The organism is Amycolatopsis sp. NPDC003865 (assembly GCF_053605345.1).
This window is the reverse complement of sequence record NZ_JBSGJA010000003.1, coordinates 164,810-274,489: the sequence shown is the minus strand read 5'-3', so window position 1 is coordinate 274,489 and position 109,680 is coordinate 164,810. Positions and strand designations below refer to the sequence as shown.

The 109,680-nt window shown below is 71.3% G+C and carries 124 protein-coding genes and 1 pseudogene (1 of these 125 running past the window's edge); 45 read left to right on the top strand and 80 right to left on the bottom strand.

Annotated elements, in window-relative coordinates; genetic code table 11:
* The 3 genes in view from ACWEVP_RS09950 to ACWEVP_RS09940 are tightly spaced (at most 11 nt apart) and all read right to left on the bottom strand, a layout consistent with a single transcriptional unit that may run on beyond the window.
* Positions 1-862, bottom strand: the 5' portion of a protein-coding gene (locus tag ACWEVP_RS09950; protein WP_452062217.1) for a PLP-dependent cysteine synthase family protein. Its footprint begins 224 nt before the window's first position; 862 of the gene's 1,086 nt are visible here — the first part of the coding sequence; the start codon lies at positions 860-862; the stop codon falls past the left edge of the window.
* Positions 859-1,146, bottom strand: a complete 288-nt coding sequence (locus ACWEVP_RS09945; RefSeq protein WP_452062216.1) for a DUF4229 domain-containing protein — start codon at positions 1,144-1,146, stop codon at positions 859-861. Before ACWEVP_RS09945 ends, ACWEVP_RS09950 begins: the two co-directional genes overlap by 4 nt.
* Positions 1,147-1,157: 11 nt before the next feature.
* Complete coding sequence (locus ACWEVP_RS09940; protein WP_364558213.1) at positions 1,158-1,631, bottom strand: Lrp/AsnC family transcriptional regulator; 474 nt, start codon at positions 1,629-1,631, stop codon at positions 1,158-1,160.
* Between the two features lie 281 nt (positions 1,632-1,912).
* Between ACWEVP_RS09940 and ACWEVP_RS09935 the strand changes: the two genes are divergently transcribed.
* Positions 1,913-2,125 carry a BldC family transcriptional regulator gene (locus ACWEVP_RS09935; protein ID WP_033291096.1) on the top strand — a complete coding sequence of 71 codons (213 nt, stop codon included), beginning with the start codon at positions 1,913-1,915 and terminating at the stop codon, positions 2,123-2,125.
* 258 nt (positions 2,126-2,383) lie between these two features.
* Complete coding sequence (locus ACWEVP_RS09930) at positions 2,384-2,566, top strand: hypothetical protein (protein WP_436392989.1); 183 nt, start codon at positions 2,384-2,386, stop codon at positions 2,564-2,566.
* Here ACWEVP_RS09930 and ACWEVP_RS09925 read toward each other — a convergent pair.
* From ACWEVP_RS09925 to hemB, 16 genes are all read right to left on the bottom strand, one after another.
* Positions 2,563-3,891: a MinD/ParA family ATP-binding protein gene (locus tag ACWEVP_RS09925; protein ID WP_452062215.1), complete on the bottom strand. Its 1,329-nt coding sequence runs from the start codon at positions 3,889-3,891 to the stop codon at positions 2,563-2,565. The genes ACWEVP_RS09930 and ACWEVP_RS09925 overlap by 4 nt on opposite strands.
* A 75-nt stretch (positions 3,892-3,966) precedes the next feature.
* On the bottom strand, positions 3,967-4,935 hold the full coding sequence (ccsB, locus tag ACWEVP_RS09920; protein WP_452062214.1) for a c-type cytochrome biogenesis protein CcsB: 969 nt from the start codon (positions 4,933-4,935) through the stop codon (positions 3,967-3,969).
* 3 nt (positions 4,936-4,938) lie between these two features.
* Complete coding sequence (gene resB, locus ACWEVP_RS09915; RefSeq protein WP_452062213.1) at positions 4,939-6,534, bottom strand: cytochrome c biogenesis protein ResB; 1,596 nt, start codon at positions 6,532-6,534, stop codon at positions 4,939-4,941.
* Positions 6,531-7,304, bottom strand: coding sequence for a cytochrome c biogenesis CcdA family protein (locus ACWEVP_RS09910; protein WP_452062212.1), 774 nt, complete (start codon positions 7,302-7,304; stop codon positions 6,531-6,533). Before ACWEVP_RS09910 ends, resB begins: the two co-directional genes overlap by 4 nt.
* 308 nt (positions 7,305-7,612) lie before the next feature.
* Positions 7,613-7,966 carry a hypothetical protein gene (locus ACWEVP_RS09905; protein ID WP_452062211.1) on the bottom strand — a complete coding sequence of 118 codons (354 nt, stop codon included), beginning with the start codon at positions 7,964-7,966 and terminating at the stop codon, positions 7,613-7,615.
* A 92-nt stretch (positions 7,967-8,058) separates the two neighbouring features.
* Positions 8,059-8,622: a TlpA family protein disulfide reductase gene (locus ACWEVP_RS09900; protein WP_452062210.1), complete on the bottom strand. Its 564-nt coding sequence runs from the start codon at positions 8,620-8,622 to the stop codon at positions 8,059-8,061.
* The gene (locus ACWEVP_RS09895; RefSeq protein WP_452062209.1) at positions 8,619-9,245 is read right to left on the bottom strand and encodes a histidine phosphatase family protein; all 627 of its coding nucleotides are present in this window, start codon (positions 9,243-9,245) and stop codon (positions 8,619-8,621) included. The genes ACWEVP_RS09900 and ACWEVP_RS09895 overlap by 4 nt, the downstream gene beginning before the upstream one ends.
* Positions 9,242-10,543 (bottom strand): glutamate-1-semialdehyde 2,1-aminomutase, encoded by a 1,302-nt coding sequence (hemL, locus tag ACWEVP_RS09890; protein ID WP_452062208.1) that lies wholly within the window; start codon positions 10,541-10,543, stop codon positions 9,242-9,244. The genes ACWEVP_RS09895 and hemL overlap by 4 nt, the downstream gene beginning before the upstream one ends.
* Before the next feature lie 62 nt (positions 10,544-10,605).
* Positions 10,606-11,121 (bottom strand): hypothetical protein, encoded by a 516-nt coding sequence (locus ACWEVP_RS09885; RefSeq protein WP_452062207.1) that lies wholly within the window; start codon positions 11,119-11,121, stop codon positions 10,606-10,608.
* Between the two features lie 11 nt (positions 11,122-11,132).
* Positions 11,133-12,335 carry an ABC transporter permease gene (locus ACWEVP_RS09880; RefSeq protein WP_452062206.1) on the bottom strand — a complete coding sequence of 401 codons (1,203 nt, stop codon included), beginning with the start codon at positions 12,333-12,335 and terminating at the stop codon, positions 11,133-11,135.
* Positions 12,332-13,051 carry an ABC transporter ATP-binding protein gene (locus tag ACWEVP_RS09875; protein WP_452062205.1) on the bottom strand — a complete coding sequence of 240 codons (720 nt, stop codon included), beginning with the start codon at positions 13,049-13,051 and terminating at the stop codon, positions 12,332-12,334. Before ACWEVP_RS09875 ends, ACWEVP_RS09880 begins: the two co-directional genes overlap by 4 nt.
* On the bottom strand, positions 13,048-14,343 hold the full coding sequence (locus tag ACWEVP_RS09870; protein WP_452062204.1) for an efflux RND transporter periplasmic adaptor subunit: 1,296 nt from the start codon (positions 14,341-14,343) through the stop codon (positions 13,048-13,050). Before ACWEVP_RS09870 ends, ACWEVP_RS09875 begins: the two co-directional genes overlap by 4 nt.
* Before the next feature lie 62 nt (positions 14,344-14,405).
* A complete protein-coding gene (locus tag ACWEVP_RS09865; protein WP_452062203.1) occupies positions 14,406-14,744 on the bottom strand; it encodes a hypothetical protein in 339 nt (112 codons plus the stop codon).
* 13 nt (positions 14,745-14,757) lie between these two features.
* The gene (locus ACWEVP_RS09860) at positions 14,758-15,204 is read right to left on the bottom strand and encodes a hypothetical protein (RefSeq protein ID WP_452062202.1); all 447 of its coding nucleotides are present in this window, start codon (positions 15,202-15,204) and stop codon (positions 14,758-14,760) included.
* Positions 15,201-15,737, bottom strand: coding sequence for a hypothetical protein (locus tag ACWEVP_RS09855; RefSeq protein WP_452062201.1), 537 nt, complete (start codon positions 15,735-15,737; stop codon positions 15,201-15,203). Before ACWEVP_RS09855 ends, ACWEVP_RS09860 begins: the two co-directional genes overlap by 4 nt.
* A 17-nt stretch (positions 15,738-15,754) precedes the next feature.
* Complete coding sequence (hemB, locus tag ACWEVP_RS09850; RefSeq protein ID WP_452062200.1) at positions 15,755-16,726, bottom strand: porphobilinogen synthase; 972 nt, start codon at positions 16,724-16,726, stop codon at positions 15,755-15,757.
* An 83-nt stretch (positions 16,727-16,809) separates the two neighbouring features.
* On the opposite strand from hemB, the gene ACWEVP_RS09845 reads away from it, so the two are divergent.
* Positions 16,810-17,598: a DUF6597 domain-containing transcriptional factor gene (locus tag ACWEVP_RS09845; protein WP_452062199.1), complete on the top strand. Its 789-nt coding sequence runs from the start codon at positions 16,810-16,812 to the stop codon at positions 17,596-17,598.
* Positions 17,595-18,467: an NAD-dependent epimerase/dehydratase family protein gene (locus tag ACWEVP_RS09840; RefSeq protein WP_452062198.1), complete on the top strand. Its 873-nt coding sequence runs from the start codon at positions 17,595-17,597 to the stop codon at positions 18,465-18,467. Before ACWEVP_RS09845 ends, ACWEVP_RS09840 begins: the two co-directional genes overlap by 4 nt.
* Before the next feature lie 48 nt (positions 18,468-18,515).
* Here the strand turns inward: ACWEVP_RS09840 and ACWEVP_RS09835 are convergent, their stop codons facing one another.
* From ACWEVP_RS09835 to ACWEVP_RS09805, 7 genes are all read right to left on the bottom strand, one after another.
* A complete protein-coding gene (locus tag ACWEVP_RS09835; protein ID WP_400901008.1) occupies positions 18,516-20,048 on the bottom strand; it encodes a bifunctional uroporphyrinogen-III C-methyltransferase/uroporphyrinogen-III synthase in 1,533 nt (510 codons plus the stop codon).
* An 87-nt stretch (positions 20,049-20,135) separates the two neighbouring features.
* On the bottom strand, positions 20,136-21,065 hold the full coding sequence (hemC, locus tag ACWEVP_RS09830; protein ID WP_452062197.1) for a hydroxymethylbilane synthase: 930 nt from the start codon (positions 21,063-21,065) through the stop codon (positions 20,136-20,138).
* A 20-nt stretch (positions 21,066-21,085) separates the two neighbouring features.
* Entirely contained in the window at positions 21,086-22,393 is a 1,308-nt protein-coding gene (locus ACWEVP_RS09825) for a glutamyl-tRNA reductase (protein WP_452062196.1), read from the bottom strand.
* The gene (locus ACWEVP_RS09820; RefSeq protein WP_452062195.1) at positions 22,390-23,313 is read right to left on the bottom strand and encodes a redox-sensing transcriptional repressor Rex; all 924 of its coding nucleotides are present in this window, start codon (positions 23,311-23,313) and stop codon (positions 22,390-22,392) included. Before ACWEVP_RS09820 ends, ACWEVP_RS09825 begins: the two co-directional genes overlap by 4 nt.
* A gap of 252 nt (positions 23,314-23,565) precedes the next feature.
* A complete protein-coding gene (locus ACWEVP_RS09815; protein ID WP_452062194.1) occupies positions 23,566-25,122 on the bottom strand; it encodes a molybdopterin-dependent oxidoreductase in 1,557 nt (518 codons plus the stop codon).
* A 57-nt stretch (positions 25,123-25,179) separates the two neighbouring features.
* Positions 25,180-25,419, bottom strand: a complete 240-nt coding sequence (locus ACWEVP_RS09810; protein WP_452062193.1) for a glutaredoxin family protein — start codon at positions 25,417-25,419, stop codon at positions 25,180-25,182.
* Between the two features lie 10 nt (positions 25,420-25,429).
* Entirely contained in the window at positions 25,430-26,941 is a 1,512-nt protein-coding gene (locus ACWEVP_RS09805; protein WP_452062192.1) for a long-chain-fatty-acid--CoA ligase, read from the bottom strand.
* 314 nt (positions 26,942-27,255) lie between these two features.
* Here ACWEVP_RS09805 and ACWEVP_RS09800 point away from each other — a divergent pair, with 314 nt between their 5' ends.
* The 3 genes from ACWEVP_RS09800 (at position 27,256) to ACWEVP_RS09790 (ending at position 30,084) form a co-directional block, all read left to right on the top strand.
* The gene (locus ACWEVP_RS09800) at positions 27,256-27,948 is read left to right on the top strand and encodes a sigma-70 family RNA polymerase sigma factor (RefSeq protein ID WP_452062191.1); all 693 of its coding nucleotides are present in this window, start codon (positions 27,256-27,258) and stop codon (positions 27,946-27,948) included.
* Between the two features lie 115 nt (positions 27,949-28,063).
* Complete coding sequence (locus tag ACWEVP_RS09795) at positions 28,064-29,119, top strand: DUF5667 domain-containing protein (protein WP_452062190.1); 1,056 nt, start codon at positions 28,064-28,066, stop codon at positions 29,117-29,119.
* Positions 29,120-29,181: 62 nt separating this feature from the next.
* Positions 29,182-30,084, top strand: coding sequence for an HAD family hydrolase (locus ACWEVP_RS09790; RefSeq protein WP_452062189.1), 903 nt, complete (start codon positions 29,182-29,184; stop codon positions 30,082-30,084).
* Positions 30,085-30,092: 8 nt separating this feature from the next.
* On the opposite strand, the gene ACWEVP_RS09785 is transcribed toward ACWEVP_RS09790, so the two are convergent.
* The 5 genes from ACWEVP_RS09785 to ACWEVP_RS09765 all read right to left on the bottom strand — a co-directional run bounded on the left by ACWEVP_RS09785 (position 30,093) and on the right by ACWEVP_RS09765 (position 33,633).
* Complete coding sequence (locus tag ACWEVP_RS09785; protein ID WP_452062188.1) at positions 30,093-31,127, bottom strand: lysophospholipid acyltransferase family protein; 1,035 nt, start codon at positions 31,125-31,127, stop codon at positions 30,093-30,095.
* Entirely contained in the window at positions 31,124-32,167 is a 1,044-nt protein-coding gene (locus ACWEVP_RS09780) for an NAD-dependent epimerase/dehydratase family protein (protein ID WP_452062187.1), read from the bottom strand. Before ACWEVP_RS09780 ends, ACWEVP_RS09785 begins: the two co-directional genes overlap by 4 nt.
* A gap of 256 nt (positions 32,168-32,423) precedes the next feature.
* Positions 32,424-32,525: a 30S ribosomal protein bS22 gene (locus ACWEVP_RS09775; RefSeq protein WP_007030867.1), complete on the bottom strand. Its 102-nt coding sequence runs from the start codon at positions 32,523-32,525 to the stop codon at positions 32,424-32,426.
* 155 nt (positions 32,526-32,680) lie between these two features.
* Complete coding sequence (locus ACWEVP_RS09770) at positions 32,681-32,896, bottom strand: helix-turn-helix domain-containing protein (RefSeq protein ID WP_013222402.1); 216 nt, start codon at positions 32,894-32,896, stop codon at positions 32,681-32,683.
* Positions 32,897-33,078: 182 nt separating this feature from the next.
* Positions 33,079-33,633 carry a carboxymuconolactone decarboxylase family protein gene (locus ACWEVP_RS09765; RefSeq protein ID WP_452062186.1) on the bottom strand — a complete coding sequence of 185 codons (555 nt, stop codon included), beginning with the start codon at positions 33,631-33,633 and terminating at the stop codon, positions 33,079-33,081.
* Positions 33,634-33,674: 41 nt separating this feature from the next.
* Between ACWEVP_RS09765 and ACWEVP_RS09760 the strand changes: the two genes are divergently transcribed.
* On the top strand, positions 33,675-34,007 hold the full coding sequence (locus ACWEVP_RS09760) for a winged helix-turn-helix transcriptional regulator (protein WP_452062185.1): 333 nt from the start codon (positions 33,675-33,677) through the stop codon (positions 34,005-34,007).
* Here ACWEVP_RS09760 and proC read toward each other — a convergent pair.
* From proC to ACWEVP_RS09720, 8 genes are all read right to left on the bottom strand, one after another.
* Positions 33,995-34,804 (bottom strand): pyrroline-5-carboxylate reductase, encoded by an 810-nt coding sequence (proC, locus tag ACWEVP_RS09755; protein WP_452062184.1) that lies wholly within the window; start codon positions 34,802-34,804, stop codon positions 33,995-33,997. The genes ACWEVP_RS09760 and proC overlap by 13 nt on opposite strands.
* Before the next feature lie 211 nt (positions 34,805-35,015).
* The gene (locus tag ACWEVP_RS09750) at positions 35,016-35,843 is read right to left on the bottom strand and encodes a thioesterase family protein (RefSeq protein WP_452062183.1); all 828 of its coding nucleotides are present in this window, start codon (positions 35,841-35,843) and stop codon (positions 35,016-35,018) included.
* Positions 35,844-35,977: 134 nt separating this feature from the next.
* Entirely contained in the window at positions 35,978-36,790 is an 813-nt protein-coding gene (locus ACWEVP_RS09745; protein WP_452062182.1) for a sugar phosphate isomerase/epimerase family protein, read from the bottom strand.
* A gap of 64 nt (positions 36,791-36,854) precedes the next feature.
* Positions 36,855-38,486 (bottom strand): hypothetical protein, encoded by a 1,632-nt coding sequence (locus tag ACWEVP_RS09740; RefSeq protein WP_452062181.1) that lies wholly within the window; start codon positions 38,484-38,486, stop codon positions 36,855-36,857.
* Positions 38,487-38,643: 157 nt separating this feature from the next.
* Positions 38,644-39,627 carry a Ppx/GppA phosphatase family protein gene (locus ACWEVP_RS09735; RefSeq protein ID WP_452062180.1) on the bottom strand — a complete coding sequence of 328 codons (984 nt, stop codon included), beginning with the start codon at positions 39,625-39,627 and terminating at the stop codon, positions 38,644-38,646.
* Between the two features lie 112 nt (positions 39,628-39,739).
* Positions 39,740-40,429 carry a response regulator transcription factor gene (locus ACWEVP_RS09730; RefSeq protein WP_086680214.1) on the bottom strand — a complete coding sequence of 230 codons (690 nt, stop codon included), beginning with the start codon at positions 40,427-40,429 and terminating at the stop codon, positions 39,740-39,742.
* Positions 40,426-41,667 (bottom strand): sensor histidine kinase, encoded by a 1,242-nt coding sequence (locus ACWEVP_RS09725; protein ID WP_452062179.1) that lies wholly within the window; start codon positions 41,665-41,667, stop codon positions 40,426-40,428. The genes ACWEVP_RS09730 and ACWEVP_RS09725 overlap by 4 nt, the downstream gene beginning before the upstream one ends.
* Before the next feature lie 145 nt (positions 41,668-41,812).
* Entirely contained in the window at positions 41,813-42,685 is an 873-nt protein-coding gene (locus ACWEVP_RS09720) for an oxidoreductase (RefSeq protein WP_452062178.1), read from the bottom strand.
* A gap of 67 nt (positions 42,686-42,752) precedes the next feature.
* Here ACWEVP_RS09720 and ACWEVP_RS09715 point away from each other — a divergent pair, with 67 nt between their 5' ends.
* Together ACWEVP_RS09715 and ACWEVP_RS09710 are read left to right on the top strand one after the other, a co-directional pair.
* The gene (locus tag ACWEVP_RS09715; RefSeq protein WP_452062177.1) at positions 42,753-43,391 is read left to right on the top strand and encodes a DNA-binding response regulator; all 639 of its coding nucleotides are present in this window, start codon (positions 42,753-42,755) and stop codon (positions 43,389-43,391) included.
* A complete protein-coding gene (locus ACWEVP_RS09710; RefSeq protein ID WP_452062176.1) occupies positions 43,388-44,263 on the top strand; it encodes a hypothetical protein in 876 nt (291 codons plus the stop codon). The genes ACWEVP_RS09715 and ACWEVP_RS09710 overlap by 4 nt, the downstream gene beginning before the upstream one ends.
* A 3-nt stretch (positions 44,264-44,266) precedes the next feature.
* On the opposite strand, the gene ACWEVP_RS09705 is transcribed toward ACWEVP_RS09710, so the two are convergent.
* The 7 genes from ACWEVP_RS09705 to ACWEVP_RS09675 form a co-directional block, all read right to left on the bottom strand.
* Positions 44,267-45,016, bottom strand: coding sequence for a phosphoglyceromutase (locus ACWEVP_RS09705; protein WP_452062175.1), 750 nt, complete (start codon positions 45,014-45,016; stop codon positions 44,267-44,269).
* Positions 45,017-45,653: 637 nt separating this feature from the next.
* Positions 45,654-46,520, bottom strand: coding sequence for a DUF4349 domain-containing protein (locus ACWEVP_RS09700; protein WP_452062174.1), 867 nt, complete (start codon positions 46,518-46,520; stop codon positions 45,654-45,656).
* A 70-nt stretch (positions 46,521-46,590) separates the two neighbouring features.
* Positions 46,591-47,094, bottom strand: coding sequence for a YbjN domain-containing protein (locus tag ACWEVP_RS09695; protein WP_452062173.1), 504 nt, complete (start codon positions 47,092-47,094; stop codon positions 46,591-46,593).
* Positions 47,091-48,395: a D-inositol-3-phosphate glycosyltransferase gene (gene mshA, locus ACWEVP_RS09690; protein ID WP_452062172.1), complete on the bottom strand. Its 1,305-nt coding sequence runs from the start codon at positions 48,393-48,395 to the stop codon at positions 47,091-47,093. Before mshA ends, ACWEVP_RS09695 begins: the two co-directional genes overlap by 4 nt.
* Positions 48,396-48,411: 16 nt before the next feature.
* Complete coding sequence (locus ACWEVP_RS09685; protein ID WP_452062171.1) at positions 48,412-49,227, bottom strand: alpha/beta fold hydrolase; 816 nt, start codon at positions 49,225-49,227, stop codon at positions 48,412-48,414.
* A 3-nt stretch (positions 49,228-49,230) separates the two neighbouring features.
* Entirely contained in the window at positions 49,231-50,406 is a 1,176-nt protein-coding gene (locus ACWEVP_RS09680) for a L,D-transpeptidase (protein ID WP_452062170.1), read from the bottom strand.
* Positions 50,407-50,565: 159 nt separating this feature from the next.
* A complete protein-coding gene (locus ACWEVP_RS09675; protein WP_452062169.1) occupies positions 50,566-51,621 on the bottom strand; it encodes a UDP-N-acetylmuramate dehydrogenase in 1,056 nt (351 codons plus the stop codon).
* A gap of 24 nt (positions 51,622-51,645) precedes the next feature.
* Here ACWEVP_RS09675 and ACWEVP_RS09670 point away from each other — a divergent pair, with 24 nt between their 5' ends.
* The 5 genes from ACWEVP_RS09670 (at position 51,646) to purU (ending at position 55,088) form a co-directional block, all read left to right on the top strand.
* Entirely contained in the window at positions 51,646-52,152 is a 507-nt protein-coding gene (locus ACWEVP_RS09670; protein ID WP_452062168.1) for a DUF2505 domain-containing protein, read from the top strand.
* On the top strand, positions 52,131-52,925 hold the full coding sequence (locus tag ACWEVP_RS09665) for a class I SAM-dependent methyltransferase (protein ID WP_452062167.1): 795 nt from the start codon (positions 52,131-52,133) through the stop codon (positions 52,923-52,925). The genes ACWEVP_RS09670 and ACWEVP_RS09665 overlap by 22 nt, the downstream gene beginning before the upstream one ends.
* A gap of 63 nt (positions 52,926-52,988) precedes the next feature.
* Positions 52,989-53,690 carry a DedA family protein gene (locus ACWEVP_RS09660; protein ID WP_452062166.1) on the top strand — a complete coding sequence of 234 codons (702 nt, stop codon included), beginning with the start codon at positions 52,989-52,991 and terminating at the stop codon, positions 53,688-53,690.
* Positions 53,587-54,198 carry a maleylpyruvate isomerase family mycothiol-dependent enzyme gene (locus ACWEVP_RS09655; protein WP_452062165.1) on the top strand — a complete coding sequence of 204 codons (612 nt, stop codon included), beginning with the start codon at positions 53,587-53,589 and terminating at the stop codon, positions 54,196-54,198. Before ACWEVP_RS09660 ends, ACWEVP_RS09655 begins: the two co-directional genes overlap by 104 nt.
* Positions 54,199-54,221: 23 nt before the next feature.
* Positions 54,222-55,088, top strand: coding sequence for a formyltetrahydrofolate deformylase (gene purU / locus ACWEVP_RS09650; protein WP_452062164.1), 867 nt, complete (start codon positions 54,222-54,224; stop codon positions 55,086-55,088).
* A gap of 20 nt (positions 55,089-55,108) precedes the next feature.
* On the opposite strand, the gene ACWEVP_RS09645 is transcribed toward purU, so the two are convergent.
* The gene (locus tag ACWEVP_RS09645) at positions 55,109-56,158 is read right to left on the bottom strand and encodes an NAD(P)-dependent alcohol dehydrogenase (RefSeq protein ID WP_452062163.1); all 1,050 of its coding nucleotides are present in this window, start codon (positions 56,156-56,158) and stop codon (positions 55,109-55,111) included.
* Between the two features lie 90 nt (positions 56,159-56,248).
* Here ACWEVP_RS09645 and ACWEVP_RS09640 point away from each other — a divergent pair, with 90 nt between their 5' ends.
* The 3 genes from ACWEVP_RS09640 to ACWEVP_RS09630 are packed head-to-tail and all read left to right on the top strand — an operon-like array spanning position 56,249 to position 58,037.
* Positions 56,249-56,860: a TetR/AcrR family transcriptional regulator gene (locus ACWEVP_RS09640; protein ID WP_452062162.1), complete on the top strand. Its 612-nt coding sequence runs from the start codon at positions 56,249-56,251 to the stop codon at positions 56,858-56,860.
* Positions 56,861-56,869: 9 nt separating this feature from the next.
* The gene (locus ACWEVP_RS09635) at positions 56,870-57,409 is read left to right on the top strand and encodes an MSMEG_1061 family FMN-dependent PPOX-type flavoprotein (RefSeq protein ID WP_452062161.1); all 540 of its coding nucleotides are present in this window, start codon (positions 56,870-56,872) and stop codon (positions 57,407-57,409) included.
* 4 nt (positions 57,410-57,413) lie between these two features.
* Positions 57,414-58,037 carry a haloacid dehalogenase type II gene (locus ACWEVP_RS09630; protein WP_452062160.1) on the top strand — a complete coding sequence of 208 codons (624 nt, stop codon included), beginning with the start codon at positions 57,414-57,416 and terminating at the stop codon, positions 58,035-58,037.
* Here ACWEVP_RS09630 and ACWEVP_RS09625 read toward each other — a convergent pair.
* Positions 58,034-59,050: an NADP-dependent oxidoreductase gene (locus tag ACWEVP_RS09625; protein WP_452062159.1), complete on the bottom strand. Its 1,017-nt coding sequence runs from the start codon at positions 59,048-59,050 to the stop codon at positions 58,034-58,036. The two genes, ACWEVP_RS09630 and ACWEVP_RS09625, sit on opposite strands and share 4 nt — an antisense overlap.
* 95 nt (positions 59,051-59,145) lie before the next feature.
* Positions 59,146-59,580 carry an SRPBCC family protein gene (locus ACWEVP_RS09620; RefSeq protein WP_452062158.1) on the bottom strand — a complete coding sequence of 145 codons (435 nt, stop codon included), beginning with the start codon at positions 59,578-59,580 and terminating at the stop codon, positions 59,146-59,148.
* A 50-nt stretch (positions 59,581-59,630) separates the two neighbouring features.
* On the opposite strand from ACWEVP_RS09620, the gene ACWEVP_RS09615 reads away from it, so the two are divergent.
* The gene (locus ACWEVP_RS09615; protein ID WP_452062157.1) at positions 59,631-60,113 is read left to right on the top strand and encodes a MarR family transcriptional regulator; all 483 of its coding nucleotides are present in this window, start codon (positions 59,631-59,633) and stop codon (positions 60,111-60,113) included.
* 30 nt (positions 60,114-60,143) lie between these two features.
* Entirely contained in the window at positions 60,144-60,920 is a 777-nt protein-coding gene (locus ACWEVP_RS09610) for a class I SAM-dependent methyltransferase (protein WP_452062156.1), read from the top strand.
* On the opposite strand, the gene ACWEVP_RS09605 is transcribed toward ACWEVP_RS09610, so the two are convergent.
* A complete protein-coding gene (locus ACWEVP_RS09605; protein ID WP_452062155.1) occupies positions 60,917-61,840 on the bottom strand; it encodes an ABC transporter substrate-binding protein in 924 nt (307 codons plus the stop codon). The genes ACWEVP_RS09610 and ACWEVP_RS09605 overlap by 4 nt on opposite strands.
* 139 nt (positions 61,841-61,979) lie before the next feature.
* Here ACWEVP_RS09605 and ACWEVP_RS09600 point away from each other — a divergent pair, with 139 nt between their 5' ends.
* Genes ACWEVP_RS09600 through ACWEVP_RS09585 form a run of 4 tightly spaced genes read left to right on the top strand, consistent with a single transcriptional unit; the run spans position 61,980 to position 64,450 of the window.
* Positions 61,980-62,669 carry an ABC transporter permease gene (locus ACWEVP_RS09600; RefSeq protein ID WP_452062154.1) on the top strand — a complete coding sequence of 230 codons (690 nt, stop codon included), beginning with the start codon at positions 61,980-61,982 and terminating at the stop codon, positions 62,667-62,669.
* Complete coding sequence (locus tag ACWEVP_RS09595) at positions 62,666-63,379, top strand: ABC transporter permease (RefSeq protein WP_452062153.1); 714 nt, start codon at positions 62,666-62,668, stop codon at positions 63,377-63,379. Before ACWEVP_RS09600 ends, ACWEVP_RS09595 begins: the two co-directional genes overlap by 4 nt.
* Positions 63,380-63,417: 38 nt before the next feature.
* Entirely contained in the window at positions 63,418-64,254 is an 837-nt protein-coding gene (locus ACWEVP_RS09590; protein WP_452062152.1) for a helix-turn-helix domain-containing protein, read from the top strand.
* 16 nt (positions 64,255-64,270) lie between these two features.
* The gene (locus ACWEVP_RS09585; RefSeq protein WP_452062151.1) at positions 64,271-64,450 is read left to right on the top strand and encodes a DUF397 domain-containing protein; all 180 of its coding nucleotides are present in this window, start codon (positions 64,271-64,273) and stop codon (positions 64,448-64,450) included.
* Between the two features lie 24 nt (positions 64,451-64,474).
* Here ACWEVP_RS09585 and ACWEVP_RS09580 read toward each other — a convergent pair whose 3' ends face one another.
* The 8 genes from ACWEVP_RS09580 to ACWEVP_RS09545 form a co-directional block, all read right to left on the bottom strand.
* Entirely contained in the window at positions 64,475-65,341 is an 867-nt protein-coding gene (locus ACWEVP_RS09580; protein ID WP_452062150.1) for a hypothetical protein, read from the bottom strand.
* A 55-nt stretch (positions 65,342-65,396) separates the two neighbouring features.
* A complete protein-coding gene (locus ACWEVP_RS09575; RefSeq protein ID WP_452062149.1) occupies positions 65,397-66,530 on the bottom strand; it encodes a helix-turn-helix domain-containing protein in 1,134 nt (377 codons plus the stop codon).
* A gap of 165 nt (positions 66,531-66,695) precedes the next feature.
* Complete coding sequence (locus tag ACWEVP_RS09570; protein ID WP_452062148.1) at positions 66,696-68,144, bottom strand: aromatic amino acid lyase; 1,449 nt, start codon at positions 68,142-68,144, stop codon at positions 66,696-66,698.
* Positions 68,141-69,148, bottom strand: coding sequence for an ornithine cyclodeaminase family protein (locus tag ACWEVP_RS09565; protein ID WP_452062147.1), 1,008 nt, complete (start codon positions 69,146-69,148; stop codon positions 68,141-68,143). The genes ACWEVP_RS09570 and ACWEVP_RS09565 overlap by 4 nt, the downstream gene beginning before the upstream one ends.
* Positions 69,145-69,687 carry a YbaK/EbsC family protein gene (locus ACWEVP_RS09560; protein WP_452062146.1) on the bottom strand — a complete coding sequence of 181 codons (543 nt, stop codon included), beginning with the start codon at positions 69,685-69,687 and terminating at the stop codon, positions 69,145-69,147. The genes ACWEVP_RS09565 and ACWEVP_RS09560 overlap by 4 nt, the downstream gene beginning before the upstream one ends.
* Positions 69,688-69,700: 13 nt before the next feature.
* Positions 69,701-69,994 (bottom strand): DUF2516 family protein, encoded by a 294-nt coding sequence (locus ACWEVP_RS09555; RefSeq protein WP_364461015.1) that lies wholly within the window; start codon positions 69,992-69,994, stop codon positions 69,701-69,703.
* An 84-nt stretch (positions 69,995-70,078) separates the two neighbouring features.
* Positions 70,079-70,759: a hypothetical protein gene (locus ACWEVP_RS09550; RefSeq protein ID WP_452062145.1), complete on the bottom strand. Its 681-nt coding sequence runs from the start codon at positions 70,757-70,759 to the stop codon at positions 70,079-70,081.
* Positions 70,756-71,181, bottom strand: coding sequence for a helix-turn-helix domain-containing protein (locus tag ACWEVP_RS09545; protein ID WP_452062473.1), 426 nt, complete (start codon positions 71,179-71,181; stop codon positions 70,756-70,758). Before ACWEVP_RS09545 ends, ACWEVP_RS09550 begins: the two co-directional genes overlap by 4 nt.
* A 147-nt stretch (positions 71,182-71,328) precedes the next feature.
* On the opposite strand from ACWEVP_RS09545, the gene ACWEVP_RS09540 reads away from it, so the two are divergent.
* Positions 71,329-72,465 carry a methyltransferase domain-containing protein gene (locus ACWEVP_RS09540; protein WP_452062144.1) on the top strand — a complete coding sequence of 379 codons (1,137 nt, stop codon included), beginning with the start codon at positions 71,329-71,331 and terminating at the stop codon, positions 72,463-72,465.
* On the opposite strand, the gene ACWEVP_RS09535 is transcribed toward ACWEVP_RS09540, so the two are convergent.
* From ACWEVP_RS09535 to ACWEVP_RS09525, 3 genes are read right to left on the bottom strand one after another with little or no spacing between them, the layout of a single operon-like run.
* Complete coding sequence (locus ACWEVP_RS09535) at positions 72,462-73,073, bottom strand: nucleoside kinase (protein ID WP_452062143.1); 612 nt, start codon at positions 73,071-73,073, stop codon at positions 72,462-72,464. The two genes, ACWEVP_RS09540 and ACWEVP_RS09535, sit on opposite strands and share 4 nt — an antisense overlap.
* Before the next feature lies 1 nt (position 73,074).
* Positions 73,075-73,419 (bottom strand): TFIIB-type zinc ribbon-containing protein, encoded by a 345-nt coding sequence (locus ACWEVP_RS09530; RefSeq protein ID WP_452062142.1) that lies wholly within the window; start codon positions 73,417-73,419, stop codon positions 73,075-73,077.
* Between the two features lie 7 nt (positions 73,420-73,426).
* Positions 73,427-73,795: a VOC family protein gene (locus ACWEVP_RS09525; RefSeq protein ID WP_452062141.1), complete on the bottom strand. Its 369-nt coding sequence runs from the start codon at positions 73,793-73,795 to the stop codon at positions 73,427-73,429.
* A gap of 90 nt (positions 73,796-73,885) precedes the next feature.
* Here ACWEVP_RS09525 and ACWEVP_RS09520 point away from each other — a divergent pair, with 90 nt between their 5' ends.
* Positions 73,886-74,356: a CGNR zinc finger domain-containing protein gene (locus ACWEVP_RS09520; RefSeq protein WP_452062140.1), complete on the top strand. Its 471-nt coding sequence runs from the start codon at positions 73,886-73,888 to the stop codon at positions 74,354-74,356.
* 441 nt (positions 74,357-74,797) lie between these two features.
* On the opposite strand, the gene ACWEVP_RS09515 is transcribed toward ACWEVP_RS09520, so the two are convergent.
* On the bottom strand, positions 74,798-76,096 hold the full coding sequence (locus tag ACWEVP_RS09515; RefSeq protein WP_372671453.1) for a DUF445 domain-containing protein: 1,299 nt from the start codon (positions 76,094-76,096) through the stop codon (positions 74,798-74,800).
* 29 nt (positions 76,097-76,125) lie between these two features.
* Here ACWEVP_RS09515 and ACWEVP_RS09510 point away from each other — a divergent pair, with 29 nt between their 5' ends.
* Both ACWEVP_RS09510 and ACWEVP_RS09505 read left to right on the top strand, forming a co-directional pair.
* Positions 76,126-77,292 (top strand): pyridoxal phosphate-dependent aminotransferase, encoded by a 1,167-nt coding sequence (locus tag ACWEVP_RS09510; RefSeq protein WP_452062139.1) that lies wholly within the window; start codon positions 76,126-76,128, stop codon positions 77,290-77,292.
* Positions 77,293-77,994: 702 nt separating this feature from the next.
* Entirely contained in the window at positions 77,995-79,275 is a 1,281-nt protein-coding gene (locus ACWEVP_RS09505) for a hypothetical protein (protein WP_452062138.1), read from the top strand.
* Between the two features lie 499 nt (positions 79,276-79,774).
* On the opposite strand, the gene yczR is transcribed toward ACWEVP_RS09505, so the two are convergent.
* A complete protein-coding gene (gene yczR, locus ACWEVP_RS09500) occupies positions 79,775-81,220 on the bottom strand; it encodes a MocR-like transcription factor YczR (RefSeq protein ID WP_452062137.1) in 1,446 nt (481 codons plus the stop codon).
* A 61-nt stretch (positions 81,221-81,281) separates the two neighbouring features.
* Between yczR and yczE the strand changes: the two genes are divergently transcribed.
* Positions 81,282-81,902 (top strand): membrane protein YczE, encoded by a 621-nt coding sequence (gene yczE, locus ACWEVP_RS09495; RefSeq protein ID WP_452062136.1) that lies wholly within the window; start codon positions 81,282-81,284, stop codon positions 81,900-81,902.
* On the opposite strand, the gene ACWEVP_RS09490 is transcribed toward yczE, so the two are convergent.
* Together ACWEVP_RS09490 and ACWEVP_RS09485 are read right to left on the bottom strand one after the other, a co-directional pair.
* A complete protein-coding gene (locus ACWEVP_RS09490) occupies positions 81,899-82,426 on the bottom strand; it encodes a Clp protease N-terminal domain-containing protein (protein WP_452062135.1) in 528 nt (175 codons plus the stop codon). The genes yczE and ACWEVP_RS09490 overlap by 4 nt on opposite strands.
* Positions 82,426-82,635, bottom strand: a complete 210-nt coding sequence (locus ACWEVP_RS09485; RefSeq protein ID WP_329052797.1) for a sigma factor-like helix-turn-helix DNA-binding protein — start codon at positions 82,633-82,635, stop codon at positions 82,426-82,428. The genes ACWEVP_RS09490 and ACWEVP_RS09485 overlap by 1 nt, the downstream gene beginning before the upstream one ends.
* Before the next feature lie 94 nt (positions 82,636-82,729).
* Between ACWEVP_RS09485 and ACWEVP_RS09480 the strand changes: the two genes are divergently transcribed.
* On the top strand, positions 82,730-83,515 hold the full coding sequence (locus ACWEVP_RS09480; RefSeq protein WP_452062134.1) for a protein phosphatase 2C domain-containing protein: 786 nt from the start codon (positions 82,730-82,732) through the stop codon (positions 83,513-83,515).
* A gap of 36 nt (positions 83,516-83,551) precedes the next feature.
* Positions 83,552-84,115, top strand: a pseudogene (locus tag ACWEVP_RS09475) (DUF998 domain-containing protein); the annotation flags it as partial.
* Positions 84,116-84,196: 81 nt separating this feature from the next.
* Here the strand turns inward: ACWEVP_RS09475 and ACWEVP_RS09470 are convergent.
* Positions 84,197-85,225 (bottom strand): D-cysteine desulfhydrase family protein, encoded by a 1,029-nt coding sequence (locus ACWEVP_RS09470; protein WP_452062133.1) that lies wholly within the window; start codon positions 85,223-85,225, stop codon positions 84,197-84,199.
* 85 nt (positions 85,226-85,310) lie between these two features.
* Between ACWEVP_RS09470 and ACWEVP_RS09465 the strand changes: the two genes are divergently transcribed.
* From ACWEVP_RS09465 to ACWEVP_RS09455, 3 genes are read left to right on the top strand one after another with little or no spacing between them, the layout of a single operon-like run.
* Positions 85,311-86,687 (top strand): amidase, encoded by a 1,377-nt coding sequence (locus tag ACWEVP_RS09465; RefSeq protein WP_452062132.1) that lies wholly within the window; start codon positions 85,311-85,313, stop codon positions 86,685-86,687.
* The gene (locus ACWEVP_RS09460; RefSeq protein WP_452062131.1) at positions 86,654-87,229 is read left to right on the top strand and encodes a TetR/AcrR family transcriptional regulator; all 576 of its coding nucleotides are present in this window, start codon (positions 86,654-86,656) and stop codon (positions 87,227-87,229) included. The genes ACWEVP_RS09465 and ACWEVP_RS09460 overlap by 34 nt, the downstream gene beginning before the upstream one ends.
* On the top strand, positions 87,229-88,104 hold the full coding sequence (locus ACWEVP_RS09455; RefSeq protein WP_452062130.1) for an oxygenase MpaB family protein: 876 nt from the start codon (positions 87,229-87,231) through the stop codon (positions 88,102-88,104). The genes ACWEVP_RS09460 and ACWEVP_RS09455 overlap by 1 nt, the downstream gene beginning before the upstream one ends.
* Here the strand turns inward: ACWEVP_RS09455 and ACWEVP_RS09450 are convergent.
* Positions 88,085-88,639, bottom strand: a complete 555-nt coding sequence (locus tag ACWEVP_RS09450) for a CGNR zinc finger domain-containing protein (protein ID WP_452062129.1) — start codon at positions 88,637-88,639, stop codon at positions 88,085-88,087. The genes ACWEVP_RS09455 and ACWEVP_RS09450 overlap by 20 nt on opposite strands.
* Positions 88,640-88,692: 53 nt before the next feature.
* On the opposite strand from ACWEVP_RS09450, the gene ACWEVP_RS09445 reads away from it, so the two are divergent.
* The 5 genes from ACWEVP_RS09445 to ACWEVP_RS09425 all read left to right on the top strand — a co-directional run bounded on the left by ACWEVP_RS09445 (position 88,693) and on the right by ACWEVP_RS09425 (position 93,125).
* Positions 88,693-89,547, top strand: coding sequence for an alpha/beta fold hydrolase (locus ACWEVP_RS09445; protein ID WP_452062128.1), 855 nt, complete (start codon positions 88,693-88,695; stop codon positions 89,545-89,547).
* Between the two features lie 96 nt (positions 89,548-89,643).
* Positions 89,644-91,041: a hypothetical protein gene (locus tag ACWEVP_RS09440; RefSeq protein ID WP_452062127.1), complete on the top strand. Its 1,398-nt coding sequence runs from the start codon at positions 89,644-89,646 to the stop codon at positions 91,039-91,041.
* Entirely contained in the window at positions 91,038-91,430 is a 393-nt protein-coding gene (locus tag ACWEVP_RS09435; protein WP_452062126.1) for a FixH family protein, read from the top strand. Before ACWEVP_RS09440 ends, ACWEVP_RS09435 begins: the two co-directional genes overlap by 4 nt.
* Positions 91,431-91,444: 14 nt before the next feature.
* Entirely contained in the window at positions 91,445-92,587 is a 1,143-nt protein-coding gene (locus tag ACWEVP_RS09430) for a hypothetical protein (protein WP_452062125.1), read from the top strand.
* Positions 92,580-93,125, top strand: coding sequence for a hypothetical protein (locus ACWEVP_RS09425; RefSeq protein WP_452062124.1), 546 nt, complete (start codon positions 92,580-92,582; stop codon positions 93,123-93,125). Before ACWEVP_RS09430 ends, ACWEVP_RS09425 begins: the two co-directional genes overlap by 8 nt.
* Before the next feature lie 134 nt (positions 93,126-93,259).
* On the opposite strand, the gene ACWEVP_RS09420 is transcribed toward ACWEVP_RS09425, so the two are convergent.
* Positions 93,260-93,514, bottom strand: a complete 255-nt coding sequence (locus ACWEVP_RS09420) for a DUF397 domain-containing protein (RefSeq protein WP_364461084.1) — start codon at positions 93,512-93,514, stop codon at positions 93,260-93,262.
* A gap of 430 nt (positions 93,515-93,944) precedes the next feature.
* On the opposite strand from ACWEVP_RS09420, the gene ACWEVP_RS09415 reads away from it, so the two are divergent.
* Complete coding sequence (locus tag ACWEVP_RS09415; protein ID WP_086675662.1) at positions 93,945-94,196, top strand: hypothetical protein; 252 nt, start codon at positions 93,945-93,947, stop codon at positions 94,194-94,196.
* A 73-nt stretch (positions 94,197-94,269) separates the two neighbouring features.
* Here the strand turns inward: ACWEVP_RS09415 and ACWEVP_RS09410 are convergent, their stop codons facing one another.
* The 4 genes from ACWEVP_RS09410 to ACWEVP_RS09395 form a co-directional block, all read right to left on the bottom strand.
* Positions 94,270-94,869, bottom strand: a complete 600-nt coding sequence (locus tag ACWEVP_RS09410; RefSeq protein WP_452062123.1) for a class I SAM-dependent methyltransferase — start codon at positions 94,867-94,869, stop codon at positions 94,270-94,272.
* Positions 94,866-95,714, bottom strand: a complete 849-nt coding sequence (locus tag ACWEVP_RS09405) for an SAM-dependent methyltransferase (RefSeq protein ID WP_452062122.1) — start codon at positions 95,712-95,714, stop codon at positions 94,866-94,868. The genes ACWEVP_RS09410 and ACWEVP_RS09405 overlap by 4 nt, the downstream gene beginning before the upstream one ends.
* Positions 95,711-96,538, bottom strand: a complete 828-nt coding sequence (locus ACWEVP_RS09400) for an SAM-dependent methyltransferase (protein ID WP_452062121.1) — start codon at positions 96,536-96,538, stop codon at positions 95,711-95,713. The genes ACWEVP_RS09405 and ACWEVP_RS09400 overlap by 4 nt, the downstream gene beginning before the upstream one ends.
* Positions 96,539-96,638: 100 nt before the next feature.
* Positions 96,639-97,502 carry a helix-turn-helix domain-containing protein gene (locus ACWEVP_RS09395; protein ID WP_013222333.1) on the bottom strand — a complete coding sequence of 288 codons (864 nt, stop codon included), beginning with the start codon at positions 97,500-97,502 and terminating at the stop codon, positions 96,639-96,641.
* A gap of 236 nt (positions 97,503-97,738) precedes the next feature.
* On the opposite strand from ACWEVP_RS09395, the gene ACWEVP_RS09390 reads away from it, so the two are divergent.
* Both ACWEVP_RS09390 and gndA read left to right on the top strand, forming a co-directional pair.
* Entirely contained in the window at positions 97,739-98,659 is a 921-nt protein-coding gene (locus tag ACWEVP_RS09390; protein ID WP_452062120.1) for an MBL fold metallo-hydrolase, read from the top strand.
* An 85-nt stretch (positions 98,660-98,744) separates the two neighbouring features.
* Positions 98,745-100,184, top strand: a complete 1,440-nt coding sequence (gene gndA / locus ACWEVP_RS09385) for an NADP-dependent phosphogluconate dehydrogenase (RefSeq protein ID WP_452062119.1) — start codon at positions 98,745-98,747, stop codon at positions 100,182-100,184.
* Positions 100,185-100,280: 96 nt separating this feature from the next.
* Here the strand turns inward: gndA and ACWEVP_RS09380 are convergent, their stop codons facing one another.
* From ACWEVP_RS09380 to ACWEVP_RS09355, 6 genes are read right to left on the bottom strand one after another with little or no spacing between them, the layout of a single operon-like run.
* Positions 100,281-101,018, bottom strand: coding sequence for a Clp protease N-terminal domain-containing protein (locus ACWEVP_RS09380; RefSeq protein ID WP_452062118.1), 738 nt, complete (start codon positions 101,016-101,018; stop codon positions 100,281-100,283).
* 52 nt (positions 101,019-101,070) lie between these two features.
* The gene (locus tag ACWEVP_RS09375; RefSeq protein ID WP_452062117.1) at positions 101,071-102,240 is read right to left on the bottom strand and encodes a 4-hydroxybenzoate 3-monooxygenase; all 1,170 of its coding nucleotides are present in this window, start codon (positions 102,238-102,240) and stop codon (positions 101,071-101,073) included.
* The gene (locus tag ACWEVP_RS09370; protein ID WP_452062116.1) at positions 102,240-103,463 is read right to left on the bottom strand and encodes an NAD(P)/FAD-dependent oxidoreductase; all 1,224 of its coding nucleotides are present in this window, start codon (positions 103,461-103,463) and stop codon (positions 102,240-102,242) included. The genes ACWEVP_RS09375 and ACWEVP_RS09370 overlap by 1 nt, the downstream gene beginning before the upstream one ends.
* 24 nt (positions 103,464-103,487) lie before the next feature.
* A complete protein-coding gene (locus tag ACWEVP_RS09365; RefSeq protein ID WP_452062115.1) occupies positions 103,488-104,279 on the bottom strand; it encodes an IclR family transcriptional regulator in 792 nt (263 codons plus the stop codon).
* Position 104,280: 1 nt separating this feature from the next.
* Positions 104,281-104,598, bottom strand: a complete 318-nt coding sequence (locus ACWEVP_RS09360) for an NIPSNAP family protein (RefSeq protein ID WP_452062114.1) — start codon at positions 104,596-104,598, stop codon at positions 104,281-104,283.
* Entirely contained in the window at positions 104,595-105,734 is a 1,140-nt protein-coding gene (locus tag ACWEVP_RS09355; RefSeq protein ID WP_452062113.1) for a 5-methyltetrahydropteroyltriglutamate--homocysteine S-methyltransferase, read from the bottom strand. The genes ACWEVP_RS09360 and ACWEVP_RS09355 overlap by 4 nt, the downstream gene beginning before the upstream one ends.
* Positions 105,735-105,853: 119 nt before the next feature.
* On the opposite strand from ACWEVP_RS09355, the gene ACWEVP_RS09350 reads away from it, so the two are divergent.
* Positions 105,854-107,176, top strand: a complete 1,323-nt coding sequence (locus ACWEVP_RS09350; RefSeq protein ID WP_452062112.1) for a nucleobase:cation symporter-2 family protein — start codon at positions 105,854-105,856, stop codon at positions 107,174-107,176.
* Here ACWEVP_RS09350 and ACWEVP_RS09345 read toward each other — a convergent pair.
* Entirely contained in the window at positions 107,127-107,702 is a 576-nt protein-coding gene (locus tag ACWEVP_RS09345) for a TetR/AcrR family transcriptional regulator (RefSeq protein WP_452062111.1), read from the bottom strand. The genes ACWEVP_RS09350 and ACWEVP_RS09345 overlap by 50 nt on opposite strands.
* An 87-nt stretch (positions 107,703-107,789) precedes the next feature.
* Between ACWEVP_RS09345 and ACWEVP_RS09340 the strand changes: the two genes are divergently transcribed.
* Positions 107,790-108,236 (top strand): pyridoxamine 5'-phosphate oxidase family protein, encoded by a 447-nt coding sequence (locus tag ACWEVP_RS09340; RefSeq protein WP_452062110.1) that lies wholly within the window; start codon positions 107,790-107,792, stop codon positions 108,234-108,236.
* Here ACWEVP_RS09340 and ACWEVP_RS09335 read toward each other — a convergent pair whose 3' ends face one another.
* Positions 108,237-108,749 carry a hypothetical protein gene (locus ACWEVP_RS09335; RefSeq protein ID WP_452062109.1) on the bottom strand — a complete coding sequence of 171 codons (513 nt, stop codon included), beginning with the start codon at positions 108,747-108,749 and terminating at the stop codon, positions 108,237-108,239.
* A 170-nt stretch (positions 108,750-108,919) separates the two neighbouring features.
* Between ACWEVP_RS09335 and ACWEVP_RS09330 the strand changes: the two genes are divergently transcribed.
* Entirely contained in the window at positions 108,920-109,654 is a 735-nt protein-coding gene (locus ACWEVP_RS09330; protein ID WP_452062108.1) for a rhomboid-like protein, read from the top strand.
* The last annotated feature ends 26 nt before the right edge of the window (positions 109,655-109,680 follow it).

Here is a 109,680-nt window from a genome sequence, read left to right as displayed (position 1 = left end):
AGCCGCCCGCCCAGTGCCCGGTGCGCTCGCGCAGCAGCCGGATGGCCGCCAGGGAGCCGGCGTCGGGGATCCGGAACATCTCGTCGATGACGCCCGGGACGAACGACGGCTCGCAACGCGGGCGCCCGATCCCCTCGATGCGCGACGGCATCCCGGTCGCGTAGTCGAGCGCGCCGGTCTCCCAGGCGCCGTAGAACGACGAGTTCTCCGGGTCGGCGACGCAGATCTTCGTCGTGTGGCGCTTGTAGCGGACGTACCGGCCGAACGTCGCGCTCGTGCCGCCCGTGCCCGCGCCCACCACGATCCACGTCGGGATCGGGTGGCGTTCCGAGCGCATCTGCGCGAACACCGACTCGGCGATGTTGTTGTTGCCGCGCCAGTCCGTCGCGCGCTCGGCATACGTGAACTGGTCGAGATAGTGCCCGCCGGACTCGGCCGCGAGCCGCTCGGCCTCGGGGTACATCGCCGGCGCCTCGTCGACGTAGTGGCACTCACCGCCGTAGAACTCGATGAGCGCGATCTTCTCCTTCGACGTCTTCCGCGGCACGACCGTGATGAAGCGCAGGCCGAGCATCCGGGCGAAGTAGGCCTCGGACACCGCCGTCGACCCGCTGGAGGCCTCGACGAGCACGGTGTCCGGGCCGATCTGGCCGTTGACGAGCCCGTAGAGGAACAGCGAGCGGGCCAGCCGGTGCTTCAGCGAGCCGGTCGGGTGGACGGACTCGTCCTTGAGGTAGAGGTCGATGCCCCACTCCGGCGGCAGTGGGAAGACGTGCAGGTGGGTGTCGGCGCTGCGGTTCGCGTCCGCCTCGATGATCCGGACGGCCTCGCGGACCCAGCTGCGGGAGTGCGGGCGGCTCATTCGGCTTGCCCGGGAGCGTCCCCGCGCAGCTGGGCGCGCAGCTCGGCACGGGCCCGGGCGCGCTTCTCGTTGCGCTTCGCGAGGCCGGCCGTGACGCGGGCGTTCAGCGGGCGGAACAGCAGCAGGCCCAGCGGCAGCCCGACGACCAGCCCGACGACCAGCGCGACCAGCAGGGGCACGCCGACCAGGGTCAGCACCCAGGCGATCACCCCGACCAGCACGAACCGCGCCAGGAGGTACAGCGTCAGGTCACGCGGCAGGGTGCCGGCCTTCTCGTCGCTCACACCAACGCAGGCTACGCCCCGCCTGACCGGTCCTTCTGCAGGCCCGCGTTGTTCGGGCGGCCCTCGAAGCGCGTCGAGAGCACGACGGTCGTGTTCGTCCGCCCGACGCCGGGGATGCGCCGGAGCCGGCCGAGGGTCCGCTCCAGCTCGTCGACGGTCGGCACGCGCACTTTGACCACGAAGGCTTCGTCGCCGGCCACCGCGTAGCAGCTCTCGACCTCGTCGAGCTCGGCGAGCGCGTCGGCGACGTCGTCTTCGGTCGCGGTGTCGGTCGGGTGGATGCTGACGAGGGCGGTGACGCCGAGGCCGACCGAGCTCGGGTCGACGACCGCGTGGTAGCCGGTGATCACGCCGGCGGCTTCCAGCTTGCCCACCCGCTCGTGCACCGACGACGCGGAGAGCCCGACGGCCCGCCCGAGGTCCGCGTAAGTGGCTCGTCCGTTGATACGCAACGCCGCGATGATCTTCCGGTCCAACTGATCCACGGGATCACTCTATGCGGTTGGACAATCCCCCATTGAGACCACGCCTCGCGGCCGATGACCCAGGCGAACGACATCTCCGCACGTCATGTCACCACGACAATAGTTGCAGAACGTAAGCAAGCTGTCCGTTTTGACCTTTAAGGGCTCTTTACTCTTGGACAACCGTTCGAGTACCCGACGGGTGAAGTGCAACGATTGCCGTGTTGGCTACCCCGGCGCGACGGGCCAGAAGGGCCCGGATTGCCTCCGGTATAGCAGTGAGGTCGTTAAGGAGGCGGAAAATGACCGCGACGATGGGCGGACGCCTGCTCACCCCTGGCGAGGTGGCAGCACTGTTCCGGGTGGACCCCAAGACGGTCACCCGATGGGCGACGGCGGGCCGGATCGGCTCGATCCGGACCCCGGGCGGGCACCGGCGGTTCCGGGAGTCCGAGGTGAACGAGCTCCTCGCGGAGCTGACCACGGACGCCAGCGAACCGGCCCGCAAGGTCTGAAGGAGTTCCGGCGAGGGGCCGCGCCGGGCATGGGGACTTCCCTCGGCCCGCGCGGCCCTTCGTCGTCTCCGCATACGTCGAGCGCGGCCGCGTTCCCCGCGAACCATCTCCGCGCCGGATCCGTATCCACGTAAAGGGGAACCATCCCCGCCCCCGCCCGCGGCCGTTCGTGTTCCGGTCGTCACCCGCTCGCCGGGGTTCGGGCCGAAACCCGGTCCGACGGGTTAACCTCGGGGGACCCACACGGAAGGATCCGGCATGCTCGCTCTGCTCGCGGCGGTCGGCGCGCTGGTCGTCGCCCTGCTCCTGTGGCGGTCGTTCGCCGGTCAGCGGATGGTCACTTCGCCGCCGCGCCGCGCCCCGATCGCTCCGGACGACGATCCCGACTTCCTGCGTCAGCTGGCCGAACAGCAGCGCAAGCGCCGGGACGAGGACGGCTAGCGGTAACCCTGCGAGAGCGGGGTCGCGAAGCCGTCGGCCACCGTCGCCGCCAGGTCCAGCAGCGCCAGCCGGGTGTCGCCGGTCAGCCGGTCCAACTCGATTTCCGCGCCCTCTTCCAGGTGCGGGTCGAACGGGATCTTGCAGACCGCGCGGACCTTCGCCCCGAAGTGGGCCGACAGCTTGTCCAGGTCGACCGAGCCACCCTTCGGGCGGACCGAGTTGATCACCGCCACCGAGCGCTTGACCAGCTCGCCGTACCCGTGCGCCTCGAGCCAGTCGAGAGTCGCCGAAGCGCTGCGAGCGCCGTCGACCGAGCCGGACGACACCACCACCAGCGCGTCCGCGACGTCCAGGACGCCCTTCATCGCCGAGTGCATCAGGCCGGTGCCGCAGTCGGTGAGCACGATGTTGTAGAAGTGCTCGAGCAGGTTGACCGTGCGCCGGTAGTCCTCCTCGGAGAAGGCCTCGGAAACGGCCGGGTCCTGCTCGCTCGCGAGGATCTCCAGCCGGCTGGCGCCCTGGGACGTGTACGACCGGACGTCGCTGTAGCGCGTGATGCGGGCCGCGTCGCGCAGGAGGTGGCGGACCGTCGCCGTCGTCTCCAGCGGGAGCTTCTGCGACAGCGTGCCGCGGTCGGGGTTCGCGTCCACGGCCACCACGCGGTCGCCGCGCAGGGACGCGAACGTCGCCCCGAGCGTCGTCGTCACCGTCGTCTTGCCGACGCCGCCCTTCAGGGACAGCATCGCGATCTTGTAGCACCCGCGCAGGGGCTGGTTGACGCGCGCGATGAGGTCGCGGCGCTGGATGTCCGCCGGGCTCTCGCCGGGGTTGATCAGCTTGCCGGAGCCGACGTAGACGGCCTTGCGCCAGCCGGACTGCGGGGGCCGCTTGACCTGCTTGACCAGGTGCGCGGTCGCGAGGTCGTGGCCGTGGCCCGGCTGCTGCGGTGCCGCGTGGCGCCCGCTCTGGGGCTGCGGCAGCCCGGAAGCCTGCTGCTGCGGCTGCTGGGGGTACTGGGCCTGCGCGTACTGCGGCTGCAGCGGCGGGAGGTTCTGGTCGTAGCCCGGGGGCACTTGGTGCGGGCCCGACACGGCCGGGTTGGGCACTTGGTGCGGCCCCGAGACCGCGGGATTCACCTGGTGCGGCCCGGACACCGCCGGGTTCGGCGGCGGCGCGACCGCCTGGGTCGGCTGCACGTCGAACGCCCCCGACGTCTCCGGGTGCGGGTGCGAGTCCGTCCGGTCGTCGGCGAACAGGCTCACCTCAGGCTGCTTTTCGGCCTGTTCCGGGTGGCCAGGAGCCGATTCTTCAGTGGGTCCGGTCACCGGTGTAAACCTCCGCGCACTCCGCCGACATCATGCCCCCTGGTGACGACGGTAGTCGGCGCTTCACGGGTCTGCTCAGCCCACCCCGGCGTACGAGTGCAAGCCCGCGGTGACGAGGTTCACGAAGAACAGGTTGAAGATCATCGCGGCGAACCCGACGATGTTGATCGCCGCCGCGCGGGCCCCGCGCCAGCCCGCGGTCGCCCGCGAGTGCAGGTAGGCCGCGTAGATGACCCAGGCGATGAACGCGACGGTCTCCTTGGGGTCCCAGCCCCAGAACCGGCCCCAGGCCGACTCGGCCCAGACGGCGCCGCACAGCACGCCGAAGGTGAAGACGGGGAAGGCGAAGATCGTCGTCCGGTAGGCGATCCGGTCGAGGACGTCGGCCGCGGGCAGCTTCGAGGCGAACCGGGCGAACTTCGTCTCGTCCTTCTCGTAGGCCGCGCGGAACAGGTAAAGAACGCTCGCGACACCCGGCACCAGGAACACGCCCGAGCCGATGATCGCCGCCGAGACGTGGATGACCAGCCAGTACGACTGCAGTGCGGGCTGCACCGGCGCCGCGGTCGTGTACAGCAGCGTCCCGTTGATGAACATCAGGATCACGACGGGCAGCAGGAGGAAGCCGGTGAGGTGGCGGACCGGGAACTTCCACATGACGACGATCCAGGTGACCACCGTGATGAAGGTGACCGCCATGCCGTACTCGTACATGTTGCCCCACGGCGCGCGGTGCACGGCGAGCCCGCGCAGCACGATCGCCGAGAGCTGCAGCAGCGCGCCGAGCACGAGCAGCGACGCGCCCATCTTGCCGATCCGCTCGGGCCGGCCGGCCGTGCGCTGCGCGGCCTGGACCTCTTCGATCGGCGGCCCGCCGGCGCCGACGAGCTCGCGCGCCCGGAGCTTGGCGCGCTCGGTGGCGAGCCGGCCCTTGGCGCCGAAGCCCTGCTCGATCAGCGTCATCATCAGCGCGACGACGTAGATCGCCGCGGCGGTGGTGTAGAGCCAGTCGCTGTAGGTCGACAGCGTCTCGTTGATCGGCATGCCTCAGCCCTTCTGACCACTGATCAGGCGTTCACTGATCCGGTGGAACTCTTCGCCGTACCCCGCCTGGTCGGTGCGGGCGAGTCCGGCGACCTCGATCACGGTACCCGGGTCGTCCTCGGTCCCCGGCTTCACCCGCACCCACAGCCGGCGGCGCTTGACCAGCAGTGACGCGCCGAGGCCGAGGAACATCGCGATGGCGAAGCCGAGCACGAACCCCTGCGTCGGGTCGTGGGAGACCTGCAGGGAGACCCAGTGGTTGACGCCGTCGAAGCGGATCTTCGTGCCGTCGTCGAGCTTGATCTCCTGGCCGACCTTGAGGTTCTCGCGGGCGATCTTCTTCAGCCTGCCGTCGTCCACGAGGGACTGGTCGATCTCGAAGACCGACTGGCCGCGCCCGGCGTCCAGGCCCAGGTCGCCCCGCATGATGTCGACGGCCACCGCGGGGTCCTTCAGCTCCGGCGCCGACGACGTCAGGACGTTGCCGTGCAGGAACGACGTCGGGGCGAACAGGCCGGTGATGGCCAGCTGGCGGGTGCGCCGCTGGACCTCGTCGGTGACGCCGGGCTGGTCGAACTTCGTCGCGCCCTCGGCGAGCATCGTGGTCGGGTCGACCGTGCGCCACTGGGTGTTCTGGGTGCGCTGGGAGCCGTCCGGGAAGGTCACCGTGAACTGCGGCGAGTAGCCCTGGCCCAGCAGGTAGACGCGGTCGCCCGCGGTCCGCAGCGGCGAGTTGACCTCGAGGCCGTACGGGCGCCAAGTGCCCGTGTCGAGGTCTGCGCCGGACTGGTACTGGATGTTCGCGTGGTAGTACTCCGGCTCGCCGGCCGGGGTGTACCGCACGGTGAAGTCGTTCACCTTCACGCAGAACGGGTCGAGGTCGGTGCCGTCGACGCGCAGGCCCGCGTTGAAGGAGTCGTAGTTGTAGATGCCGGAGTTGCAGAACGAGCTGCCGTCGGCCTGGACGATGACCTGGCCCTCGTAGCCGTAGAGCTTGCCGAGCGCGAAGAACACGATCAGGCCCAGCATGCTGAAGTGGAAGAGCAGGTTGCCGGTCTCGCGCAGGAACCCGCGTTCGGCGGAGATCGTGCGGACGCCGTCGGCCTCTTCGCGCTCGATCCGGCGCCAGCCCGACAGTTGCTTATGGACGGCCGCGAGCTCGGCCGAGACGTCCTGCTTGCCACGGCCGAGCCGGTAGTGCGGCATCCGGGCCAGGTTGCGCGGCGTCAGCACGGGCTTGGCGCGCATCGCCTTGACGTAGTCGAAGCTGCGCGGGGTCAGGCAGCCGACCAGCGAGATCATCAGCAGCAGGTAGATGGCCGAGAACCAGATGCTGGAGTAGACGTCGTAGAACTCGAGCTTGTCGAGCAGGGTGCCCCACCAGCCGTGGGCGGCGATGTACTCGTCGACCTTGGGGGCGTTGAGCTTCCGCTGCGGCAGCAGCGCGCCGGGCAGGGCGGCCAGGGCGAGCAGGAACAGCAGGACGAGCGCGGTGCGCATCGACGTCAGGCCGCGCCAGGTGTTGCGCAGGAAGGCGAAGGTGCGCTTCGCGGGCGTGGGGCCCTGGGGGGTCTTGGGCGGGGCTTCCGTGGTGGTCACAGCGGCAGCTCCAGGTTGCCCGCGAGTTCGTTGCGGAGCCAGCCCATCAGGTCTCCCCAGACGCCGGTGACCAGCAGGATGCCGACGGCCATCAGCAGCACCCCGCCGAAGATCTGCACCTGGCGGCCGTGCCGGCGCACCCAGTCGGTGGCGCGCACGGCCCAGCGGGCGCCGAGCGCGATGAGCAGGAACGGCAGCCCGAGGCCGAGGCAGTAGACGGCGATCAGCAGGTAGCCGCGGGCCTCGGCGCCGCCGGTGGCGCTGGCCAGCGTGGTGACGGCGGAGAGCGTGGGGCCGATGCAGGGCGTCCAGCCGAGCCCGAAGATCGCGCCGAGCAGCGGGGCGCCCCAGACGCCGCCGCGCGGGACGTGGTGCGAGCGGACCTCGCGCTGCAGGCCGGGGATCCAGCCGAGGAAGACGAGGGCCATGGCGATGGTGAGGACGCCGCCGATGCGCTGGAGCAGGTCCTGGTTGAGCGTGAGGGTGTCGGCCAGCCAGACGAGGGTGCCGAGGGTGGCGACGAAGACGACGGTGAACCCGAGCACGAAGAGCAGGGCGGCACCGAGGACGGCCCAGCGGCCTTTTTTGCGCTCTTCGTCGGCGCTGACGGCGGGGGCGTCCGCACCGACGAGCGCGGCGAGGTACGCGAGGTACCCCGGCACGAGCGGCACGACGCACGGCGAGGCGAAGGAGATCGTTCCGGCCAGCAGCGCGACGCCCGCGGCGAGCAGCAGCGGTCCGGAGATCGCCAGCTCGGTCACGGAGTTCACCCCGTTGAGGGTAGGCAGTGAGGTCCTGGTGAGAACTCCGGGGCCGGTTCACAGGACCTCGGTCACAGCAGTTCAGGACCTTGGTCCCGGTGGTTCGGGCGGACGACCGTGCGGTGGTCAACCACCCCGAAGCCCGATTGTGACTACGGACGGCAGCACCGCGTCAAGGCGGGAAAGATGCCTTGACCCGGCACTGCCGTCCGTGTTCTGGCTTCGGATCGGGGTGGTGGGCGGGGTCTGGGTGGGGTGCCGGTCAGGCCTTCAGCTGCCCGGAAAGACCGGCTGGCACTCCGCCCGTCGCCGGCCGGTCAGAAGTGGAGTTCTCCGCCGTCGGCGAAGACGCCGTTCACGTTGGGGCCGTAGTTGCCGTACTCCCCCGTGTTGAGCTCGGACTGGCCGTTGCTCGTCACCGTCTCGTACGTCGTGTACGGGTAGCAGCAGCTGCCGATCGACAGCTTGTCGCCGTACCGGGCGCCCGACAGGTTCGCGTGCACCTGGTTGTTGCTCGTGTTGAGCCACAGGCGCAGCGTGCGGCCGTAGCCGCTCCTCTCCTTGAGCACCGTGAACCCCTGGACCGAGGCCGGCGCCGCCGAGGCGGGCACCGACACCGTCGTGACCGCGGCGGCCGCGATCAGCGTGGCGGCCGCGAACTTCTTGAACAAGAGAATCTCCCCCTGGTCAGGTCGGAATGATCATGGGGAAATCTAGCCGGACAACCGCCCGAGCCGGTAAAAATCCGGCAAAAGCCACGCGATCAGGTCTCGGCCGCCAGGCGCTGGGTCACCGGGAGCAGGTCCTGGGCCAGCACCGGCCGCAGGAACACCGCCGCGACGCGGTGCTGCTTGTCCAGCACGATCGTCGACGGGATGATGTTGCGCGGGTAGCCGCTCAGCTTGAGCAGCACCCGCCCGTCCGGGTCGTAGATCGACGGGTACGTCAGCTTCCGGTCCCGGACGAAGTCCTGCGCCACCTCGCGCGCCGGGTCGCGCACGTCGATGCCGACCACCTGGACGCCCTGCTTGGCCACCGCCTCCATCTCCGGCACCTCGGTGCGGCACGGCCCGCACCACTGCCCCCACAGGTTCAGCACCACGACCTTGCCCGGGAAGTCCGCCAGCGACAGCTGCTTGCCCTCGTTCATCAGGTCTTCGCCCGCCAGCACCGGTGCGGCCTGGCGCTGGGCGAGGTCGTAGGTGATGTCCACCTTGCCGCCCGGGGAGACGAAGCTGAAGCTGCTGCCCTGCACCACCGCGTCCTTGCCGCTGCTGCACCCGGCCAGCGCCAGCAGCGCGACGGCGGCCAAGACGACCCTTCTCATGCCCCGGTCACCTTCGGATCCGTCGTCCCCGCGGGCTCGCTGTAGACGATCTCGCGCAGCTCGTCGCCGTCGAACACCAGCGACGTCAACGACGCCAGCGAGCACTGGCGGCGCCGGGGGTCGTGCCACAGGCGCTTGCCCTCGAGGAACCGGCGCAGCGTCCAGATCGGCAGCTGGTGGGACACGCAGAGCGCCTCGTGACCCTCCGCGGCGGAGCGCGCCCGGTGCACCGCGCCCAGCATCCGGTGCGCGATTTCGAGGTACGGCTCGCCCCACGACGGCTTGAACGGGTTCACCAGCTTCGGCCAGTGCTTGGGCTCCCGGAGCGCGCCGTCGCCGACCGCCACGTGCAGGCCTTCGAACTGGTTGCCGGCCTCGATCAGGCCCTCGTCGGTCGCGATGTCGAGGCGGTGCGCCGCGGCGATCGGGCCGGCCGTCTCCTGCGCCCGCTGCAGCGGCGACGCGACGACGTGCACGAGGTCGTGGCCGGCGACGGCCTCGGCGACCGTGAGCGCCTGCCGCTGCCCGCGCTCGGACAGCCGGTAGCCGGGCAGGCGGCCGTAGAGGATCTTCTCGGGGTTGTGCACTTCGCCGTGCCGCAGCAGGTGGACGACTGTGGTCACTGGGTCGCCTCCGCCGCCGCGCGCGCCGCCGCGGGCAGGGCCGCTTCGATCACCGCGAACGCTTCGTCGTCCATCGCCGCGTTGACGAACCAGGCCTCGTACGCGCTGGGCGGCCCGTAGACGCCCGCGTCGAGCAGCGCGTGGAAGAACGCCGGGTACCGCCACGTCTCGGACGCTTGCGCGCCCGCGTAGTCGCGTACCGGCGCTTCGCCGAAGAAGACGCTTACCAAGTTGCCCGCGTACTGGACGTTGTTCGCGACGCCCGCGTTGCTGAGCTCGCGGCGGAAGAGGTCGCCGAGCCGCTTCGCGTTGGCGTCCAGCGCCGCGTACACGGCGTGGTCGGCCGCGCGCAGCGTCGCCAGGCCCGTGGCCACCGCGACGGGGTTCCCGGACAGCGTCCCGGCCTGGTAGACCGGCCCGCCGGGGGCGAGCTTCGCCATGACGTCGGCGCGGCCGCCGAAGGCCGCCGCCGGCAGCCCGCCGGACATCACCTTGCCGAACGTGTAGAGGTCGCCGGCCACGCCCTCGAGGCCGAACCAGCCCGCGCTCGAGACGCGGAACCCGGTCATCACCTCGTCCATGATGAGCAGCGCGCCGTGCTCGTGGGCGAGGTCGCGCAAGCCCGCGTTGAAGCCCTCGTCGGGGGCGATCGCGCCCATGTTGCCGGCCGCGGCCTCGGTGATCACCGCGGCGATCTCGCCCGGGTTGTCCACAAAGGACTTCCGGACGGCGTCGAGGTCGTTGTAGGGCAGCACCAGCGTGTCGGCGGCCTGGGCGCCGGTGACGCCCGGCGACGTCGGCAGCCCGAGCGTCGCGACGCCGGAGCCGGCCTGGGCGAGCAGCGCGTCGACGTGACCGTGGTAACACCCGGCGAACTTCACGATCTTCGACCGGCCGGTGAAGCCCCTGGCCAGCCGGATCGCGCTCATCGTCGCCTCGGTGCCCGAGTTGACCAGGCGGACCCGCTCGACGGGCTCGACGCGGGCGATGATCTCCTCGGCCAGCTCGACCTCGCCGATCGTCGGCGTGCCGAACGACAGCCCGGACGTCGCCGCCGCGCGCGCCGCCTCGACGACCGCCGGGTGCGCGTGGCCCAGGATCATCGGGCCCCAGGACGACACCAGGTCGACGTAGCGGTTGCCGTCGGCGTCCCACAGGTGCGGGCCCTCGCCGCGGACCATGAACCGCGGGGTGCCGCCGACGGAGTTGAACGCCCGGACCGGCGAGTTCACCCCGCCCGGGATGGCCGTCTTCGCGCGGTCGAACCACGCCTTGGACTGCTCGGTTCCTGTGCTCACCCGTCCAGTCTCGCAAATCCCCCCGAGGTGGCCGGACGTGGCTGGTGCCGGCCTGAGGGCGGCTAGCGCGCCGCCTGCTGGGTGATGGCCTGCGCGGTGACCGTGCCGTCCTCGCCCGCCTGGCCCTGCACGACGACCGTCGCGCCCGGCTTGAGGTCGGCCAGCTTGCCCTGCTGGGTGACGCCGACCGTCGTCGAGTCCGATGTGGACACCTTGACGTCGTCGCCTTGCGCGGTCTTGACGTAGACCGTGGTGCCGTCGACGCGGTCGACCGTGCCGGTGGTGCCACGACCGCCGCCCCCGCCGCGGAAGCCGCCTTGGCCGGTGCCGCCCTGCTGACCGCCTTGAGCCGCACCGGTGGGGCGGGTGGGCGCCGAGGTCGACGACGAGCCGAAGGCCGCGTGCGTCCAGGCGCCGCCGCCGAACGCGATCGCGAGGACGACGAGCCCGGCGAGCACGAGCGTCGTGCGCGAAAACGGCTTCGCGGCCCGCCGCATTTCGGCGTTCAGGTCACCGTCGACCGCCGGGCTGGCGACGATCTCCTCCGCGCTCGGCGGTGGGGTCGTGGTGGAAGACATGCGAAGACTCCTTATTCGTGACGCAGGGCGTCGATCGGCCGCAGCTTGGCGGCCCGGTTCGCCGGGAAGCTGCCGAAGAACAGCCCGATCAGGGCGGAGACCGCGAAGGCGAGCAGGATCGACGAGGGCACCACGACGGGTGTGATCCCGGAGATGGTGAACCGGCTGCCGATCAGCCCGATCGCGACGCCGAGCAGCCCGCCGAACAGGCTGAGCATGGTCGCTTCGGCGAGGAACTGGCCGAGGATGGCCGCGCGCGGGGCGCCGATGGCCTTGCGGATGCCGATTTCGCGGATCCGCTCGGTGACCGTGACGAGCATGATGTTCGTGACGCCGATGCCGCCGACCAGCAGCGAGATCGCCGCGACCGCGGCCAGCAGCACGGTGAACGTCTCGGTCGCCGACGTCCGCGTCGCGAGCAGCTGCTCGGAGTTCTGGATCTGGTAGTCGGCGGTGCCGCCGAGCCGGATTCCGTGGCGGGCGTTGAGGATCGCGGTGATCTCCGACTGGGCCAGCGACACGGAGTCCGCGCTGGTGGCCTGGACCGCGATCTGGCTGAGGCTGCCGTACCCGGCCAGCGAGTTCTGCACGGCCGAGATCGGCGCGATGGCGACGTCGTCGGCGTTCTGCAGCCCCGTGCTGCCCTTGGCCTGCAGCACCCCGATGACGGTGAACTGGATGCTGTTGAGCAAGACGTTCCTGCCGACCGGATCGGCGGTCCCGAAGATCGACTCCGCCGTGGTCGGGCCGAGGACGACGACCTTGCGCGCGGCCGTGACGTCCTCGCTGGTGAACAGCTGCCCCTGGGCGAGCTCGCGGTTGGTCGTCGTGAAGTACGCCGGTTCGGTGCCGGCGACGCTGGAGATGTCGTACGACGTCTGCCCGTAGCTCGCGGTCGCCGTCGTGTTGACCACCGGCGACGCGGCCTTGACGTCGGGCGCGCCGATCGGGTCGACGAGCGCGTGCGCGTCCTGGACGGTCAGCGGCCGCGCCGAGGCACCCTGCCCGCCGCCGCGCGCCGGGGAGACGTTGACGACGTTGGTGCCGAGACCCTGGATGCTGGCCGCGATGGCCGCCGACGCGCCGTTGCCGACCGCGACGAGCAGGATCACCGCGGCGACGCCGATCGTGATGCCGAGCGTGGTCAGCGCCGAGCGCAGCTTGTTCGCGGTGAGCCCGCGGACGGCGAAGCGCAGGATTTCGAGGAAGTTCACGTGAGCGCTCCGGCCGCGCGGGTGATCTCGTCGGACACGATGAGGCCGTCGTCGACCCGCACCACGCGGCGCGCGTGCTCGGCGACCTCGTCCTCGTGCGTGATGACGACGATGGTGCGGCCGAGGCGGTTGAGCCGGTCGAACACCCCGAGGACGTCTTCGGTGCTGCGGCGGTCGAGGTTGCCGGTCGGCTCGTCGGCCAGCAGCATCGCCGGGCCGGTGACCAGGGCGCGGGCCACGGCGACGCGCTGGATCTGCCCGCCGGAGAGCTCACTCGGCAGGTGCTTGGCCCGGTCCGACAGCCCGACCATCTCGAGCGCGGCGAGCGCGCGGCGCCGGCGTTCCGCCCGACGGAGTCCACTGTAGACCAACGGTAGCTCCACATTGGACAGCGCGGACGTCCGCGGCACGAGGTTGAACGACTGGAAGATGAACCCGATCTTCCGGTTGCGCAGCAACGCCAGTTGCCGTTCGTTCAGCTTGCCGACGCCGAAGCCGTCGAGCAGGTACTGACCGGCCGTCGGGACGTCGAGGCAGCCGAGCATGTTCAGCAGCGTCGACTTGCCCGAGCCCGAAGCGCCCATGATGGCGACGTACTCGCCGGGCCACACGGTGAGGTCGACGCCGCGCAGCGCGTGCACCGCCGTCTCGCCGGCACCGTAGGTCTTGCGCAGCCCGGAGACCGCGATCACCGGCTTCGCGCGCGCCGGGTTCACCCGCGGCCGCCGAAGCCGCCGCCGGCGCCCGTGCCGGTGCCGCGCTGGCCGCCGCCGGGGAAGCCGCCGGTCCCGCCGCCCGGGAACCCGCCGGTGCCGCCGGTCCCGGTCCGGCCGGTGCCGGTGGTGCCGGCCGAGGCCCCGGTGAGCACGACGTTCTCGCCCTCGGTCAGCCCGGAGGTGATCTGCACGGTCGACTCGCCGCGGATGCCGACCTGCACCTGCCGCGGCACGTTCCGGCCGTTCTCCTGCACGGTGACGACGTTGGTGCTGCCGGCGGTGGTCACGGCCGCGGCCGGCACGCTCAGCGCGTTCTGCGCCTCCGCCACGGTGATCACGACGCTCGCCGACTGGCCGGGCCGCAGCCCGTCCGGTGGGTCGGTCAGCGCCAGCTGCGCGCCGTAGGAGACGACGCTGCCGCTGGTCGTCGGGGTCAGGTTGATGCTCGAGACGGTCGCCTGGATCGGCTTGTCCGGCAGCGCGTTGAGCGTGACGGTGGCCTTCTGGCCGGTCTTGACCTTGCTGACGTCGATTTCGGCGACGGAGGTGTTCACGACCAGGCCGGTCATGTTCGTGATGGTGATGAAGCCGCTGCTGCTCGTGCTCGACGACGAGACGCCGGCCGAGTTCGACGAGCCCTGCCCGCCGCCCTGGCCACTGCCGCTGCTGCTGCTGCTGCTCGACGTCTGGGAGCTGCTCGCCGAGCCGCTGGAGGACTGCTGCCCGACCGTCCCGTTGATCGCGGTGACCGTGCCGGCGCCGGGCGCGTAGAGCGTGGTGTTGTCGAGCGCCGTCTGCGCGGTCTGGACGTCGAGCTGCGCCTGGTCCAGCTTCGCCTGCGCCGAGGTGACGCTGTTCGCCGCGGACTGCGCGCTGTTCTGGGAGTTCTGCCCGGTCGCCGGGGTGTCTTCGGCGTCTTCGGCGGAGTCCAGGCCGTCCTGGGCGACCGCGAGGTTCGCCTTCGCGACCTGAAGCTGCTTCGCCGCCTGCGTGCTGTCGACGGTGGCGAGCTTCTGGCCGGCGCTGACGACGTCGCCGACCTTCACGTCGATCGAGGTGACCTTGCCCGCCGTCGAGAAGTTCGCCGCGCCGGTGTAGCTGCTGGCGAGGGTGCCGGCGGCCGAGATGGTCTCGGTGACCGTCGCGCGGCGCACCGGGGTGCTGCGCGTCTGCGCCTGCGCCGTGTTCGGTTCGGGACTGAATGCCTGGTATATCCCGAAACCCGCCCCGGCCAGCAGTACGACCAGAGCACCGTTGATCACCCATGCCTTCGAGGCACGCACGCGCGTCATGCGGCAACCCTGCTGCCGCTGCTTAGCAATTGACTGTTCGTTCCCTGTGCGGGAGCTGTGTATCAGGCCTTCGGGGCGCGGTGGCGCGCACGCACGGCGAGCAGCAGCTGACGCACCGCGTCGACCAGCAGGATCGCGGCGACCGTGCCGAGCCCGATGGCGGCGGCGAGCATCCCGCCGAAGTACCGGTGCGACTCCAGGACGGCGCCGTCGTCGGTCCGCGTGACGACGGTCGCGCGGCCGCCGTGCCAGAGGGCGTAGGCGGCCCAGCCGGCGGCGACCGCGAGCACGACTTCCACGACGGCGACGAGCGTCCGCCACGGCTTGTGCAGCCGCGCGCGCGGGCCGGGTTCTTCCGGCGGCCAGAGCTCGGCCCCGGTGGGCTGCGGAAGGTCGATCACGGAAGAGATTTTCTCATGCTTCCTTCGGCGTCGCCCGGACGAGCCGGTCCAGCGCGTCCTGCAGCGCTTCGACGTCCTTCGCCCACGCCAGGACGACCGTGCCGTCCGCGAGCTCGACCGGGAGCGAGTCGTACTTGCGCGGCACCGCCCAGCCGCCGCCCAGCACCCGGGCGCCCACCGGCGCGCCGACGTCCGTCACCGCCGCGAGCTGGTCCGCCGGGACCTTCTCCCGGCCCTGCCGCAGCTGCTTCGTCGTCACTTCCAGGGAAAGGAACCGGCGGCGCGCGTACACCCACGGCACCGTGATGACGCACAGCCCGAAGCCGACCATCAGCCAGCCCACGACGTGGACCGGCCCGCCCGTGGCCAGCTCCGCCAGCGCGCCGAGCAGGGCGAACACCGGGCCCCACACGATGGCGGCCCAGCTCACGCCCGATTCGGCGTAGAGCCGGTCGCTCACGGCTTGCTGCCGGCCTTCGGGAAGTAGTCGCGCACCGACGGCAGGTACATCAGGACCAGCGCGATGACGAACAGCAGCGTCGCGATGACCGACGGCAGGTTGCTGAACAGGGCGAACTGGAACAGCACGCACGCGATCGCGAGCCACGTGAGCACCGTGCGCGCCGAGCGGGTGCCTTCGCGGGCCTTGTAGGCGAACAGCGCCATCAGCAGCGCGAACACCACCGCCCCCACGAACAGCACCCAGACCAGCGTGGTGGTGCCGCTGGCGATCGCCGCCGCGTCGAACTGCCGGCCCGCCTCGCGGTTCTGCTTGATCAGCTGGTCGATCAGCTGCTGCTTGAGGACCAGCGTGAGCACCTGGCCGCCGATCAGCACGAGCCCGCCGACGAGCCAGAACCAGAAGGACACCTGCACGGGCCCGGGCGGCGTCACCTGCGTAGCGACCTGGCCCGGCAGCACCGGATCCGGCGAGCGGCCCAGTTTGCGCCGTTCGTCGTCGGTCAGACCCGTCAGGTCCTCTTTGTCGTCCACGGGTGGACTCTAATACGTCAGTCCAGCCAGGCAGCGGCCTCGGCGGCCCAGTACGTGAGGATCAGGTCGGCGCCCGCGCGGCGGATCGACGTCAGCACCTCGAGGACGGTCCGTTCGCGGTCCAGCCAGCCGTTCGCCGCGGCTGCCTCGACCATCGCGTACTCGCCCGAGATGTTGTACGCCGCCACCGGCACCGGGGAGATGTCAGCGGCCGCCTTGATGACGTCCAAATAGGACAGCGCGGGCTTGACCATGACCATGTCCGCGCCCTCGGCGAGGTCCAGCTCGATCTCGCGCAGCGCCTCGCGGCCGTTGCCCGGGTCCTGCTGGTAGGTCTTGCGGTCGCCCTTGAGCTGCGAGTCGACGGCCTCGCGGAAGGGGCCGTAGAACGCGCTGGCGTACTTCGCGGAGTAGGCGAGGATCGCCTTGTCGCGGTGCCCGGCCTCGTCGAGCGCGCGGCGGATGACGCCGATCTGGCCGTCCATCATCCCGGACGGCCCGAGCACGTGCGCCCCGGCTTCGGCCTGCGCGACGGCCATCTCGGCGTAGATGCGCAGGGTGGCGTCGTTGTCGACCCCGCCGTCGGCGTCGAGGACGCCGCAGTGGCCGTGGTCGGTGAACTCGTCGAGGCAGGTGTCGGCCATCAGCACGGTGGCGTCACCGAGCTCGTGGCGCAGGTCGCGCAGGGCGACGTTGAGGATGCCGTTCTCGTCGACGGCCCCGGAGCCTTCGGCGTCGCGGGTCTTCGGGACGCCGAACAGCATGAGCCCGCCGACGCCGGCGTTGACCGCATCGACGGCGGCCTTCCGCAGCGTGTCGCGGGTGTGCTGGACGACGCCCGGCATGCTCGAGATCGGCCGCGGCGTGTCGAGCCCCTCGGCGACGAACATCGGGAGGATCAGCTGGCGTGGCCGCAGCGTCGTCTCACCCACCAGCCTGCGCATGGCCGGGGTGGTGCGGAGCCTGCGGGGACGATGCTCTGGGAACACCCTTACCAAGCTACTCCGGCTGTGATCGCCGGAGTTCCGCAAGGGTGCTTGACCCGCGTCCGCGCGGACGATTCGGTACGGGGGTGACCGAGTACGTCGAACGCCTGCCCGTGCCGCGGCTGGTGCCCTTCGTGCGGACGGTCTGGTTCCAGCGCACCGGCGACGAGCCGTACGTCCAGCGGCACCTGCCGACCGGCGGGGTCGAGCTGCACTTCCCGATCGGCGGCCGCCCCCGGTTGCTGGGCCCGCTGACCGCGGCCCGGCTCGAGGTCATCCCGGCCCGCACGACGCTCGTCGGTGTCCGGTTCCGGCCGGGTGCCGCGCCCCCGCTGCCGGTGCCCCTCGACGAGCTGGTCGACCAGCACGTCGACCTGCGAGACGACCGCTTGGCCGAGGCCATCGCCGCCTCCCCGGAGCGTGCCCTCGAAACCGTCCAGGCCCGGCTGCCCGTGAGAGCGGTGGATCCGCTGGTGGCCGAGGCGGTCCGGCTGCTGATGCCGTGGCGCCCGGTCGACATCGACACCCTGGCCGGGCACCTCGCGCTCTCCCCCAGCCAGCTGCGCCGCCGCTGCCTGCAGGCGGTGGGCGTCGCGCCGAAGGTCCTGCAGCGGACGCTGCGGTTCCAGGGTTTCCTCGCGCTGGCCCAGGCGGGCGCCGGCGGGCCGGCCGGGCTGGCCGCCGACGCCGGATACGCCGACCAGGCCCACCTCGGCCGGGAGTGCCTGCGGCTGACCGGGCTCACCCCGCGGGCGTTGCTCGGCGGCAGCGTCGAGGAGTGCGCGTGCGGCCACGACCACTCGGCGTCCTACCTGCCGTTCCTGCGCGATTCGTTCAAGAACCCGCGGTTTCGGCTGCCTAGCCTGGCGCGATGATCCTCGTCACCGGCGGGCTCGGCATGATCGGTGCCCACACCGCCCGCGCGCTGCTGCACCTCGGCCACGACGTCGTCGTGACGGCCCACCGGCGCGCCGAAGTGCCGTCGTTCCTCGAGGGGCGGCTCACGGTCGAGCAGCTCGACGTCACCGACCGGGACGCGTTCCTGGCGCTCGGGTCCCGCCACGACATCAGCGACATCGTCCACCTGGCGGGCAGCATCCCGGGCGACGATCCAGTCGAGTTCTTCCGCACGGACACGACCGGCCTGCTCAACGCCCTCGACGCGGCGCGGACGTGGGGAGTCCGGCGGTTCGCGGTGGCGAGCAGCTTGGGCGTGTACATCGGCCGTCCCGAGGTCCCGTGGACGGAAGACCTCTCCCTGCCGACGGCCGACCTGCCGCACTTGATCATCGCGTTCAAGAAGGCGGTCGAGCCGCTGACGACGCACGCCTTGGCGGGCAGCGGCGTCCAGCCGGTGGTGCTGCGGATCGGCACGATCTGGGGCCCGCTGGTGGACCCGGAGTCGCCGTTCTGCCCGATCCCCTCGCTGGTCAACACAGGGACCTCGCACATGCACGCCGACGACGGCGGCGACGTCTGCTACGCCCCGGACGCGGGCCGCGCGATCGCCCTGCTGACCACGGCTGCGACGTTGAACCACGAGGTCTACAACGTGTCGAGCGGCCGCCCGTTCACGTACGGCGAGTTCGCCTCGGCGTTGGGCGTAACCCTCCAGCCGGGCGGCGCGAACGGCCCGTACCTGGACATCTCGCGGCTCACCGACGACACGGGCTTCAAGCCCGAGTTCGACGTCCCGGCCTCGGTGGCCGACTACCTGAAGTGGCGGAAGGACAACCCCCGCTGAAACGACCGAAGGCCGCCCCGATCGGGGCGGCCTTCGATGTTCACGAACTCAGGAGCGGCGGGCCCGCTTCGCCTTGCGCGGCGGCGGCAGCGCACCCTCCGCGCGAAGCCGCGCGGCGTGCTCGGCCAAAGCGTCCACCAGGTGCGGCACGTCCGCCTTCTCCGGCTGGACGTCGACCCGGAGCCCGAACTCCACGGCGGTCTCCGCGGTCTTCGGGCCGATGCACGCGACCAGCGTGCGGGTGTGCGGCTTGCCGGCGATGCCGACCAGGTTCCGCACGGTCGAGGACGAGGTGAAGCAGACCGCGTCGAAACCGCCGGTCTTGATCATCTCGCGGGTCTCGGCGGGCGGCGGGGCGGCCCGGACGGTCCGGTAGGCCGTCACGTCGTCGATCTCCCAGCCGCGGTCGCGCAGGCCGGCCGACAGGGTCTCGGTGGCGATGTCCGCCCGCGGGAGCAGCACGCGGTCGACCGGGTCGAGCACGTCGTCGTACGGCGGGAACTCCGCCAGGAGCCCTTCGGACGACTGCTCGCCGGAGGGGACCAGCTCCGGGATGATGCCGAACGAGCGCACCTTCGCCGCGGTCGACTCACCGACGCAGGCGATCTTCACGCCGGAGAACGCCCGGGCGTCGAGCCCGAACTCCTCGAACTTCTCCCAGACCGCACGGACCGCGTTGGTGGAGGTGAAGACGATCCACTGGTAGCGGCCGTCGACCAGGCCCTTGACCGAACGCTCCATCTGCGCCGGGCTGCGGGGCGGCTCGACCGAGATGGTCGGCACCTCGTGCGACGTCGCGCCGTGGCCGCGCAGGCGCTCGGCCATCTCGCCGGCCTGCTCCTTGGTGCGCGGCACCAGGACCTTCCAGCCGTACAGCGCGCGCGACTCCCACCACGACAGCTTCGAGCGGTGCCCGGCGGCCTGGCCGATCGTGACGATCAGCGGCCCGACGAGCTCGCCCGCGTCGTTGGCGACCTTCTCGAGCGTCGTGTCGAGGGTGCGCTGGGTGTTGATGGTGCCGTTCGCGGTGACCGCGACCGGGGTCGACGCCGGGACGCCGTTGCCGGTCAGCGCCGACGCGGCCTCGGCCAGGTGCGCCGACGTCGCGTGCAGCACCAGCGGGCCGGGGGACGCCGCCAGCGCCGCCCAGTCGACGTCGCCGCGGACGTCGACCTCGGTGTGCGTGCCGCCCAGCGCGACGCCCGCGTACGCCGGAACGGCCGCGCCCGGGGAGACGCCCGGGATGACGTCGAACACGGCGCTCGTGCGCGCGACCGCCTGCACCTCGGCCACCACGGCCGGGGTGGTCAGCGGGTCGCCCGCCACCAGGCGCAGCACCAGCCGGCCGGCCTTGGCCTCGGCGGTCAGGTCCTTGGCGACCTCGGCGGCCTCGCCGACGGCGGGCCGGACCTCGGCGCCCTCGGCGGCCATGGCCAGCACCGCCTGCGGGACGTCGGGGTCGGTCACCACGACCTCGGCCTTGGTCAGCAGCTCCTGGGCACGGACCGTGAGCAGGCCGGCGTCGCCGGGGCCGGAGCCCACGAACGCTACGCGCCCGGTGGTCTTTCGCGCGGGGGTCATCTGTGCGTTTCTCCTCTTGCGGCGGCCGTGCGGGATCGCACGGACGCAGGTCTCCTACACGTCTTTTCCGAAGCGCTCGCGAGAGCGCTACTGAGCGGGGCCGGAGAGGGCTCCGGCTCCGAGGTCCAGCAGCTCGGCGGCCAGGTCCTTGCCCAGCTGGGCGGCCTGGTCCTTGTCGGCGAGCGCGGAGGCCCGGACCATGTCCACCGCGCCGTTCTCGCCGTCGACCGCGGCGGTGCCGCGCAGCGAGATCCGTTCCACGACCTTGCCCTCGGCGTCGAGATCTTCGACGATCTCGGCGAGCGCGCCCACCGGCGCGCTGCACCCCGCCTCGAGCGCGGCCAGCAGGGCCCGCTCGGCCGTCACCGCGACCCGCGTGCCCTCGTCGTCCACTGTGGACGCGAGCAGCTGCTCGATGTCCACGTCCGCGGACCGGCACTCCACCGCCAGCGCGCCCTGGGCGGGCGCCGGCAGCATCTGGATCGGGTCGAGGGTCTCGGTGATCGCCTCGACCAGACCGACCCTGGCCAGTCCGGCACGCGCGAGCACCACGGCGTCGAGCTCGCCGTCGGTCACCTTGCGCATGCGGGTGTCGATATTGCCGCGAATCGGCACGATTTCCAAACCGAGACCCAGCGCGCGCAGCTGCGCGGTCCGCCGGGCGGCGCCCGTGCCGACCGTCGAGCCCGGCGGCAGCTCGCCCAGAGTCAGCCCGTCACGCGCGATCAGCGCGTCCCGCGGGTCTTCGCGCGGCGGCACGGCGGCGAGCGTGATGCCCGGCTCCGGCGCGGTCGGCAGGTCCTTGTAGGAGTGGACGATGACGTCGACATCGCCGCGCAGCAAGGCTTCCCGCAGCGCGGAGGTGAACACGCCGACACCGATCGTCGCGATCGGCGCCATCGACTTGTCACCGGGAGTGGTCACCTTGACGATCTCGACCTCGACGCCGGTGGCGCGCAGGGCGTCGGCGACGGTCCCGGTCTGGGTGAGCGCGAGCTTCGAACCGCGCGTACCCATGCGAATGACTCTGGTCACTGCTACTTCTTCTCTGGTGGGGGCTTCGGGCTCGCCACCGCGGCGGGTGCCTGCGGGTCGAGGCAGAACAGTTCTCGCAACGCGTTCGCGTAGTCGGTGTCGGCCGTCTCGGCGGCCAGCTGCTTGACCCGCACCGTGGGCGCGTGCAGCAGCTTGTCGACCACCCGGCGGACCGTGCGGCCGACCTCTTCGCGGACGCCCGGCTCCAGTTCGGGCAGGCGGTTGTCCAGCCGGAGCAGCTCGGCGTCGACGACCTCGGCCGCGCGCCGGCGCAACGCCGTCACGGTCGGGGTCACCTCGGCGCTGCGCTGCCCGGCGAGGTAGTCGCGGACCTCGTCGAGGACGATCCCGGTCGCCTTGGCCGTCTGGCGCTCGGTGGTCGGGGTGCCGGCTTCGCGCATCCGGCGCTGGATGGTGGCCAGGTCGACGACGCGCACGTCGGCCAGCTCGCCGACCGCCGGGTCGACGTCGCGGGGCAGGCCGAGGTCGCAGACGACCAGGTCACGGCCGCCGCGCGGCAGCACGTCCTCGGGGCCGAAGACGGCGTCCTGCGCGCCGGTGCAGCAGATCACGACGTCGGCGTCGCGCACGGCGTCGGCGACCCCGGACAGCGGGATCGCACGGGCCGGCACGCCCTGTTCGGTGACGTTCGCGGCGAGCCGGCGGGCGCGGGCGTCGGTGCGGTTGGCCACGGTGATCTCGCCGATCCCGGCCTTGCGCAGCTGCGACGCGCTCAGCGCGCCCATCGAACCGGCGCCGACGATGACGGCGTGCTTGCCGGCGACGTCCCCGGCCGCCGCGAGCGCTTCGGAGACGACCGACGCGCCGAGCTGGTCGAGCCCGGTCTCGGAGTGGACGCGCTTGCCGACGCGCAGCGTGGTCTGGATCAGCTCGTGCAGCGTGCGGCCGACGGTGCCGGCCTCGCGCGCGGTGGCGTAGGCGGACCGGATCTGGCCGAGGATCTGCGTCTCGCCGACGACCATCGAGTCCAGGCCCGAGGTCACCGAGAAGAGGTGCTCGACGGCGGCACCGGCGTAGTGCACGTACAGGCTGTCGTAGAGCTCGGCGGGTTCCATGCCGGCCTGGCGGGACAGCACGTCGGAGACGTCGTTGAGGCCGCCGTGGAAGGTCTCGACGACCGCGTAGACCTCGATCCGGTTGCACGTCGAGACGAGCATGACCTCACTGATGTGGGCGGCCTGCTGCAGCTCGTCGAGCACCTTGCCGATTTCGGGCGCCGGGATCGCGACGCGCTCGAGCGTGCTCAGCTCCGCACTCCGATGCGAAAGCCCGACCGCCAACACGCTCATGAGCGCACCACCATTTCCCGTCCGCCGTCCGGACCCGAACCGTTCCGGCCGCCCTTGCCATTGTCGGACGGCAGGCCGGCACCGGGTAATCCGGAATTGCCCTGATTGCCGGCGGCCGGACCTTCACTGTCCGCGCGGCGGGCCACATGGAACGAGAGTATCTGCAGCTCGACGGCCAAATCCACTTTGCGGACCTCGATGTGAGCAGGAACCTGCAACACGACGGGGGCGAAGTTGAGGATGCACTGGACACCGCCCGCGACCAGGCGGTCACACACCGATTGCGCGGCGGTGGGCGGGGTGGCGATCACGCCGATGGAGATGCCGCGCTCGGCGCAGATCCGCGGGATGTCGTCCATGTGCGACACCGGGAGGCCGCCGACGGGCACGCCGATCAGGTCCGCGTCCAGGTCGAACAGGGCCTCGACCGGGAAGCCGCGCCCCGGGAAGCCGCCGTAGTTGGCCAGCGCGTGCCCGAGGTTGCCGATCCCGACCACGGCCACCTTGTGCTGCCGGGTCAGGCCCAGGATGCGCTCGATCTGGCTGACCAGGACGCTCACTTCGTAGCCGACGCCACGGGTGCCGTACGACCCCAGATAGGAGAGGTCTTTGCGCAATTTCGCGGAATTGACGCCGGCTGCCTGCGAGAGTTCTTCACTCGAAACGGTCGTCGCGCCTTGTTCCGACATTCCGGACAGCACGCGGAGGTAGACGGCGAGGCGGGCGACGGCGGCTTCCGGGATCGACTTCGCCCGGACGGCCTCGGGGGCATCCCCGTTGCGGCCGTTCGCCTCGGCGGGCACGGCGGGCATCTCCGCGGTCGGCGCGTTGTCGGCGTCCGGGGTGTCCTGGCGGCGGGACCGTCGTGGCGGCCGGCCGGCGGAGTCCGCTCCGTCGCGCCTCCCCCGCTGTGTCACCACGCCGTCGTCTCCTGCCCGTTGTGCACCCGGCGGCCATCGCCACGGCCTTGCCGAACTGTGTCTTGACCCAGGGCGCGAGGTCCGGTTCGATGCGGACCGCCCGGGGGCGATGGTCCTACGGTAGACCACTTGTGAACGCGCGCACAAAGTCACTGGTCGGAGGCGGTTCAGGGGTGGCCACGATCATGACGCGGTGTCAGAATCCTTGTCCGCCAGGCACTTCCGAGGTCTCCCGCCGCGACGGGCCGGCGGTCAGCTCGCGTCGAGGCTCACCGAGTGCCAGCCGGTCGCGCCGTCGGGAACCGGGTCCGCGCGGTTCTCCGTCTGCGTGTAGCCGTCCTGGTCGGTCGCCCGGACGAACGCCTGGTGCGTCCCCTTCGGCACGTCCAGCTCGATCCACCACATGCGCCAGGTGTCCTTGCTCACCTCGGCCGACAGCACCGCCGGCTGCCACGCGCCCTGGTCCAGCCGGACCTCGACCTTCGCGATACCGGTGTGCTGCGCCCACGCCGTGCCGGCCAGCCGGACCTTGCCCGCGCTCACCCGCGCGAAGCCGGTCGGGGTGTCGATCCGGGACTCCGTCTTGATCGGCGCCTGCTCGGCCCAGCCGCGGCTGAGCCAGTACGCCTGCCGGTCGTCCCACTTCGCGAACTCCAGCGACTGGACCCACTTCGTCGCGGACACGTACCCGTACAAGCCGGGGATCACGATCCGCGCCGGGAAGCCGTGCTCGATCGGCAGCGGCTCGCCGTTCATGCCGATCGCCAGCATCGCGCCGCGCTGCGGGTCGAGCGCCACGTTCGCCGGGGTGCCGCACGTCCAGCCGTCGACGCTGGTGGCGAACATCTGCTCGGCGCTCGCGTGCACGCCCGCCTCGTCGAGCAGGTCGACGAGGTCGACGCCGAGCCAGGTCGCGTTGGAGATCAGCGGACCGCCGACTTCGTTGGACACGCACGTCAGCGTCACGCGCCGCTCGACCAGCGGCCGGTTGCGGATGTCGGCGTAGGAGAAGGTCACCTCGCGGTCGACCATGCCGTGCACGCGGAGGCTCCAGTCCTCGGTGCGGATCTGCGGGACGACCAGCGCGGTGTCGATGCGGTAGAAGTCGCCGTTCGGCGTGATGAACGGCGGCGAGCCGAGCTTCGCGAAGTCGGCGTCGGCGGGCAACGCCGGCGCGGTCCGCGCGGGGACGAGCGGCCCGACGGCGGCCCGGGAGTCCTCGGCGTTCTTGCTGGTCCCGGTCACCTGGCCGACGACGGCGGCGACCCCGGAGCCCGCCACGACCCCGACGCCGGCCCGCAGGAACTTCCGGCGGTCGAAGCCCCGGTCGTGCCCGACGTCCACCGGCAGCGCGAGCCGGTGCAGCCAGGTGAACACGGCGAGCCCGGCGACGAGCGCGGCGACCGGCGCCAGCAGGGAGACCTGCCCGAGGTCGCTGCGCGTGTACACGGCCGCGACCCCGGCGGCGCCGAGCAGCACGACGAGGATCTGGCCGGCGCGGGGCGTCCGGCGCGAGAGCTGCCCGGCCACCAGCGCGAACAGCACGAGCACGACGGCCAGCCCGATCTTGAGGACCGGCTTGTCCCAGGTGCCCAGCGTCCGCTCGGCCCACTTCACGATCGGAGTCGGGCTGTGGTCGATGACGTAGTTCGCGACCGCGATGAACGGCGAAGCCGTGTAGCCGACGAAGCCGGCGACGAGGTGCCCGACGCCGAGGGCGGCCGCCAGCGCGAGCAGCCCGATGAGGGTCGCGACGGGCAGCGACAGCCGCCGGGGCGCTTCGGGCGGGGCTTCCTGCAGAGTGCTCACGCCTCCATCTTCGGAGCGCGAGCGCCGCGTGGCTGCCCGGAACGGCTTACGAGCGTGTTACGGCTTGAGAGCCTTCCGCAGCCGGTCCTCTTCCACACGCCAGTAGCCGTGCTCGGCGCCGTCGACCAGGATCACCGGGACGCGGTCGCCGTACTCCGCGCGCCACTCCGGATCCGTGTCGACGTCCTCCGCGCGCCAGGAGACCCCGAGCTCGCCGCAGATCCGCGCGACCTCGGCTTCCGCGACCTCGCAGAGGTGGCAGCCGTCGCGGCCCATGACCGTCACTTCGTGCGCCATGTCCTCAGTCCTACCGCAACCGGATCCGCCGCAGCTTGCCGGTCGCCGAATGGGGCAGTGACTCGGCGAACTCGACCGCGTGCGGCACCTTGTACCCCGCGAGGTGGGCCGCGCAGTGGTCGACGACCTGCTGCTCCGACAGCGACGCCCCGGCCGCCGGCACCACGAACGCCTTGACCGCTTCGCCGCTTCGCTCGTCGACGACCCCGACGACGGCGGCCTCGGCCACCTCCGGCAGCTGCCCGATGACCTCCTCGACCTCGCGCGGGAAGACGTTGAAGCCGTTGACGATGATCAGGTCGTTGGCCCGGTCGACCAGGTGCAGGTCGCCGTCGGTGTCGAGGTAGCCGACGTCGCCGGTGCGGAACCAGCCTTCGTCGTCCGGCCCGTGCTCGCCGTCGGGCCAGTAGCCGGAGAACAGGTTGGCGCCGCGGATCGACACCAGCCCGGTCTCGCCCTCGGCTTCGAAGACGTCGTCGACGTCGTCCGGGTCGAGCGGCACGGCCTGGTCGGTGCCGTCGCTGTCGACCAGCCGCAGCTCGACCCCGGGCAGCGGCCGCCCGACCGACCCGGGCTTCGGGTAGCCGGTGACCAGCGTCGACGTCACCACCGGCGCGCATTCGGTGAGCCCGTAGCCCTCGAAGACGTCCAGGCCGGTGGCCTCGCGGATCGCGCCGAGCACCTTCGGGTGCAGCGGCGCCGCGCCCGACGTCATCCGCCGGACGGTGGTCAGCTTCGCGCGCAGCTCGTCGGGGCCGAGCGCGGCGAACTCCGTGTACATCGTCGGGACGCCGGTGATCGTGGTGACGCCGTGCTCGGCGCAGTCGTCCAGCGTGCGCTGCGCCTCGAACCGCTCCGACAGGACCGCGGTCGCGCCGACGCCGACCGCGTGCAGCAGCCCGGGGCCGAGGCCGTAGACGTGGAAGAGCGGGATGGTGATCAGCACGCGGTCGTCGTGCTCCAGCGCGCCCTCGACCTCGCCGATCTGCGCCAGGTTGGCCAGCAGCGCGCGGTGCGACAGCATCACGCCGCGCGGCGGGCCGGTCGTGCCCGACGTGTAGGAGACGACGGCGATGTCCTCCCCGGCCCGGCCGGCATCGACGGATTCGATTGCTCCATCCGGGTCGGATTCCGGAGTGAGACCCGTCACGCCCTCGGGCAGCACCTCTTCCGCGTCGCGCGTGATGACAACCTTGGCACCGCTGTGCCCGAGGAGCTTCTCGAGCTCGGGTCCCGGGGCCTGCGGCGACAGCGGCACGACGATCGCCCCGGCGCGCAAAGCGCCGAAGAACGCGACCACGAAGTCCACCGACGTCGGCAGCCGCAGCGCGACCCGGTCGCCGGGCTCGACGCCCGCGCCCGCGAGCCGCCCGGCCTGCGCCTGGACCGCGGCCTCGACCTGGCGGTAGGTCAGGCCGCGCCCGGTGCCGGTCTCCTGGACGGCCGGGTGGTCCGGCCACGTCGCCGCGGCCCGTGTGAGCAGCCCGCCGACCCCCGACTGCGTCCCCTCTGGAGCACTCACCCGCGATCCACCTCTCCTCGCCCGGCCCAAACCGTTGCAAGTCTGTCATTCGGAGCGACGTCATGGGTGCTGACCGCGAGCGTCGCGTCTGCACAACCCCGGAGCCACTACCTACTTCGCGGTAACTACACGTATGCTGCACTGCGTCGTGGGGGTGGCGGTGATCACCACCACGACCGGAGAGAGGGAGTCGCCGTGACGAACTTGCTTGCCCACGAGGTCGTGGGGCACGCGAGCCGGCCGGCCCCTGCTCGCCGGAGCTCCGGGGGTTCCGTGGCCCGCAGGGCCAGCTTCGCCGCCGGAGGTGCCGCCCGATGACCGTGCCGACCGCCGTGAGCCGCGGGCCCGTCTTCATGTTCGCCGAGCGCGTCTTCGGACGCTCGGCGTCCGTGCCGATGAGCAGGCAGGCGGCCGACGAGGAGCGCGCCGAGGCGGCGAAAGCCGAGGCCTGGGACCTGGTGCGCGCCGCGCAGGACGGCGACACGTCCGCCTTCGGCCGGCTCTACGACCGCTACGTCGACGTCGTCTACCGGTACGTGCTGTTCCGGCTCGGCGACCGCGACCTGGCCGAGGACGTCACCAGCGAGACGTTCCTGCGCGCGCTGCGCCGGATCACGTCGGTGAGCTACCAGGGCCGTGACGTCGGCGCCTGGTTCGTCACGATCGCCCGCAACCTCGTGCTCGACCACGTGAAGTCGAGCCGGTTCCGCCTCGAGGTCGTCACCGACGAGGTGACCGAGCCGGGTTCGGCGCCGTTCAGCGTCGGCGCGAGCGTCCAGGCGGGTCCCGAGCAGGAGGCGATCAGCCGCGCGACCCGCACCGAACTGCTGCGCTGCGTCGCCGAGCTGGGCGACGACCAGCGGGAATGCATCATCCTGCGGTTCCTGCAGGGGCTTTCGGTGGCGGAGACGGCCGAGATCATGAACCGCAACGAGGGCGCGATCAAGGCGCTCCAGCACCGCGCGGTACGCCGTTTGGCACAACTTCTGCCCACGGGATTGCGCTGATCCCGCGAACTTTTCTGCCCGTCGACCGAAACCGGTAACCCTGACGGCTTCTTAATCGTTACTCCTGCCAGGACCGGTGTCAGGACCGGTCCGAGGCCCGAGATGGAGCAGCGCAGTGAGGTTTGCGCGTGAGCGAGCCGAGATCGACCGGTTCGCGCGTGCCCTGGAGCCGTCCCCGGTACGCCGGGACGGTGAGTTCGCCGACGAGCTGGCTCTCGTCGGTGCCCTGCGTGAGCTCGGCGCGGCCGGGGCCCCGGACCTGGAGACCCGGCAGCGGATCCGCGCGGAGATCGCGGGCCGCCTCGAGACGGCGGCGGCCACCCCGCGTCGGAGGTGGCGGCCGCGGACCGCCGACCTGGTGGCCGCCGCGCTTTTCCTGTTCCTCGTCCTGTCCGGGCTGACGCTGATCCTCTCCCGCAACGCGCTCCCGGGTGACGCGCTCTACGGCGTCAAGCGCGCCGGGGAGTCGACGGCGCTGGGCCTGACCTTCGGCGACGAAGCCAAGGCCCGCAAGCACCTGGAGTTCGCGACCAACCGCGTCACCGAGATGGGCGAACTGGCTTCGGAAGGCGCGAGCGACGCCGACTACCGGACGGCTTACGACGACTTCGCGGCCGACCTGAAGGCCGGGGTCGCCCAGATCGCGACCGTGGCGACCAGTGAGGGCGGCGGCGCGCAGGCGTTGTCCGACGTCCGGCTGTGGGCCCGCAACCAGCAGGCGCGGCTCGCGGCGCTCCCGGCCGGCTCGGCGCCGGTGTTCGACGACGTCCGCGACCTGCTCGGCAAGGTCCAGGAGCGCACGAGCGGCCTGGCGGCGCGGATGAACTGCTACCAGATCACCACCGGGACGTCGGACGACCTGGGCCTGATCCCGGCGACCGGCGAATGCACCCAGCGGCCGGCGCCGTCCTCCGGCGGCGAGCCGACGTCGGCCTCGCCCCAGTCGTCGACCGAGAGCACCTCGCCGGTGCCGACGGGCACGCAGCTGCCGCCGTCGGACGCCGCGTCGACGCCGGGCCTGCCCGCGCCGACCGGCGGGGTCACGCCGCCGCCGGTGTACGGCCAGGTGCCGACGACCACACCGCCGCCGGTGACCTCGACCACGCCGTCGCCGCCACTGGTTTCGATCCCGCCGCTGCTCCCGGGTCTGCCACCGATCGTGATCGGCTGAGGTCCGGGCCACACCTGCGACAGCGCCGTGGGCGGCTCGCTACGCTGTGCGAAGGAGACGTCGTGGAGGCGGTGTACGTGTCAGCTTGGCGTGGCAAGGACAAGAGTCAGGAGCTCGAACGGCTCGCCGCGCTGGCGGGCGAGGCGTCGGCCGAGGCCGCCCACGCCCTTTCCGAACCCCCGGCTCCGCCCGCACCGCCGGACCTCACGGCGGCCGCGTTCTTCGACGTCGACAACACGATGATGATGGGCGCGTCGATCTTCTACTTCGCCCGCGGGCTGGCGGCGCGCAAGTTCTTCACGTCGTCGGACCTGGCCGGATTCGTGTGGGGCCAGATCAAGTTCCGCCTCGGCGGCCGCGAGAACAAGGAAGACATCAAGACCCACCGCGAGCGCGCACTGTCCTTTGTGGCCGGACGCACGGTGGCCGAGCTGACGTCGATCAGCGAAGAGATCTACGACGAGCTGATGGCGGACAAGATCTGGTCCGGCACGCGGGCGCTGGCCCAGATGCACCTGGACGCGGGCCAGCGCGTCTGGCTGGTGACGGCGACCCCGATCGAGCTGGCGGCGATCATCTCGCGCCGGCTGGGGCTGACCGGCGCGCTGGGCACGGTGGCCGAAACCCGCGACGGTGTGTACACGGGCCGGCTGGTGGGCGACCTGCTGCACGGCCGGGCGAAGGCGCACGCGGTGCGGGCGCTGGCGTCCCGCGAGGGGCTGAACCTCAAGCGCTGCACGGCGTATTCGGACTCGGCCAACGACATCCCGATGCTGTCGGCGGTGGGCACGGCGGTGGCGGTCAACCCGGACGGCGGCCTGCGCGACGTGGCCCGCGCGCGCGGCTGGGAGATCCGCGACTTCCGGACGGGCCGCAAGGCCGCGAAGATCGGCGTGCCGTCGGTGCTGGGCGCGGGCGCGCTGGCGGGTGCCGTGGCGGCGGGGATGGCCTACCGCCGCCGCTGAGCCCGCAGTCAGCCGCGGAAGACCGACTTGCGCTGGGAAAGCCGCTGGTACAGCGTCTGCTGGATCGACTCGCGCACCTGGTCGGTCAGCTGGAACACCAGCATCGGGTCCTCGACCGCCTCCGGGCCGTACGAGTCCGTCGCGATCGGCGTCCCGAACTCGATGCTCCACTTCGTCGGCAGCGGGATCGCGCCCAGCAGCCCGAGCATCGGGAAGAACGGCGTCACCGGGAAGTACGGCAGCCCCAGCATCCGCGCCAGGACCTTGATGTCGCCCAGCTTCGGGTAGATCTCCTCCGCGCCGATCACCGACACCGGGATGATCGGGACGCCCGCGCGCAGGGCCGCCGACACGAACCCGCCGCGGCCGAAGCGCTGCAGCTTGTACCGGGACGAGAACGGCTTGCCGACCCCCTTGAACCCTTCGGGCCACACGCCGACCAGTTCACCGCCGCGCAGGAGGCGCTCCGCGTCCGCGTTGCAGGCCAGCGTCTGGCCGGACTTGCGGGCGAACGAGCCCACCAGCGGCACCTGGAACACCAGGTCGGCGCCGAGGCCGCGCAGGTGACGGCCGCCCGTTTCGTCGTGGACCGCCACCGCCGTCATCAGCGAGTCGAGCGGGATCGTCCCGGAGTGGTTGGACACAAGCAGCGCGCCGCCTTCGAGCGGCAGGTTCTCGACGCCGTACGTGTCGACGCGGAACCACTTCTTGTACAGCGCGCGCAGCGGCGGCAGGAACACCGCGTCGGTCAGCTCGGCGTCGAAGCCGAACTCGTCGACCGTGTAGTCGCCGGTCAGGCGGTCGCGGAGGAAGCCGAGCGCCGACCGGGCGGCGTCGGAAAGCGGCTCCGGGGCCGCTTCCCGCTCGGCGCCGGGGAAGGCGACGACCGGCGCGTCGGCGCGTGCGGCCTCTTCCTGCCGGGGGCCCGGCTGGGCTTCCGGCTTCTCCCGGCCCGGTCCGTGCAGCGGGATGACCTGCGCCTCGGCACCGCCCACCGTCTCCGCCTCGCTTCCCAAGTCGTCCAACTCGTGCGGTTTGGTCATCGGCTCTGGCCCGTCGCCGCGGCGACGAGCACCTTGCCGGCCAGGCCGGCCAGCTTGCCGCCGTCGAGCACCGGCCTCAAGCCGCGTCCGGCGATGTAGTCGTCGAACGCCTCACGCGTCGTCCACCGCGGGGTGTAGCCGAACTCGTTCTTCAGCTTGGCGATGTCGACGACCCGGCCGAAGTTCAGCAGCCGGACCTGGTCGGCGGAGAAGTCCACGACGCGGGCGCCGCGCAGGACCTTGCCGACCGACGGCACCACGCTCCGCGGCATCGGCAGCTCGACCCGGCCCGCTCGCCGGATCGCCTGCGAGAGGGTGAGTACCCCCTCCGAACCGACGTTGAACACGCCGGGTTTGTCGTCCAGGGTCGCGCGTTCGAGCACGGCCAGCGCGTCCGAAGAGTGCAGCAGCTGGATGCGGGCGTCGTAGCCGAAGACCGTCGGCACGACCGGCAGCGCGAAGTAGCGCGAAAGGACCGTGTCGGTCTCGGGGCCGATGATGTTGGCGAAGCGGAACAGCGTCGTGGTGATGTCGGGGCGGCGCCGCACCAGGCCGCGCACGTAACCCTCCATCTCGACGGCGTCCTTCGCGTACCCGCTGGACGAGGTCGGGATCAGCTCGGAGTCCTCGGTGAACACCGCCTGCGAGCGGGCACCGGCGCCGTAGACCGCCGCCGTCGACTTGACCACCAGCTTCTTGACCAGCGGCGATCGCTGGCACGCGGCGAGCAGCCGCATGGTGCCGATGACGTTGACTTCCTTGATCGCGGTGCGCCGCCCCGGCCCGGCCGGGTGCGCGGTGCAGGACGCGTGCACCACGGTGTCCACTCCGGCCGTGCTGATCACCTTGGCGATCAACGGGTTCCGGATGTCCGCGCGGACGAACTCGGCGTGGCCCATGCGCTGCAGCACCGTCTTGTCCGGCGCCACCGTGTCGACACCGATGACCCGCTCGAAGTCGGGGTTGTTGCCCAGCCGGGCGAGGAGCTTCCCGCCCAGTTCCCCGGCGACCCCGGTGACGAGCACGATGTTCGACGGCATGCGACTCCCTGCGGCGTAGGGCGTGGTGGGGGTGGACGATCACCCGATGTGCGCGGGCCTGCACTCACTGGAAGCATCGCGCGGACGCCCTTGAGATGTTACCGCTCATCAGTGGTAGCTCCGGGCTGTCTTACGTGCTATTAACCGCAACTCCCCCGGAAAGCGACGAACGCCTCACTCGAACGGGGGCCCGGCCCACCACATGGACGTGGCCCGTCCAGAGACTGGACGGGCCACGGCTGCGCACGGCTGGGTCTTACTTGCCGGCCTTACGACGCTGCACTCGCGTGCGGCGAAGCAGCTTGCGGTGCTTCTTCTTCGACATGCGCTTGCGGCGCTTCTTGATCACAGAGCCCATGGGCGCTCCTTAGGTCGTCGTCGGTCACGCTGCCCGGCGCAGCGTCCAACGGGTGGAGCGCACAGGCACGAGCGGTTTTCCAGGTTACTCGGCACCCTTCGCGGGCCGGTCAGCGGGCACGTCGTAGCCCGGCGTGCCGCTGGCCGCGAGTGGTTTCAGCCCACGTCGTAATACGCACCCTGGAGGTACTCGTGCACTGCTTTTTCCGGCACCCGGAAGGACTTCCCGACCCTGACGGCGGGCAGCTCACCCGAGTGCACGAGACGGTAGACGGTCATCTTGGAGACCCGCATCAGCGTGGCCACCTCGGCGACCGTCAGGAACTGGACCTGCCCGACAGCCGGCAGATCCTCCTTCTTGTTCGGCGACATGTTTACCGCGTCCTTCGACACGTGTCGCGCCACGAGGCTTCCCCACCTGTGGTATCGACACGCACGTGCTCTATCGAGAGTAGCGGGACTGGTGGGACTAATGCGACGCCTGTCACCGAGATGGGCTCCTACCAGCGCTAACGCACAGGCACCCGCGCGTGCAAGACCGCGGGAATCGCCCATTACGGCGAATCCGGGCGCGCGGTACCCGGCTCGAGGGGCAGCCGCAGGGCCCGGACGGTGAACGAGATGGCGTGGTACCACCCGCAGACGAGCAGCAGGTCGAGGGCGCCGTCCTCCCCGGCCGCCGCGACGAGGTCCGCCCAGGTCCCGTCGGCCAGGTCGGCGGTCGCGTGCAGTTCGTCGACGGCGGCCAGCACCGCGCGGTCGGCCGCGTCCCAGCACTCGTCGGCCGGGCCGCCGGCGGCGAGCGAGCGCACCTGCTCGGCGTCGAGACCGGCTTTCCCCGCGAAAGTGGCGATGTGGACGCCCCATTCGTAGTCGGCGCCGCAGAGCGCGGTCGTGCGGTCGATGACCAGCTCGCGCTGCCGGACGCTCAGCGCGGACTCCCGCGAGAAGTAGTACCGCCCCCAGCCGGCGACGCCCTCGGCCAGCGCCGGACGGCGGGCCCACACGCGGAAGAGCGCGATCGGCGGCCCGAGCCGTTCGAGCACGTCGGCCGTCTCGGCGTCGAACGGCGGCTCGAGGGGCGCGATCCGCTTCGATTTCAGAGGCATACCGGGCACGCTAACATCGGTGCTTCGGAAAGGAAAGCACGATGACCCCACTCCCGGGCCGCCCCGTCCGCGGCTCGACCACCGGCCGCCCGGTCATGGCGCTGCTCGACCTGCTCGGCAGGCGGTGGACGCTGCGGATCCTCTGGGAGCTGCGCGACGACGCGAGGCTCACCTTCCGCGAACTCCAGCAGCGCTGCGACGGCGTCTCGTCGAGCGTCCTGGCCACCCGGCTGCGCGAACTCGGCGAAGCGGACCTCGTCGACCACGCCGGCGACGGCTACACCCTCACCGACCAGGGCAGATCGTTGTTCGGGACGCTGGTGCAGCTCGACGCCTGGGCGGCAGGCTGGCGGCCGCGCGCTCAGCCTTCGTGAGCCTTGCCCAGCTCGACGGACCGGTCCTTCGCCGCCTCGATGGCCGCCAGCAGGGCCGCGCGGACGCCGTGCTTCTCCAGCTCGCGGATGGCGTTGATGGTGGTGCCCGCGGGCGAGGTCACGGCCTCGCGCAGCAGCACCGGGTGCTCCTCGGACTCGGCCAGCATCTTCGCCGCCCCGACGGCCGACTGGATGATCAGCTGCCCGGCGAGCGCGCGCGGCAGGCCGAGCAGGATGCCGGCGTCGATCATGGCCTCGACCAGGTAGAAGAAGTAGGCGGGCCCGGAGCCGGACAACGCGGTCACGGCGTCCTGCTGCGCCTCGGGCACCTCGACGACCTGGCCGACGTGCGAAAGCAGGTCGCGCACGACGGCGAGGTGCTCGGCGGTGGCGTGCCGGCCGGCGGAGATGGCGCTCATGGCCTCGCCGACCAGCATCGGCGTGTTCGGCATGACCCGCACGACGGGGACGCCGTCGGCGAGCCGCCGCTCGTACAGCGAGGTGGGCAGGCCCGCGCACAGCGAGACGACGAGCGAGGTCGGCCCGAGCAGCGGCGCGAGTTCGTCGAGCACGGGCTCGATGTCCTGCGGCTTCACGGCGACGACGAGGACGTCGGCCCGCTTGGCGGCCTCCTCGACCTCGACCCCGCGGACGCCGTAGCGCGCGGTGAGCTCTTCGACGCGCGCCGGGTACCGCTCGGTGAAGAGCAGGTCGCCCGGCTCGTGGCCGCCGTGCAGCAGCCCCGAGAGCAACGCCTCGCCGATCTTTCCCGCACCCAGCACCGCGATGACCGTCATGGCGTAAAGCGTGCCAAACGCGCCTCAGGCCCCCGGTGCCGGGGCGAGGCCGAGCTGCCTGCAAGCGGCGGCAAGCCGGTTCCGGCGGCTCGGTGCCGGAACCCGCCCGTTCGACCCTCCGATGCCGGGGTGAGCCCGAACCGCCGGGCCCGCGAGCCTCGGAGCCGCGCCGGAATCCCAGGTCCGGCGGAAACCCGCCCCGGCCGCTGCCTCAGGCCCCCGGTGCCGGGGCGAGCCCCAGCTGCCGGGCCTGGCACACGAGCCGCCCCTGGGAGTCGACCACCGTCGCGTCCGAGTCGAACCACGACTCGTGCACCGACCGGGACTCCACCACCACCCGCAGCCACCCCGGGGCCGGCCGCGTGCGCAGCAGCGCCGTCAACTGGACCGTCGGGGCCCAGCCGATCCGCCCCAGGTTCATCACCACCGGCGGGTTGACGTCGGACGCCAGCAGCGTGAAGAACGGGTCGACCAGGCCGTGGCGCGGCCGCACCCACAGCCGCATCCGGGGCGGCTCGCCGGTGCGCCCGGCCAGGTACCCGGCCGTCGCCGGGTCGAGGCGGACCTCGCACCCCTTGGCCAGGTGGAACGGCCCTTCGGTGCTCTCGGCCATGGCCAGCGCGCCCGGGGACGGCTCGGCGGGCATCGAGGGCACGTCCGTCCACTCCGGCCGGCGCATCGGCAGCCGCCCGGTCGTCACGCGCGCCTCGACGCAGCTGCGGCCGCGCTGCTCCAGCCGGACCTCGACGACCGTCGCGCGGCGGCCGACCTTGCGGACGTCGGTGCGCAGCAGCACCGGGCCCAGCGCGAGCGCGTGCAGGAACTCCGCGCTGACCACCAGCGGCTCCGCGTGCGGCTCACCGCGCTCGTGCAACGCGGCGATCGCCGCGCGGGCCAGCAGGGCCAGCAGGAAACCCCCGTGCGGGTGCGAGCCGATGGCCCATTCCGCACGCAGCACCGCGGTGAAGGTGCCGTCCCCCAGCGACCGCGCCGCACTCGCCGTGTCGAAGGACACGGCGGTGCCGTCCGCTCCGCTCACGAACGCGCCGTGCCAATGGGGAAATCCGGGCAGGTGACGATCAACGAGCGCGACGGTTTCACGGTCCGAACTTTACGTGTTCGCCCCGGGTAAATGGACCCGGGAGTAGTCGTGTCCGTGGTGAACGTGCGCAATTACTGCCCGAGGTGGAATCGCGCGAACAGCAATGCCTCCGCCAGATCACGGACCCGCTGGGCGCCGGTGACGGCGTGCCGGGTGTTGATCTCCAGCACGATCTGGCCGCCGAAACCGCTGCTGACCAGCTTTTCCAGCAGCTCGGCGCAGGGTTGGCCGCCCCGGCCGGGCACCAGGTGTTCGTCCTTCGGGAGGCCGGTGCCGTCCGCCAGATGGACGTGCGAGAGTCCTTCTCCCATCCGCTGCGCCAGCGCGAGTGCGTCCATCCGGGCTGCCGCTGTGTGGGACAGGTCGAGCGTGTAGTGCCGGAAACCGACGTCCGTCGGGTCGATCGAGGGCCGGAACGCGGAGACGCGCGAATTCTTCGAACCGCCGGGCGGGCGCACCTTGAACATGTTCTCGACGGCGATTTCGACGCCGCTGGACTCCTCCAGCTCGTCGACGAGATCACCGAAGACGTCGCCGTAGCGCCGCTGCCACCGGAACGGGGGGTGCACGACGACGGTCCGCGCGCCGAGCTCCTGCGCGGCCTCGACGGACATCCGCAGCCGCACGACCGGGTCGGGCGACCAGATCCGCTGCGTGATCAGCAGGGAGGGCGAGTGGATCGACAGCACGCGCACCCCGGTCCGGCGCGACCACCGGCGCAGGGCGCTGACGTCCTGGCTGACCGCGTCGGCCCACACCATGACCTCGACGCCGTCGTAGCCGAGCTCGGCGGCGAGCTCGAAGGCGGTCCCGGCCTTGAGGGGCCACACGGACGCCGTGCTGAGCCCGACGGGGACCGGCTGCTCGTCTGTCACGCGCGCCATCCTGCCTCGTCACCGAGGGTGGGAGGAGGAAGGGGGACGCGGATCTCACCGCGTCCCCCGCGCGTCAGCGTCCGACGAGCAGCAACGCCGCCGGTGACACCGTCACGACCAGGCCGACCAGCACCGCCAGCACGGTGGTCTGCAGGTCTTCGGCGCGGCGGATCTTCCGCACGATCCAGACCAGCGCGACGACCACCAGCAGCGCCGCCACCAGCGCGGCCGCCGGGATGTTCACCCACAGCCAGTTGAAGCCCAGCCACACCGCCGCGCCGCCGACGACGCCCAGTGCCAGCTGGCCGGCCAGCGCCAGCCACGCCTTGCCCGGCGAGGCCGCGGCCTCGGGCTCCGCGACCGGCTCGGGCGCGTCGTCGTACTCGTCGTCCTCGTAGCCGTCGGCCTGCTCGTAGCCGTAGTCGTCCTGCTCGAAGTCCGGGCCGCCGTCGGGGTAGCCGTCGGCGAACTCGCGCTCGTACGGCGCCAGGTCGTCCGGGATCGGGGCCCGCGACGCGCGGTCGCCGGGTGCGAACGGCATCGGTGGCGGGTACGCGCCGGTGGGCGGCCCCGCGTCGTAGGCGGCCTGGTAGCCGCTGCTCTCCGGCGCGAAGCCGTCGGGCTCGAAGTCGTCCTCGGGGTAGCCGTTGTCCGGGGTCTCGCCGGGCACCACCGGCATGACGCCGATCTCGGTGTCCTCGAGCTGCTCCTTCTGCCGGCGCTTGCGCCAGTTCGCGAGCCCGCCCGGCGTCGACGGCTCGTCGGGCTTGGCCGGCGGCGCGGGCGGCGGCGGGGGCTGCTCGTGCGCGACCGCGTCGAACTGCTCGGTGTAGGCCTCCTGCTGGGGCTGCGGCCGGCGGGCCGGGCCGCGGCGCGGGCGCCCGGGCGCGGCCGGCGGCGTCGGGAACTTCCCGCTGGCCATCGGGGGCGGCGGGACGTCGACGTCGGCGTCCGGGGTGCCGTTGAGGCCGTCGAGCCGGGCCGACAACGGGCCGCCGGACGGCGGCGGCGTCGGGAGCTGCTGCGACGGCTGCGGCGGCGGGACCGGCAGCTGCTGCGACGGCGGGGTGGGCCGGCGCCGGACCGGCGGGACGGCCCCGCGGGTCTCTTCGGCCGCCGGCGGCGTCGGCAGCTGCTGGGACGGCTGCGGCGGCGGGACCGGCAGCTGCTGCGACGGCTGCGGGGGCGGCGGCTGGCGCCGCGGCGCGCGCGGCGGCACGGGCAGCTGCGCCGAGTCCTGCGGACGCGAGAACTGCCCCGACTCCTGCGGCGGCCGGGAGAACTGGGTCGGCTCCTGCTGCGGCGGGCGCGCGTACTGACCGGACTCGGCGCCGCCGGGAGCGGGCCGGGCCGGCGGGGGCGGCGGGACCGGCCGCGGCAGCGGCTGCGAGTCCTGCGGGACCGCGCGGGGCGCGGGCGGCGGCGGGGAGGGCGGTTCGGCGCGCCGCCGTCCGGTGGGCCGGTTCGGCGGGGGCGGCGTGCCTTCCGAGGCGACGCGGTCGATGATCGCCTGCGGGCCGGTGTCGCTCACGCCGGGACGGCGGTGCGAGCCGGTCGCGCCCGGGGTCTCCGGGGTGGCGGGCTCGTCGTCGTCATCGGCCGCACGCCGTCGGCGACGGCGACCGCCGTCGACCTGGGCACCGTGCTGGGCGAGCAGCTCGGCCACGGTCTTCTGCGGCTGGTCGCCTCCGGTCTGGTCCGTCATACCTGGTCGTCCCCTGCGCGCTCTGGGTTCTCGGCACTCGGCGAAGCGGTACCTGACGGCACGCCGGCGGCGCCGCGCGCGCTGTACGCCGTCCTCTGCATGTCCGTCACCTCTCCACCGTGCCCGTTGTCCGTCCGGGAAGTCCAGCCGCGTGCTTTCACCGGTCCTCCTGTGCGCCGAAGCGCCCCACGAGGGCGGCTCCAGTCTCATCCGCGCCGTTCGAATGGTCCAGCCGCCGCAGGATGACACCCTCTCGCAGAGCCCACGGGCAGATCTCGAGTTCGGCCAAACCGAGCGCCCGCATCGTGGCCTGCGCGACGAGCGCACCCGCCACCAGCTGGTGTGACCGGCTCGGGCTGACGCCCTCGAGCTGGGCCAGATCGGCCGACGTCATCCGCGAGATGAAGGCCAGGAGCTGGCGCAACGCGGTGTCCGTGAGCGTACGTCGGACGCGCGGGCCCGCGGCGGAGGGGGCGGCGCCGGTCAGCCGGGCGAGCGACCGGAACGTCTTCGACGTGGCGACGACGCGGTCGGGTTCACCCCATTTGGTGACCTTCCGGGTGAGGTCGGTGAGCTGGTCGTCCAGCCACGCCGACGTGGCGACGAGTTCGGAGCGCGTCGGCGGGTCGTGCTTGAAGCGGGTGCGCGTGGTGCGGCCGGCGCCCAGCGGCAGCGATTCGGCAAGGACGGGCTCTTCGTCGCGGCCCATCGCGATCTCCAGCGAGCCGCCGCCGATGTCGAGCACGAGCAGCTGGCCGGCGGACCAGCCGTACCACCGCCGGACGGCGAGGAAGGTGAGCCGGGCTTCGTCCACACCGGAAAGGACCCGCAGCTCGACGCCGGTCTTGTCGGCCACGCGGGCCAGGACCTTGGCGGAGTTCTTCGCTTCGCGGACGGCGGAGGTGGCGAACGCCATGACTTCTTCGCAGCCGAGCCGCGCGGCGGCGTCCTTGGCGGACTCGACGGCGGTGACGAGGTCGTCGGCGCCGGCCTTGCTGAGCTCGCCGTTGGGGGTGAGCTGCTCGGCCAGCCGCAGCACGGACTTCTCGGAATGCATCGGCGTCGGGTGGGCGCCACGGTGGGCGTCGACCACGAGCAGGTGGACGGTGTTGGAACCGACGTCGAGTACCCCTAGGCGCACGGGGGTCCAGGGTACCGGCCTCAGCGTCAGGTCTCGAACTTGTAACCGAAAACACTCGGTGCGGTACCGCTCCGGCGCGCCTCCACACCGGCGGTACCGCACCGAAAGGGACTTATGTCTCGAACTTGTAGCCCAGGCCGCGAACCGTGACGAGGTGCCGCGGCGAGCCCGGGTCCGGCTCGATCTTGGACCGCAGCCGCTTCACGTGGACGTCGAGCGTCTTCGTGTCCCCGACGTAGTCCGCGCCCCACACCCGGTCGATCAGCTGCCCGCGCGTCAGCACCCGGCCGACGTTGCGGAGCAGGTACTCCAGCAGGTCGAACTCCTTGAGCGGCAGCGACACCTCGGCGCCGTCCACGGTCACGACGTGCCGCTCGACGTCCATCCGGACCGGGCCGGCCGAGAGCACCAGCGGGGCCAGCTCGCCGTCCGTGCCCGGCTCGCCGCCGCGGCGCAGCACCGCCCGGACCCGCGCGATCAGCTCGCGGGCCGAGTACGGCTTCGTCACGTAGTCGTCCGCGCCGAGCTCCAGGCCGACGACCTTGTCGATCTCGCTGTCGCGCGCCGTCACCATGATCACCGGCACGGCCGAGCGCTGGCGCAGCTGCTTGCAGACGTCGGTGCCGCTCATCCCGGGCAGCATCAGGTCGAGCAGCACGATGTCGGCGCCGTTGCGGTCGAACTCCTCCAGCGCGGCCTGGCCCGTCCCGGCGACGGCCGCGGTGAACCCTTCCTTGCGCAGCAGGAAGGCGAGGGGGTCGGCGAACGACTCCTCGTCCTCGACGATGAGAACCCTGGTCACAGGTTTCCTCCATGATCTGGGCTGTCCTGCCCGGTAACCACGAGCCTCGGGGTGCGCTCGGGGGTCTTCTCCTGCCGCGGTGCCGGCGAGGTCTTGGCGGGCCGCGCCGGCTCGGTGGCCGGCTCGGGGCTGACGTGCGCGGGGATGCGCAGCGTGAACGTCGAGCCGGTGCCCGGACGGCTCCACAGCCCGACCGAGCCGCCGTGGTTGGCCGCGACGTGCTTGACGATCGCCAGGCCGAGCCCGGTGCCGCCGGTGGCGCGCGAGCGGGCCTTGTCGGCGCGGTAGAAGCGTTCGAACACGCGCTGCTGCTCGTCCTCGGCGATGCCGATGCCGCGGTCGGTGACGGCGATCTCGACCATCCCGTCGGCGAGCCGCCTGCTGATCGAGACCGGGCTGCCGGCCGGCGAGTACGCGACGGCGTTCTCCAGCAGGTTGGACAGCGCGGTGACCAGCAGCGTCCGGTCGCCCTCGATGAGCAGGCCGCTGGGGGTGTCGGTGGTGACCCGGATGTCGGCCGACTCGGCCGAGAGCGTGGTCCGGCCGAGCGCCTCGCGGACGACGGCGTCGACCTCGACGACGTTGAGGTCCGGCAGCCGCTCGGCGCCCTGCAGGCGCGACAGCGCGATCAGCTCGGTGACGAGCTGGCCCAGCCGCGTGGACTCGCGGAGGATCTTGCCGCCGAAGCGGCGGACCTCCTCGACGTCCTCGGCGGCGTCGAGCACGGCCTCGGTGAGCAGCGCGATCGCGCCGACCGGGGTCTTGAGCTCGTGGCTGACGTTGGCGACGAAGTCGCGGCGGACGGCCTCCAGCCGGATGGCCTCGGAGTGGTCGACGGCCTCGACGACGGTGAAGCCGTCGCCGAGGGGGCGCACCTGCCCGAGCACCGCTTCCGGCTGGCGGCCGCGCGCTTCGAGCGGCGAGAGATCGATTTCCAGCGGCTCGTCGGTTTCGACGACCTGTTCGGCGGCCTTGCGGGCGCGCGGGTCGGCCTGGTTGACCTTCACCAGGCCCAGCTCGTAGGCGCGCGGGTTGTGCAGCACCATGTCGCCGAACCGGTTGAGGACGACGACGCCGTTGTTCGACGACCGGACCAGCCGTTCGAGGAGTTCCGCGACGGTCGGGCCCGGCGGCCGGGCCACTTCGCGGCGGGTTCGAGCCCGCGCGGCGAGGTAGCCGACCACCGCACCGGCCACCAGTGCCCCGATGGCCAGTGCGAGGGAAACAGGCGTGGTCACAGGCCGATCGTAAGCTGAGAAGTGGCCCTTCGGCCTAGCGTTGTCCGCCTAGTCGTGAGCACCGCGACACCTGGCGAGGACATGTTCGCCGGTGCTTCAGCCCGCGTTCACCCGATCGATTCCGCGGCGAGACATTCCGGGTGAATCACCCGGCGGCGTCCAGGGTCTTCAGATCGTCGTCGGTCAGCCGCAGGGCGGCCGCGGCGACGTTCTGCTCGAGGTGCGCGACGTCGCCGGTGCCCGGGATGGCGAGCACGTGCGGTCCTTGGTGGAGGGTCCACGCGAGCCGCACCTGGGCCGGGGTGGCGTCGTGCCGGCGCGCGACTTCGGCGACGCGCGCGTCCTCGCCCGTGCCGCTCGCGACGGCGAAGAACGGCACGAAGGCGATGCCGTGCTCGGCGCACATCCGGACGATCTCGTCGTCCTCGCGGCGCGCGGTGAGGCCGTACTGGTTCTGGACGCAGACGACCGGCGCGATCTCCAGCGCTTCGACCAGGTGGTGGGGCCCGACGTTGGAGATGCCCAGCTCGCGGATCAGGCCCTCCTCGCGCAGCTCGGCGAGCGCGCCGAAGCCGTCGGCCAGCGAGCCCTCACCGCGGTCGAGCGCCTGGCCGATCCGGTAGTTGACGACGTCGAGGTGGTCCAGACCCAGCTGGCGGAGGTTCTCCTCGACCTGGGCGCGCAGCTGGTCGGGCCGGGCGGTGTAGAAATCGCCGGTGAAGTCGCGGCCCGGCCCGACCTTGGTGGTGATGGTCAGGTTTTCGTAGGGCGCCAGGGCGCTGTTGATCAGCTCGTTCGCCGAGCGCGGCCCGGCGAAGTAGAAGACGGCGGTGTCGATGTGGTTCACACCGAGCTCGACGGCGCGGCGCAGCACGGCGATCGACGTCTCGCGGGCGCGGATGCCACCGTCCGAAGTGGACATCAGGCGCATCGCGCCGAAGCCGAGCCGGTTGACTTCGAAGGAGCCGAGCTGCCAGGTGCCCGCCGCGGCGGCGGGGAGGGTGGTGTTCGTGGTCATGGCTCCAGCTTTCCGGCCGGGTGCCGGTGACCTCCGGGTTTGGCAGTTTGCTGCCACACTGGAATGCGTGGAGAGAGTCAGTGACGTCGTCGTGGTGCGCGGGGAAGCCGAGCTGTTCGAGCGGACGGCTCACCTGTTCGCGACCGCGACCGAGATCTCGTGCGCGGCCCGCGACCTGCACACCTGGTCGGTGGCGCACCCGAGCGCGCCGGACCGGGAGCAGGCCGTGCGCACGATGTCGGTGCGCAAGATGTACCTGCCCGGTGTCCTGTTCGACCCGGCGCTGGCCGAGCACCTGCGGTTCATGGCCACGCAGGGTGCGCGCATCCGGATCACCGAGCGCGAGGTCAACGAGACGATCCTGCTGGACCGGCGGATCGCGATCGTCGCGGGCGACCACGTCGGCGGAGTCCGCAGCTACACCGTCGTCAGCAGCCCGGAGCTGGTCCAGGGCATCCAGTCGCTGTTCGAGGCGGCCTGGGCGGGCGCCACCGACCTCGAGTCGTACCAGGCCCGGTTCACCGAGCTGGGCGCGCGGGAGATCCTCGAGCAGCTCGCGTCGGGCTGCAAGGACGAGACGGCGGCCCGCGCGCTCGGCGTCGGCCTGCGGACCTACCGGCGGCGGGTGGCGGAGCTGATGGAGGTCCTCGGCGCGTCGTCCCGGTTCCAGGCCGGGGCACGGGCGCGCGAGGCCGGGCTCCTGTGAGGCGAGCGCTCCTGGCGCTGGCCCTGACGACCTCGGCGTGCACGTCGGCCGTCTCCGGCACGGCCACGCCGCTCACCGGCAACCTCGCGCTCGTCAACGGGCCCGGGACGGCCGCCGCGCTCGACGCCGTGAAGGCGGCGGCCGAGGCGGTCTTCAGCTACGACTCGGCGAACCCGGCTGCGTTCGACCAGGCCGTCGCGGCGAACGTCACGGGAGCGGCGAAGGAGCAGCTCACGAAGCTGTTCGACACGATCCGGAAGAGCCCGCAGCCGGTGCGCCTGACCACCCGCGTGGTGCGGAACGCGGCGCTGGAGTTCACCGGCGACCGCGTCCGGGAACTGGCGGTGCTGGAGCAGGCCAACGGGACGTCGAAGGGCCTGGCCACGGCCGCGTTCACCGCGGCGCGGACCGGCGGCCGCTGGCAGCTTTCGGACCTCGCGCTGAACCCGGCGCAGCCGCCGCCCGCGCCGCATCCGGACGACGGCTCCCTCGCCGGCCTGCGCGACTCGGCGCTGGCCGGGGCCCGCGCGGCCGCCGCGGCGCTGCTGACGACCGACAGCGGCGACCCGGAAGGCTCCTACGCGCGGGCCGAAGCGGTCGTCGCCGAGCCGTTGCTGACCGACTACCGCGCGAAGAAGGCGACCTACGTCGCCGCGATCCGCCAGAGCGGCACGAAGGTCGTCCTCGGACCGGACCCGCTGGCCGGCGTCACCGCGCTGACCGGCGGAACGGCGACGGTGCTGTTCTTCACGACGCTGAAGGTGACCGGCCCCACCGGCACCGCCGACCGCCCGTTCACCACGGAGCTGGACTTGATCCGCGTCGGTCCGGGCTGGAAGGCGACCGCGGTCAGGACGGTCACCGCGTCGTGAAGGTCAGCGGCCCTGGTTGGCGACCGCGGCCGCGGCCTCCTTGGCGGCCTCGGGGTCGAGGTACTCCCCGCCCGGCTTCACGGGCTTGAGGTCGTCGGTGAGGTCGTAGCGCAGCGGGATGCCGGTCGGGATGTTGAGGCCGGCGATGTCGGCGTCGGAGATCCCGTCGAGGTGCTTGACGAGCGCGCGAAGCGAGTTGCCGTGCGCGGCGACCAGCACGGTCTTGCCCGCGCGCAGGTCCGGCACGATCTCGGACTCCCAGTACGGCAGCAGCCGCTCGACGACGTCCTTCAGGCACTCCGTCAGCGGGGCGTCGTCGCCGAGGTTCGCGTAGCGGGCGTCGCCGGCCTGGCTCCACTCGTCCTTCGGGTCGATCGCCGGCGGCGGGGTGTCGTACGAGCGGCGCCAGAGCATGAACTGCTCCTCGCCGAACTCGTCGAGGGTCTGCTTCTTGTTCTTGCCCTGCAGCGCACCGTAGTGGCGCTCGTTGAGCCGCCAGTCGCGCTTGACCGGGATCCAGTGCCGGTCGGCGGCGTCCAGCGCGATGTTCGCGGTGGAGATCGCGCGGCGCAGCAGCGAGGTGTGCACGACGTCCGGCAGCAGCCCGGCTTCGGCCAGCAGCTGCCCGCCCTGGCGGGCTTCGCCCTCGCCCTGCTCCGACAGCGGCACGTCCACCCAGCCGGTGAACAGGTTTTCCGCGTTCCACGTGCTCTGCCCGTGCCGCAGCAGCACCAACGTCCCGAGTTCAGCCATGGGCCCCAGCCTGCCATGACGGACCACGGCGCTCACTGGTGACCTCGCGTCCTACACAGAGTGTGTTACTACGGAGTAACACCTCACTCTTCGACAAGTCCGAGCGCCAACAACGCGCAAAATCCTCGCGTCAAACTGCACACCGTTATCGCCGCGAGTGAAGTTCACTCGAACGGACTAGTGGGTAGTCTTGTGATTACAGGTCGAGATCTGACAGGTTTGCTTACGTCCCGAGCGGCCGGATTCCACGCACTCCCCGGCCGGTTTCGGGCTCCGACCGCGGCTCGTCTCCCCCCTGCCGAGCCGCGGCCCGCCGGCCCCGTTGGCATCCCCCTCGTCACCGGGTCCTGATCGGCGGGAACTTCAGCGGGGCGGCTCGAGATCGCGACTCCCCCTCCCTCGAGCCGTCCCGCCTGTTCCACAACAGGCCACAAAGGACCGCAACAGGCCGAAGGCCGAAGGCCGCACGAGAAGGCCGAAGGCCGCACCTAGACCTCCCCCGAACCTCGTCCCAGCCGCAGTCAGCACCGGAAACCCGGGGTCAAGGGTGAGCGAAGCTCATCGCGAAGCGACGCCGAAGGCGCCCTTGAGGCTGGGTTTCCGGTGTTGAACAATCGAAGACGAGGAGCGGGAGAACTCAGCCCTCGACAGGAGACGGCCGAGAAGCCCGCCGACGCCGGTTAAGCCACCAAGCACCCCAAGCAAGCGGCCCCACGATCAGCAGGAACGGCGCCACGGCCCCAAGCACGGTCAACAACCCGCCCCCAAAGGTCAAGAACGCATCCCACCCCCCAGCCAGCCCACCAAGAAACCCACTCCGGTCCTCCGACGGCGGCGCGGGCGCAACCACACTCCGGATGCTCATCGAAACGGTCGCCATCGCGACACTCCCGGCGAGGGAGTTCCGCTGCTGCTCCAACGACTCCAAAGCCGACTCGCGGCTGGTCAATTCGCTCTCGATCGACGTGATGTCCGACACGGAAGTCGCCTGCGAGAGCAGCGCACGGATTCGCTCGACGGACTTGCGCTGCGTCGTCAGCCGCGCCTCGACATCAACCACCTGCTCAGTGACGTCCTGAGTGTTCAGCTCTCGCTTGACCAGCGAAGAGCCCAGGTGCGACAGCTGGTCGAGCACCGGGTCCAGCCGCTCGGCGGGCACCGCCAGCGACAGCGTCGCCGACTGGTCGCCCGTGCTCTCCTGCCCGGTGTAGCCACCCGCGCCCTGCGCGATCCCCCTGGCCTGCGCGACGACGTCGACGACCTTGGTGGCGGTCAGTTCCAGCCGCGCGCTGCGCGAAAGCTTGCGTTCGGTCGCGCCGGGCTGCGGGGCCGCGACCTTCGATTCGGCCTTGCCCCCGGTCCCCTGCTGTGGCGCGGCCGGGACCTTCGCCACCCCGCCGGCACTGTCCGCCGTGGACGATGCCCCGTTCTCCGCCGCCGAGCAGCCGGCCAGTGCGAAAACCGCCGCCGCGCCCGCGAGCGCCGCTCTCCATCGAGTCCGCATCCTGCGTCTCCCTCCAGTTTCGACTGGCGGTGAGACGGATGTCCGGTTCAGGGCCGTTGCACGGCCCGGGTCACGACTCGGTCAAGCCCGGGTCGCGCGGCTCCGCGAGGTGCTTGAACGCCTGGAGGTTGGCCAGCGACTCGCCGCGGGAGACGCGCCAGTCCCACTCGCGCTTGATCGACGTCGCGAAGCCGATCTCCAGCAGCGTGTTGAAGTCGCCGTCGGCGGCTTCCAGCACCTGGCCGAGGACCTTGTCCAGCTCGTCGGCGGACATCGTCTCCTTGCCGAACCTGCCGACCAGGTAGATGTCGCCGAGACTGTCCACTGTGTAGTGAACGCCGTAGAGCTTCGCGTTGCGCTGCAACAGGAACCGGTAAACGTCCTCATGGGACTCGTCGGGTCGGCGGCAGACGAAGGCCTCCACCGAGAACGCGTGGTCGCCGTCGACGAGCCAGGCGTTCGTCTGCAGCTTCTTCGTGCCGGGCAGCGTGACGAAGTACTTGCCGGGACCGCGTTTGTCGTACTTCAGCTCCGCGGAGTCCAAAGTAGACTGGATCAGCTGGTCCAAGCTCACACCGCCACCTCCGCGCGCAGTTCCAGCGCCTGCCGGAACGCGCTGGTGGCCTGAGCATAGATGTCCAGCAGCGCGTCCGTCGTACGGCGCCAGGAGAACCGCCGCGCGTGCACGACGGCGTTGGCGCCCAGTTCGGCCCGCCGGTCCGGGCGCAGGGCGACGGCGGCCAGCGCGTCCGCCCACTCGTCGGCGCCGTGGCCGGGCACCAGCAGGCCGGACACGCCGTGCGGCACCGCCACCGGCAGGCCGCCGACCTCGGCCGCGACCACCGGCGTCCCGCAGGCCTGCGCCTCCAGGGCGACCAGGCCGAACGACTCGTTGTAGCTGGGCACCGCGACGACGTCGGCGGCGCGGAACACGCGGGCGAGCGCTTCCCCCGGCTGCGGCGGCAGGAACCGCACCTGCCGCTCGATCCCCAGCGAAACCGCGAGCTCGCGCAGGGCCTGCGGCTGTTCCAGCCCGGTGCCCGACGGCCCGCCGACGACCAGCACGACCAGCCGCGGGGCCAGTTCGGGGCGCCGCCGCAGCAGGGCCGCGGCGGCGTGCAGCAGGACGTCCGGCGCCTTCAGCGGCTGGATCCGGCCGGCGAACGCCAGCACGACGTCGTCTTCGGCGAGGCCGAGGACAGCGCGCGCGGCGGCCTGGGAGCCCGGCGTGAAGCGGTCGAGATCGACGCCCGGCGGCACGGCGTGCACCGCATGGGGCTCGGCGTCGTAGAGGTCGACGAGCTGGCGCGCCTCGACCGCGGTGTTGGCGACCAGCCGGTCGGCCTCGGCGACCACCTGCTCCTCGCCGATCACCCGCAGCCGCGGCTCCGGCTTGTCGCCGTCGGCGAGCGCGGCGTTCTTGACCTTCGCCAGCGTGTGCGCGGTGTGCACCAGCGGCACCGACCAGCGGTCGCGGGCCAGCCAGCCGACCTGGCCCGACAGCCAGTAGTGCGAGTGGATGAGGTCGTAGTACCCGGGTTCGTGGAACGCCTCGGTGCGCAGGACACCGGAGGTGAACGCGCACAGCTGGGCGGGCAGCTCGTCGCGGCCCAGCGGTTCGAACGGCCCGGCCTGGACGTGCCGCACGGTCACGCCCGGCGCCAGCTCGGCGACCGGCGGCTGGTCCGACGCCGTCGCGCGGGTGAAGACCTCGACCTCGACGCCGCGGCGGGCCATCTCGGTCGCCGTCTGGCTGATGTATACGTTCATGCCGCCGGCGTCGCCGGTGCCCGGCTGTTCGAGCGGCGAAGTGTGCACGGACAGCACGGCGATCCGGCGTGGGGCGGCGTCGAACCCCCGGGTGGAGCTGGTCACCTGGTCGTCTCCTGCGTCAGCATTCCTCGGCGAACTGCCGCAGTACCGCGTCGAACTCGTCCGCGGACTCGGCGAAGGGCGCATGCCCCCCGTCAAGGAACCAACGCCCGACGGCGCCCGGAATCTTCCCGAGGGCGTGCTCGGCCGCCGAGGGCTCGATCACGCGGTCGGCCGTTCCGTGCGCGACCAGGGTCGGCTTGTCCAGCCTGACCAGCACTTCTTCGCTGCCGATGTCCCGGCGGAACAGCGCCGAACGGACCGCGGGCGGCACGCTCAACGAAGCGCCGAGGAGGGCCTGGGCCTGCGCGCCGGGCACCGGCCGGGCCACCATCCCGCGGCTGAACTCGGTCAGCGCGGGGACCGCGATGTCCGGATCGTCCGAAAGCATCGCGCGCATGTGCTCGCGCATCAGCGGGCCGACGCGGCCGCCCGGCCGGTCGCGGCCGATCTCGGTGATGGCGCCGACGAGCACGGCCCCGCGCAGCCGTGCGGTGCCGTGCACCCGGATGTGGTCGGCGAGCACCAGCCCGCCGTAGGACCAGGCGACGACGATCGCGGCCGGGCCGGCGAAGTCGAGCACCGCGGCGAGGTCGTCGGCCCAGGCCACCGGGTCGTCGTAGCCCGCCGCCGGGACGTCGGAGGCGCCGTGGCCGCGAAGGTCCATCGCGACCAGCCGGAACCGCTCGGTCAGCGCGGGGTCGGCGAGCTGCGCGGCCCAGCAGCCCGCGGACTGCGCCCAGCCGTGCACGAACACGATCGGCCTGCTGTTCTCGGCTCCTTCGACCCGCAGGCCGAGCCGGACCCCGCCGTGCCCGACGACTTCGGTGCGCACGGCTTACTTCGCTCCCAGCGACTTCCAGGCCGCCCAGCTGTAGTTCCAGTCCTTGACGTCCGAAGCCATCGGCGGGCCGAGCTTCGAGCCGGTGATCTCGACCGGGTCGCCGACCAGCGCGGAGTCGAAGTAGTCCTTGGCGTCGGCCTCCAGGAGGTTGACGCAGCCGTGGGAGTTGTTGTTCTTCCCGATGTTGGCCGCGTTGTCCTGGTTCTCGTGGATGTACTCGCCGTGGTTGGAGAACCGGCAGGCCCACTTCTTGTTGACGTTCGTGTAGCCGTAGCGGGCGTTGTCGAAGACGGCCGTCGGCTCCTTGCTCATGACCATGTAGGTGCCGTTGGGCGTGTTGCGGTCGACCTCGGCGTCCAGGCCGTTCGCGCACGGGTAGCTCTTGACCTGCGACCCGTTGCGGTAGACGACCATCTGGTGGTCCGGGGTGTTGACCTTGACCACCTGGTTCCGGCCGATCTTGAACTTCGTCGTGACGTCGGCCTTGCCGTAGGCGCCGCCGCCGAGGTCGACGCCGTAGAGCTTCGCCTCGACGTTCACGGTGATGTTCTGCGGCCAGTACTCCTTCGGCCGGTAGTCGACCTGGCTGTCCGACAGCCAGCCCCAGGCGCCTTCGATCTCCTTGTCCGTCTTCACGGAGAGGGCTTTCTCGACCGCCTTGCGGTCCTTGACCGGCGACGCGAACTTGACGCTGATCGGCATGGCCACGCCGACCTGCTGGTTGTCGGCGGGGTTGAGCGTGGCGCGGACCTGCTTGGCCGGGTTGATCGTGGTGAACGTGCCGGTGAGCTCGACCGGCCTGCCGTCGGTGCCGGTGGCCTTGGCCGCGTAGGTGTAGGTCTTGCCGTAGCCGAGGGGCTCGGAGCTGGTCCAGGTGAGCCCGTCCGGCGCGGTGTCGCCCTTGACGGCCTTGCCGCCGTCGGCGGTGACCTTGCACTCGGTGAGCTTGCCGTCGGCGACCTTGACGGTGACCGGCTGGAGGACCGAAGCGTCCTTGGCGTTGACGGCGGGTTCGGCCGTGATCTTCGCCACGGGCTGCGCGCCACCGCCGTCGGCACCGGCCGCGCCGGTCGGGAACGCCGTGCCGTCGTTCGTGCTCGAACACGCCGCGGCGACCAGGGCGGCCCCCGCCGCGAGTGCGGCCTTGAAGACCGTGCGCCGTTCGATCACCGAAACCTCCCGAGTTCCCCCACTGACCAGCAGGGCACACGCCCATAGCGCTGGTGGCCCGCTCGACGTTACCGCCCGATTGGTGAAGACCATCCGATCAGGTGGCTACGTCTTTGTCGACAAAGACGTCTCATACACGTCCAGGTTGCCCGGTTCGGCTCAAATGACGCAGTTGATCAAGAGCGGTTCGGGGTGCAACCGGACGCCGAACCGGGCGAAAACGCCGTCGCGGACCTCGCGGGCCAGCGCCAGCAGGTCGTCGGTCGTGGCGTCGCCGCGGTTGGTGAGGGCGAGGGTGTGCTTGGTCGACAGCGAGACGCGGTTCCCCGGCCCGGGGTACCCCTTGGCGAAGCCGGCGCGCTCGATCAGCCAGGCCGCCGACAGCTTGACGCCGCCCTCGGCGGGGTACTGCGGCGCGTCGGCCCCGACGCTGCCGGCGATCCGCGCCAGCACGGCCTCCGCCTCGGCCGAGGGGACGATCGGGTTGGTGAAGAACGAGCCCGCGCTCCACGTGTCGTGGTCGTCCGGGTCGAGCACCATGCCCTTGCCGCGGCGCAGCTTCAGGACGGCTTCCCGCGCGTCGGCCGCCGGGACGCGGGCGCCGATCTCGACGCCGAGGGTGCGGGCCAGTTCGGCGTAGCGGATGGGCGCGGAGAGGCCGTCTTCGCGGATCTCGAAGCGGACCGACAGGACGACGCCGGTGTCGGTGCCCTTCAGGACGCTGGTGCGGTAGGCGAAGCCGAGGTCGTCGGCCTTGAGCGTGCGCACTTCGCCCGTCCGCCGGTCGTACAGCTCCAGCGAGACGATGGATTCCGCGACTTCGCAGCCGTACGCGCCGACGTTCTGGATCGGCGTCGCGCCGACGCTGCCCGGGATGCCGGAGAGGCATTCGAGCCCGCCCAGGCCCGCTTCGACCAGGCCGGCGACGAACGCGTCCCAGTTCTGGCCGGCCTCGACCTCCACGACGTCACCGTCGCGCCGCCAGCCGGTGTTCGCCACCTCGACGAGCGTGCCGTCGAACCCCGCGTCCGCCACCACCAGGTTGGAGCCGCCGCCCAGGAGCAGCACCGGCTCGCCGGCGGCGTCGGCGTCGCGGACCGCGGCGACGAGGTCTTCGCTGGTCACGGCGCTGACGAACCGGCGGGCGGGGCCGCCGAGACGCAGCGTCGTGTACGCGGAGAGCTTCGGCGGTGCGGGAGTACGGGCGGTGTTCACGCGTCTGACGGTACTGTCCGGCTCATGGGATCCCGGATCGAGCACCGCGCTGAGTACTCCGCCGACGTCGCCGCGACGTACGCGGCGGTCGCGGGCGAAGACGCGCTGCGCGCGCGGCTCGAGCAGCTCGGCGGGCACGGCGCGGCGCTGCTGTCGTACGAGGAGTCCGGCACGGACCTGCGGTACGAGCTGCGGCAGGGCATCCAGGCGGAAAACCTCCCGCAGGCGGTCCGGACGCTGCACAAGGGCGATCTGATGGTGACCCGCACGCAGACCTGGCGCGTGAGCAACGACGGCACCGGACGGCAGGGCAACGCGACCGTCGAGGTCGGCGGCGTCCCCGGCGAGATCGCCGCGCGGACCGCGTTGCTGGCCAACGGCGCCAAGACGGTGTTCCGGACCAGCGGCGAGGTGACCATGCGGGTCCCGTTGTTCGGCAAGAAGCTGGAGGCCGTCATCGCCGAGCAGGTCATGAAGCTGCTCGAGCGCGAAGCCGAATTCGCGGCGAAGTGGCTCGCGGAAGCAAACTGAGCCCGGTCGGCGCGCCGACCCGCGGCACGACCAACCCGAACCGCCTCCGCCGGGTCGACCGGTGGATCACGTACTCCCCCGCGACGACCCGGTTGCTGCGCGCGGCGGAGTCGCCGCTGGTCGTCGACCTCGGGTACGGCGCTTCCCCGGTGACGACGGTCGAGCTGGCGCGGTGGCTGCGGCGGGTCCGGCCGGACGTCCGGGTCCTCGGTCTGGAGCTGGACCCGGCGCGGGTCGCGGCCGCTCTGCCCGCCGCGTCGCCGCCGCTGCTGGACTTCCGCCGCGGGGGGTTCGAGCTGGCCGGGACGCGGCCGGTGCTGGTGCGCGCGTTCAACGTGCTGCGCCAGTACGCGGAGGACGAGGTCGGTGGCGCGTGGGACCTCGTGCTGGCTTCGATGGCGCCGGGCGGTCTGCTGGTCGAGGGCACGTGCGACGAGATCGGCCGGCTGTCGACGTGGGTGCTGGTGTCTTCGGCCGGCCCGGTGTCCTTGACGTTGTCGCTGCGGCTGGCGGGGCTGGACCGCCCGTCGACGGTGGCCGAGCGGCTGCCGAAGGCGCTGATCCACCGGAACGTCCCGGGTGAGCGGATCCACGCGTTCCTGTCCGCGCTCGACACCTGCTGGGCGACGGCGGCGCCGCACCAGGCGTTCGGGGTGCGGTCCCGCTGGCTGGAGACGGTCCGGCTGCTGATCGCGCGCGGCTGGCCGGTCCCGGACCCGCGCGTCCGCCCGGGCGAGCTGACGGTCCCGTGGTCCGCGGTCGCGCCCGCCTGAACGTTCACCGGGGCACCCCCGCTGCGTCACCCCGAAGTGACCTGCGGTGATCACCATTGAACCGTGGAACTCCTGGGGCACGTCACCGAGCTGCTGCGCGGCGCGCTCGGCTCGCCGTGGCTGTGGGTGCTCGTCTTCGCCGTGTCGGGGCTGGACGCGCTGCTGCCGTTCATGCCGAGCGAGACGACCGTCGTCACCGTCGCGGTGCTGCTCGGGCCCGATCTCGCGGACCTGACGCTGCTCGCCGCCGTCGCCGCGACCGGCGCGTGGGCCGGTGACTGCCTCGGGTACGCCGTCGGCCGGCTCGCCGGGCCGCGGGCCATCGCGCGGCTGCAGCGCGGCGCCGACGGGCACCGGCGGTACGCATGGGCCCGTGACCAGGTGCGGCGCAACGGCGGGCTGCTGATCGTCGCCGCGCGGTACCTGCCCGGCGGCCGCGTCGCCAGCGCGCTCGCGAACGGCAGCCTCGGCTACCCGCTGCGCCGGTTCGTCCCGCTCGACCTGGCCGGCGCGGCGATCTGGGCGGTGTACAGCGTGCTGATCGGCCTGGCCGGCGGCGCCGCCTTCGCCGACGAGCCGGTGAAGGGCTTGCTGCTGTCGTTCAGCCTCGGCTTGGGCCTGGTCTTCGCCATCGAAGCGGGAAGGCGGCTACGGTCGGCGCATGCTCGAAGCGATCGACGTCCACGCGGACGCGCTGAAGCGGGCGGCGCTGAAGGCGGGTCCGGCGGCGAAGGTGCCGAACTGTCCGAAGTGGACTGTCCATGACCTGGTGACGCACATCGCGTTCGTGCACGGCCTGGTCGTGGGCCTCGCGGTGAACCGGCCGGCCGAGCCGGCTCCGCCGCCGGCGTGGGACGACGTCCTCGGCTGGTGGGACGGCCAGCGCCTGGCCCTGCGCGAAGCACTGGGCCGGGACCCCGGAGCCCCCGCGTTCTCGCCGTACCCGGGCTTCGCCGTGACGGTCGGCGACTGGACCCGCCGGATGGCGCACGAAACGGCGATCCACCGCCTCGACGCCGAATCCGCCCTCCCCGACCCGGCGCGGACCCGCTTCTCCCCCGAGTTCGCCGGCGACGGCATCGACGAGTTCCTGACCTACCTCGTCCCGCGCCGCGGCTTGACCGTCGGCGTGCGGGTCACGACGCCGGAGCGGACGTGGACCGTCGGCACCCCGGCGACCGAGGTGTCCGGCGAAGCCGACGACGTCTACCGGGCGCTGTACGGCCGCCCTCACCAGGCGGCGATCAGCGGGGACCGGCTCCCGGCGGTCTGACCGGCGCGGGGGAGAATGCCGTCGTGACCGCTCCCGAACGCCGCTACGTCATCACCTTCGGCTGCCCCGACCGCACCGGCATCATCGCCCGGATCTCCGGGTTCCTCGCCGAGCACGGCGGCTGGATCGTCGAGGCGGCCTACCACACCGACCCGGACACCGGCTGGTTCTTCACCCGCCAGGTCGTCCGGGCCGACTCGCTGCCGTTCGACGCCGACGGGCTGCGCGCCCGGTTCGCCGAAGTGGCCGCGGACCTCTCGGCGGAGTCGAACTGGCAGGTCAGCGACACCGGTGAGCGGCGGCGGGCGGTGGTCCTCGTTTCGAAGGCCGGGCACTGCCTCTACGACCTGCTCGGCCGGGTCGCGTCCGGCGAGCTGGACGTCGACATCGCGGCGGTGATCGGCAACCACGAGTCCCTCGCGGACATCACCCGCGCGCACGGCATCCCGTTCCACCACGTGCCGTTCCCGGCCGGGGGCAAGGAAGAAGCGTTCGAGCAGGTCCGCAAGCTGGTCGACGAGCACGACCCGCACGCGGTGGTGCTGGCCCGGTTCATGCAGATCCTCCCGGCCGACCTGTGCCGCGAGTGGGCCGGCCGGGCGATCAACATCCACCACAGCTTCCTGCCGTCGTTCATCGGCGCGAAGCCGTACCACCAGGCCCACACGCGCGGCGTGAAGCTGGTCGGCGCGACGTGCCACTACGTGACGGCGGACCTCGACGCGGGCCCGATCATCGAGCAGGACGTCATCCGCGTCGACCACGGCGACTCGGTCGAGGACATGGTCCGCAAGGGCCGCGACATCGAGAAGGTGACGCTGGCCCGCGGCCTGCGCTGGCACCTGGAGAACCGGGTGCTGGTGCACGGCAACCGGACAGTGGTGTTCTGACGCGGTTGCCGTGCTCTTCCTCAGGCGCCGATCGTCTTGGCGTCGATGACGAAGCGGTAGCGGACGTCGGAGTTCTCGACGCGCTCGTACGCCTCGTTCACCTGGTCGGCCGAGATCGTCTCGATCTCCGCGCCGATGCCGTGCTCCGCGCAGAAGTCCAGCATCTCCTGGGTCTCGGCGATGCCGCCGATCATCGAGCCGGCCAGCACCTTGTTGCCGCCCAGCAGCGAGAAGGCGTTGTAGTTCAGCGGCTCGCCGGGCGCGCCGACGTTCACCATCGCGCCGCCGACCTTCAGCAGGCCGAGGTAGCTGTCGATCGGCAGCTTGGCCGAGACGGTGTTGAGGATGACGTCGAACTTGCCCTTCAGGACGTCGAACGTCGACTCGTCGCTGGTGGCGTAGTACTCGGAAGCGCCCAGCTTGAGCCCGTCCTCCTGCTTCTTGAGGCTCTGGCTCAGCACGGTCACCTCGGCGCCCATCGCGGCGGCGATCTTGACGCCCATGTGGCCGAGCCCGCCGAGGCCGATCACGGCGACCTTCTTGCCGGGGCCGGCGCCCCAGTGGTGCAGCGGCGAGTAGGTGGTGATGCCCGCGCACAGCAGCGGCGCGGCGACGTCGAGGTCGATGCCTTCCGGGATGCGGCAGACGAAGGCGTCCTTCACGACGATCTGGTTGCTGTAGCCGCCGTAGGTGTTCTCGCCGTCGAAGCCGACGCCGTTGTAGGTCTGGACGTTGCCCTTGACGCAGAACTGCTCGGTGCCGGCCAGGCAGTACTCGCACTCACCGCAGGAGTCGACCATGCAGCCGACGCCCACGCGGTCGCCGACCTGGTACTTCGTGACGTCCGACCCGACCGCGGCGACGACGCCGGCGATCTCGTGGCCCGGGACCATGGGGAAGATCGCCTGGCCCCAGTCCTCCTTGGCCTGGTGGATGTCGCTGTGGCAGATGCCGGCGTAGGCGATGTCGATCAGCACGTCGTCCGGACGCAGGTCACGGCGCTCGATCGTGGTCGGCGCCAGCGGCGCGCCGGGCGCCGGAGCGGCGATGGCGTGCGTGGTGGTGCTCATGGAACCCTCCAACTTCAAGTACCGTTGCCTCGTAAGAGGCCTCTTACATGGTCTACGTAAGAGGGCTCTTACATATTTCGGACGAGAGATGTGATCCAGGTCATGGGCGGCAAGTACCACCACGGCGACCTCCGCGGCGAACTCGTGCGCGTCTCCCTGGATTTGATCGCGGAGCAGGGGTTGGCCGGCTTCTCGGTCGCGGAGGTCGCGCGGCGGGCGAAGGTCAGCCCGGGCGCGCCCTACCGGCACTTCGCCACCCGCGAGAGCCTGCTGGCCGAGGTCGCGGCGAACATCGCCTGCCAGCTCGCCGAACGCGTCGCTTCGGCGGCCGGCGAGCACGAGGATCCGGTGGACGCCCTGGCCGCGGCCGCGGGCGCGTACACGCGCTACCTGATCGAGCGCCGGGCGGGGATGAACATCATCTACGCCGAAGGCCTGCACGGCCCGGAACACGTCGTGCTGCACGAGCAGACCCGGCGGCTGACCGACGAGTTCCTGCTGCGCTGCCTGGTGGTCGCGCCGGACCCGCCGACGGCGCTGGAGCTGATGGAGCAGCTGTTCACGCAGGCTCACGGCTACGGCACGTTCCAGCTCGACGGCGTCTTCGTGAAGCACGGCTACTCGGTCGACCTGGTGGTGAAGAAGTCGTCGGAGGCCGCGCGGGTCGCCATCGCGGGCCGGAATGTCGGTGGTGGGCGCTAGCTTGGGCGCATGGGGATCATCGACGAGCACGCGCGCACGCTGATCGCGCACTCGCCCTTCGTGCTGCTGGCCACGTCGGCACCGGACGGCAGCTGCGACGTCTCACCCCGCGGCGACCCGGCGGACTCGGTCCTGGCGCTCGACGACAAGACGCTGGTGCTCGCCGACCGCCCGGGCAACAAGCTGGTCGACAGCTTCCGCAACATCATCGACAACCCGCACGCGGGCCTGCTGTTCCTGGTCCCGGGGATGAACGAGACGCTCCGGGTGAACGGCCGCGCGCGGCTGGTGTCGGACGCGCCGTTCTTCGACTCGCTGGTGGTACGCGGGAAACGGCCGAGGCTCGCGGTGGTCGTCGAGGTCGAAGAGCTCTACATGCACTGCGCGAAGGCGTTCCTGCGGTCGTCGCCGTGGGACCCGTCGACGTGGCCGGACCGCGCGACGCTACCGACGTTGGGCACGATCCTGCGCGACCAGCTGGCGCTGCCGATCTCCGCGGCGGACTTGGACGCGGACCTCAACGAACGGGCGTTGAACCAGCAATACTGAATCCATGCTGTGCGTCTTCGACGTCAACGAGACCCTGCTCGACCTGGCCGCGATGGACCCCCTCGTCGGCGGACCCGAGCTGCGGCGCGAGTGGTTCGGCCTCGCCATCCACACCGTCCTGACCGTCACGGCCGCCGGCGGCTACCAGGACTTCGCGGGCATCGCGGGCGCGGCCGCCGTCGAAGTCGCCGCCCGGCACGGGCGGGAGGTGGACCTGGCCAAGGTCGCCGCGGGCCTGCGGTCGATGCCGGCCCACCCGGACGTCGAACCCGGCCTGGCGAAGCTGCGCGAGAAGGGCCACACCCTCGTCGCGCTGACGAACTCGCCGCTCGCCACCGCCGAGGCGCAGCTGCAGAACGCCGGGCTGGCGGCACTGCTCGACCGGATCTTCTCGGCCGAGCAGGTCGGGCGCCTCAAGCCCGCGCCCGAGCCGTACCACCAGGTCCTGGCCGCCTACCCCGGCGAGCGCGCGGTGATGGTCGCGGCGCACGGCTGGGACATCGCGGGCGCCCAGGCGGCGGGCCTGGAGACGGCGTTGCTCACCCGTCCCGGCGTCCACCCGCTGCCCGGTTCGCCCGCGCCCACCTACACCGCGTCCACCCTGCCGGAGCTGGCGGAACTGCTCTAGTCGGCGATGCGGACCAGCATCTTGCCGGTGTTCGCGCCCGAGAGCAGGCCGAGGAAGGCGTCCGGCGCGTTGCGGATGCCGTCGACGAACGTCTCCGAGTACTTGATCTCGCCGGAGTTGACCAGCGGCGCGATCTCGGTGACGAACTGCTGCTGCAGGCCCCAGTGGTCGAGCACCAGCAGGCCGCGGATGGTGAGGCGCTTGGCGATGATCTGCGTGAGGTTGCGCGGCGCCGGCGTCGCTTCGGTGGCGTTGTACTGCGAAATCATGCCGCAGACGGCGATCCGGCCGTGCACGTTGCTCGCGTCGATCGCGGCTTCGAGGTGCTCGCCGCCGACGTTGTCGAAGTAGACGTCGATGCCCTCCGGCGCCGCTTCGTGCAGCTGCGAAGCGACCGGGCCGTCCTTGTAGTTGAAGGCGGCGTCGAAGCCGAGGTCGTCGATCAGGTGGCGGACCTTCTCCGCCGAACCCGCCGAGCCGATGACGCGCTTGGCGCCCTTCAGCTTCGCCAGCTGCCCGACGAGCGAGCCGACCGCGCCGGCCGCGCCCGAGACGAACACCGTGTCGCCCGGCTTGAACTCCGCCGACTCCAGCAGGCCCGCGTACGCGGTCAGGCCCGGCATGCCGAGCACGCCGAGGTACGTCGACAGCGGGGCCGCGGAAGCGTCCACCTTGACGAACCGCTTCGCGTCGAGCACGGCGTGGGTGCGCCAGCCGGCCTGGTGCAGCACGTGGTCACCCGGCTCGACACCGTCCACATGGGACTCGACAACCTCGCCGACCGCCCCGCCGGACATGACCTCGCCGACCTCGAACGGCGGCGCGTAGGACTTGACGTCCCGCATGCGGCCGCGCATGGCCGGGTCGACGCTCATGATCAGGTTGCGCACCAGGATCTGGCCCTCGCCCGCGGCGGGGATCTCGGTGTCCACGATCTCGAAGTTGTCGTGGGTCGGGACGCCGTGCGGGCGGGAAGCGAGCCGGATCTCGGTCGCCTGGGTGGGTGCGTTCACCGTCGAACTCCTCAAGTCGGTCGAAGCGGGGCAGGCGCCCCGGATTCCTCCGGGTGCAACCTACTAACCGGGGCGCACATTCCGATTGTGAGCCGTCACACGATCTCGGCGAGCTTCCCGAGCACGCCGTCGTAGATCTTCTTGAGCCCACCGGGCGCGAAGGTCTTCTCGAAGAAGCCGCCGATGCCACCAGCACCGTCCCACGAAGTCTCGATCTTCACGACACTGCGCTCACCCGCTTCGGTGACCGTCCAGGTGGTGACCATGCTGGAGTTCGCGTCGGTCTCGACCAGCGTGCCCGGCTTCGGCTCGCTGACGGTGGCCTTGACGTCCCGCACGCGCTTGGACGTCGCCTGCAGCTTCCAGCCGGCCTTGGTCCCGGCGCCGACACCGCCCTCGGTGACCTCGTAGTCGCGGTAGTGCTCGGTGAGCAGCTTCGGGCGCGTTTCGGCGTAGTCGGCGACGAGCGCGCGCACCTTGTCCGCCGGGGCGTCGATGGTGCGCTCCGCGGTGGCCGTGACCTTTCCCATTTCACTCCTTTGCCCGGGGTACCGATCGTGACCACAGTAGGCTGAGGTCCATGACCGCCACCCCGGACGCCACCCGTCGGCGCCGGTCGACGGTCGAGGTCAAGGAGGCGCTGCGCGAGCTGCGCAACCAGCTCTCCCTGCTGAACCACCAGGTCAGCGCCCGCTTGGCGCTCAAGGACGTCGACCTGGACTGCCTCGAGCTGATCGCCCGCCACGGCCCGCTGAGCCCGAGCGCGCTGGCCCGCCGCGCGGGGCTGCACCCGGCGACGATGACCGGCATCCTCGACCGCCTGCAGAAGGGTGGCTGGATCGTCCGCGAGCGCGACCCGGAGGCGGCCGACCGGCGCGCGGTGGCGGTCCGCGCGGTCCGCGGCCGCAACGGCGAGCTGTTCCGGCTCTACGCGGGCATGAACACCGCGATGGACGAGCTGTGCGCGGGCTACAGCGAAGAGGAGCTGGCGTTGATCGCGGGCTTCCTCCGGCGCGCGACGTCGGCGGGCAACACGGCGACGGGTGATCTCGCTAACGGCTGACCAGCGGTTTTCTGTGCTGTACTCGGGGGCATGTGGCAGTCAGGCGAAGCGTACGAGGCCTACATCGGACGGTGGAGCCGCCGGATCGCGGAGACGTTCGTCCGGCAGCTCGGCGTCCCGGCGAGCCGGCGCTGGCTCGACGTCGGCTGTGGCACGGGCGCGCTGACCTCGGCGGTGCTGACGGCGGCCGACCCGGCGGAGGTGACGGGCGTCGACCCCTCGGAGGGCTTCCTGAAGACGGCCCGCGGCTCGGTGACGGACCCGCGGGCTTCGTTCGAGGTGGCCGACGCGCAGTCGCTGCCGTTCCCCGACGACCGGTTCGATGTGACGGTGTCCGGGCTGGTCTTGAACTTCGTCCCGGACCCGGCCGCCGCGGCGGCCGAGATCGCCAGGGTGACCGTCCCGGGTGGACTCGCGGCGGCGTACCTGTGGGACCTCGCGGAGGGGATGGAGATCATCCGCCTCTTCTGGGACACCGCGACCGAGCTGGACCCGGGGATCGCGGACCGGCACGAAGGCCGCGAGTTCCCGCTGTGCCGCCCGGAACCCTTCGGCCGCTTGTGGACCGAAGCGGGCTTCGCCGGGGTGTCCGTGGGAGAGATCAAGATCCCGGCGGTGTTCCGGGACTTCGACGACTACTGGCAGCCGTTCCTCGGCGCGCAGGGCCCGGCCCCGGCGTACCTCGCGACTCTTCCCGAGGCACGCCGGAACCAGATCCGTGAGCTCCTGCGCAGCCGCCTGCCGACGAACTCCGACGGCTCGATCCCGCTTTCGGCCCGAGCCTGGGTCGTGCGCGGAACCGCTTAGAGACCGGCCTGCGAAAGCCAGTCCTTCGCGACGTCGGCCGCCTTCTCACCGTCGGAGTCGACGCGCTTGTTCAGGTCTCGCATCACGTCCGTCGTCAGCTTCGCGCTCACGGCGTTCACCGCGTTCGCGAAGTCGGCGCCGCGCTCGTCGAGCACCTTCTTGTTCACCGCCGGCACGACGTTCTCGGTCGGCACGATGTTCAGGTCGTCCTTGAGCACCGTGTAGTTCGAGTCGCCGGTCAGCGGGCTGACCGAGTCGACCGGGATGACCGTGACGGCACCGGACTTCAGCTGCTCGACCCGCGGCCCGGCTTCCTGGATCGTCTGGAAGGTCGCGTTGGTGAGCTTGTAGACGTCCTTGAAGCCCAGGAAGCACGGCAGCCGCTTCTCGCACTCCGGCGGCCCCGCCATGACGACCTTGTCCAGCTTCTTCAGGTCGCTGATGGACGCGATGCCCTTTTCCTTGGCCAGGTCGGACTTGACGATGTAGGTGTTCTTGTCCTCGGCCGCGGCGAAGTTCAGCAGGCCGACGCCGCTCGGCTCGAACAGCTTGGCCAGCTGCTCGTGCTCCTCCTGCGCGGTCTTGCCCGCCTCCTTGCCGAAGCCGGTGGTGATCGCCGCGCCCTGGTACTCGGGGATGAACTGCAGCTCACCGGACTTCAGCGACGGGTAGATCAGCTCCCGCGACCCGAGGTTCAGCTTGCGCGTCACCGGATAGCCCTTGGCCTCCAGGGCCTGGGCGTAGATCTCGGCGAGGATCTGGCTGTCGGTGAAGTTGAAGGACGCGACGACGATCGGCGCCCCGCCCTTGCTCTGCGCGGCGGGCTTGTCACCGCTGTCGCTGCCACCACCACAGGCGGCCAAGCCGAGCGCCGCAGCGACGGCCACCGCCACCACGGACGCGTTCCGGAACCAGCGCACGAATCCCCACTCCTTCGTCACTCGAACAGACGAAAGGACCCTAGCCCCGCCCACCGACACGCGCCCATATGTTGAGAGAAAAGCACTCGAATTCCCAGATTTCGGAATGAGTCCCCGCCAAACGGGGTAGGGTCACCAGGTGCACGTGACCCCGCTGGCCGCCGATAGCGGGCCCCCGATCTTCCAGTGGAAGTGGGTGGACCGCAACGCGGACGACATCGTCCAGCGCCTCGGCGAACACATCTCGCTGACCGCCGCCGCGCTCGGCGCCGGGCTGGTCGTCTCGATCGCGCTCGCGGTGCTCTCACTGCGGTACCGCTGGTCCTACGGCTTCATCCTGAGCGCGGCCGGGGCGCTGTACGTGATCCCGAGCCTGGGCGCGTTCGCCGTGCTGGTGCCGTTCTTCGGGCTGACGTTCCTCACCGCGATGATCCCGCTAGCGACGTACACGCTGCTGATCCTGGTCCGCAACATCGTCACGGGTGTCGACCAAGTGCCGAACGAGGTGCGCGAAGCCGCGGTCGGCATGGGGTACACGCGCGGCAAGCTGCTCTGGCAGATCGAGCTCCCGCTCGCGCTGCCGGTGGTGATCGCCGGGCTGCGCGTCGCCGCGGTGACGACGATCGGCCTGGTGACGGTGACGTCGATGCTCGGCCTCGGCGGCCTGGGCTACTTCATCCGCGCGGGCATCCAGACGGCGACGCCCAACCCGACGGAGATCATCGTCGGCGTGGTGCTGTCGGTGGCGCTGGCGGTGGTCGTCGACCTCGTCCTGTGGTTCAGCGAGCGCCTGCTGGCGCCGTGGACGCGGAAGGTGCGGGCGCGATGAGCTTCCTCGACCAGCTGAACGCGTGGCTCGCGGACCCGAACCGCTGGAGCTGGACGGACAAGGCCGGCATCCCGTACCGGACGGTGGAGCACCTCAGGTTTTCGTTGCTGGCGCTGGTGATCGCGGCCGTCCTGACGATCCCGGCCGCGTTGTGGCTCGCCCACTACCGCAAGGGCGCGTTCCTCGCGAGCAGCGCGGTGAACATCGGCCGGGCGATCCCCAGCTTCGGCCTGATCATCCTGTTCTGGTTCCTGGCCAGCCGCTGGGAGTTCGACACGACGTTCTGGCCGTTGCTGCTGGCCTTGGTGGCGCTGGCGATGCCGCCGCTGTTCACGAACACGTACGCGGGTGTGGTGTCGCTGGAGCAGGAGACGGTCGACGCGGCCCGCGGCACGGGCTACCGCGAGTGGCAGATCATGCTCCGGCTCGAACTGCCGCTGGCCTCCCCGGTGATCCTGGCCGGCGCGCGGGTGTCGTTCCTCCAGCTGATCGCGACGGTCGCGATCGGCGCGATCGTCAACGACGGCGGCGGCCTCGGCCGCTACATCGTCGACGGCTTCGCGCTCGGCGCGTCGGGCTACGGCGAGATCTTCGCGGGCGGCGTGGCCGCGGTCGTCCTGGCGCTCGTGTGCGACGGTCTCTTCGCGCTGATCACCCGTTTGGCCACACCCCGAGGTCTGGCCCTGCAGAACGCCCGCCGCGAGTCGTAGGAATCTCACCCTGCGCAGTCGCGTCTTACGATCCGTGCATGGACCGGCCGAAGCCCAACGCCCGCAAGCGCCTGCTCGCGAACAAGCTCAGACGGCTGCGCGAGGACGCCGGCCTGACGCAGGTCGAAGCCGGCGAGCCCATGCGGTTCAACAAGAACAAGATGAGCCGGATCGAGCTGGGTCACCTACCGGACTACAACGGCTTCCTGGCGCTCCTGGATCGTTATGGCGTGATCGTGTCGGACTACGACGACTGGGTCCGCCAGTACGACCGCGCTTGGGAGAAAGGCTGGTGGCACGCCTACGGCCTCGACGATCGTGGCTACGTCGCGCTGGAGGCCGACGCCGACGAAGTTCGCACCTACCAGCTCGGCTTCGTGCCCGGCCTGTTGCAGACCGAAGCCGGGATGCGCGCCACGTTCGCCGGCGCGCGGGACCCGCTGTCCGGTCGTCGGCTGGAAAACGAGATCGCAGTGCGCCTGCGCCGCCAGACCCGGCTCACCGACGACGAGCCGCTCACCCTTCACGCCATCATCGACGAGTCCGTGCTCCGGCGCCCCGACCTGCTCCCGGATGAGCAGTGCGCGCAGCTCGAACACATCGTCAAATGCGCGGAGCTGCCCAACGTCACGGTGCAGGTCGTGCCGATCAACCACGGCAGCCACTCCGGTCGGAATGGCAGCTTCACGATCCTCAGCTACCCGCGCCTGCGGGAGCCGGACATCGCCTACATCGAGCACGGTTTCGGGTCGCTCCAGTTCGAGAAACCCAAGGAAGTCAACGCTGCTAGGCTGGCTTTCCGCCACCTCGCCGATCTTGCGTACGACGAGCCGGACTCCATTCGGCTGGTCCGGCAGGTGATCGCCGAGATCTGACTGGAGGCGAACGACCGTGTCCGAACTGCGCTGGCGGAAGAGCAGCTACAGCAGCGGCGATGGCCAGCAGGGCGATTGTGTCGAGGTCGCTTTCACGCCTGGCTCGGTCGCGGTGCGGGACTCGAAGGCCCCGGCGTCCGGCACGCTTACCGTGTCACCCGAAGCATGGCGCCACTTCGGCGAAATCACCGGCTAGCCGAATCGCCGGCCCTCGGGACCGTCAGTGCGCAGCAGGCAACCGGCTGAGGTAGGCAGGCATGACCGCCCGGATGCGCCGCTCCTCGACATCCCCGGCCAGTGCTGTAACCGCCATGCGAACTCCAGGTGCGTCCGCTCCGCCAAACTGATCTCGGAGATACGCCAGCCCTCTCGTAGTCACCTCACCGACGCGATCGTCGGCCAGCAGCTTGTCGAAGACCGCGGCAACTTCCGCCACCGGAACTGCGACCATGATGCGATAGACATCTGCCGCGTCCTTGTCGGTCAGCCGGTCGGGACGTTTCGCTTGCTGTTCGAGTCGATCGTGAATCTTGTGGGCCTTGGCCACGAGCAGCGCGGCCGGTCCTGCAACATTGACGGATATCGCCCTGGAATCGCTGTCCTCCAGCGCCGTGACCGTCATCGGTGACCGATCGACCGCAGAAACCTCGAGCCCCGGTACTTTCTTCGCCGTCTTCGGGTCGTGGGGCGGTATCCGTGCCGCGCGGGTTCCCTTTTTGGGTGCCAACGTCTCGCCGACCAGGAGGTCGAGTTCGATCGAAACGGGCTCATCCAGACCAGGAATGTCCTCCGGACGCGCCCACAACCCAGGCTGGTCCGGATTCATCAGTTCGAACCCGGCTGCCCGGAGTGCCTCCGCTATCAGCGGCTCATCCTGCACCAGCTGCGGGTCGAGGCTCAGGTCACCGTCCGAGGTGAATGCCGAAGTCGCCAAGGGCACTTGAGGAGTACGCAGATAAATCGCCTGGGCGCCCACTACGGTTACTGCCTGCAGTTGCCCCTCCAGTGCAGTCAGGCCATCGAGCAGCACTCGCCGGGCCACGATGTTGAGCTGCCCGTCCTCAACGTCAGCCGGCTTCTTCGACACGCTTTCTCCACTTCGTCAAGACCGAACAGCGTACCGGGTATGCGATCCCCGAACCTCACGGCTCCAATGGACGGCGCCAGCCTTCGTCGTCGATCATCGACTTGAGCACCATCTCGCCCTCCGCCGGCATGCGGCCGCTGCCGGCAAGACTGTCGATGACGAGCTGACTGTGTGCAACGTGCGCGACACCATCCACGAGCCGATAGCGGTCGAATACCGACGCGTCGGGAGCTTGAATCAGAAGGACGTCTGCTCCCTCGTCAACGGGCAACAACCCCAGCTGCTCCACCCACCGATCAACCACGTGCGGATAATGATCGACATACAGCATCAATTGGCCGCCGACCGCATACGGCGCAATCGCACGGGCCGCATACGGGCCCGTCACAGCGATATTCGAGTCGCCTTCACCTGAAGGAGGCGGAATATCCCGCAGCAGCCGCATCACACCCGAGGCACCACTCGGCGCAACCATCGGGAAATATCCCCCTGGCCGCAGCAGGCTGTAGCTTTCCGCCCGAGCGCGTAACAAGTCCGGCCATCGAACTTCGACGATCTCGCGGCCGTCGCGGCGAATCAGCAGCTGGTCCTCGAGTTGACCGAGCAGCCGTGACACCCAAGGTGGACTCACGTTCGCCCGGTCGGCGATCTGACTTGCGCGGTACGGGGGCAGGTAGTCGGCAAGAAACCGGACTATCCGCCCAGCCCGCGGACCCGCCAACGTAATTCTTCGCGAGGGCGCCGAGAGGTCCTTCGGTGCTCGCACGGCACCTTGGGTGTAGATGCGGATGGCCGGATAGGTCACCGTCAGCGAGACATTGCCGGTCAGGTCCAAATAGGCGATGTCGTGCTCCCGGAGCACCTCCTGTACGCGAGGACTCAACCACGGCGAGATGACGATCAGGACGGAATTCGCCCGCGCCTGCCTGAGCAAGTTGACCATGGGAACAGTCCGCTCCAGGACGTCTCGCGGGCTGAAGTGCCCATCCCGTACATCGACGAGCAGCTCGACATACGGACTACTGTCCGGCGGTGTGACCTGGACCCGCGCGTCGAACACAGCCGGCCGGCTGTCGTCGACCGTGAGTTGCGTCACGGTCCAGCCGCGCCCCAGCAGCTGCTCAAGTGTGGCCAAGCCCGCCGCAAGGCTGTTGCGACTACTCTGACCTGGTGCTTGTTCGTCTGACACGGGGCGATCGTTTCACAGGATCAACCAAGGCAACAAGTCAAAGTTGCCTCATTTAGCCAGTTGCGCGACGCAGGCAACTTTGATTTTGAGGCAACTTTTACCAATATTGCGCGTTGCGCAGCGCAGGCAACATGCGCTTGTGCGCAACTTTAGCCGCTTCCCTCGCTATCGCCTCAGCGTCAGCAAGCTGCCGAAGACGCTCTTACGACAAGCAGCGGCCAGCCGCTCGACCTCCGGCCCCAGCGGCCGGTCCTCCTCCACCGGCGGCACCACCGACCGCACCCACTCGTAAGCCGCACCCAGCCCCGGCACCCCGTCGGACGCCAGGTACCGCGCCTGCGATCCGGTGACCAGCTCGCACGCCGTGATCGCGAAGAGGTGCGTCGCGGCCGCGCGCAGCTGCTCCCCCGCGGCCCACGCAAACGCTTGCACGTCCTCTTGGCCGGCCGAGGTGTCGATCGAACCGAGCGTCGCGGGGCCCGCGAGCCGCCGCAGCGCGTGCAGCTCGCCGACCGCCCGCTTGTGCAGCGGCACCAGTCCCGCCCGCGGCCCCGGGTCGGCCGTGAGCTGCGGTGGGAGGCCGCTGAAGCGCTCGTCGAGCAGGCGGTGCATCCGCTGCACCGAGATCTCGCCGAGGTGGGCCAGGGCCGCCGTCACCGCGTCCATGCGCAGGCCGAGGTCCACCGCGTGGTAAGCCGTCCCCGGGAGGAACTCCCCTTCGACGAACGACGGCGAGTCTCCCGGCATCGTCTGCCAGCGCTCGACCGTCTCGTGCAGTTCGGTGTTCACGCGGGAGGCGTGCGCCAGCGCTCGCGGCGCGACCCGCACGGAAAGCGGCGCCTGCACGACGTCGGCGCGCACGGGACCCGCGCCCACCATCCCGGTCAGGGCTTCCAGCAGCCGCCGCAGGTGGTCGTCGCCGCCCGCCATGACCGGGGCGAACACCTCGCGCGGCGCACCGAGGACGTCGATCGCCATCGCCTCGGTGAGCGTCTGCAGCTGGATGAGCTGCCGCGCTTCGCCCCACCCGCGTTGCGCGTGCATCACAGCCAGCGGAGAACCCTGAAGCAGCGAAGCGCCTTCCTTGGGCCCCAACACGTACGGCTCGGCGCCTCGGCGAGCGAGTGCGTCCGCCGCGGGGGTTTCGACGCCGTCTTCGAGGACCGTGCCGATGCCCAGGAACGTCTGGAAAGCGTGCGACAGCGGGATGATCTCGCCCGAGCTGCCGAGCCCGCCGCGCGGCACGGCGGGCGTGAACCGGTCGTTCAGGCGGTCCACCAGGAACTGCACCAGCTCGGCGCTCACCCCAGACCACGGTTGCAGGAAGTCCCGCAACCGCACCAGAAGCAGTGCGCGGACGTCCTCCGGCGGGAGCCACGGCGGGCCGCCGACCGCGCGGCCGATCAGCAGGTTCCGCTGGTGCTCGGCCTGCTGCCGCGCGTCGAGGGCGACACCGGCGAGGCGGCCCATGCCGGTGTTGACGCCGTAGACGGGCTTTTCGCGGCTTTCGAGCGCCGTCAAGAGCGCATTCCGGCGCTCTCGCAACGCTGTGACCAGCGCTTTGTCCAGAACCAACCGTTCACTGTCGGCGAACTGGCTTCCGTCGATGATCATCGGTACGGCAGCATGGTGCCGACGCCGGAAGCCTCGGCACGGGCGAGGATCATGTTCGCCACCGCTACGTCCGTTGTGGACAGTCCGCGGTGCCAGAACAGGATCCGTTCGGCGTCGTGCTCGCGGCCCGGCTTCTTCCCGGCCACGACGTCGCCGATCTCGGCGTGGACCCCGTCCGCGGTGAGGAGGCCGGCGTTGAGCTGCGGGCGCAGGGCGCCGAACCGCGGGTTGCCGGACTGTGATTCGCGCCAGTCGTCGACGACGACCTTGTCGATGTCGTCGAGCAGCGTGAGCTCCAGCGCGCTGATCGTGCCGTAGGGCACCAGGAAGGTGCCCGGCCGGAGGAACTCGCGGCGCACCAGCGCCTCGGGTTCGACCAGCCGGGAGGCCTCGACCTGGATGTCCGCGCCGTCCAGGGTCTCCTCGGCCGTGGCGCAGACGCGGACGTCCTTGCCGAGCCGCTCGGAGAGCCGGCGGCCGAAGTCCTCGCGGGACTCCGGGCGCTTGCTGGTCACGCGGATTTCGGCGAAGTCGAACAACGAGTCGAGGAGGACGACGTTCCACCAGGCGGTGCCGCGGGCACCGATGTGCCCGAGCACCCGGGAGTCCGGGCGGGCGAGGTACTTCGCGCCGACGGCGGTCATCGCGCCGGTGCGGGCCTCGGTGATCATCGTGCCGTCGACGATGGCCCGCGGCATGCCGGTGTCCGGGTCCAGCAGCAGGATCAACGCCATTTCCGAAGGGAGGCCCCGTTCGAAGTTCCCCACGAAGTCACCGACGACCTTCACGCCGCTGACCTGCTTCGCGGACAAGTGTCCGCGGAGGATGTTGAAGTGGCCCTTGCCGCCGTTGTCCGGCACGAGGTGCGTACGCGGCTCGAAGACGACCTGACCGCGGCCGTGGTCGGCGAGCACGTCCTCGACCGCGCCGACGATGTCGGCTTCGGTGACGCCGAGCGAGTCGATGTCGGCACCGGTCAGGTACCGGAGCCAGACGGACGTCACTTGGCGAGGTCCTCGATGACCTCGGCGCCGGGCAGCGAGGCGAGCGCGGTGCCGGAGATCAGCAGCTTGCTGCCGCGGATCCCGCTGCCGATGACGAGCTCGGGCGCGTCGGCGACGCGCTGGTCGATCAGGATCGGCCAGTCCGCGGGCAGGCCGACGGGCGTGATGCCGCCGTACTCCATGCCGGTGAGGGAGACGGCCTCGTCCATCGGCGCGAAGGAGGCCTTGCGGACGTCGAGGCGGCGCTTGATGACGCCGTTGACGTCGGCGCGGGTGGTGGCGAGCACGAGCGCGGCCGCGAAGCGGACTTCGCCGGCGCGTTTGCCGGCGACGACGACGCAGTTGGCGGACGCCTCCAGCGGCGAGCCGTAGGCCTCGCAGAAGGCGGCGGTGTCGGCCAGCGAGGGGTCGATCTCCGCGACGCCGACGGCATCCGGGTCGGCGAGCGCGGCCAGCGCCTTGGCGACGGGCTCGGCGAGCAGGTCAGTACGCGTGGGGGCGGGAACGACGGTGAGGCTCCCGGCGATGGTCCAGGTCACGACCCCAGCGTAGCTACCAGCTGGAGCCGCCGCGCTGGACCTCGATCAGCTTCGGCCGCACGTCCACGATGTAGACCAGGGCCGCGGCCATGGCGGGCACGTAGAAGATCATCCCGGGGCCCATCACGGGGAACAGCACCATGGCGAGCGTCGCGCCGCCGGTGATGAGCATCCACACGGGCTTGGTCTTGCGGTCGGCCGCCGAATACGCGTCGGCGCGCTGAAGCAGCGCGTGCACGAAGGCGAAGAGCCCGACCAGCGCGCTGCCCCAGTGGATGACTTCGAGGATCCAGTAGGCAACCAGCACAGCGACAGCTTACGGCAAACCGCCCGAACGACCCCGGCCCCGCCACCGGGGTCCGGTGGCGGGGCCGAAGGGTTCACGGCGTCTTTACTTGTCGGTCTTCGGCGCGGCCGGCTTCTTCGCGGCGGCACTGGTGGTCGTGCGACGGGCCGGGCTGGCCGTCTTCGGGGCCGTCTTGTTGGCGACCTTGCGGCTCGCGGAGCGGGTCTCGTGGGCGACGTCGTCACCCAGCTCCTCGATGGCGTCCGCGGCGTCGCCGGCGACCTCGGTCACCTTGCGGGCGGTCTTCTCGCCCACCGAGCGGGTGCGCTTGGTGAAGGTGCCCAGCACGCCGTCGACGCGCTCGCGGACCTCGCTGGTGACGCCCTCGACCTGGCCCTGCGCGGTGCTCAGGGCCTCCTCGAGCTGCTCGATGGCCTTCTTGACCTGCGGCTGCGCGGAGAACTTGTCCCACGCCTGCTCGCCCGACTCGGCCAGCTTGTTGTACAGCTTGAGCGCGGCCTCGGTGTACTCGTCGATGACCTTGCGCAGCTCGGCCGGGTCCAGCTTCTCGCGGAGGCTCTCGACGTCGGTCGGCAGCTCCTGCAGGTTCTTGCGGGCGGTCTCGCTGCTCTTGGTCACGTTCTCCTTGGCCTTCGCCACGGCGTCGGTGACGGCGTGGGTGGCCAGGTTGCCGGCGCCGAGCGCGGCGAGCAGCGGGGTGCGGACCTGGTCGAGGGCGGTGGTGACGGCCTTCTTGACGTCTTCGGTGGTCTTGGGGGTGGTCATGCCGACTCCTTGGTGTCTGCGGCTTGCGCGGTGTCTGTGGTGTCTGGGGTGGGAGCGGACCCGGCGGCCGGCCGTGCCGCGGCGTTCTCCCGGCGGAAGGATTCGTAAACGTCGAGCAGGACCTGCTTCTGCCGTTCGGTCAGCTCGGCGTCGGCGCGGATCGCGTCGCCCACCGGCCCGCCCGTCGGCAGATCGAGGATCCCGGCCTGCACGTACAGCGCTTCCGCCGATATGCGCAGGCCCTTGGCGATCTGCTGCAGGATCTCCGCGCTGGGCTTGCGCACCCCGCGCTCGATCTGGCTCAGGTACGGGTTGGACACTCCGGCGAGCTTCGACAGCTGGCGCAACGAAATCTTCGCGGTGTTGCGCTGCTGGCGGATGTACTCGCCGATGTCGGAAGCGATGTCCGCGACCTTCTCCATGGGACCGCCGGATCCGGGCTGGGTCCCACCGGTTTCTGCCATCCGGTCACCTCCTCGCGACACCTTCGACGGTACGCCCGAGTGCTAGCTATTGCAAGCACCCTGCTTGCAACCATCGGGTGTGATGCGCACCGCTACCGTGAGGGCATGACGCGCTCGGCCCGGCTGCGGCGGCGGCTCGTCGAGCACCTGCTCGACGAGGACGTCCTGCACGCTCCCGAATGGATCTCCGCCTTCCGCGCGGTGCCGCGCCACGTCTTCCTGCCGCGGTTCTTCGCGCCGGCGGGCGGGCTGTGGGCGGCGGTCGACCGGACCGACCCGGGCTGGCTGGAGACCGTCTACTCGCGCGACGTGCTGGTCACGCAGCTGGACGACGACCCGGACCGCTGGGAGCTCGCCCGGCGCACCGGGCCGGTGGCGGGCACGCCGACGAGCTCGTCGAGCATGCCGTCGATCATGGCGATCATGCTGGAGGAGCTGCGGGTGCGGGACGGGCAGCGGGTGCTCGAGATCGGCACCGGCACCGGCTACAACGCCGCCCTGCTGAGCCACCGCTGCGGCGCCGGCCAGGTGTCCACAGTGGACATCGATCCGGTGCTCGTCGGCGAGGCGCGCGAGCGGCTGGCGCAAGCGGGCTACCGGCCGGCGTGCGCGGTGGGCGACGGCGCGCTCGGGTTCCCGTCCGGCACGCTGTTCGACCGGGTGCTGTGCACCGCGTCGGTGTCCTCGATCCCGCTCGCGTGGCTGTCGCAGACGGTGCCGGGCGGGCTGATCGTGACGACGCTGAACCGGCCGATCGGCGCCGGGCTGGTCCGGCTCGTCGCCGGCGAGGACGGCACCGGGCAGGGTCACGTCCTGGCGCGCGACGGCCGTTTCATGCCGCTTCGCGCGCATCGGCTGCCGGAAGCGGACCGGCTGCCGATGCCGTCACGCGACGACTGGGAGCAGACGCGGCTGCCGATGTCGGCGGTGCTCCAGCCGCGCCGGCAGTTCGAGTTCTTCGCCGGGCTGGCGTTGCCCGGCGTCCGTCCGGTGCGCGACGCGGACGACAGCGTCTCGCTGGTCCACCCGGACGGCTCGTGGGTCCGCCACCGCAAGCGCGGCGGCGCGGACGAGGTCGCCCAGGGCGGCCCGCGCGCGCTGTGGGAGATCGCGGAGGCGGCGTTCGTCGAGTGGTGCGAGCTGGGCAAGCCGGACCGCGACCGCTTCGGCGTGACGGTCACCGGGGAGCGCCAGGAGTTCTGGCTCGACACCCCGGACGGCCGCACCTGGCCGCTCGGCTAGGGCAACCGGTCGCGAATCCACTTCTCGACGTGGTCGGCCGTGGCCTCGGTCGATGCCTCCGTGGTGTCGAAGAGGTGGACGCCCAGCTCTTCCGCGGACTTCTGGAGCCAGTCGTTGAACTCCAGCATCTCCTCGATCCGCGGCTCGTCCCACTCGCGCCACGCCGGGCGCGCCCGCAGGCGGCGGCCCAGCGACGACGGCGTGCTCACCAGCGCGAGGTAGTGGATGTCGCTGAAGAACGCGCGCTCCGGCAGCGGCTCGAACTCCGGGGGCGCGACCGTGCCGCACAGCACGACCGGGCGGCCGTTCTGGTGCAGCATCGCCGCCATCCGCAGCCACACCGAGCGGAACGCACCGACCTCGTCGCGCAGGGCACCGATCCAGAGGATGTCCTGGTCCAGCACGATGACGTCGCCGCCGAGCCGCTCCGCCAGCAGCGGCCCCATCGTCGACTTCCCGGCTCCGCTCGGACCGGTCAGCGCGAAGAGCGGCAGCTTCCGGAACGGCCACTCGTGGCCGCACCGGCGGCACGTGAGAACCGCGCCCGCGACGATCGGGCGGTCGCCCAGATCGCCGCAGGCGGGGCAGATCCGCAGGTCGAGACCCATTTCAGTCGAAGAGGTTCTCGAGGAAGCCGCGCTTGCGGTGGCCACCGTGCCCGTACGGCCTCGGGGAGTCCGAGTAGCCGCGGTGCGGCCGCGGCGAGTCCGCGTACCCGCCGCGGTAGGCCTTGGGCGAATCCGGGTAGGGGCGCGGCGAGTCGGAGTGACCTCGGTACGGCGGGGGCTGGTGGCCGTAGAAGGAGCTTTCCGCACCGGCGATCGCTTCGAGCTCACCGCGGTCCAGGAAGATCCCGCGGCAGGCCTCGCACTGCTCGATGTGGACGCCGTTCTTGTCCACGGTCCGCATCTGGTTCTGACACTTCGGACAAATCACACATGCGAGCCTACGCACAAATCGGTCAGCAGGCGCAGAGGCAGAAGGGGTGGCCCACCGGATCGGCGTAGACGCGGAACGTCTTCGGCGCGTCGTCCAGCAGTTTCGCGCCCACGCCGAGCACGCGCTCGTGCGCCGCTTCCAGGTCCGTGACATTGAGGTCCAGGTGCAGCTGCTGCGGGTTCTCCGCGGACGGCCACGACGGCGGCCGGTAGTCCGGCACCCGCTGGAAGGCGATCCCGGCACCGCCCGCCGGGTTGGCCAGCGTGACCCAGTGACCGTCTTCGGCGATTTCCGGCGCGTCCCACTCCAGCACGGCCCGGTAGAACTCGGCCAGCGCCGCCGGGTCCGGGCAGTCGAGGGCCACCACACCCAGGGTCGGTACCGCACTCATCGTCGCTCCCTTCGATCGCGAGTAACCAGCAAGTGGAGTATGTCGGTTAGCGCACGCGGGGGCAACCACCGGCCGCCGTACACTGGTTCGGTGCACACCGACGCCACCCTCGTCGTGGAGTTCCTCAACACGGTCAACGTCGAAGAGGGCACCGACCTGCTCGAAGATCCCGGGCAGTGGGGCGAGTGGGCGGCGAAGCGCGCGCTGGCGGCCAACCCGGTGGGCGAGGCGCGCGCGGCGCGGGACGCCCTGCGCGCCGCGGTCGGCGACCCGCGGCTACCCGGTGAGAGCCTGGACGTGGGCACGCGGATCTCCCTGACGGAAGCGGGCCCGGCACTGGTCGCGGACGACGTGGTGGGCGCGGTGTTCGCGGCGTGCGCCCGGCTGGTGGTCCGCGGCGACTGGATCCGGCTGAAGATCTGCCCGGCGGACACGTGCCTGTGGGCGTTCTACGACGAGTCCCGCAACCGCTCGCGCACGTGGTGCTCGATGCGGGTGTGCGGCAACCGCGAGAAGGCCCGCGGCTGGCGAGCCCGGGCGGCCGAGACCGCGGCGGGCTGACGCCGCGACAGGCTGACGCCAAGGGGCTCGGCCACGCCAAGGGGCTCGGCCACGCCACCAGGCTCAGCCACGCCACCAGGCTCAGCCAGGCCGCCGAGCTCAGCCACGCCACCAGGCTCAGCCACGCCACCGAGCCCAGCGACCGACCCGGCCGGCGGCCACGGCGGCACTCCTCATCCGCCGCCCAACGCCTTGAACCGCGTCATTCAGGTCATCACGGGCCGGCGCCGAGGCTCTCATCCGAGCGACGGACCCTCGAACGGCTGTGGACAACTCGGTCCCAATCCCCACATATCCACGCCCCCGCCACCCACACCCCCACACGTTGTGGACAGCGATTAGGCCATCACCGTGAAAACCTGTGGATAACCCCGGGGATAACTCAGCTTCCTGTGGACAACTGGTTTGAAGCTCCCCCAGGTGTGGTATACGCAGAACCCCTCAAAACAGCAGCTCCGCCACGGCGTAGATGACGAGTCCCGCCAGCGCACCGACGACCGTGCCGTTGATGCGGATGAACTGCAGGTCGCGGCCCACCTGGAGCTCGATCTTCCGCGACGTCTCCTCGGCGTCCCAGCGCTCGACCGTGTCGGTGATGATCGTCGTGATCTCGCGCGAGTAGTTCTTCACCAGGTACGCCGCCGCACCTTCGACCCAGCCGTCGGCCTTCGCGCGCAGCTGGTCGTCCGACACCAGCCGCGTCCCCAGCGACGTCAGCCCCAGGCGGACGCGGCGGCGCAGCTCGCTCGACGGGTCTTCCGCCGCCGTCAGCAGCATCTCCTTCGCCGTGCTCCACGCCGAGCCGATCAGGCGCTGGACCTCCTCGTGGTGCACGATCTGGCCCTTCACCTGCTCGGCGCGGGCCATCACGTCCGGGTCGGTCTGCAGGTCCTGGGCGAACTCGCCGAGGAACTTGTCCAGCGCCAGCCGCATCGGGTGGTTGACGTCCGTCTTCACCGCCCACGCGAACGACAGCACCTCGCCGTACACCTTGTCCGCGAGCATCTCGTCGACGAACTTCGGCGACCAGCTCGGCGCCCGGTCGGACACCACGCGCAGCATCGTCGTGTGGTTGTCGCGGACCCACTCGTACGCCCGGTCGCACATCAGGTCGACGAGCTTGTGGTGCGCGCCGTCGGCGAAGACGCCCTGGAGGATCTTGCCCAGCGGCGGGCCCCACGGCTTGTCGATGATCCGCCGCGCGACCGCCTGCTCCATGATCGCCTGGACGTCTTCGTCGCGGAGCACGCGCACGGCGGCGCGGACCATCGTGGCCAGCTCGGACGTCACGCGCTCGGCGTTCTCCTCCTGCGCCAGCCACGCGCCGAGGCGCCGGGCGATCTCGACGCGCTTGAGCTTGTCGCGCACGACCTCCTCGGACAGGAAGTTCGACCCGACGAAGTCGCCGAGGCTGTTGCCCAGCGCGTCCTTCTTGTTCGGGATGATCGCCGTGTGCGGGATCTTCAGCCCGAGCGGGTGGCGGAACAGCGCGGTGACGGCGAACCAGTCGGCCAGCGCGCCGACCATGCCGGCCTCGGCCGCGGCGCGCACGTAGCCGACCCAGCCCGGCCAGCCCGCCGACTGCGCCCAGCTGGTCAGCAGGAACACCAGCGTGGCACCGAGCAGGAAGGACAGCGCGACCAGCTTCATCTTGCGCAGCGCGCGCCGCTTTTCCTCTTCGCCGGCGGCGCCGCCCGGCGGGTCGGCGGGCGTCACCTTGGCGGGGGTCAGTTGCTCCACATCACCATTGTCCGTGAGGATGCTTGATCGTGCGCGAACCTGCTCTCGTCCCCCGCCTCCGGCCGTTCACCTCGACCATCTTCGCCGAGATGACCGCGCTGGCCGTCAAGCACGACGCCGTCAACCTCGGCCAGGGCTTCCCGGACACCGACGGCCCGGCCGGCATGCTCGACGCGGCCAAGAACGCGCTGTTCGGCGGGGCCAACCAGTACCCGCCGGGGCCGGGGCGGCCCGAGCTGCGGGCCGCGATCGCGCGGCACCGGCTGCGGTACGGCACCGAGTACGACCCGGACACCGAGATCCTGGTCACCGCGGGCGCGACGGAGGCCATTGCGGCAGCGTTGCTGGCGCTCACCGAGCCCGGCGACGAGGTCATCGTCATCGAGCCGTACTACGACTCCTACGCCGCCGCGGTCGCGATGGCGGGCGCCGAGCGCCGGGTCGTCGGGCTCGTCGAGGGCCCGGACGGCCGGTTCGGGCTCGACGTCGACGGGCTGCGGGCCGCCGTCACGCCGCGGACCAGGGCGATCCTGGTCAACTCGCCGCACAACCCGACCGGGACCGTGTTCACCCGCGCCGAGCTGGAGGCGCTCGCCGCGCTGTGCGTCGAGCACGACCTCATCGCCATCTGCGACGAGGTCTACGAGCACCTGGTGTTCGACGACGCCGAGCACATCCCGCTGGTCACGCTGCCCGGGATGCGGCCGCGGACGGTGAGCATCTCCAGCGCCGGGAAGACGTTCAACTGCACCGGCTGGAAGATCGGCTGGGTCTGCTCGACGCCGGAGCTGGTCGCGGCCGTGAAGGCGGCGAAGCAGTTCATCACCTTCGTGTCGGGCGGGCCGCTGCAGCCGGCCGTCGCGCACGCGCTCGACCACGAGCTGCCCTGGGTCGACGGGCTGCGCGCGTCGCTGCAGGAGAAGCGCGACCGGCTTTCGGCGGGGCTCGCCGACGCCGGGTTCACGGTGCGGCCGACGGCGGGCACGTACTTCGTCTGCGTCGACGTGCGGCCGCTGGGCTTCACCGACGCCGCCGACCTCGCGTGGGAGCTGCCCGGCCGGGTGGGGGTCGCCGCGGTGCCCGTGAAGGTGTTCACCGATCACCCGGACGAGTGGAAACACCTGCTGCGTTTCGCGTTCTGCAAGCGCAACGACGTCATCGACGAGGGCGTCACCCGATTGCGCAAACTGGTCTGACGACCGAGATCCGGCCAGCTGGCGGCGTCCCGCGGCGCCGAGCCGGTCTCGCGAGGAGGGCGCCGCGAGCCGCTGTCACGCTCCGGAGCCGCGGGCGCACAGCTCCACGGTCGGTTGGTCACCGACCGCACGCGGAACGGGTGTGCTCCGCCCCACCCGGCGAACCGATTCCCGGCACCCGGCCAAAAACTCCTTCACGAACACTGAAAGCCACCGAACAAGCACCCGTCGCGATGGGCGCTCGCGAAACATCAGGTCAACGCGCAAATGTGCAAGTTGCAGGAATCGTCCGAATGGCCGCAGAGAAACCCCCGAACGGCACTGAGAGTGATCAACTTGTCGGCCGCAGATACCTTGCCCGGTAGGGCCGTTCCGCCTTACGGGCTGGATCGAACGCGGCAGAGATGAAAGACTCCCGAGCGGTGCTAGAAAGAGTGCAGCCCCGGGGGAACTGCGACCTGGCCGGAGAAAGACCCCAGCAAGAACGGACTCGAGCGCGAAGCGTTGGAGCCACAGGCGCGGACGGTGGTGGTGGCGGTGAGCAGCACGGCGGACGCACGCCGCAGCGCCTCCGCGCAGCCCGCGTTCACAGCGGGTGAGGTAGGGCCGAGGGCCGGCGCGCAGCACCGCTCGCTTCCCGCGAGTGAGGTGGGGTCATGGGCCGGGGTAGCCGCATCCCGCCGCTCATTTTCCGCAGGTGAAGTGGCGCCGAGGGCCGGGGCAGCCGCATCCCACCGCTCACTTTCCGCAGGTGAGGCGCTCACCTCCCGCGGATCCCTTCGCGCGCGCGGGCGCGCGCCGCGGCCGTGGGCGGCCGCGCTGCAGCGGCCCGCCGCCAAGATCCTCGTCGCCGGCGGCCTGACCCTTGCCGGCTGGCTGCTCACCGGAGCGCTCTCCGGCAGCGCCGCCACCGCCGCCGAAACCGCAAGCTGCCCGCACGCCGCCGCGTCCACTGTGGAGCACGGCGGGCTGCTGCACTTCCACCACCGCACCAGCCACCGCGAAACCGCCACCTGCGCGCAGCAACCGGCCGGCACGGCGAAGACAGGCGCGCCCGAGACCGAAGCGGCCACAACCGACACGGCCACACCCGAGAGCGAAGCCACCACAACCGACACGGCCACACCCGACACGAGCACGGCCGACGCGACCACCACCGGCACGAGCACGACCGACGGCACCAAGACCGCCGAGCCCATGACCGGCACCACGAAGACCGAAACCGAATCCGTCGCGCCGGAGTCCACGAAGGACACCCAGACGACCGAAGAGCCGGCCACCGAACCCGCCACGAAAGCGACTTCGTCTGGCGGTGGCCTGCTCGGCGGGCTCGTCGGCGGCGTCGTCAACGTAGTCGGCGGCACCCTGAACACGGTCACCACCACCGTCACCGGCACGCTGAACACCGTCGGCACCCTCACGGACACGCTGTCCCACACCGTCCTCGCGCCGCTCACGCAGCCGCCCGCGGACAACCCGGACGCGCCCGTCCTGCTCCCCCTCGACGACATCCTGAACCCGATCCTCGGCGGCAGCTCGAACTCGGGCGGCGTCACGGTCACCGTGCCGGGCGTCACCACCGGCACCGCCACCCAGCCGGCCACCACCGCCGTCGTCGAGACCGTGCCCGCGGAAACCACGGCGGCGACGGCCACGACGGCCTCCCGGGTCACCGTCGTGCACCTCGTCGAGCGCCAGAACACGCGGCCCGCTCAGCAGGAGCGGCCGCGCGACTCCGGCGTCCACGCGACCGGTGGCGGCGGCGACAGCACGCCGGGCCTGCCCGGTGGCACCAGCGCCCCGAGCGCGCCGGCCCCGACCGCGGCGCCCGGCCACGACGGCCCCGGCGGCGCCCGCAACGCGTTCGCCGTCCACACCGACGACGTCACCACCACCCAGCTGAAGCTCATCGGCGCCAGCCGCGACCACGATGTCGACGGCGCGGGCAGGGAAGCCGCCCTGCCCACCACCTCCCCCGACTGACCCGAACCGGGCAGCCGGGGACACCTGCGTCCAAATCAAGATCATCAGGGCGCACCCGTACGCCGTAGCGGCGTGACGTTTCCCCTGCTCCAGCACGAAATCCGTGACTCTTTCACGTCTCGTGGCGCCGGCGCGCGCCCGACGTACCCCAGGGGCGGAAACCCATGCGAAACCACAGTCTTTCCGACCGGCCGACCGCGCCCGGCCGGGTCGGATCCCGGTCCCGGCGCCGCGCTGCCCCCGTGGCGCCGGGACCCACACCGGGCGCGCTCCGGGAGTCTTCGCTCACCGCGCCGAGCGAAGACCCGCAGTACCGAGAGCGCGCCTGAACCGCGGGCTTCCCGGCACGTCGAGGGGCTGTGCCGGGAAGCCAGCGGTTACCCGCGAGCGGGGTCACGTCCGCGAACGGGGGTGTGAACACCGGACCGGTGCGCTGGATGCACACGAACGCCGCCCATCCCTGGGAGCAGGCTCGCATCCAGCGCACCGGTTCGTTTCGTCAGGCGATCGGCGCGTCCAGCGAAGCCGGCGTGCCGCGGACGGACGCCTCCGCCGCGCTGAGCCGCCGGACCGCTTCTTCGATCCGGTCCGGTGGCAGCGAGAACGGCAGCCGGATCCAGCGCTCCAGCCCGCCGTGGACGCCGAAGCGCGAGCCCGGCGCGACCTGGACGCCGTGGCTCGCCGCCGCCACCGCCAGGCGCGAGCTCACCGGCTCCGGCATCCGGCACCACAGCGACAGCCCGCCCTTCGGCAGCGTGAACGTCCAGTCCGGCAGATACCGGTGCACCGCGCCGGCCAGCGCGTCGCGGTAGCCGCGCAGCTCCTCGCGACGGCGGTCCAGCCCGGTGTCGTCGTCCAGCAGCTCGCCGAGCACGAGCTGCTCGAACACCGGTGAGCCCAGGTCGACCGCGTAGCGCGCCGAAACCAGGCGGCCGAGCAGATCCTCCGACGCGCGGATCCAGCCGAGCCGCAGGCCGCCCCAATGCGTTTTCGACGCCGAGCCGACACAGATCGCCAGGTCGCCGGCGAACGCGGCCAGCGGCGGGGGCCCGGTCAGGGGGTCGCCTTCGAGGTCCAGTTCGACGAGCGTCTCGTCCACCACGACAGGCGTCCGCGCGCGGGCCAGCACGGTGCCGAGCCGGGACCGGCCTTCGGCGTCCAGGCGCAGGCCGGTCGGGTTCTGGAAGTCGACGACGAGGTAGGCGAACCGCGGCGCCGCCTGGCGCAGCGCGGCGTCGACGCCCGCGATGTCCCAGCCGCGGCCCCCGCCCGGGTCGAGCGCGACCGGCACCGGGATCGCGTGCGCGGCCCGGATCGCCTCGAGGGCGTTCGGGTACGTCGGCTGCTCGACGAGCACGCGGTCGCCGGGGCCGGCGAGCATCCGCAGGACCAGCACGAACGCGTGGTGCGCCCCGTTGGTGACCATGACCTGCGCGGGGGTCGTCGGCAGGCCGCGTTCGGTGTAGCGCCGCGCGATCTTCTCGCGCAGGCCGGGCAGGCCGCGTTCCTGGTAGCCGTGGTCGCCGAGGTGGTCGGCGAGCCGGACGCGGGCCGCGTCGACCGCCGCGGCCGTGCCCGGGATGGCGGGCGAGGACGCGTGGGTGAAGTCGATCGAGCCGTCGCCGGCCGGGGCGAGCGGGCCGCGGCGGCGGCGCCCGGGCGCGGCGATCCACGAGCCCGCGCCGCGGCGGCTCGCGACGAAGCCGTTCTCCCGCAACCGGTCCAGGGCCGCTCCGATCAGCGTCCGGCTGACGCCGAGCGCGTCGGCCAGCTCGCGCTCGGCGGGCAGCCGGGTGCCGAGCGGGAGCTGACCGTCCAGCACCTGCAGCTCGATGGCCGCGGCGAGGTCGGCGGCGCCCTGCCGGGAACCCTGCCGCCATGAGCCCAGCATGACGGCCAATCGCGGTCCGGAGATGCGTCCACCCAGTGGGACTGCGGCTTCCATAAGGCCAATATCCTGGAATTGGCTATGGTTTACAAGGCCACTCGCGACGGATAGTGCCGATGTGGCTCAGATCGACCTCCGGCCCGTCCGGATCTCCCGCGACCCCGTCCGCCGCAGCGTCCAGCTGGTCGGCGGCCTCACCCTCTACGGCACCAGCGTCGCCTTCGTCACCCGCGCCGGCCTCGGCCTCGAGCCGTGGAGCGTGCTGGCCGAAGGCGTCATGAAGCACACCGGCCTGACCTTCGGCACGGTCACCGGCCTGATCTCGGTGGCCGTGCTCCTGCTGTGGATCCCGCTGCGCCAGCGGCCGGGGATCGGCACGATCGCGAACGTCGTGATCATCTCGGTGATGGTCGACGTCGTCCGCGCGTTCCTCCCCGACCAGCACGACCTGGGTTGGCAGATCGCACTGCTGGCCGGTGGCGTCGTCCTCAACGGCGTCGCGACCGCCACCTACGTCGGCGCCCGGCTCGGCCCGGGTCCCCGGGACGGGCTGATGACCGGGCTCGCCGGGCGCACCGGCTGGTCGGTCCGGCTGGTGCGCACCGGCATCGAGGTCACCGTGGTCGTCGCCGGTTTCCTGCTCGGCGGGACCGTCGGCGTCGGCACCGTGCTCTACGCCCTCGCCATCGGCCCGCTCACCCAGGCGCTGCTGCCGCTGACGACCTGGCGCGAGCGCTAGCCGGCTTTGCGCTGCTGGACCGCCCGGCGCAGCGTCGGGTAGTCGGCGCCGCGCCGGGCGAGGACGTCGTCGGTGCCGCGCTGCTGGGCCAGCGCGAGCAGGATGTGCTCCTGCCCGAGGTGCTTGTCCCCCAGCCGGACGGCCTCCTTGAGGCTCAGTTCCAGGGTCTTCTTCGACTGGGCCGTGAACGGGACGTGCCCGCGCTTGGCCGGGCCCAGCCGGCCGGCGAGCGCGCCTTCGCCGTGGGTCCGCTCGGCGCTCTGCACGATCTGCTCGACGTCGATGCCGAACTCCGTGAGGGCCTCGGCATCGGCGTCGCTGACCCCGCCCCGCCGTCTCGTGCGTTCCAGCTCCGCGGCCAGGTCGTCGGTGGCGACGCCCAGCTCGGTGAGCAGCGGGAGCCCGGTCTTGAGCAACCCGGCCAGCAGGTCCACCGGCCCCACTTCCACCGAGCCGGACTGCCTCGCCGTCATCTGCGCTTCGACGACCGCGAGCCGCGCGTCCGCCGTGAACCTCTCGAACATCAGTGCCTCCCGTACTTCTTGTGCACGGCCTGCCGGCTGACCCCCAGCTCGGCGGCGATCTCCTGCCACGACCAGCCGTCGACCCGCGCGCTGCGGACCTGCACGGCCTCCAGTTGTTCCACCAGCCGCCGGAGCGCGGCGACCGCACGCAGTCCCACCCGGGGATCGCGGTCGCCGGCCCGGGCGGCCAGGTCCGTCGCTTCTGTCATGCCTGTCAACCTACGTTGACATCCACGGCTTGTCAACCTGAGTTGACAGGCCAGTCGGCGCGAAGGTCGCCCGGACCCGTCGTACAGTCGGGTGATGCCCGAGATCGTGATCGCCGAGCGGGCCGGGGTGGGCGCCGACGGCCACCCCCGCCCGACCGAAGACCACGTCGTCGTGCTGGCCAACGCGGTCCTGGTGCTCGACGGCGCGACCTCGTCGGACCCCTCGCAACCCCCGGGCGGCTGGTACGCCGAACGCCTGGCCCGGCGCCTCGCCGAGGACCTCCGCGCCGCACCCGATGCCGACCTCACCGACATCCTGACCAGCGCGATCGGCGCCGTGACCGCGGAAAACGCCTTGCGCCCGCAGCAGTCGCCGTCGAGCACGGTCGCCGCCGTGCGGTGGCTCGACGACCGCGTCGACGCGCTCGTGCTGGCCGACTCCCCCGTCGTCGGGTTCGGCGGCTTCGGCGTCGACGTCGTCTCGGACGACCGGCTCGCGCGGCTGCGGCAGCGCGGCATGCTGCAGACCGGGGCCGACGTCCGGAGAAGACGCAACGCCCACGACGGCTTCTGGGTCGCCGAAGCCGATCCGGGCGCTGCGGCGCACGCCGTGCGCCGCAGCTGGGCGCGGGAAGACGTCGACGCCGTCCTGCTCGCCAGCGACGGCGTCTCGATCGGCGTCGACCAGTACGAACTCTTCGACTGGCGCGAAGTTCTCGCGATCACCCGCGCCGACGGGCCGGACGCCGTGCTGGACGCCGTCCGTACGGCGGAAAAGCAGGATCCGGACGGTGCGCGCTGGCCGAGGCCGAAGCGCCACGACGACCAGGCCCTGGTGCTGGCCGACTTCGCATCCGGGGGAATTCAGGGTCTTCCCTGATCACGGCCGTCCCCCTTCTCCGAGAACCTGGAGAGCATGGGGACGGAACAGGGGAAGCGCACGAGACCGTGGCGGCTGGTGGCGCTGGGCGCGATCGGCTGGGGGCTGTTCACGGCGGTGGTGCTGCACATCATCAGCTCTCGCAACCCGGTGTACGACACGCTGTCGAGCTACACCGTGACCGACCGCGGCGACGGCATGCTCGCCGCGAGCGTGTTGTCGCTGGCCATCGGCTCGCTGGCGGTGCTCGGCGCGCTGCACGCGGCGGGGGTGCCGCTGTCGCGCACGACCCGGCTGCTGCTGGCGTTGTGGTCGCTCGGGATGGCCGCGGCCGCGGTGTTCCCGGCGAGCTACCCGGAGGCGCCGGACCCGGTGAGCGGCGAAATCCACCTCTACGCGTGCCTGGTCGCCTTCCTCAGCCTGCCGGGCGCCGCGATCTCGCTGCTGGAATCGCTGCGGGGGCGCCCCGAACGCGCGGCCGTCGTCAAGGCGATCCGGCTGAGCGCGGCCGCGTTCGGGTTGTTCGCGCTCAGCTTCGTGTTCGTGCGGCTGAGCGAGGCCGGGGTCGAGCCGTTCCGGGAGATCTCGGACGCGGTCCCGATCGGCGTCACGCAGCGGCTGCTGCTGCTCGCCGACGTCGTCCTGCTGCTCACGCTGCTGCGGGTCGCGACCCGGCTGGAGTCAGCCTTCGACGGCCGCCGCGAATTCGGGCGCGTAGCCGTACAGGCCGGGCATGCCGCCGGTGTGCAGGAACACCACGTGGTCGTCCGGGGCGAAGTGGCCGGCCCATTCGACCAGCGCGGCGGCCACCTTGCCGGTGTAGACGGGATCGAGCACGACCCCCTCCGTGCGGCCGAAAAGCCGTAGCGCGTTCCAGACGGCGTCGGTCGGGATGCCGTAGCCGGGGCCGAGCGTGGAGTCGCCCAGCTTCGTGTGCGCGAGCGACGGCGGTTCGACGCCGAGCAGCTTGGCCGCGCCGTCGACCAGCTCCCGCAGGTTTTCCGTCGCTTCGTCGAGCGGGTGGCTGACGCAGGCGATGCCGACGCCGAGGTGCCCGAGGAGCGCGGTGGCCAGCGCGACGCCGGCCGCGGTGCCGCCGCTGGCGTGCGGGACGACGAGGTGGGCGCGTTCGACACCGCGTTCTTCGAGCTGCTTCGCGAGTTCGTGGGTCGCCCTGACGTACCCGAGGGCGCCGAGGTCGTTGGAGCCGCCGATCGGAACGGTGAAGACCTTCCGGCCCTCCGCGGCGGCTTCGGCGATCAAGCGGTCGTACGTGCGGCCGGTCTGCTCGCCGTCGGCGCAGACGTGGACGGTCGCGCCGAAGAGCTTGTCGAGCGGCAGGTTGCCGCCGCGTTCGTAGGCTTCGCCCTCGCGCGGGACCTTCGCGGTGAGGACGAGTTCGCAGCGCAGGCCGAGCTTCGCGCACGCGGCGGCGGTCTGGCGGCCGTGGTTGGTCTGGAGCGCGCCGAAGGTGATGACGGTGTCGGCGCCGGCCGCCTTGGCCGCGCCGAGGTGGTATTCCAGCTTGCGGAGCTTGTTGCCGCCGGCGCCGAGCGGGTGGACGTCGTCGCGCTTGAGCCAGAGGTTGCGCAGGCCCAGGGCTTCGCCGAGCCGGGGCACCTCGTGCAGCGGGGTCGGCCAGCCGCCCAGGTCGACACGGGGGATCGCGGCCAGCGCGGCGTCGGGGAATCCGGCGAAGTCGAACGTCATGGACCTCAGTCTGCCGCAAGGGTGGCCGAAAACCGCCGGTATCCGGTAACGTTCGTTCGAACGAACGAGAGCCTTGGGAGGTGCCATGACCGCCACGAGCCTGGACTTCACCGGTCTCACCGCGCAGGCCGCGCAGCTCGCCGCCGGAGAAGCCACCTCCGCCGAGCTGACCGCGACCGCGCTCGGCCGCGCGCACGCCAGCCAGCCCACGCTCAACGCGTTCAAGCACCTGCGTGACGACGCGGCGCTCGCCGAGGCGGCCGAGGCGGACCGGCAGCTGCGGGCCGGCGAACGGAAACCGCTGCTCGGCGTGCCCGTCGCGATCAAGGACGACGTCGACATCACCGGCCTCCCCACGTCGTTCGGCTGCGCCGGGGAGTTCCCGTGCGCGACGGCCGACGCGCCCGCCGTCGCGCTGCTGCGCGCGGCCGGAGCTGTGATCATCGGCAAGACGAACACCCCCGAGCTGGGCCAGTGGCCGTTCACCGAGGGCCCGGCCTTCGGCGTGACGCGCAACCCGTGGCACCCCGGCCACACCCCCGGGGGTTCTTCGGGCGGGAGCGCGGCCGCGGTGGCGTCGGGGGCCATCGCGGCCGCGCTCGGGTCCGACGGCGCCGGCTCGGTGCGCATCCCGGCCGCGTGGACCGGGCTCGTCGGCATCAAGACCCAGCGCGGCCGGATCCCGACCGAAGGCGAGCTGTTCCACGGCCTGACCGTGCTCGGCCCGCTCGCCCGGACCGTCGAGGACGCCGCCCTGCTGCTGGACGTCGTCGCGGACACCGGCCGCACCTTCCGGACCGCCGCCGCGCGCGAACCGGGCCGGCTGCGGATCGGGCTGTCGACGCGGATCCCGTTCACCGCCACCAAGACGCGGCTCGACCCGGTCGTCGAAGCTTCCGTGCGCCGGCTCGCCGAGTCGTTCGCCGGGCTGGGCCACGAGATCGTCGAGGTCGAACCGGACTACGGGCTGATCGGCCTGACGTTCCTGCCGCGCTCGCTCTCCGGCGTCCGCGACTGGACGCTGCGGGTGCCCGACCGCGCCGGGCTCGACAAGCGCACGCGCAGCAACGCCGGCCACGGCCGCCTCCTGGCCGGCCCCGCACTGCGGCTCGCCCGCGCGCTGGAGCCGGGACTGCACCGGCGGATCGGCTCGGTGTTCGGCCGCGTCGACGTCCTGCTGACCCCCACGACCGCGACCCCGCCGCCGCCGATCGGCACGTTCGATGGCCTGTCCGGCTGGGAGACCGACCAGGCCATGATCGCCGCCTGCCCGTACGCTTGGCCGTGGAACGTGCTGGGCTGGCCGGGGATCAACGTCCCGGCCGGGCTCACGGCCGGCGGGCTCCCGCTCGGGGCCCAGCTGCTCGGCCCGTCGCACGCCGAGGAGCGGCTGGTTTCGCTCGCCGCGCAACTGGAAGAGGTCGAACGGTGGCCGGAGCGGCATCCCGAGACAAGCTGGTAAGCACCCGGGACGCCATCCTGCGCGGCGCGCTGACCGTCGTCGGCGAGCACGGTGTCGGCGGGCTGACGAACCGCCGGATCGTCGCCGCCGCGGGCGTTTCCCTCGGCACGCTGACCTACCACTTCCCCAGCCAGACGGCGTTGCTGCGCGAAGCGATGCTGCTGTTCGTCGAGGAGGAGACGGCGAAGCTCGGCGCGATCGTCGACGGCTACCGCTCCGAGGGGCTGAGCGTCGAGCAGGCGGCGTCGGTGGTCGAGCACGTGATCGCGCAGCTGCCCTTCGGCGCGGACGAGCTGGGCGCGCACGAGCTGTACTTGCAGTCGGCGCGGGATCCTGAACTGCAGGAAGCGTCTTCGCGGTGCTTCGCGGCGTATGACGAGCTGGCCGTGACGATCCTGACGGCCCTCGGCGTCCCGAACCCGGACCGGCTCGCCGGCCCGGTGGTCGCGCTGATCGCGGGGTTGCAGCTGCGCCGCCTGGCGACGGGCGAGACGGACACGCCGGTGGCCGAGCCGTTGATGATGCTGCTCCGCGGGGCTTGATGGACCGCCCGATCGTCCGCGGCACGGCGGCGTGGAAGTACTTCGGCGACTTCCGCGACGGGCTGCTGGCGGGGCAGGTGCTGGTGCTGCAGGTCGCGCACCCGGTGGTCGCGGCCGGAGTGCGGGACCACTCGGACTACACGTCGGACCCGTGGACGCGGCTGATGCGGACGGGCGCGTCATTGTCGATTTACGTGTACGGCGGTGCCGCCGGCGCGCGTTTCGAGGCGGATCGGTTGCGGGCGTTGCACCGGTCGTTCACGGGTGTCGCCTCGGGCCGTCGTTACAGCGCTCTGGATCCGCTGGCGTACGCGTGGGTGCACGCGACTCTGGTGAAGGTTCCGGTTGACGCGCAACGGTTCTTCGGACGGCCACTGTCCTCTTCGGAGCTTGAGGAGTACTACGCGCAGATGTGCGACGTCGGGCGGATGCTCGGGGTGCGAGCCCGGGACCTGCCGCCGGACTGGGCGGCGTTCGAGCGGTACTACGACTCGATGGTGGCCGGGTTTTCCGGGAATCCGACGATAGACCAGCTCTTCGAGACGATCCGGACGGTCCCGAAGCCGGTGCGGTGGCTGCCGGACTCGTGGTGGCGGTGGCACGGCCGGATCCAGATGTTCCTGCTCCGGGCCACTTTGCCCCCCACTTTCCGCGACCGCTTGAATCTACAGTGGACCGTTGCCGACCAGCGCCGGTTCCTGCGATTCGCCCGGCTGGTACGCATCCTGGCCACCCCGATCCCGGCGGGGGTGCGCACGGCACACATGCGCTGGATCGGCAAGCTGAACGTGTGGCTGCGCGCCAACCCACGGGTGTACGAGCGGTTGGTCGGCGGCAACGGCCCCGGCTCGGCCTCTACTCCTCGCGGCCACTGACTCGCGCGTAATGGGCTCGGGCCTTGGCCCGGTTGCCGCAGCGGGACATCGAACACCACTGCCGGTTCCGCCGCGGAGACGCGTCGCAGAACCGGATCCCGCAGTCGTCGGCCGCGCACACCCGCACCTCGGCGTCGCTTGTCGCCAAGTCGATCGCGTCCGCCGCCAGGGCCGCGAACGCCGTGGCCACCGGGTCCTTCGGGGCCGGGACCTCGCGGCGCAGGCGGCCGTCCACCAGCACCAGCCTCGGCGGGGGTGCCGGGGCCGACGCCGCCGCGTTGTTCACCAGCTCGATGTCCATCTTGTCCGGCACCTCGGGCGGCAGCAGGACCCGGTCGATCGCCTCGCGCAGGGCCTTCGCCGCCAGCACGTTCCCCGCCGTCACCGGCACCGGTCCCGTCGTGAAGCCCGCCCGTGAGAGCCACTCCGCCAGCGCGTCGGGCCCGGTCAGCAGCTCCACACCGTCGGCGTAGCGGGAACGCAGGGTGTTGACGAGGTCGAGGCACGGCCGTCCGCCGTCGAAAGCCCACTCCATGTCCTCATTCTAACCGTTGCCGACAGTTAGAAGGACGGCTACCGTCTAACCCTATGAACCGGTTAGAAGAGCAGGCCACGGTCAACGGACTCCGGATGCACTACCAGCGCGCCGGCGACGGCCCGCCGCTGTTCCTCCTGCACGGCTGGCCGCAGACGTCGCACTGCTGGCACAAAGTCCTCGCACCGCTCGCCGAAACGCACACCGTCATCGCCCCCGACCTGCGCGGGTACGGCCGCACCGACAAACCCCGGACCGGCTACGACAAGCGCACGATGGCCGCCGACGTCGCCGCACTCGCCGAACACCTGGGCTTCGCGCAGACCGCCGTCGTCGGCCACGACCGCGGCGGCCGGGTCGCGCACCGCTGGGCTCTGGACCGCCCCGACCAGGTCGACCGCGTCGCCGTCCTCGACATCGCCCCGACCCGCGCGATGTGGCAGCGCCTCGACACCGGCATCGCGAAGGCCTACTGGCACTGGCTCTTCCACCTCCAGCCCGACCTGCCGGAGCTCCTCGCCGGCCGGGACATCGCCGCCTACCTCGGCTACTTCTTCGAACGCTGGACCTACCAGCGCCACGCGCTCGACGCCGACGCGCAAGCCGAGTACGTCCGCGCCTTCTCCCAGCCCGGCGCCCTGCGGGCCGGCTTCGACGACTACCGCGCCTCCTTCCCGGACGACGCCGAGCTCGACGACGCCGATTTCGAGGCCGGAAAGCGCGTGACCCAGCCACTTCTCGCGCTCTGGGGCGCGAACGGCCTGCTCGGCACCCTGCCGACGCTCGAGATCTGGCGGGAGTACGCGCACGACGTCACCGGCGAAGCGCTGGCCGAGTGCGGCCACTTCCTGCCCGAGGAACAGCCCGAAGAAGTCGTCGCTCACCTGCGGAAATTCCTCGGCCCCTGAGACCCCTGGGGGCTCCGGTCCCCCGCGCTGGGGACCGGAGTTCCCTCCCCGCCGTGACGCCCGCCACCCACCGCCGTCGCTAGGTTCGGACCCACGATGGGGACCAAACCAAGAGTGTTCTTGCTGATGCTGCTGGCCGTGCTGGGGATCGCGGCCGGTGGCGGGACCGCGCACGCCGACGGCGCGCCGTCCGGCACCGACGTCCAGGTCGCGCAGACCCTCGGCGCGCGCGAGCTGACCGTGATCATCCGCCGGGTCGACGTCACGCCGTCGCCGCTGCGGGTCGACGTCGTGACGCACCGGGGCTCGCCGCCCGGCACGCTGCACCTGGCCGTCGCGGCCGACGGCGTGACGAGCGCGCGAACCGACGTCGTGCTCGGCGCCGAACCCGGCGTGTACGCGGGAAATCTCGAGGTCGGCAAGCCGGGTCCGTGGGAACTTTCGCTGAGCGACGGCACCGGCCCGGCCGCGACGATCCCGTTCATCGTGCCCGCCCGGGTCGTCCCGCCGTGGGAGAAGGCGACCTACGGCGGGTTCGTCGCCGCGGGTGTGTTCCTGTTGCTCGCGCTGGTCGTCGGCCTCCGGGCGAAGCGGACGGCGTTCGCGCTGGTGCCGGCGGGCGGGGCGGTCGCCGCGATCGCCGTCGCGGTCACCGGCGCACTGCTGTCGGCGAGCACTCCCCCGCCGCCCGCGCCCGGCAGCCTGCTCGACCCGACGTTCGACAACGTCACCGACCCGTACGCCACCGCGCAGTTGTCCACAGTGGACTACTCGCGGCCACCGGTGAACCTGGCGGCGCACACCGAACCCGGCGGGTTGAAGCTGGACTTCACCGACGGCGCCACCGGCCGCCCGGTCGACGACCTGCTGATCCACGACAACGCACTCGTGCACCTGGTGCTGGTGTCGCCGTCGGGGCGGATGAGCCACCTGCACCCGGTGCGCGTCGGCCCCGGCGGCTACCGCGTCCGCGTCGCCGATCCGGAAGCCGGCACGTACGCGGTCGCCGCCGAGCTGGTGCGGCGCGGCGGCGGGGTGCAGCTCGTCCGGTCCACTGTGGACCTGACCGGCACCGCCGCGCCGGCGCCCGAACCGGCCGGCGCCGGCCCGCGGACGGTCGACGGCACGGCGGTCGACCTCACCGTCACCCCCGGCACGCCGACCACCATCACCGCACACTTCGCGACCCAGGACCTGCAGCCGTGGCTGGGCATGCTCGGCCACCTCATCATCGCCGGGCCGATCACCGGGCCCGTCGGGGAAAGCGCGGCGAAGGCACCCACGTGGGCGCACGTCCACGCGATGATCCCGCCGGTCGCGGGTCAGGTGGACCGCCCGGACGAAACCGTGGCCGCGTACGGCCCGGACGTCAGCTTCACCTACACGTTCGCCGCGCCCGGCCGGTACCGGATCTGGCTGCAGGCCGAACGCGGCTACCGCGTGCTCACGATCCCCGCCGTGGTGGACGTCCCGACGACAGGAGCCGCCCGATGAGACGCCCGACGTTGCTGATCGCCGTGGTCGCCCTGCTCGTCGCGGCCGGTGCCACCTGGTTGCTCTGGCCGGGCGGCAGCGCGAAAGCCTCTACGCAGCAAGCGGTTTCCGGGCCGTACACCGTGCGGTTCTCCGCCGACGAGCCGCGCGTCGGCGGCAACGCGTTCGGCGTGGCCGTCACCGGGCCCGCGCCGGAGGCCGTCACGGTCGCGCCGGTCATGGCGCAGATGGGGCACGCGTTCCCGGCGGTCCAGGCCGTCGCGGAAGGGCCCGGCCGGTTCCGGGCCACCGGGGTCGGGCTGCCGATGTCCGGGCAGTGGGAGATCACCGTGTCGCTGCGCGGCCCCGGCGGGCCCGCCCAAGTCGTTTTTCCGTTGCTCGTCAAGTAGAAAGGTTCGGGGGAATGGATCTCACCGCATCCGGCGTGCGCACCACGCCGGTGGCGAAACAGGCGCGAACGGGGTTGCTGCCGGCGAACGTGGTGCTCGGCGGGTCGTTGTTGTCGCTGGTCGGGCTGACCTGGGACATCCAGTGGCACAGCGACGTCGGGCCGGACACGTTCTTCACGCTGCCGCACCTGTTCCTGTACGCGGGCAGCGCGGTGGTCGGGCTGGCGAGCCTCGCCGTCGTGCTGCTGACGACGGCGGCGCGGCGCGCGGGCCGTCCGGTCGACCCGCGGGTCGGCGGGCGCGTGGTCAACGTGTTCGGCAGGACGTTCGCGGCCCCGCTGGGGTACCTGGTCTCGGGCGTCGGCGCGGCGACGTTCCTGCTGTACGGCCTGTGGGACCAGTGGTGGCACGGGCTCTACGGCTTCGACGCGGTGATCGACTCGCCGCCGCACATCGGGCTGCTGCTGTCGATCACGGTGTCGCTGATCGGCACGACCGCGGTGTTCGCCGCGGCGCGCGAGCACCGCTGGGGCCGGATCGGGACGCTGGCGTCGCTGACGGTGCTGCTCACCTTCGGGCCGGTGCTCGCGCTCGGGCTGCAGCAGGTGCCCGACGACTACGCCGACGCCGTCTCGATCGGCTGCTCGATGATGGCGGTGCTGCTGGTCACGGTCGGCGCGGGTTTCCTGCGGCGGCCCGGTGGCGCGGCCGGCACCGCGGCGCTGGTACTGGCCGTCCAGGGCGTCTTCTGGTGGTTCTCGCCGTGGGCGGCCAAGGCGTACGCGGATCTGGTCGACCTGCCGTTGCGGGACGCCATTTCCGGGGTGCCGGAGATGCCGTCGCTGACGCCGCTGGCGCTGCTGCCGGTGGCCGCGCTGATGGAACTGGGGTTCCTCGCCGGCCGGCGCCGGGCGTGGCGCCCGGGCCGCGTGTCCACGGTCGTCGGCGGGATCGCCGGGCTGCTGATCGGGCTGAGCCTGCCGATCCAGCGCAGCCTGCTCTACACCGGCGCGCACGTGCCGCCGGCCTGGTACCTGACGACGACGGCCGTCCTGGCCGGCCTGTTCGGGCTGCTCGGCGGGTTCGCCGGGTGGCGGTTCGGCGGGATGCTGTGCCTGCTGGCGCCCGCGAAGAAGGGGGAAACCGCCGATGCGTAAGACACTTCTCGCCTTGGCCGCCGTCGCCGGACTGCTGTTCGCGACCGCGGCACCGGCGAACGCCTACGAGCCGGTCAACATCGTGCACACCGAGCGCGTGCAGGCCGGGCCGTACGGCCTGACGGTCGGCTTCAGCACCTGGCCGCTGAAGGCCATGCAGTCACTGGACTTCACGTTCATCCCCGACGGCGGGATCGAGGACAAGTCCGGCACGCTCATGATGCTCGGCCCCGAAGGCGCGCAGCGCCGGGCGCAGCCACTCGTGCGGCACCCGCGCAAGCGGGACGTCTGGGGGCTGGACGTCCGCTCGATGCCGCGGCCGGGTGAGTGGACGTTCCGCTTCACCGTCAACGGTCCGGCGGGGTCCGGCACCGGCGAGCTGCGCGCGCTGCCGGTGCTCGAGCAGCCGGGGCCGCCGATGGGGTTGAGCTGGGCGATCAGCACGCTGCCGTTGCTCGGGCTCGTGGTGCTGGTCGTGGTGGCCTGGCGCCGGACGCGAAGCCGGCTGCGCGGGGGCGAGCTTCCGGCAATCGGGTGAGATTGCCCTCACATTCGGCACTCAAGCGTATCCACGCCGTCGCGAAGGCCTCCTTCTCCGTTGAGGACGGGAAGGGGGCCTTCGCGATTACTGCACACGAGCGGGTGATCATGATCACCCGCGCAGGGGAGGGTTCAGGCGGGCAGGTCGAACTGCCCGGCCTTCACGGCGACCAGGAACGCTTCCCACTCGGCGGTGTCGAACACGAAAACGGGGCTGGTGGCGAGCTTGGTGTCGCGGACGCCGATCAGGCCTTCGCGGCCGAGGTTGACCTCGACGCAGCTACCGCCGTTGGGCTCGCTGGCGAAGGACTTTTCCCAGGCCGCCTCTTCGAACAGGGACACGGCCGTGTTCGGATCGTAATCCGCGAACGACGGATAATCCGCCATGGGTCGTACCTCCGAGCGTCGATGGGGGGCGCGGCCGCGACCTGGTCGAACGTACCCGCGTCCGGCTACTCAGTGTCTCAATGGAGTACGCCGCACGGCCAAGCGGGTGATCAACTAGGTCCGGCCTCGACATGAAGATTATTCCAGGAGTAGGATTAATCGCATCGGCCGGGGCGCTGGTGTCGGTGAATGACTGCCTGCATGCGGCGGGCGGTCCCCGAACGCAGGCCACTGGCTGACGACCGACAAACCACCACCGCAGGACCTCATGGGGGAGGATCAGCGTGATCGTCGAGGACAGCGCGCCACCGAGCGCGGGCACGGCCCGCCGACCGGGCGCCGGCCGTCGCACGAACGAGCTGGTCCGAATCGAAGACCGGGAAGCGCTTTCCCGGTACTGCCACCGCGACCAGAGCAGGGGGTGTGACCGATGGCCGTCCGAATGAACTCGCTGTTCCGCCGCGAGGAAGAGCACCGTGGCCGCCGGGGAATCGGGAACGAGCTGCGGAACCGCTTCGGGTTCAGCCTGATCCAGGCACCGCTGCGCAAGACGACGACCTGGGCGACGGACCAGGACCTCCCGCTGCAGCGCTACTCGGACGGGGTCCGGACCACGCGCCCGCTGGAGACCGCGATCGACCTGACGCCGCTGCTGCGCGGCCGGATCGGCTCGCGGGCCTGAAAGCCCGAACTGCCGTACCACCACAGAAGAGCCCCGGTTCCCTGATGGGACCGGGGCTCTTGCCGTTTCCGGGCTACGGTTTCCGCAGGAACAGCCGGCCCTGACGCAGCGGCCGCTCCCCCTCGACGTGCTCCCGGTACATCCGGCCCACCTCGGCCAGCCCCGCGGCGGCGGCCATCGAGGCCAGCGAGTCCAGCGGCCACGCGTACGCCGTCGTCACCTTGTGGTCGAACGACGAAACCTCTCCGGCTTCGAAGCACCCCAACAGAACGTGACCGCCGGGCGCCAACGTCCGGGTGAATTCGGCGAAGTACCGCGGCACCTCCGCCGGGGGCGCGTGGATCACCGAGTACCACGACAGGATCCCCGCGAGTGACGCGTCGGGCACGTCCAGCGCCGCCATCGAGCCGACTTCGAACCGCAACGACGGATGAGCCTCCCGCGCCAGGGAAACCATCGCGGAAGACACGTCGACGCCGAACGCGTCGACCCCCAGTGAACGCAGGTGCGCCGTCAGGTGGCCCGGTCCGCACCCGGCGTCGGCGACCGGGCCGCGGCCGCGCACGTGGTCGGCGAACGCCGTCCACGCGGCGCGGTCCAGCGGGTCGTCGTCCCAGATGTCGCGGACGAACTCGGCGTACTGTTCCGCGACCGCGTCGTAGGCGGCCGTCACGGCTTGCGGCCGAGGCCGCAGATGTGGCCGACGAACGCCGGGTCGTTCGCGAGCTTCTTCGTCGCCTTGGACTCCATCTCCTCCGGGTGCCACTCCGGCAGGTAGACGATGCCCGGCTCGACGAGCTCCAGGCCTTCGAAGAACGTCGTGAACTCCTCGCGCGACCGCAGGTGCAGCGGCGTGCTCGACTTGTTGTACTGCGCCATGATCGACTCGCGGCTCTCGGAGTCGGCCATGTTCTCGAGACCGTCGCTCGTCAGGTGCGAGGACAGGAAGTACGAGCCGGACGGCAGCAGCGACAGGTACTTCTGGATGGTCTGGGCCACCGGCTCGTCCTCGCCGAGGAAGTACAGGACACCGACGATGATCAGGCCGATCGGGCGGTTCGGGTCGAGGACGCCGGTGTCGAGCGCGCGCTTCCAGATGTCGGCCGGGTCGCGCAGGTCGCCCTGCAGCACCGCGTGCCGGTCCGCGACGCCTTCCTTCTCCAGCAGGATCTGCGAGTGCGCCACCGCGACCGGCTCGTTGTCGACGTACACGCACCGCGCGTTCGGGTTGACCGCCGTCGCGACTTCGTGGACGTTGCCGACCGTCGGCACGCCCGAGCCGAGGTCGAGGAACTGGTCGATGCCGTTGCGGGCCAGGTACCGGACGCCGCGGCCGAGGAAGTCGCGGCCGACCCGGGCCACGGTCTTGATCATCGGGAACGTCTTGACCGCCTGCTCGCCGAACTGCCGGTCGATGGCCCAGTTGGCGTCGCCGCCGAGGAACCAGTCGTAGATGCGGGCCGCGTTCGGCCGCTCGAGGTCGACGCCTTCGGGGGCCTCGGGATCCTGCGTGGTCATGTCCATCCTCCAGGCTTGCGGCCGACACCGCCGACCACGCTCGCGAGGGGGACCGTGGCGGCGCCGGGCTCGGGACGCCACTCTCCCACAGGCACGATTCCCGGCTCGACCACCTCGAAGTTACCGAAGAACGCGGCGATCTCGTCGAGCGTCCGGGACACCGCGGGCGAACTCGACCGCTCGGACAGCTTCACGAGCTTGCGGATCTGCGCCAGTTCGTCGCCCTCGACGCCGGACTCGGTCGCGTGCGAGAGGACGTAGGCCGACCCGGGTGCCAGCAGCGTCCGGTAGTCGCGGATGGCTTCGCGGACGCCGGTGACGTCCGGCAGGAAGTGCAGCACGGCCACGCTGAGCAGGCAGATCGGCCGGTCGGGGTCGAGCACGCCGGTGGCCAGCGCGGCGTCCCAGACCTCTTCGGCGTCGCGCAGGTCGGCGTGCAGGACGGCGTGGCGCTCGGGGTCGCCTTCCTCGTCGAGCAGGATCCGGCCGTGCGCGACGGCCACCGGCTCGTTGTCGACGTAGACGCAGCGGCTGTCGTCGGCGTACTCGTCGGCCACCTCGTGGACGTTGCCGGCGGTCGGGATGCCGGAGCCGAGGTCGAGGAACTGCGTGATGCCTTCGGAAAGGCAGTAGCGCACGGCCCGGCCGAGGAAGTCGCGGTTGCCGCGCGCGAGGGTCTTCGCCAGCGGAAACGCTTTCACGGCCAGCTCGCCGTACTGCCGGTCGACCGCCCAGTTCGCGGTGCCGCCGAGTGCCCAGTCGTAGATCCTCGCCACGTTCGGCCGGTCGAGGTCGACGGCGTCGGGGAGGAAGTCGGGGTCCACGATGTCCCCTTCGGGCGAAACTTCCGGTGGATTCCAGTGCAACAGACCGACTCTACCGAAAGTTGTTCACGGCCCTCGACACCTCGGACCGCCGTTCGCCCTATTGGAGCTGCTGCATCTGGGCGCGGTAACCCTCCGCAAGCTCCTTGAGGAACTGCCGCGTCTCCTGCCGCTCGAGCGCGGCTCCACGCAGCCGGTCCCACGAGTCGACGAAGATGTTGAAGTCCTTGACGTCGTCGAGGTACAGCCCGCCGGCGGAGTGCTCGATGTAGACGAAGTCCCGGGTGCGGTCCGGGAAGCGCATGATCGTGAAGTCGTTGGGCACCGCGGCCAGCCGCGCGCCGAACGGCAGTACGTGCACGTAGACGCGCGGGTGCTTCTCCAGGGAGAGCAGGTGCTCGACCTGGTCGAGCATCACCGCGGGCGCGTACCCGCCCGGCGCCCGGCGCAGCGCGCCTTCGCTGATGATGAAGCGGTAGTAGGGCGGCTGCTGCTGCTCGAACACCGCCTTGCGGTCGAGGCGGTTGCGGACCAGCGACGTCACGTCCGTCGCGCCGGCTTCGGTGAACTGCTTGAGCATGTAGTGCTCGGACTGCAGCGGGCCCGGGATGCGCTCACCGTGCCAGGTGAGGATCTCCGCGGCGGCGGGTTCCAGGTCGGTGAAGGTGCGGAACCAGTGCGGCACCACCGAGCGGTAGCCGGACCAGTGGCCGCGCTGCCCGGCGGCGGCCCGCGCCAGGTTCATCAGCGTGTCGGCCTCTTCGCCGTTGATCCCGAACGCGTTCAGCATGGATCGCACATCCCCGAGCTTCACCCCGACGGCACCGGACTCGATCTTGTTGACCTTGCCCTGGGTGCAGCCGAGGACCTCGGCGACCTGCTGCTGTGTCATCCGCGCCGCGGTGCGGGCATGCCGGAGCTCGTTGCCGAGCTGCTTCCGGCGCGAGGTGACGGTGCTGGCCATCGCCCTGCTCTCCCGGACCACTACCAAGCGACGACGGCCACCGGCCGCCGTCGCACGCGAACTATCGAACCCACCCAGGTTAGTGCTTCACCTTGCGGATCTCGATGATGACACCGCGCAGCGTTCCAGGAAACGGCGCGGAATGCCAGTCACCTGCGCAATCACTCGCCTGGACCAGCGAAATTCCGAATTATTCGGCCAACCGGCGGAGCCCGGCCTGGGGCATAGTGGGCGCCGTGACCGATCGCTCGCCCTCCGCCGCCACCGTCACCCGGCTGGCCGACCAGGTCCACGGCTACGTCCAGCCGGACGGCTCCTGGTACATCAACAACTGCGGCGTCGTCGACGCCGGCGACCACACCGTCCTCATCGACACGTGCTCGACCGAGCGACGGACGCGGGCGCTGCTCGCCGCGGTCGAAGCCGCCACCGGCAGCCCGGTGACGACGCTGGTCAACACCCACCACCACGGTGACCACACCAACGGCAACTACCTCGTCGAGGGCGCGACGGTGATCGGCCACCGCAAGACGCGCGAGCTGCTGGTCGCCGAGGGCATCCAGACCTACGAGGGCGTCTTCGTCGGCAGCGACTGGGGCGAGCTGCGGCCCCGGCCGCCGGAGGTCGTGTTCGACGACCGGCTCACCCTCTACGCCGGGGACGTCGAGGTGCAGCTGATCCACCCCGGCCACGCGGCCCACACGACCAACGACGTCCTGGTCTGGCTGCCGGAGCAGCGCGTGCTCTACGCCGGTGACCTGGTGTTCCACGGCGGCAGCCCGTTCGCGCTGATGGGCTCGGTGGCGGGCTGGCGCAAAGGCCTCGACGTCATCCGGGAGCTGTCTCCCGAAGTGATCCTGCCCGGTCACGGCGGGCCGTGCGGCCTGGACGTGGTGGACACGGTCGACCGGTACCTGGCCTTCGTCCAGCGGACGGCCGAACGCGGGAAGGCCGCCGGGCTGTCGCCGCTGGAGGTAGCGAAGGAGACGGACCTGGGCGAGTTCGCGGCGCTGAGCGAGCAGGAGCGGCTGCCGGGCAACCTGCACCGGGCGTACGCCGAGCTGGACGGCGCCGAGTGGGGCGCGCAGATCGACCTGGTCGCGGCGATCACCGACATGCTCGCCTTCAACAAGGGCCCGATCCGCTGCTTCTCCTGAACTGAGTGAGCCGTCGCTCCGTGGCCTTCCTTAGCGGCTCGATCGGACTAGTGTCTGAATCGAGCGAGACTTCGGAAGGATGCGGATGAGCAAGAAGGCGAGCATCGGGGTCACCGGCCTGGCGGTCATGGGCCGCAACCTGGCCCGCAACCTGGCCCGGCACGGCCACACGGTGGCCCTGCACAACCGGTCCGAGGAGCGGACCCGCGCGCTGGTGGAGCAGTTCGGCGACGAGGGCGACTTCATCCCGGCGTACTCCGCGCAGGAGTTCGTCAACGCGCTGGAGCGGCCGCGCCAGGTCGTGATCATGGTCAAGGCGGGCGGCCCGACCGACGCCGTCATCGAGGAGTTCGCGCCGCTGCTCGAAGAGGGCGACGTGATCATCGACGCCGGCAACGCGCACTTCGCCGACACGCGCCGCCGCGAGAAGGCGCTGCGCGAACGCGGCCTGCACTTCGTCGGCAGCGGCGTCTCGGGCGGCGAGGAAGGCGCGCTGCACGGGCCGAGCATCATGCCCGGCGGCTCGAAGGAGTCGTACGAGTCGCTCGGCCCGCTGTTCGAGGACATCTCGGCGAAGGTCGACGGCGAGCCGTGCTGCACGCACATCGGCGCGGACGGCGCCGGCCACTTCGTCAAGATGGTGCACAACGGCATCGAGTACGCCGACATGCAGCTGATCGCGGAGTCGTTCGACCTGCTGCGCCACGCCGGCGGCTACTCCCCCGCCGAGATCGCCGACGTGTTCCGCACCTGGAACACCGGGCGGCTCGACTCCTACCTGATCGAGATCACCGCCGAGGTGCTCGCGCACGTCGACCAGGCGACCGGCAAGCCGTTTGTCGACATCGTCGAGGACGCCGCCGAGCAGAAGGGCACCGGACGCTGGACGGTGCAGATCGGCCTCGACCTCGGTGTCCCGATCTCGGGCATCGCCGAAGCCGTCTTCGCGCGTTCGCTGTCCGGGTCCAAGCCGCTGCGCGCGGCGGCCCGCGGGCTCGGCGGCCCTTCGGCGGCTCCGCTGTCCGGGTCGTCGCTGGAGCGCTTCGCCGACGACGTCGAGCAGGCGCTGTACGCGTCGAAGGTGGTCGCGTACGCGCAGGGCTTCAACCAGATCCAGGCAGGCGCGACCGAGTACGGCTGGGACATCGACCTCGGCAAGGTCGCCTCGATCTGGCGCGGCGGCTGCATCATCCGCGCGAAGTTCCTCAACGACATCACCTCCGCCTACGCCGAGGAGCCGCAGCTGCCGACGCTGCTCACCTCGGGCGGCTTCCGCAAGGCGGTCGAGGACGCGCAGGACTCGTGGCGTTCGGTGATCTCGACGGCGGTCCAGCTCGGCATCCCGACGCCGGGCTTCTCGACGGCGCTGGCGTACTACGACGGCCTCCGCGCCGACCGGCTGCCGGCGGCGTTGGTCCAGGGCCAGCGCGACTTCTTCGGCGCCCACACCTACCGCCGGGTGGACCGCGAAGGCTCGTTCCACACGGCCTGGGCCGCCGACGGCCGCCCGGAGTCCGAAGCCTGACCGGCCGCTGCTCTGGCCGGGAAGACCCCCTGGTCCCACCCGGTCAGAGCAGCGTCACCAGGACCACCGCGAGCAGCGCGGCGGCCAGCAGGAGCCTCACTGCCCCCGGGCGGCGAGGAGTTCCGCCAGCACCTCCACGATTTTCGCCTCGGCCTTGTCCTTCTTGACCCCCAGGCCGTCGAGCACCTCGAAGCCACTGCCTTCGCCCTGTTCCAGCAGGGCCAGCAGCATGTGCTCGGTGCCGATGTAGTTGTGCCCGAGCCGCAGGCCTTCACGCATGGTCAGCTCGAGGGTCTTCTTGGCGGCGGCGGAGAACGGGACCACGTTGGGCACCGGGTCGACCGGCTCGGGCAGCCGCGCTTCGGCGGCTTCGCGGACGGCGTCCAGCTGCACGCCCTGGGCCAGGATCGCCCCGGCCGCCAGCGCGGCGGGCTCGGTCAGCAGGCCCAGCACGATGTGCACGGTGTCGATCTCCGGGCTGGCGTGCTCGACGGCCGCCTTCTGGGCCTCGACGACGACGTGCCGCGCCCGGTCGGTGTAGCGGCCGTAGACGCGCTCGATCGTCCCGGACGGGTCGCCGCCCGGATCGACCTTGGGCACGAACCGCTTCTGCGCGGCCTGCTTGGTCACGCCCATGCTGGCGCCGATGTCGGTCCAGGACGCCCCGGACCGCCGGGCCTGGTCCACGAAGTGGCCGATGAGGTGGTCGGCAACCTCGCCGAGGTGCTGACCCACGTACACGGCGTCGGTCAGCTGGGCGAGGGCGTCCTTTTCGTTGTTGCTCTTGATCGCGCTGATGAGGTCGTCGAGCTTGATCTGGGTGGGTTCGGTCATGCCGTCAACTGTAGGTTGACGCACTCACCGCGTCAACCGTGGGTTGACGATCTCAGGCGAACGGCAGCCCGACGTAGTTCTCGGCCAAGCTGGTCGCCGCCGCGCGCGACGACGTCGTGTAGCGCAGCTGCGACAGCTGCAGCTGCCGAGCGAAGCCGTCGGCGTGCGGGTCGGTGTGCAGCATCGTCGTCATGAACCACGAGAAGTGCTCGGCCCGCCAGACCCGGCGCAGGCAGGTGTCCGAGTAGGCCGCGGCCAGGGACTCGTCCCCGCGCAGCAGCGCTTCCAGGGCCCGGGACAGCACCCGGACGTCGGCGATCGCCAGGTTCATGCCCTTCGCGCCGGTCGGCGGGACGATGTGGGCCGCGTCGCCGGCCAGGAAGAGGTGGCCGTGGCGCAGCGGCTCGGCGACGAAGCTGCGCATCGGCGTGATGCCCTTGTCGAGGATCGGGCCTTCCCGCAGCGTGAATTCGCCCTCGACCTCCAGGCGGGCCGTCAGCTCCGCCCAGATCCGGTCGTCGGACCAGTTCGCCAGGTCGTCGTGGGGATCGACCTGGAGGTAGAGGCGGGTGATCTCCGGCGTCCGCATGCTGTGCAGCGCGAACCCGCGTTCGTGGTGGACGTAGATGAGTTCGTGGTGCGACGGCGGGGTCTGCGCCAGGACTCCGAGCCAGGCGAACGGGTATTCGCGCTCGTACACGGTCAAACTGTCCGCGATGGACGGACGCGAGCTGCCGTGGAAGCCGTCGCAGCCCGCCACGGCGTCGCAGTCGATGGTCCGCGAAACCCCGTCGGAGTCCCGGTAGCGCACGACCGGCCGCGCTGTGTCCACATCGGACAGAGTGACGGCCGAGACCTCGTAGGAGATCGGCCACCCGCGGGCCTCGTGGGCGTCGATGAGGTCCTTGACGATCTCCTGCTGGCCGTACACGGTGATGCGCCGTCCGGTCAGCTCGGTCAGCGCGATCCGGTGGTCGGCGCGGTCGAACCGCAGCGACAGGCCCTCGTGCGGCATGCCTTCGGCGGCCAGCCGGTCGCCGAGGCCCAGCGACGTCAGCAGCTCGACGGTCGGCTGTTCGCACACCCCGGCCCGCACGCGCTGCCGGACGTACTCGCGGTCGCGGGCTTCCAGCACCACGCAGTCGATCCCGGCTTCGTGCAGGAGGAAGGACAGCAGCAGCCCGGCCGGGCCGGCGCCGATGACGGCGACCTGGGTGCGCATCACGCCGCCCGCGTCTTCAGGTGCGCCTTCAGGTCGAACGCGCTCGCTTCGAGGTCCGCGTACGCGGGTTTCGGGTCGGCGGTGAACAGGCGCCGCGCGGCGATGTGGTCCGCCGGCCGGTTGACCGACTCGACGGCGATGAGGACGTCGTCCCGGAAGGACAGCACGGAGAACTTGCCCGCGGCCCGGTCACCCGCGACGACCGTCTTGTCGGCGCCGGACAGGATCCCGGCGATCTGCAGCTTCGCGCCCGCCTGGTCGGTCCAGAACCACGGCAGGCTCGTGTACGGCTCCGGCGTGCCGGTGATCGCCGCGGCCACGCAGCGGGCCTGGTCGACGGCGTTCTGCACGGACTCCAGCCGGGTCGCCGCGCCCGCCTGCACGCACGGGAAGTTGGCGCAGTCGCCGATCGCGAAGATCCGCGGGTCCGCGGTGCGCAAGTGCTCGTCCACGACGACGCCGTTGTCCACGGGAAGGCCGGCTTCGGCGGCGAGCGTCGTCTCCGGCACGACGCCGACGGCGACCACGACCAGGTCGGCGGGCAGCCGGGTGCCGTCGGACAGCTCGACCTCACGCACTCGCGAGTCGCCGTGCAGCGCCGAGACGCCCTGGCCGAGCAGGACGGTGTGCCCGGCTTCGCGGTGCAGCGCCGCGAAGTAGGCGGAGATCTCCGGCGTCGCGACGCGGTTGAGCAGCCGGTCCTGGGCCTCGACGATCGTCACCGGACGGCCGGCGTGCGAGGCGAACTCCAGCCCGATGAACCCGCCGCCGACCACGACGACGTTCTCCGCGCCCGCCAGTGATTCGCGCAGCTTGTCGGCGTCGTCACGGGTGCGCAGGGTCAGCACGCCCGGCAGGTCCGCGCCGGGCACGGGCAGCGTCCGGTTGCGCGCGCCGGTGGCCAGAACCATGTGGTCGTAGGCCAGTTCGGTGCCGTCTTCGAGGCGGACCTTCGACGCGGGCCGGTCGATCGCGGCGACCCGCCCCCCGAACAGCGTGATGTCCTTCTCCGTGAAGAAGTCCTCGCCGCGCAGGTGGAGCTGCTCCAGTCCGGCGGTCCCGGCCAGGTAGGCCTTCGAGAGCGGCGGCCGCTGGTACGGCACACCCGGCTCGTCCCCGATCAGCACGACCCGGCCGTCGAAGCCGCGGTCCCGCAGCGACGCGACGGCCTGGAACCCGCTCTGCCCCGCTCCGACGACGAGGACCGTGTTCTGTGCACCCATGCCTGCCATCCGACCACAAGCGTCTCAAGCCGTCGAGGAGTCGCCTGAGGACCGCAGCGCCCGGGGCGCCCCGAGCACCCGCGAGATGCCGCGCGCGGCGGCCCGGACGGCCGGGACCAGCGTCCGCGGGTCCGTTCCCTCGGCCGGGACGACCACGGAGATGGCCGCGACGACCTCGTCCGTCGAGTCGTGGACCGGAGCCGCCACCGAAAGGGAGACGAGCTCGACCTGGCCGTCGCTGATCGCGTAGCCGTCGCGGCGGACGTCGGCCAGCACGCGCCGCAGCTGCGCGGCCGCGGTGACCGTCTTCGGCGTGAACGTCTTGAGCGGCCCGGCCAGGACCTCCTCCTGCACCTCGGCGGGGGCGTGCGCGAGCAGCACCTGGCCGACGCCGGTGGCGTGCGCGGGCAACCGGCCGCCGACGCGGGTCAGGACGTTGACCGCGCCGCGGCCGGAGATGCGCTCGACGTAGACGACCTCCGGCCCGTCGAGCACCGCGAGCTGCACGTTCTGGTGCGTGGCCTCGTAGAGGTCCTCGAGGAACGGCATCGCGCTCTCCCGCAGCTCGGCGCCGTGCGGGGCGAGCGACGCGACCTCCCACAGCCAGAGCCCGACGCGGTAGCCGCCTGCTTCGTCGCGGACGAGCGCGCCGCGCCGGGTCAGTTCGCCGGCGATCCGGTGGGTCGTCGAGAGCGGCAGCCCGGCGCGGCGGCTGAGTTCGGACAGCGTGAGCCGCGGCCGTTCGGCCGTGAACGCGCCCAGCAGGTCGAGGACGCGGTCCACGACCGACGGCGGCCGCTTCGCGCTGTGTCTCACTTCAGAGGTCGTCGTCCGGGAGCAGCGGGCGCATGAACGACCGCCGGTACCGCACCACGCAGCCGCTTTCGTCGCGGATCTTGTCGGCCTCGACGAAGTCCGGGTCGACGCCGAACAGCGTCCGGTAGCGCTCGTACGCGGCGAGGCTCTCGAAGCTGAACAGCGCGCGGGCCTCGTCGCTCGCCCCCTCCGACGGCAGGAAGTAGCCGTGGTGGATGCCGCCTTCGCGCTGCACCAGCCGCATCCACGCGGCGGCGAAGCGTTCGAAGTCGGCGAGCTTCGCGGGGTCGATGACGTAGTCGACGACGCAGGTGATCACTTGCCGCCCCACACGCGGTCGGCCGTGGCCACGATCAGCTCGAGCTTGCGCAGCTGGTCGTCCGGGGTGAGGTCGTTGCCCTCCTCGGTCGAGGAGAACCCGCACTGCGGCGACAGGCACAGCTGGTCGATGTCGACGTACCGCGACGCCTCTTCGATCCGCCGCACCAGGACGTCCGGGTCCTCCAGCTCCGGGCGCTTGGTCGTGACCAGGCCGAGGACGACCTTCTTGTCCTTGGGCACGAACCGCAATGGCTCGAAGCCGCCGGAGCGTTCGTCGTCGAACTCCAGGAAGAACCCGTCGACGGCCAGGTCGCCGAACAGCGCCTCGGCGACGAACTCGTAGCTGCCCTCGGCCGCCCACGACGACCGGAAGTTGCCCCGGCACAGGTGGGTCGTCACGGTCAGGTCCTCGGGTCGGCCGTCCAGGGCCGCGTTCATCGTCGCGATGTTGCGCAGGTGCTGGGTGTCCGGGTCGCCGCCCATCCGCGCGACGAGCTCCCGCTGCGCCGGGTCGTTCAGGTAGGCGAGGCTGGTGTCGTCCAGCTGCAGGTACCGGCAGCCGAGGCCGTGCACCGCGCCGACCTGCGCCTGGTAGGCGGCGCTGAGGTCGGCGAAGAACTCTTCGAGGTCCGGGTAGACGCTTTCGCTGACCGCCGCCCGGCCGCCGCGGTAGTAGACCATGCTCGGCGACGGGATGGTCAGCTTCGGCGTCACGCCGGGGTCCACATGGGACTGCAGGAACTCGAAGTGCTCGGCGAAGATCGGCTCGTCGAGCCGCACCTTGCCGTCGACCTGCAGGCCCGGCGGGCTGAATTCGAGGTCGCCCGCCAGGTTGTGGAACTTGACGTGCAGCCGCTCGTCGCTCTTCGAGATGCCGCCGAGCGAGTAGATGAAGTCCATGTGCCAGGAGGCACGCCGGAATTCGCCGTCGGTGGCCGAGCTCAGCCCGGCCGCCTTCTGCATCTTGATGACGTCGCGGATCGCGTCGTCCTCGACCGCGCGGAGCTGCTCCGCACCGATCTCGCCGCTTTCGCGCCGCCGCCGCGCGTCACGCAGCACCGGGGGCCGCAGGAGGCTCCCGACGTGATCGGCGCGAAACGGCGGGCCCACCTGGGAAATACCGCCCGAAGTCATGCACCGATGGTCACACATTCCCGGCTTCCGCGCCGCCCCCCTGAAACAAGTTCATGACCCAGGGGACTTGCCACCGTCACGTCCTGCCCTTCTACTGTGCCGGGGAAAGGGGCCTGTGCATGACGAAACACCCGGTCGACGAAGTCCTGCCCGCCGGGCGGCTGGCGCTGCTCGGCCTGCAGCACATGTCGATCATGTACGCCGGTTCGGTCGCGGTACCGCTGATCGTCGGCAGCGCGCTGAAGCTGGACCCGGCGACGATCGGGCTGCTGGTCAACGCGGACCTGCTGGTGGCGGGCATCGCGACGCTGATACAGGCGATCGGCGTCGGGAAGCTGCTCGGCATCCGGCTGCCGGTGGTGGCGGGTGCGACGTTCAGCGTCGTGAACCCGATGATCCTGATCGCCTCGCAGTACGGCCTGCCCGCGGTCTACGGCGCGATGCTGGCGTCCGGCGTGTTCGGGCTGCTCATCGCCAGACCCTTTGCGCGGCTGATCCGGTTCTTCCCGCCGCTGGTCACCGGGACGCTCCTGCTCGTCATCGGCGTCTCGCTGCTCGGTCCGGGAGCGGGCCTGATCGCGGGCAACGATCCGACCGCGTCCGACTACGCGGCCCTGTCGCACATCCTGCTCGCGTTCGGCGTGCTCGCGCTGCTGATCCTGTTCACGCGGGTGCTGCGCGGGTTCGCCAACCAGATCGGGCCGCTGCTGGCGCTGGCGATCGGGCTGGTGGTCGCGATCCCGATGGGGCTGGTGCACTGGGACGGCCTCGGCGCGGCGAGCTGGTTCGGGCTCGCGTCGCCGTTCCACTTCGGCGCCCCGACGTTCCCGGTCGCCGCGGTGCTGTCGATGTGCGTGGTCATGCTGGTGACGTTCACCGAGTCGACCGCCGACATGATCGCCGTCGGCGAGATCACCGGGCGGCCGCCGACGGACTCCGACCTCGCGCGCGGCCTCGCCACCGACGGCTTCTCGGCCGTGCTCGGCGGCGTCATGAACTCGTTTCCCGACACGGCGTTCGCGCAGAACGTCGGGCTGGTGAGGATGACGGGGGTGCGCAGCCGCTGGGTGGTCGCGGTGACCGGCGGGATCTTGGTGCTGATGGGCCTGGTGCCGAAGATCGGCGCGTTCATCGCGGCGATCCCGCAGCCGGTGGTCGGCGGGGTCGCGGTCGTCATGTTCGCGATGGTCGCCGCGGTGGGCGCGCAGAACCTGCGCACGGTGGAGTTTTCCGGCAACCACAACACGTTCATCGTCGCGGTCGCCCTGGGCGTCGGGCTGCTGCCGGCGTTCGCGCCGAAGATCTTCCAGCACTTCCCCGCGTGGCTGCAGACGATCTGCGGCAGCTCGATCACGGTGGCGGCGGTGCTGGCGTTCGCGTTGAACCTGCTGTTCAACCACCTCGGCCGTCGGTCGGAGCCGGATCTGCTGGAAGCGCCCTGAGCAACCGCTCGACGAGCCGGGCCCCGATGCCCGGCTCGACCGGGCGCTTGAACAGCACGCGCAGGTAGAGCGGGGCCAGGACGAAGTCGAGGAGCTCGTCGACCGTCGGCACCTCCTCGCCACGCGCCGCGGCCCTGTCGAGCGTCGCCTGCAGGTCTTCGCCGCGGGCCTTGAGGTACTCGGCCGGTTGCTGGTCCGGCCCCAGGGTGGCGACGAGCGCGCGCAGCAGGATCTGGCCGCGCGGGTCGCACATCGAGCGTTCGATGCCCTCGACCCAGCCGAGCAGGTCGCCGCGCAGCGAGCCGGTGTCCGGGATCGGTGACGTCGCGCGCAGGCGCGTCACGGCGGCGTCGAGCAGCAGCTGCTCGCGGCTGCCCCAGCGCCGGTAGACGCTCGTCGGGTTCACGCCCGCCCGCTCGGCGATCTTGGGGATCGCCGCGTTGATCTCGCCGATCGCGAGCAGCTCGACGACGGCGTCGTGCACGGCGTCTCGGACGCGGGCGCTGCGGCCGCCGGGTCGGGTCACGGGACCAGCCTAAAGCAAACGTGCTTGCTTTTGCAGTCCGGCCGTGGCTACCGTTAAGGCAAATCGGATGGCTTTAGGGAGGCCTCGGTGCCCCGCAAGATGACAGTCGAAGAGCGTGAAGAGTTCCTCGCCCGGCCGCAGGTAGGCGTGCTCAGCGTTGCCGCCGAGCCCGGCCGGGCCCCGCTGACCACGCCGATCTGGTACCGCTACGAGCCGGGCGGCGACGTCGTCGTGATGACGTCACCGGGCTCGCGCAAGAACCGGCTGATCGAGGCGGCCGGCCGGTTCGCGCTGTGCGTCCAGCAGCAGGACGGCGACTACAAGTACGTCTCGGTCGAGGGCCCGGTGGTGAAGACGTGGCCCATGACGAAGGCGGAGCGGCACGAGATGGCGGCTCGTTACCTACCCTCGGGCATCAGCGAGGCCTACACCGACGCGACCGACGGCACCCACGGGAAGAACATCGCGATCGTGATGCGCCCGGAGCGCTGGAACACGCGGGACTTCAGCGATTTCGCGGAACAGCTGACCTGATCACCAGCAGATGATCAGGATGCACGACGGCTTCGGCTTCGGGGTCGTCGTCGTGTGCGGCGGCTGCTGGCCGCCGGGCGGGATCGTCGAGGTCGGGGTGACCGAGCCGGACGGGTCGCCGCTGGTCGGCGTGGTGGTCGTCGTCGCGGGATCGGCGCTGCTCTCGGGGGGCGAGTCGCGGCCCGGCACCTCGGTGACGGTCTCGCGGGGCACGCCGGCGCCCGGGACGACGTCACCGCCGCCGGTGCCGCCCTCGGGCGGGGAGTCCGTGGCCTGGTCGGCGCCACCCAGGCCGGTGGTGCGCTGCGGGAACGGGATGACCTGGATCTGGTCGACGGGGGACGCGTTCTCGGTGCCCTTGCCGCCGAGCCCGACCAGCACGGCCGCGGCGCCGCAGCCGATGACGACGGCGAGCATCACCGCGAGCACCCGCCACCGCGACTGCCCCGGTCCTGAACGCTCGCCCCAGCCCTCGCGCACGAGCAGCTCGGCGACCGATACCTCGTCGTTCACCCCGGCAGACCTTCCCGAGAGGCCTTTCGGCCGACATCGTGGCCGTATTTTTACCGCACAAGCCCCCCGAACGGGTGAGATTCTGGCAAAAACTCGTCACGTAACGAAAACCTTGACTGTGGGTGACATTCCACAGCGGATTCACAGCTGCGGTTCGGCATGCTCCCAGCATGACCGGCGAAGCTCAGAGCATGCTGCTGAAAGCCGATCGGCCGGTCCCCCGGATCGCCGTCCCGCGCCGGTGGCAGCTGATCCCGAACCCGAAGTCGACCCCGTTCACGTTCGGCTACCTCGTTCTGTTGCTCGGCACGACGCTGGTGATCGAGTTCGCCGACCCGGAGCTGACCGGGCGGCTGCTCCAGCTGTCCAGCACCGACGCCCACAACCTGTGGCGGCGGCCGCTGACCTCGCTGCTGACCAGCGCGCTCTGGCTGTCCGACGAAGGCTGGCTGGCCTACGTCGTGATCTTCACGATCGCCGTCGCGCCGCTGGAACGCCGGTTCGGCGCCCGCCGCGCGGCGACCGTGTTCTTCTCCGGCCACGTGCTGGCCACGCTCGTCACCGAGCTGCCGGTGATGGCCTTGATCAGTGCCCACGTCCTGCCGGGCTCGGCGGGGCACTGGCTCGACATCGGCGTCAGTTACGGCTTCTTCACCACGGCCGGCGCGCTCGTGTTCCTGCTGCGCGGCCGCGCCCGGCTGGTGGCGCTGGCCGTCATGGAGGCGTTCATCGCCGTGATCTGGCTGAGCGACGACCCGATGACGCTCGATTCGATCGTCACGCTGCTCGGCCACGCGTTCGCCGCGCACTTCGGCCTGCTGTTCTGGGGGCCGCGGCTGCGCGGCGCTTCCGCAGGCCGGGCCGGGGTTTCGGCGGGTAGGCAGGCGCCGGAGTCGGTGGTGTAATCGACCGAGCCACACGCCGACTGCCG

Bases quoted from the DNA above. Each gene is read 5' to 3' on its own strand.
- ACWEVP_RS09935 (WP_033291096.1), top strand. From the start codon at position 1,913: ATGACCGCGACGATGGGCGGACGCCTGCTCACCCCTGGCGAGGTGGCA.
- ACWEVP_RS09930 (WP_436392989.1), top strand. From the start codon at position 2,384: ATGCTCGCTCTGCTCGCGGCGGTCGGCGCGCTGGTCGTCGCCCTGCTC.
- ccsB (WP_452062214.1), bottom strand. From the start codon at position 4,935: ATGCCGATCAACGAGACGCTGTCGACCTACAGCGACTGGCTCTACACC.
- ACWEVP_RS09900 (WP_452062210.1), bottom strand. From the start codon at position 8,622: ATGAGAAGGGTCGTCTTGGCCGCCGTCGCGCTGCTGGCGCTGGCCGGG.
- ACWEVP_RS09885 (WP_452062207.1), bottom strand. From the start codon at position 11,121: ATGTCTTCCACCACGACCCCACCGCCGAGCGCGGAGGAGATCGTCGCC.
- ACWEVP_RS09870 (WP_452062204.1), bottom strand. From the start codon at position 14,343: ATGACGCGCGTGCGTGCCTCGAAGGCATGGGTGATCAACGGTGCTCTG.
- ACWEVP_RS09840 (WP_452062198.1), top strand. From the start codon at position 17,595: ATGATCCTCGTCACCGGCGGGCTCGGCATGATCGGTGCCCACACCGCC.
- ACWEVP_RS09835 (WP_400901008.1), bottom strand. From the start codon at position 20,048: ATGACCCCCGCGCGAAAGACCACCGGGCGCGTAGCGTTCGTGGGCTCC.
- hemC (WP_452062197.1), bottom strand. From the start codon at position 21,065: ATGGGTACGCGCGGTTCGAAGCTCGCGCTCACCCAGACCGGGACCGTC.
- ACWEVP_RS09825 (WP_452062196.1), bottom strand. From the start codon at position 22,393: ATGAGCGTGTTGGCGGTCGGGCTTTCGCATCGGAGTGCGGAGCTGAGC.
- ACWEVP_RS09810 (WP_452062193.1), bottom strand. From the start codon at position 25,419: ATGGCGCACGAAGTGACGGTCATGGGCCGCGACGGCTGCCACCTCTGC.
- ACWEVP_RS09800 (WP_452062191.1), top strand. From the start codon at position 27,256: ATGACCGTGCCGACCGCCGTGAGCCGCGGGCCCGTCTTCATGTTCGCC.
- ACWEVP_RS09785 (WP_452062188.1), bottom strand. From the start codon at position 31,127: ATGACCAAACCGCACGAGTTGGACGACTTGGGAAGCGAGGCGGAGACG.
- ACWEVP_RS09780 (WP_452062187.1), bottom strand. From the start codon at position 32,167: ATGCCGTCGAACATCGTGCTCGTCACCGGGGTCGCCGGGGAACTGGGC.
- ACWEVP_RS09775 (WP_007030867.1), bottom strand. From the start codon at position 32,525: ATGGGCTCTGTGATCAAGAAGCGCCGCAAGCGCATGTCGAAGAAGAAG.
- ACWEVP_RS09770 (WP_013222402.1), bottom strand. From the start codon at position 32,896: ATGTCGCCGAACAAGAAGGAGGATCTGCCGGCTGTCGGGCAGGTCCAG.
- ACWEVP_RS09765 (WP_452062186.1), bottom strand. From the start codon at position 33,633: ATGCCTCTGAAATCGAAGCGGATCGCGCCCCTCGAGCCGCCGTTCGAC.
- ACWEVP_RS09760 (WP_452062185.1), top strand. From the start codon at position 33,675: ATGACCCCACTCCCGGGCCGCCCCGTCCGCGGCTCGACCACCGGCCGC.
- proC (WP_452062184.1), bottom strand. From the start codon at position 34,804: ATGACGGTCATCGCGGTGCTGGGTGCGGGAAAGATCGGCGAGGCGTTG.
- ACWEVP_RS09745 (WP_452062182.1), bottom strand. From the start codon at position 36,790: ATGGCGCGCGTGACAGACGAGCAGCCGGTCCCCGTCGGGCTCAGCACG.
- ACWEVP_RS09740 (WP_452062181.1), bottom strand. From the start codon at position 38,486: ATGACGGACCAGACCGGAGGCGACCAGCCGCAGAAGACCGTGGCCGAG.
- ACWEVP_RS09720 (WP_452062178.1), bottom strand. From the start codon at position 42,685: ATGACCACGAACACCACCCTCCCCGCCGCCGCGGCGGGCACCTGGCAG.
- ACWEVP_RS09705 (WP_452062175.1), bottom strand. From the start codon at position 45,016: ATGGCTGAACTCGGGACGTTGGTGCTGCTGCGGCACGGGCAGAGCACG.
- ACWEVP_RS09700 (WP_452062174.1), bottom strand. From the start codon at position 46,520: ATGCGGACTCGATGGAGAGCGGCGCTCGCGGGCGCGGCGGCGGTTTTC.
- ACWEVP_RS09670 (WP_452062168.1), top strand. From the start codon at position 51,646: ATGGGATCCCGGATCGAGCACCGCGCTGAGTACTCCGCCGACGTCGCC.
- ACWEVP_RS09655 (WP_452062165.1), top strand. From the start codon at position 53,587: ATGCTCGAAGCGATCGACGTCCACGCGGACGCGCTGAAGCGGGCGGCG.
- ACWEVP_RS09645 (WP_452062163.1), bottom strand. From the start codon at position 56,158: ATGAGCACCACCACGCACGCCATCGCCGCTCCGGCGCCCGGCGCGCCG.
- ACWEVP_RS09635 (WP_452062161.1), top strand. From the start codon at position 56,870: ATGGGGATCATCGACGAGCACGCGCGCACGCTGATCGCGCACTCGCCC.
- ACWEVP_RS09630 (WP_452062160.1), top strand. From the start codon at position 57,414: ATGCTGTGCGTCTTCGACGTCAACGAGACCCTGCTCGACCTGGCCGCG.
- ACWEVP_RS09620 (WP_452062158.1), bottom strand. From the start codon at position 59,580: ATGGGAAAGGTCACGGCCACCGCGGAGCGCACCATCGACGCCCCGGCG.
- ACWEVP_RS09615 (WP_452062157.1), top strand. From the start codon at position 59,631: ATGACCGCCACCCCGGACGCCACCCGTCGGCGCCGGTCGACGGTCGAG.
- ACWEVP_RS09610 (WP_452062156.1), top strand. From the start codon at position 60,144: ATGTGGCAGTCAGGCGAAGCGTACGAGGCCTACATCGGACGGTGGAGC.
- ACWEVP_RS09595 (WP_452062153.1), top strand. From the start codon at position 62,666: ATGAGCTTCCTCGACCAGCTGAACGCGTGGCTCGCGGACCCGAACCGC.
- ACWEVP_RS09590 (WP_452062152.1), top strand. From the start codon at position 63,418: ATGGACCGGCCGAAGCCCAACGCCCGCAAGCGCCTGCTCGCGAACAAG.
- ACWEVP_RS09570 (WP_452062148.1), bottom strand. From the start codon at position 68,144: ATGATCATCGACGGAAGCCAGTTCGCCGACAGTGAACGGTTGGTTCTG.
- ACWEVP_RS09550 (WP_452062145.1), bottom strand. From the start codon at position 70,759: ATGACCACCCCCAAGACCACCGAAGACGTCAAGAAGGCCGTCACCACC.
- ACWEVP_RS09545 (WP_452062473.1), bottom strand. From the start codon at position 71,181: ATGGAGAAGGTCGCGGACATCGCTTCCGACATCGGCGAGTACATCCGC.
- ACWEVP_RS09540 (WP_452062144.1), top strand. From the start codon at position 71,329: ATGACGCGCTCGGCCCGGCTGCGGCGGCGGCTCGTCGAGCACCTGCTC.
- ACWEVP_RS09535 (WP_452062143.1), bottom strand. From the start codon at position 73,073: ATGGGTCTCGACCTGCGGATCTGCCCCGCCTGCGGCGATCTGGGCGAC.
- ACWEVP_RS09525 (WP_452062141.1), bottom strand. From the start codon at position 73,795: ATGAGTGCGGTACCGACCCTGGGTGTGGTGGCCCTCGACTGCCCGGAC.
- yczR (WP_452062137.1), bottom strand. From the start codon at position 81,220: ATGGAAGCCGCAGTCCCACTGGGTGGACGCATCTCCGGACCGCGATTG.
- ACWEVP_RS09490 (WP_452062135.1), bottom strand. From the start codon at position 82,426: ATGTTCGAGAGGTTCACGGCGGACGCGCGGCTCGCGGTCGTCGAAGCG.
- ACWEVP_RS09485 (WP_329052797.1), bottom strand. From the start codon at position 82,635: ATGACAGAAGCGACGGACCTGGCCGCCCGGGCCGGCGACCGCGATCCC.
- ACWEVP_RS09480 (WP_452062134.1), top strand. From the start codon at position 82,730: ATGCCCGAGATCGTGATCGCCGAGCGGGCCGGGGTGGGCGCCGACGGC.
- ACWEVP_RS09470 (WP_452062133.1), bottom strand. From the start codon at position 85,225: ATGACGTTCGACTTCGCCGGATTCCCCGACGCCGCGCTGGCCGCGATC.
- ACWEVP_RS09465 (WP_452062132.1), top strand. From the start codon at position 85,311: ATGACCGCCACGAGCCTGGACTTCACCGGTCTCACCGCGCAGGCCGCG.
- ACWEVP_RS09455 (WP_452062130.1), top strand. From the start codon at position 87,229: ATGGACCGCCCGATCGTCCGCGGCACGGCGGCGTGGAAGTACTTCGGC.
- ACWEVP_RS09450 (WP_452062129.1), bottom strand. From the start codon at position 88,639: ATGGAGTGGGCTTTCGACGGCGGACGGCCGTGCCTCGACCTCGTCAAC.
- ACWEVP_RS09445 (WP_452062128.1), top strand. From the start codon at position 88,693: ATGAACCGGTTAGAAGAGCAGGCCACGGTCAACGGACTCCGGATGCAC.
- ACWEVP_RS09440 (WP_452062127.1), top strand. From the start codon at position 89,644: ATGGGGACCAAACCAAGAGTGTTCTTGCTGATGCTGCTGGCCGTGCTG.
- ACWEVP_RS09435 (WP_452062126.1), top strand. From the start codon at position 91,038: ATGAGACGCCCGACGTTGCTGATCGCCGTGGTCGCCCTGCTCGTCGCG.
- ACWEVP_RS09430 (WP_452062125.1), top strand. From the start codon at position 91,445: ATGGATCTCACCGCATCCGGCGTGCGCACCACGCCGGTGGCGAAACAG.
- ACWEVP_RS09425 (WP_452062124.1), top strand. From the start codon at position 92,580: ATGCGTAAGACACTTCTCGCCTTGGCCGCCGTCGCCGGACTGCTGTTC.
- ACWEVP_RS09420 (WP_364461084.1), bottom strand. From the start codon at position 93,514: ATGGCGGATTATCCGTCGTTCGCGGATTACGATCCGAACACGGCCGTG.
- ACWEVP_RS09415 (WP_086675662.1), top strand. From the start codon at position 93,945: ATGGCCGTCCGAATGAACTCGCTGTTCCGCCGCGAGGAAGAGCACCGT.
- ACWEVP_RS09405 (WP_452062122.1), bottom strand. From the start codon at position 95,714: ATGACCACGCAGGATCCCGAGGCCCCCGAAGGCGTCGACCTCGAGCGG.
- ACWEVP_RS09395 (WP_013222333.1), bottom strand. From the start codon at position 97,502: ATGGCCAGCACCGTCACCTCGCGCCGGAAGCAGCTCGGCAACGAGCTC.
- gndA (WP_452062119.1), top strand. From the start codon at position 98,745: ATGAGCAAGAAGGCGAGCATCGGGGTCACCGGCCTGGCGGTCATGGGC.
- ACWEVP_RS09380 (WP_452062118.1), bottom strand. From the start codon at position 101,018: ATGACCGAACCCACCCAGATCAAGCTCGACGACCTCATCAGCGCGATC.
- ACWEVP_RS09375 (WP_452062117.1), bottom strand. From the start codon at position 102,240: ATGCGCACCCAGGTCGCCGTCATCGGCGCCGGCCCGGCCGGGCTGCTG.
- ACWEVP_RS09370 (WP_452062116.1), bottom strand. From the start codon at position 103,463: ATGGGTGCACAGAACACGGTCCTCGTCGTCGGAGCGGGGCAGAGCGGG.
- ACWEVP_RS09355 (WP_452062113.1), bottom strand. From the start codon at position 105,734: ATGACTTCGGGCGGTATTTCCCAGGTGGGCCCGCCGTTTCGCGCCGAT.
- ACWEVP_RS09350 (WP_452062112.1), top strand. From the start codon at position 105,854: ATGACGAAACACCCGGTCGACGAAGTCCTGCCCGCCGGGCGGCTGGCG.
- ACWEVP_RS09330 (WP_452062108.1), top strand. From the start codon at position 108,920: ATGACCGGCGAAGCTCAGAGCATGCTGCTGAAAGCCGATCGGCCGGTC.